This is a genomic window from Bacillus sp. S71, from assembly GCF_016625265.1.
In the GTDB taxonomy this organism is placed as follows: Bacteria; Bacillota; Bacilli; order Bacillales; family Bacillaceae_G; genus Bacillus_A; species Bacillus_A cereus.
This window is the reverse complement of sequence record NZ_JACVUW010000004.1, coordinates 230,515-345,857: the sequence shown is the minus strand read 5'-3', so window position 1 is coordinate 345,857 and position 115,343 is coordinate 230,515. Positions and strand designations below refer to the sequence as shown.

The window sequence follows — 115,343 nt, the reverse complement described above, 5'->3', positions numbered from 1 at the left end:
AGGATAAATGGAGTATTGCACAAGTTTGTCATCATTTAGTTTTATTAGATGAGAGAGTGATAACAGTTATTTCCTCAGGGTTAAAAAAGTTAGATAGTACCCAAAATGAGCGTAAAGAAATTCATAATATTTTATTAGATAGAACGAAAAAGTTTATAGCTCCAGAAATGATTGAACCAAGTATAGAATCATTTGAAGTGCAGCAAATGCTCAATATGCTAAGCAAATCAAGAAAAGAATTGATGCATTTCCTGAGTACAATAGAAGATGAGTCTGTATTAGCGAAAAAATCAGTGATGCATCCAGCTCTTGGAGAATTGCCCCTTAATCAGTGGATAGAACTGATCTATTTGCATGAACAGCGTCATATTTCACAAATAAAAGAGATAAAATTGCTTTGTGAAATTGAAAAGTAAAAATTATTCCCTATTTATTGATACGTATTATAAACAGGGGAAACGGTTGATTCATATTGATTCAGAAGAAAACAAAAATAGAATGAAATTAGTTGAAAGTGACCAATAAGCTTAAGAAAATATGAAACTATCCGATTTTCTGTATAAGTGTAACCCCGTCTTAAATGAAGAGCGGGGTTATTTTTTTGAAAGTGTATTTATTTAGAAGGAGATAAATCAGCAACGAAACTCAAAAAATTAATCATCATAACATATTGTATATGCCCGTTTTAATAAATTGAAATGATGATAAATGATATGTCCTTATTTTGAAAGTACACTTCACAGCCTTAAGGAAGGGGGATTCTGTCAGAAAACGATAAAATACAATTCTGTTAGGGATGTATGCAATTTATTCTCTTTATTTTTGCAACAGAACCACCTTCAAAATTATCTTTTGTAGTTGAAGTTTCCTGAATAATAAGTTACATTTTTAAAGTTCAAGCAACTTTATGAAAGTACAAAAAGGGGAGAAATATTATTATTATGCAAAAAATGAAATGGAAGAACTATGTATGTTACTTTGTAATTCTATTACTGCTTGGAACGGCAGTAATAGTCAAACCATCTATCTCTAAGGCTGAGGAATCTGAAGTTAATATCACATTGTTAGGTACTGCAGATATTCATGGTAGATTTATGCCTTGGGATTATGCGCTGGATGGAGCAAATATGAGTGGAAGTTTGACGCAGCTTTATACGGTTATAAAGAAGGTTCGTCAAGAAAATCTAAATACCATATTAGTAGATGCCGGGGATACAATTCAAGGAAACTCAGTAGAATTATTCAACGATAAGCCACAATCGCCAATGATGGTAGCGATGAATACAATGGGATATGACGCCTGGGCATTTGGAAATCATGAATTCAACTTTGGATTAGATACATTGAAAAAAGTTAGTGAGCAATATAAGGGAAAAACGTTAGCAGGTAATATTTATAAGGAAAATGGAGAGCGTTTTCTTCCTGCATATACAATTGTAGAAAAAGGTGGAATTAAAGTCGGGATTATTGGTATGAATACCCCAATGATTAGTGACTTTGAAAAAGGGACAGATCACTTAAATGGTTTAGTGGTGAAAAATCCGGTAGAAGAGACGAAAAAGGCAATTAAGGAATTAGAAGGTAAAGTAGATGTAATGGTAGGAGTTATGCATATGGGACTAGAAAATGAGAATGGTATCCCTGGTACTGGTGTTCAAGATATTGCAAATGCTTGTCCGGAACTAAGTGCTATTTTTGCGGCTCATATGCATAAACTTGTAAAAAAAGAAGTTGTAAATGGCGTAATTATTACAGAACCAGATAAATATGGAACACATATTTCACGTATTGACCTTACTTTTACAAAGCAAGATGGGAAGTTGGTTTTAAAAGATAAAACTGCTACCGCTATACCTGTAAAAAATACTGATGGAACAACGATATTATCTGATCCTACACTTGAAGAAACACTAACACCTTTTCACGAATATGCGAGAGGAGATGCAAATGTTGTAGTCGCTCAATTAAAGGGTAGAAATCTTGTTCCTGAAAATGAAATAAAGGGTATCCCAAGTGTTCAGGTTCAAGAAACACCTTTATCAGATTTCTTTCATGAAGTCATGCTCTACTACAGTAAAGCAGATGTAGTAGCCCATCAAATTGATAATGATTATGCCCGTTTGGATACAGGTCCTATTAAGAAAAAAGATATTGCGTATAATTACCAATATGCCTTGGGAGAAATTACAGTATATAAGATTTCTGGAAAAGATTTAAAAGACTATATGGAATGGGCAGCAGGATATTTTAACTCATCTCGTGCCGGAGATGTAACCGTTAGCTTTGATAAAACCCGCCGTGCATCTAAATACAGTACGAACGATTTCTTTGGAGGCGTAAAATACGAAATTGACTTAACAAAACCATACGGAAGTAGAATTACAAATTTACGCTCTATTCGTACAAACAAACCAATCAAAATGAGCGATGTTATGACGCTGGGAATGAATGCATATAGAATGGAGGCTCTTCAGGCAAAAGGAGGAGCTTTAGAGGGGCGTAAGTTTGAACAAATTTGGTCATCTAAACAAGAGAATGCATTTGGAGAAACAGGTGGAACCATTCGTAACCTTGCTATTACATATTTAAAAGAGGTAAAGAACGGTGTATACACACCAAAAGTTATGCGTAATTGGAAAATTACTGGTGTAGATTTACATTCTTCAGAGCATAAGGCTGTAGTTGATCTTGTGAATAAAGGGATTTTAGAAATTCCAAAAACAGAAGACGGAAAATACACAAATATAGCATCTATAAATACGAAAGACTCAATTTCAAAAGAAGAGATTGTAGCACTCTCACAAAAAGCAAATATTAATCCAAATCAGTTTAAGCATATAAAAACGAAAGGTGAATTTTACAAAAAACTTAGTAGGATTACTAAAAAAATATAAATTATAAGGTTTCTTATAGTAATTGTTATTTTAATAACATTAAACCCACTCTTACAATAGTAAAGAGTGGGTTTTTATGTTGTTATTTAGAGGTAAGTATACTTTTATTACAATGAATATAGATAATTAATAACTAACCAATTGGATGAGCGCCTATAAGGACTCTCTTTTATTCAAATTAATGTACATATGTGTTCCGTTCATTATTTATAATATTGACCACAATTTATGTAATTTTGCATAATGTTACATAAATTGTGTATTTTCTCTTTTTTCCGACAGAAATAGACAGTATACTTTGTACAAGCTTTCTATTTCAAAAATTATACGAGGTGAAATAATGAAAAACAAAAAGACATTAACTAAGGTAGCATTAACAACAGGATTAGCTTTAACAGCTATGGCACCATATGGTGTAGGTCATGCGGAGGAAACAGATCAACTACAAGTTCAAATTCAGGAAGAATCGTTCCGTTCGGGTGAACTGACACAACCGTCACAAAAGACACCAGAAAATGTAGTAAAGGATGCACTTAAGGAGAAAACAGAGCAAGCTCTCTCCCAAAAACAAGTCAATGGAGAAGCAGGAGTAGATTATAAAGTCCTTCAAAAACGTGGTTCGTATGATGGAACTACACTTGTACGTATGCAGCAAACATACGAAGGAAAAGAAGTATATGGCCATCAATTAACTGCACACGTAGATAATAATGGTGTTATTAAAAGTGTTTCAGGTGATAGCGCGCAAAATTTAAAACAAGAAGAATTGAAAAAACCTATTAATCTATCAAAAGATGAAGCAAAACAATTTATTTATACGAAGTACGGGAACGATATCAAGTTTATTACTGAGCCAGAAGTTAAAGAGGTTATTTTTGTTGATGAAAATAATGGACAAGCTAAAAATGCATACCAAGTTAAATTTGAAGCTGCAACACCAAACTATGTTTCTGGTACTTATTTAGTAAATGCACAAAATGGTGATATGTTAAAAAATATGGTACAAGAATCTAACTTAAAAGCCAGTGACAAACTAGTTGGCGCTTTAAAGAAAAGTAAACAAAGTAGTCTTACATCATTAACCGGAACAGGAAAAGATGATTTAGGTATTAATCGTTCATTTGGTATCTCTAAACAAAGTAATGGCAAATATGCTCTTGCTGATTATACAAGAGGGCAAGGAATTGAAACATATGATGTGAATTACAGAGATATTACTAAAGAAGAAAGCTATTATCCTGGTACATTAGCGACTAGTACTTCGGCAACATTTAACGATCCAAAAGCAGTAAGTGCTCATTACTTAGCAACAAAAGTATTTGATTTTTATAAAGATAAATACAAGCGTAATAGCTTTGATAATAAGGGACAAAAGGTAGTTTCAGTTGTACACGCTTGGGATTCTGAAGAGACGAATGATCCGAAGAATTGGCAGAATGCATTAAGTGCTAATAATGGAAGTATGCTTGTATATGGTGATCCTATTGTTAAAGCATATGACGTAGCTGGACATGAATTTACACATGCTGTTACTTCTAGCGAATCTAATCTTGAATATTACGGGGAATCCGGTGCGATTAATGAGGCACTATCTGATATTATGGGAACATCTATTGAGAAATACGTAAATAATGGAAACTTTAACTGGACAATGGGAGAACAAACGGGATCTGTTTTCCGTGATATGGAAAACCCAGCTTCTGTTCCATCTTCACTTGGAGTACCTTATCCAGATGATTACAGTGAATTTAACGATTTTAATGGATGGGATCAAGGCGGTGTTCATTTTAATTCAAGTATTATTAATAAAGTTGCGTATCTCATTGCAAAAGGCGGAACTCATAACGGAGTGACAGTTAAAGGAATTGGTGAAGATAAAATGTTTGATATTTTCTATTATACAAATACTGATGAGTTAAACATGACTTCTAATTTCAAAGAATTGAGATCAGCGTGTATTCGAGTGGCAACTAATAAATATGGTGCAAATACAGCTGAAGTTCAAGCAGTTCAAAAGGCATTTGATGCAGCAAAAATTAAGTAATTTAGAAATATAGTTATCATTCATACATTAATACATCATGAAAAAACAGTTAATATCATTTTAAGGATATTAGCTGTTTTTTTACTTAGCAATGTATTGTTGGAAATAAACTGACTAAGCAATAATTAGGTGCGTTATCTGTAAGAAGTTGCGACAAATAAATAAGGTTTAAAGTGTGTAAAAACAGAAAATTAATAATATATTGACCTCTTGATAGAAAGTCTATAAAATGAAAGCGATAACAAACGATTGCTTTAAAATGATTTCCCTGACCTTTTAGCATTTACAAATATATGAGGGCATACACAAATCTATTTTTTTAAGCATTAATGCAAACGTTTTCGTATTAAAAGGTCATTGAAATCCATACGTGAAAATAGCCAATATGGAGGTGAATTAAAAGAGATTTCTAGATTAATTTAAGCAGTGTTATTCAGTGTAAGCATAATAAATCGCTAGTAATATTTGAAGAAAGGGTGTATGTGGTGCAAATTACAAAAAGGTTAATTAACAAATCATTCTTATTACTTACCATAATCGTTATGTTATCATCTGTTTTCTCCTTTCAGAGTGTGAAGGCAATTTCAAATTCGAAAACAACTGAAATTATCATTCATTACAAAGAAAAGCTTGGAAATACAAAAGACTGGAATCTTTGGTTATGGGGTGAAAATGCAAATGGTACATCTTATGAATTTACTGGTGAAGATGAATTTGGAAAATACGCTAAGATAAAAATAGACGGTGACTATAATCGTGTAGGATTTATAGTTCGAACAAATGAATGGGAAAAAGATGGTGGAGATCGTTGGATTGAAAATATAAAGGACGGTCGTGCTGAAGTATGGATTCTTTCGGGTGATGAAAAAGTATATAACTCTAAGCCTTCTTCAGATCTCTCAATTCAAAAAGCAACTATTGATAGTTTCCATGAAATTACTGTAACGACTAATGTCCCATTTAATATTAGGGAAAAGAAAATTGAAATTGAAGGCATTAAAATTAAGAATATTAGTCCTTATGATATAAACAGTGGAGATATTACTAATAAGGTTAAAATAATTACGGAACAGAAAATTGATTTAAAACAAACATACAAAGTTAAAATACAAAACTTAGCTGATACGAATACTGAAATTGGTAAAGTCATTCGTAGCGAGGAATTTGATAATTTATTTTATTATAGTGGTAACGATTTAGGGAATACATATACCGCGCAACATACAAAGTTCCGTGTATGGGCTCCTACTGCAAGTGAAGCGAAGTTAGTTACATATAAAAAATGGAACGATAAAATAGGTACTGAAATAAACATGCAACAAGGTGAAAAGGGAACTTGGACAGCAGAACTAAAAGGGAACCAAAAAGGGCTCTTTTATACGTATAAGGTCAAAATTGGTGATAAGTGGACTGAAGCAGTTGATCCATATGTGCGTGCTGCTTCTGTAAATGGGGATAAAGGTGCAGTCGTTAATTTAGAAGAAACAAATCCGAAAAAATGGAAAGCAAACAAAAAGCCAAAATTTAAAAATCCGGAAGATGCTATTATTTATGAGTTACATATACGCGATCTTTCCATCCAACCTGAAAGTGGTATTAAACAGAAAGGGAAGTATTTAGGTGTAACAGAAAAAGGAACAAAAGGGCCAGAGGGTGTAAAAACAGGACTTGATCATATAAAGGATCTCGGTGTTACTCACGTTCAGTTTTTACCGATATTTGATTATGCTTCTGTAAATGAAGAGACTTTAAATGAACCGCAATATAACTGGGGATATGATCCTAAAAATTTCAACGTTCCAGAAGGCTCCTATTCTACAAATCCTTATGAGCCGACTGTGCGAATAACTGAATTGAAGCAAATGGTTCAAACACTACATGATAATAATCTTCGAGTAGTGATGGATGTAGTATATAACCATATGTATAACGCTGCTGAATCTAATTTCCATAAGTTAGTTCCAGGTTATTATTATCGTTACAATGAAGATGGAACATTTGCAAATGGAACTGGAGTAGGAAATGATACTGCTTCAGAAAGAAAAATGATGAGGAAATTTATGATAGATTCCGTCACATATTGGGCAAAAGAATACAATTTAGATGGATTCCGTTTTGATTTAATGGGTATTCATGATTATGAAACGATGAATGAAATACGTAAAGCTGTTAATCAAATTGACCCTTCTATTATACTACACGGAGAAGGATGGGATTTAAATACACCTCTTGCAGCTGAGCTGAAAGCAAATCAAAAAAATGCAGAGAAAATGAAAGGGATTGCTCATTTTAATGATAATATACGTGATGGATTGAAAGGTAGTGTATTTGAAGAGAAGGAAAATGGTTTTATAAATGGAAAGGAAAACATGGAAGATCGTATTAAAAAAGGTATTACGGCAGGTATTGACTACGATACAAATTCGTCTACCTATCAAGATCCAGAGCAGGTGCTAACTTATGTGGAAGCACATGACAATCATACATTATGGGATAAACTTGAGTTAACTAATCCAGGTGACAGCGATGAAGTGCGAACACAAATGCACAAATTGTCTTCTTCGATTTTATTAACATCACAAGGAATTCCATTTTTACATGCAGGGCAAGAGTTTATGCGGACGAAATACGGTGATCATAATAGTTACAAATCTCCCGATTCAATTAACCAGATGGATTGGCTGCGCCGTGCAACGTTTAATAATGAAGTAGATTATATGAAGGGCTTAATAGAATTACGCAAAAAGTACTCAGCTTTTCGAATGACATCTGCAGAGCAAATAAAAACACAAGTTTCATTTATAGGTGCCCCGAAAAATACGGTAGCTTATACAATAGAGGGGAATAAAAATGAATACTTTACGGTGGCTCACAATGCAAATAGAGAAGCGGTTGAAATAACACTTCCATCGAAAGGGCCTTGGAAAGTACTAGTAGACGGGAAGCAGGCGGGAAGTAAACCACTTTATGTTGTCCATGACAATAAAATTAAAGTTCCTGCATTAAGTTCATTTGTTTTAAAGTTAAAATAATATAATTTCACATACTGTAATTATATTACAATTTAATAAACAAAAAGAGAAGAACTCACCAAGGTTCTTCTCTTTTTCATGTGAAATTAGGGTTCCATAATTGTAGATATAAGAGTTCTTGAAAATATCAAAAGGCAAGACGATGAACCTATTTACAAAATGACAAGAAAATGACAAAACTGTAAGAATGCATGAATGTTTGTAAGAAAGTTCGATGTTTTCCTTTTTCTTTTTTTATTAAAGTGAAAAAGAAGAAAGTGATGTCATAAGAGGTTGATATTTTTAGATAGATACAATAACCAAAACTATTTATGTAATGAAAGTATATGGAAATCAGTAAAACACCTTACTAAAAAGGAGGGATTTGAAATGTCTTTTTCTCAATTCAATATTGATGTTTTTCGAGCAATTAATGATTTAGGTAAACAATATTCATTCCTAAACTCAGCCATGGTATTTTTGGCAGAATATATGTTATATATTTTTGCTTTAATTATTTTAGCTTATTGGTTTACTGGGTCCAGAAAAAGTAGAATGATGGTTATTCAAGCGCTGGTTGCTTTTGTAATTGCCGAGGTAATCGGGAAAATAGCAGGGAAATTTCATTTGAATTATCAACCGTTTGCAGTATTACCTGATGTTAATAAACTTGTCAATCATGCTATAGATAATTCATTTCCTAGCGACCATACGATTCTCTTTTTTTCGATTTGTTTTTCATTTTGGCTTGTTCGTAAGAAGACTGGATGGTTATGTCTTATACTTGCATTTTGTGTGGCAATCTCTCGTATTTGGGTAGGAGTTCATTATCCTTTTGATGTAGTAATAGGGGCTTTAATAGGATGTGTTTCAGCGTTATTTTCGTATTGGTTTATACCGAAATTTTCTTTTATCAACAAGTTGCTTACTCTATATGGAAGAGTAGAGAAACATGTTTTACCATCAAAAAACAAATCAAAGGGATTTTGAGTATACAAGTATGTGAGTCTTTTGAATAACCAAATGGCATTACATTAAATCGTCTTGGAGGTCATTTTAAAGGAAGAACTGTTTTACACTGGAAAGTTGGAAATTATATTAAGGCATTTTGCTAACAGGTGATATTTTTCAAGTGATTGCCAACTGTCAGTGAGTGAGTTTCATGTACAGTTATCTACATCCACTGCTAGTAAAGTAAAATTGCTGACGGATATAGTAAAAGGGCTACCATTCAACCGTATTTATAATGCTTTTCATCGAGTCGTGTCAAAGCATGTGGACCTTGCTGTTCAGGAGTCAGCAGATCGATACATAAATGTACTGCAGGGAACACTTTTTAATACATGGGATGTTTCAATATTATCTATAGATATCTGTAAGAAATAAAAATAAATAGATAAGTTTAGAGCATGTTATTATCATTTTTTAAAACATGCTCTTTGTATTTAAAGTAACACCAGCATTACTGACACGTACAAGTTATCAACAATCTTTATGTTGAAAGAATCTTAGTGTACGAATGTTGGTACTACCCCTACTTAGTAATCTCACAATTTAAGACCTTTCATTGGATAAGTGCAGGGAGTTCAATCGATTTTGAATAAAATTGATTGTATCAGTTGCAATTTTTTTACGTTTAAGAACTATCCCGGCATGCCCACATGTATAAATATATCGTGTAGGCCTTTCCCAAGATTCCCACAAGTAGTCTGTATCCTCAGAATGCACATATAGATCGTGCTTACCTGAAATCAATAAAATATTTTCTTTTTTTACTTTTGGTAATGCTTGACTCGGTTCAGTGATTTTCCAATAATCTATTAAATCATCATACGTTACACCATGATGTTCCAAGTCTTCTCTAATAAATTTACCTGGAGTTGTATTCCAAATTGAATAAGAGAGTCGATTTGCATAGAAAATGGATGCTAACACATCAATTTCTTCTTCAACAAGAGAGGTTAAGTTAGTAATAAATCCACCTAAACTAATTCCTATTAGAATCAGGGGACCATTTTTATTTGCTTTAATCCATTTAATCAAAGCTCGTAAATCAGCTACCGCTTGTCTAGTTGCTTGTACTGTTCGTTCAATATTTGCACTTACCATATACTCTCCACTGAAAAAGGATTGATCGGGTTTTCTTTCAAAATGATAGGGTAGAGTGAAATAATACATATTCCACTTCAGGCTGGTCATATGATCGTGGAATATTTTTTTCACACGTTCGTTAGAATCCATTCTCCAACCGTGAACAAAGATAACATGAGGTGCATTTTCATTTTTATGTAAGAATAATTCCCCAGTTACAGAGTCGTTGCGTGAATCACCGGATTGAACCGAGCTTTTATATTTGAATTGCCCAACCATGTATTCCTTTTCCTGTTTTGAATGCTTAATGTCAAAATGAATATAGGATGGTTTTACTTTATAAAAAGATTCTATGTCCTTTATATTTAATGAAGTGTTAGAAAGGGAAGTATACTGAAACGCTACACTTCTTTTTTTGTGTAAATCATATAAGGCGTACCGATCAATGAGTTTTGAAAAAATCAAATTAACCTCCTCCAAAATACATATTGTTTAAAACATGGACAAAATTTATGTTGTAAATTAATTATAAAATATTCTCTTTTCCTAATAGTAGGTGATAAATTTGTATATCATATTATAAAGCTTGCAATAAAATAAAACTATAAATAAATTATACTAAAATCTAAAAAGCAAGTTAATATTCTTATTCATATAAGAGAATATTAACTTGCTTATTTTCGTATTAAAAGATGCACCTTTTAAAGTGACGTGATTTGTATGAGATACAGTATTAAAATCCTATTATAGATATCCAAATAGGTTTCTCTATATTTATTGTATAGAAATTACACAGTAAATATTTTTTGTGCTACATACATTAAATTAATCTTAACCTTTTATATAAATTTATTAAACGGAATAACTCCTTACCAATATTCAAAAACGGCTGCGTTTTTGAATTTGTGTTCTAGCTTTTCTGAAACAGGTAAATAACTACACATAAACTCCTTATATCTCTAGTTAAACTACCGATTAGCTCCATATAAACTCTAGATAACCTATATAGAATACAAGATATCAAGGAGGTAAGAAAAAATGAATTTTATGAAACGAGCAATTCTCAGTATGAAAAAAAGGATAGGAACATCATTAATTTTGATGGCAGTTTTTCTGATTGTTACAAATTTGGTTCTTTCAGGTTTTACAATCCAAAATGCGTCAAAAAAAGCAGCGGATGCTGCGAGAAAAAAACTTGGTGCAGATGTTACTTTAGGTCTTGATTTCGACAAATTAGGTCAAAAAGCTAAGGAAACTGGAGAAATGCCAAGTCCGCCGCAGCTCGATACAAAAGAAACAGAACAATTAGCGAAGTCCAAGTATGTAAAAGACTATAATTACATAGCTAACACTTTCGGTATTTCTGATGGACTTAAACTAGTAGGAGCTTCAGAAGGAGAAGAAGGTAAAGGTAAAGCGGGAATAGCGGCTGTACGAGGCGGTTCAAGCTCTGGTACAGAAATAGATATGAATGCTTCTTTTATGATTGAGGGAGTCCGCAAGACTGCATTACAAGAAAGCTTTAAAAACGGAAAAAGTAAAATCATTGATGGAAAACCAATTACAGAGCAAATGAAGAATCAGAATGTAGCTTTAATGGAAAAACGATTAGCGGAATTAAACAATTTGAAAGTAGGAGACAAAGTTAAAGTGCAATCAGGGGATAAGAAGGAAACCCTTGAGGTTGAAATTATCGGTATTTACGAAACAAATGAGCAAGCAATGGGTCAACAGGCTCCTCCTATTATGGATCCGGCTAATAAACTATATATGCCGCATTCAACTATGAAAAAATTAGAAGTAGACCAAGGTATAAGTAGTGTTCAAGTCGTGTATTTCTTGAATGATCCACAATATATTGATGCATTTAAAAAAGAAGCAAAAAAATCTAATATTGATTTTAATTATTATAAATTAGATGCGCATGATTCATTGTACAAGCAAATGATTGGTCCTATTGAAAATATCTCTTCGACTTCTCAAATGATCATTTATATTGTATCGATTGCAGGTGCGATCATTTTAGGATTAATCATTATGCTATCAATTAAAGGGCGTCGTAAAGAAATGGGAATTCTATTGTCTATTGGAGAGAAAAAGTGGAAACTGATGGCGCAATTCGTAGTAGAAGTAGTGTGTGTCGCTATTTTAGCGTTTGGATTATCCATAACAACAGGAGCTAAAGTTTCTCAATATATCGGGGATAATTTACTTTCGAATGAAATTGCTACTGCAAGCGAAGAAACAGATACCTCGCAACATGGTACTGTAATGATGGCTGGACCTGGTGGTACTCTACAAAATCAAAAAGAAGATCCAATTGATAAAATTGATGTAAGTGTAACAGGAGAAGATGTAGGGAAAATGGGTGGAATTGGACTAGCTATTGCTATAATAGCAACGCTTCTTCCAGCATTATCTATTCTACGTTTAAACCCAAAACAAATTCTTTTAAAAGATGAATGAGGAGGCTCGATATGGAGACGATTTTACAGTTTAAAAATTTGGATTATTATTATGAAAGTAACGGAAAAAATGTAGCGATACTAGATAATGTTAACTTTTCTTTTCAAAAAGGACATTTCTACACGATTTTAGGACCATCTGGATCTGGTAAAACTACAACTCTGAGCTTAGGTTGTGGACTGGATGTCCCTAAAAATGGTTATGTACTGTATAATGGCAAAGATATTAGAAAAATTGGTTTGGATCGATACCGTAATCAAAATGTATCTGTAATTTTCCAATCTTATAACTTAATTACCTATATGACCGCTCTTCAAAATGTCTTAACAGCAATGGAAATTACAGGTGTTAAAGTGCAAAATAAAACAGCAAGAGCATTAGAATTATTAGAGAGGGTAGGACTCTCAGAAGCTGAAGCGAAACGAAACGTCCTGCAACTAAGTGGCGGACAACAACAGCGTGTAGCAATCGCTCGAGCACTATCTTGTAATGTTGATTTACTAATTGCAGATGAGCCGACAGGAAACCTCGACGAAGAAACCGCAATGGATATAATAGAACTGTTTCAAGAACTTGCACATAAAGAGAATAAATGCATTATTGTTGTGACTCACTCACAGGAGGTTGCAAAAAAATCAGATCGTGCGGTGTATTTAAGTAAGAAGAAGTTGGTCGTAAATGAAATTTAATATAAATATCGTAGTTATTAAATTCACATAACTTTCAAAAACTATCCCTTTCAAAAGTTTATATTTGATTTATAATAATATCAAGCCATAACCAAAATGGTCTCCCTGTACTGAATGTTAAAATAGTTTGTTGTTCCCGTTTTAATAATATTTGAAAAAGAACTTGTAGGATATTCTACAAGTTCTTTTTATTATAATTGGTTACCTATATCATGGGATAATCACACATAGTTATTGCAGAATTAAACCTACAATCATAATTAAACTAAATACTATTATCCAACCAAACGCACAATAGCCAAAAATTCTAATCCATTTAGGTAATTGATTCATGTTAATTTTATTTGAGGGAACTCCCTGCATAGAAAACATCATTTTTTGATCTCTATCTCTATTATTTTGCTGTTCATACATAATATCATCACCTTTCCAGATATATTGAGTTTGTAGTATATCAACCTAAAGAAATTCATGTACAGAATAAAAGGGGATAGCATATATATTATGTGGTGGACTTTATAAATAAATGCATTTAATCACCATGGTTCTAAGCACTAATCCGTTATAAATACTGAAAAAGAGCCCTACATAAATAGGACTCATTTTCTTCAAATGTTAAGTTGCTGGATATAAATCAGAACCAAGGTAACGTTCTTTTATAATTTGAAGATGATGAAGCTCATGACCAGCAATGATGTATGCTAATGCACGAACTGTAACTTCAGAATTATTCGCATTTCCTCTTTGTGACCAAGCTTCTTTATCTAAGCTTCTAAGTAAATACAGGGTAGATTGGCGAACAACTATTAAATTCTCAAGAAGATCTTGCATAGATTGCTTATCAAAAGCAGCTCTAAGAACATACATATCATCATTATAGCCTGGAAGTTCTGCTGTCTCGCCTCGAGCGATCGATAGCAATCGATACGCCATAATCCGTTCTGTATCTGCTATATGACCGATTACTTCTTTTATACTCCATTTAGTAGGAGCATACCGGAAAAGCCCCTCACTATTAGAAATTCCCTTTAATAAAAGATTCGTTTCCTTCATTTGTTGTTCTAGAATATGTATGATATTTCCGTCTGATACTAAGTTGGTATACGTTGCATAATAGGAGTTATATTCACTTACCTTTGGTCTTATTTGCATACGAATCATCCTTTTTGTTTTATGTTTAATCTTTACATATAGCTTATCATAAAAGAATTCCAAATTAATCTGAAAAATGGAGGCAAATATGCATTTTTCATCCTCCTTTTTAGTTTCATAGATGAAATGCATCTCAAATAAGAGAATCTAATTTGCGCTATGCGGAATTTCGTTTTTTTGCTGTTATAGTAGAAGATAAATATGTAAATTGAATACAGTTTGTCACTACTTATGATAATCGCCATTTAAGAAGCAGCATTTGTCCATTAAGTGAAAAACCTGTTAATAAGTTTATATTTACTACAAAAACAAACAAACTCGTCCTATTTAAAGGAGAGTTTGTTTGTTTTTGTGTTTAGATAATGGAATACTCATGCGAAATTGCACACTATGTTCCATATTTTTTATTGAATACTTTATATCTAGCGTTTCAAGAATTTGTTTAACAATATATAACCCCAAACCACTTCCTCCAGTATTTCGATTTCTTGATTTTTCAATTCGATAAAATGGTTTGAAAATTTGTTGTAAATCTTCATCTTTAATATTGACACCTGTATTTATAATTTGCATTTCGATTTGACCTTGTTTCGAATCCTCACTTAACTTTATATAGACTTTTTCATTATGTGGTGAATACATAACCGCATTGTGAATAATATTTTTACATGCTTTTTCTAAAAGAGCACAATCTGTATAAATAGAAAGATCAGAATCAATTTCTTTTATTATTTCGATGCTCTTTTGAGAAGCAAAAAATTCGAGATCTTTTGTGATTGTACCTATTAACTTTGAAGGATTAACTTTCTCTACTTTTAGTTTGAAGGTGTGTTGTTCTAATTTCGATACGCTTAAAATTTCACGAACTAATTGTTCCATACTTTCAATAATTTGATGATTTTTCTTTAAATATTGATCGCGATTTTGATAAGGGCCAATATTATAAATCATCCCTTCTAAGTAGCCTTTCATTACAGTAAGAGGGGACTTTAATTCATGTGCTACAATCGCAAAAAACTCTCTGCGTTTTGTTTCTATTTCTCTTTCTTTTTCAATATCATTTTTTAATTGTTCATTTGCTTTTTTTAAATCAAACATAGCTTGTTGTAAGTTAATAGACATGTCATTCAAACTATTAGACAATTCTCCTAACTCATCTGTAGAGCGAACCTCAATTTTTTCGGAGAAATCTAAATTTGCCATCTTTTGTGCACCTTCATTAATATAAATAAGTGGCTTTGTAATAAACCTGGAATAAAAATAAGCACTCCCTATACCAATTACGAGTACAATGATACTAATATAGGGGAGAAAGCGTACTAAAACCTGTGAAGCTTCATCAATCGGTTGAAATGTAGCAAAGACTATAAGCGTTAAACTACCATCTTGGAATTGAATTGGTTTCGTAACGTTATATGAATTGCTAAGGGTACTTGCATTCTCGAATCGTGTTGCTTTAGTAACTACTGTTTTTTGCGTACCACTTTGAATAAAAGAAAATGAAGGAGAGTAAATAATTACTCCTTCTTTATTTTGAAGGTAAAGCATCGCATTATTTTTTTTTGCGTATTCATCAAAAAGTGGTATCGCATCTTGAAACGTAAGATTTTTAGACTTATCAATGATTTCGTTTATCCCTGTTTGAAGTTGATCTGTTTTATATTGCTCATAAAATGTAGGAAGAAAGAAGTATAAAGTTAAATAAATCAATACTGCAAAGGATAACAAAATGAGAGATGTAGTCATAAAGAGTTTATAAGTGATTTGCTTCATTTTCATGAGTTTCACAATACTATTCATCAATTTTATAACCAATACCCTTTATTGTTTTAATATAAGGGATAGCTAATTTTTTGCGTAGGTTTTTAATATGTGTATCAATTATTCGTGTTTCTCCAAAATAATCGTACCCCCAAACTTTCTCTACGATATTTTCTCTTGTAAGTACTTTTCTCTCATTTTGAAATAGTAGTTGTAGAATTTCAAACTCTTTTGTCGTTAATATAATTTCAACTTCATTTACATACACTCTATATGCATCCACATCGATACGAACTTCTTTAAATATCAAATAATTATTTACATTTTTATCATAACTTCTTCTAAGTACAGCTTCGACTCGTCTAATCAAAACATGAAATGAAAAGGGTTTTGTTATATAATCATCGATCCCAAGATCGAATCCTTTCATTTGATCTTCCTCTTCTTCCAACGCAGTTAGCATAATAATTGGTACGTTTGACTGACTTCGGATCATTTTAGAAACTTCAAATCCATTAAGATTGGGCATCATGACATCTAGAAGAATTAAATCAAAGGATTGCTTATTAAATTGTGTCATACCCTCTAGTCCATCTGAAGCGACTACCACTGTATAATGCTGTGTCATTAAAAATTGTTTAATTAATTCCTGAATTTCTTGATCGTCCTCAACCACGAGGATATGATAATTTTTCATAATATCACCTCTGGTAGTCATTATAGCCGTACAATCTGGAGTTTATGTGGAGATACAGTAGTAAACTTCATAGGACGTTTACTACCAAAAAGTATTATTAGCTATATTCCTTTTTTATGGAGAAATAATTGCTTAAAAAAACTTATCGTATGAATTGATGTACGATTAATATTTACGAAAAACTAATGTATAATAACGTGAATTGTATGTAGTTTCTTAAAATTCTCGAAAATATACTTTTGCTTCTTTACCAAAAGAGGAAAAGGAATTTCAATATAGAAGAAGCTACTGTAATACTAGAGTGTGTGCCAAGAACTATGGATTTCTTTCATCTAGTTTTTATTTAATCGTTAATCACTACATAACAATGTTCTTGCTAAACCAAAAGTTTAAAGGTACAAACTTGGAAAGATTTATATAATGCTAGAAAGGTTGTGAAATGATTTGATGGGTTATAAAGCGATGCTGTTTGATTTAGATGATACATTACTTGATAGGGATAAAGCAGTAGAGGCATTATTTTTAATTGTTTTAGAAAAGTGTTATGAAAATGTAGATGGTGCGGCTAAAAGCAACATGTTACAGAAATTCAAAGAATACGATAAAAGAGAATATGGCATAAGTAATAAAACGACAGTTTTAGAATCATTGTTTGATGAATTCACGCCGAAGTATAGATTGCCACGCAATTACATCCAAGATTTTTGGAATAATAATTTCCCTAGATGTTTTTCAATAGACCAAAATACTATTCATTTCTTAAATCAAATAAAGAAGCACTTTAAAGTTGGAATTATAACAAATGGCTCAACTCAGAGGCAAAAAGCTAAAATATTTAACACGAATTTAAATAGGTATTTTGAAACAATCATTATTTCTGAAGAAGTGGGATTTAGTAAACCTGATAAACGTATATTCGAACTAGCATTAAATAAGCTAAATTTACAGCCGGAAAATACTTTATTTGTTGGTGATGACTTAGAAAAGGATATTGCTGGTCCTCAAAATGTAAATATAAAAGGTGTGTGGTTTAACCCTCAGAAGATCAAGAATACTACCAAAATACAACCGTATGCCGAGATTAACACTTTGGATAGTTTGTTAAGTTATGTTACTCCACAATATTTTTATAACAAGTAAAGGCAATTCCATATATATATTCAAAAATATAAAAAAAGAGAAACTATCATTAATTTCATTGACCGTATTAGTAATAAAAAATATATACTTACAATAAAAAATAGAGGCGATTTTAATAGCTGTGGCTAATTTAATCTATGATTAATACGAAGTTTTGTAAAACAATTTTACTCATACTGTGTAAATTATAAAGGGGTGGGACTATGGAAATAAAGAAAGTAGTAATCGATGGAATCAATATTGCGCTCATTAGAAACGATAAGGTATTAATATCGGATGTTCAGTCTGCATTAGATACTATGGCAACCGTTCAATATGAGGTAGATGCGAAACATATTATTATCCATAAATCTTTAATAAGTGAAGATTTCTTTGATCTAAAAACACGGCTTGCGGGCGATATCCTTCAAAAGTTTATAAACTACAAGGTAAAGATTGCTATTGTTGGGAATTTCTCTATGTATACTAGTAAAAGCTTAAAGGATTTTATTTATGAATGTAATAAAGGGAATGACATTTTTTACTTAGCAACTGAACAACAAGCAATTGAAAAACTAAGTACATTAAAGTAATAATTATATCCTGCTAAATTCCCTCATTTCACTTAGTTCATGATTATATACGATATAGAAGAACTGATGTTTGTGGTAAACTAAGAGGTGGATAAAGGGGGAGTTTTTTTGAACAATTTTAATGATACGATCCGAAATTTAAACAATATAGTTTACAAACCTAACAATTTAATGATTACGAATCTAAAAGAAGAAAAGCAAAACGCAGAATATGCAGGATGTTTATTCCACTTAAATAACAAAACCATTCGTTTTAGAAAATCAAAAGTTACTCCTAATAAAATTGGGCAATTTGTTTCTTTTTGGGAGAAAGATGAAAATATGCGAAATAGAGCTTTCTCTTATGAAGCTGCTCCTGATTTATTAGTAATCACTTGTATTGCTGATAATAAACTAGGGCAATTTATTTTTCCTAAAGAAATTCTTCTTAAAGAAAAAATATTGAGAACACCAAGTCAAACAGGGAAAATGGCAATGAGAATTTATCCTGTTTGGGATACCACTGTTAGCAATCAAGCTAAAAAGAGCCAAATGTGGCAACTTCAGTATTTTGTTGATTTAAGCGATCATAATAATCTACCTATAGACAAACTATTAAATTTCTATTCGTAGCTTCTTATCTTAAGTGATCTTGTCGGTTAGATTTTTTGTACCGGTACAGTTAAACGAAATGTACATTGTTTCAGTACCCCATCAAATTTACAATCAGCATATACTATTTTAACTTATACATTTTAAGGGGTGCTGACTATGACAAGTCTACAACATAAGCTTTTTACAAGATTGAATCTTGCAAAGCGTACTGAAGTGAAGTTTGAAGAATTAAATACAATTCTCTTTGCATTTGCACACACTATACCATTTGAGAATTTAGATGTTATAGCGTGTAATACGAATCAAATCTCTCCGGAAAGCTTGCGAGAGAAAATTTTAACTAGTTCCCGTGGTGGACTTTGCTACGAATTAAACACTCTTTTTTACTATTTTTTAAGAGACTGTGGTTATGATGTACAACTGGCATTAGGTACGGTTTATAAAAACGATATAAATGCATGGGCACTTGAGGATGGCCATATAACAATTATTTTAACTTATAATAATGTACAGTATTTAATTGATGTAGGTATAGCTTCTTTAGTACCTCTTGTTCCTGTACCTTTTACTGGTGAATCTGTTTCTTCAAAAAATGGTTCGTACCGGGTGAGACAAAAAGATACGAGTAGAGGAAATTATGTTTTAGAAAGAAAAGATGCTGCTGGAGAATGGAAAGTTTGTCATGCTTTTTATAAACATATTATTGATGAGATAGTAGTAAATGATGTTCAAAGAAGAGTGATAGAAGATGAGAAGTCTATTTTTAATAAGGGACCAATTGCAGTAAAGTTGACGAACTCTGGCCATATTTCATTAACGAATACAAGTTTAACCGAAATTATTCATGGGGAAAAAACTAAGCGTGAAATTACAGAAGATCAATATAGAGAGTTTTTATATACTTTATTTTCTATTAAGTTATGAATAAACAAATAGCCGGTTCTTATTCAGAAGCGGCTATTTTTATTATTTTTGATGTAAATGGTTTTCTTCTAATACGTTTCGGAAACTGCGGTATAGTTAATGTTTTTAATGTTTCCTCAGCTTTTTCATATGTATGAAAAATTGGTTCTTTTCCATCATCCCCTTGTAAAACTAGCCCTTCATCTCGGATTACATATGGTATAAAACCAACCCATCTAGTAAAGAATTATGTTCTTTTGCAGCAGAATAATACGATTTAAAGTTTGATTTTCTTAATACATATAATACACTAGAACAGTACGAAAAAGTATGTACAATGAACTTTGAATGTAAAGGAAGATTATTATGTCAGTTATTGATAAATTGAAACTTAATAAGTATACAAATATGGTCGTTATTAACGAACCAAGCGATTATGACATTTTTACAGGTAAAGAAACTGCATTCTCAAAAGAACACGATGCTATCTTTATATTTGTAGAAACGCTTGATGAAATGGTGAAACAAACGAATTTTATTATTAGTAATGAAGAATTACTAATAATAAAAGGTTACGTATTCTTCGCATATCCGAAAAAAGGTAATGCTCGTTATAGTACGTTTATTCACCGTGATGAGATGTTTCCGGCATTAAACGTTGGAGAAGATGGTTATGTGGGAGAAAGCAATATTAAATTTGCACGAATGGTAAGTATGGATGAAGTCTTTACTGTTGTAGGTTTAAAACGTGAAAAGAAAAAAACAACGAAAACATCTGCTATGAGTCAATGTGTTGCCGATTATGCAGATCGAATTAAAGATGTTGAAGCATTATTAACAAATCACCCGAATGAACTTAAGTTTTATCAAAGTTTAACGCCTGGATATCAGAAAGATTGGGCACGTAATCTTTTTTCTGTAAAACAAGAAAAAACACGTGAAAAACGTCTAGAGAAAATGATAGAAATCCTTTCACAAGGTTATAAAACAATTGAATTATTCCGTAAGAAGAAAAAATAATGATTAAGAAAGTCACAATGCTGCAACAATTAATTGTGATGAGTACATTGAAAAAAGCATTCCTTCCATTATACTAAGGAATGTTCTTATATTTATATAATTAGCAAAAGAGAAAAGGTGTTTGAAATGAAATCGTATATTGTAGTTGGATCTGGAATTTTAGGAGCGTCTACTGCTTATCATCTTGCTAAGGCAGGTGCGAATGTTACTATCGTGGATCGCCAACAATTAGGGCAAGCAACTGATGCAGGAGCAGGTATTGTATGTCCATGGCTATCACAGCGTCGTAATAAAGCATGGTATAAAATCGTTAAAGGCGGTGCACGTTACTATTCTTCGTTAATTCAGCAATTAGAAGAAGACGGTGAAACTGACACAGGATATAATCGTGTAGGTGCAATTAGTTTACATACTGACGAGAAAAAGTTAGATCAAATGGAAGAGCGAGCTTATAAACGACGTGAAGATGCCCCAGAGATTGGTGAAATAACTCGCTTATCAGCTGAAGAAACAAAAAAATTATTCCCAGCATTATCAGACGAATATAGTTCTGTTCATATTAGTGGTGCTGCACGAGTAAATGGAAGATTATTACGCAATGCATTAATAAGTGCTGCGAAAAAACATGGTGCAACTTTTATAAAAGGCGATGCCATATTAGTCCGTGAAGGAAATCATATTACTGGAGTTACAGTAAACGATGAAACAATTTTAGCAGAAAAGGTTATTGTAACTGCAGGCGCATGGGCGAATGAAATCTTGAACCCATTAGGAATTAATTTCTTAGTTACATTCCAAAAAGGACAAATTGTTCATCTGCAAATTGAAAATACAGCAACAGAAAATATGCCAGTTGTTATGCCACCGAACGATCAATATATTTTAACGTTTGACAATGGGCATGTCGTAATTGGTGCAACACATGAGAATGATACTGGTTTCGATCATCGTGTAACAGCAGGTGGTTTACATGAAGTATTCCATAAAGCATTAACAGTTGCGCCTGGCTTAGAAAATGCTACAATGCTTGAAACGAGAGTTGGATTCAGACCATTCACACCAGGATTCTTACCTGTTATCGGACCGCTACCTAACTTTGAAGGAATTCTCGTTGCGAATGGATTAGGAGCTTCGGGTTTAACAGCTGGTCCATATCTAGGAGCGGAACTTGCTAAACTAGCGCTCGGACAAACGATTGAATTAGATTTAAATGATTATGATGTTGCTGGCGCAATTGAATAATATAGGGTACTGCTAACATTTAGGAAAAACCATGCTAAACAAATTCGACAGAGAATAAGTAGTTTTTCCTCTGTTAAGAGTAAGCCTGTTTATGAAAAATAAAATTATTTAAAAATAGAGGGCCGACATTATAAACCTGCATTAATAATGTAGAATTGTGATGGCGGCTCTTTATTCATATTGATTTAAAACTTATTTTCGAGAGGAGGTTAAGTAATGAGAGCGCCATATCAAGTATTGATATTTCCTTATATAAAAACTGCCGATTCTATTCAATATGCCATTTTTAACCGAAGTGATTATGGTTATTGGCAAGGAATAGCTGGTGGCGGAGAAGACGGTGAGATTCCTATTGAATCAGCAAAACGGGAAGCGTTTGAAGAGGCTGGTATTACAAGAGAATGTCCATATATACAATTAGATTCTGTGTCTTCACTACCAGTAGAGGATGTAGTTGGAGGATTCCTTTGGGGAGAAGAAGTTTATGTAATAAAAGAATTTTCTTTTGGAGTTAAAGTCCCTACAAAAAACATATCATTATCTAAAGAACACTTCAATTATAAATGGTTATGCTTTGAGGAAGCAGTAACGTTTTTGAAATGGGATAGCAACAAAACAGCATTGTGGGAATTAAACAAAAGACTATTAAAACAATAAAAGTTTTTGCTAACAAAGATAGTAGTGGAACAAGAATTGAACCATTAACAAGCCTTTGCTACACTTCTAAACAATGTTTTATAGATTTGGCATGGGTAATGAACGAACAGAACTTGCACTAAGAAAAGCCCTATACACTTGCCTCTGAAAAAATGAAAATAGTTAGAAATATTTTTATATCGTACGGTTTTTGGCTATGAATAACGGAATAAATATTAAGTATTCAACAGTTTAAATAAAATGATTTAGCTTTTTATTTTAGGAAGAAAGATGACTCGTTTTATGCTAAAATTCGCTTAGTGTATATTTTCGTTAAAATGTGGGTGGGCCCCCTTTTAGCAAAACCGGAGTGGGAATGATGAGTATAAATAGTTTTGTGGGATTGATAAATGACGAATTATTAAAAGAGGTAAGTATCAGAAGTGAGGATGAATTCGAGCCTGTAGTAGTTAAAGATATTCCTAGACTTTGGAAGTGTTTAGGAACAGGTAATTATGCCGCAGTATTCATGCACAAAGAATACAAAGATTGGGTAGTGAAAGTTTACGTGCGAGAAGGAGAAGGAATTGAAAAAGAGTCAGAAGTATACCGAAGAATTGGAGATCATCCTTCTTATTCAAAGCTTATATATAAAGGAGAAAATTTCATAGTATTGAAACGTTTAAAAGAAATTACCTTATACGATGCTATTCATAAGGGGATTAAAATTCCTAAGCAAGTAATACTTGATATTAATGAGGCTTTAGAGTATGCGAGGGAACAAGGGTTAACTCCTTGTGATGTTCACGGGAAAAATGTGATGATGGAAAAAGGAAGGGGATATGTAGTCGATGTATCTGATTTCTTAAAAACAAAAGAAGATAGTAAGTGGAGAGACCTAGAAAAGGCATATTTCACCTTTTATTTTCCTTTCATATATAAATTGCCTTTCCCTATTAAAGTACCGTATTTTATGTTAAACATTGTTAGACGTTCGTATAGAAAATATAAGAAGCTTAAAAAGAAATTCAAATTGTAAAAGGACCACATATGTTCCTGAAAACGAGTTAAATTCACATAAATAACTTTAGAAAAATTTCAAATTTTGTTTAGGGGCTACTCCAAGACCTTAGCTTGCTGGGCATATGGTGCTACCTCAAAATATAAAAAGATTAGGAGTGAATCCTAATCTTTTTATTTATACATATTTTTGTTAGTTATATCACTATCAATTCCAAAACGGGATATTTTGAATAAATGAAACCGTTAAAATAAGTGTTGATACGGAACCAGCAGTTACTAAAGTTACTATTTTTCGTCCATTCTGTTCTTTTGAAGGTTTTATAAGTTCTGTAATTAACACAATCCATATTATGATAGAGATTATTGAAATAATATTTATAGACATATGTAACACATCCCTTCTTGTTTTCACATAAATATTTCTTCTTTTATAAAATAAAAGCAATTTAACAAGAAAATATGTAACGCATTACAAATCAATATTTTCCTGTTAAACCACCTTTTTTAAATAGAAATACGACTGATAAAACGATAACAACAGCCTTCAAACTTCCCCAATATGGATAAATAGCATGATCTGTTAGACTAGCATATTGAAAAATATTCTCTAAACCGAAAATTCCTATCATGACTGCTAAAATGAATGAAGCTGATCCATACGTCCCGTTATGATAGAGGGTAAATAAATAGACTGCGAAAATTAGTGGTAAGATGATTTGTAGTACGATTATCATAGTTCGTCCCCCAGATTATTTATAATTATATTATATACAAAATTGTAATAAAAAGGAATACGACTTGTTTGATACTAACAGAACTACTCTAATCATATTCTTCTATAAAAAGAAGAAAAAGGGGTGTACAGTTAATTGACAAAAGTTAAAGTTAGTTTACGACCCATTGTTCATAATATAAATTTACCAACCGTATTGAAAACAACAATACTTCCAGGCGGATCGACCGAAAGACTATTTATCGCAACCCAATTAGGAGAGATTTTTTACATAGGGGACGGAGTTATAAAGACATTTTTAGATATTCGTCACCTAATTATTAAATTAGGTACATTTGAAGAAGGTGTTTCTAGTAGCGGTTATGATGAACGCGGATTGCTAGGACTTGCGTTCCATCCACAATTTTATCAAAATAGGTTATTTTATCTACATTATTCAGTAGCCGGAACTCAAGGGCCAGGTGCACTTTCTGAACAATTTAAACCTAATCCTTGTGACCCTAAAACGTTAAATTTAAAGTGGGTTAATAGAAATACGCAATATGATCACATTGATACTGTGGAAGAATGGACTTTACAACCTAATGGTCAAGCTCAAAAGCGACGAACATTACTGAATGTAAGAAGACCATTTTTTAATCATAACGGAGTCAATAGTTTAAACTTTTCACCTGAGACTGGAAAACTTATTTTTACAAATGGAGATGGCGGATCAGGTTATGATCCATTTAATTTAAGCCAAGATGATTTAGAAATAGCAGGTAAAATAATTGAAATCGATGTAAGTAAAAATACATTTATAAATAACCCTCCTGTAGTTACACGCTTTAATGAACTCCCTTTCTCTATACAAGAAACACTTACAGTAATTGCAAAAGGAGTACGTAATATAACCGGCATTTCATTTCAAAGGTTTTATAATCAATATATCAAATACGCCGGAAATGTCGGACAAGATATTGTAGAGTCTATTTTTTCATTTGTTCAATATAAACCTATACCGGTTACAGAACTTGTTCAAATGCATTTTATGAGGCTCACTCCCACTCAAGATGGGTTTATCAATTTTGGTTGGAGAGGATGGGAAGGGGATTTACCTACTTCTTTTATACGGCATTGTTCCGAAAATCAGACTTTGGATGAAAGAACAATGACTTATTATGATGAAACAATACAAACTTCAGTGAAGCGCATTCTACCTCTACTTAGTTATTTTCATAAAGATTCTAGAACAGATAAATTTGGAGGAACTTCCCTTACAGGAGTTCAGCCATATATGGGAAATGCAATTCCAAATTTAACAGGTAGCGTAGTGTTTACTGACCTTGCTAAGAAAGAAGATTCTCGACCGCCAGTTAAAGGTGTTTTAGCCTATACTAGAGCAGGTACAGACGGTAAACATACTGACTTTCATGCTATTGAAACCAATTATGATTTTGGTACGCAAGCAGCTTATTATATGAGTTTAGGAACAAATTTGAATCAAACTAAATTATATTTAGGAGTTTACGGTTCTATGAAAGTAACTGATTTTAATAAAGGTACCATTTTTGAAATTATCCCTTAATACGATACAAATTATCAGTCTAAAAATATAATATAAGGAATTCATTCTGTTCCCAAAACGCACGACTTAACTTATCCCCCTAAAAATCTTCAATGTATGAGCATCTATTAACTTGCAGAAAGTAACTCATAAACCGTATGTGTACGAATAATATAGAAAGTAATGAATGAGGTGTCTTTAGGGGGGATTTTAATGAATCGGTTTGTACGTTATTGGTATCAACTGATGATAGAGCATGATATAAGCTTTGTTCATAAAAGAAAATTGTCCCTTGCGAATAAGTTAGTACTTACAGCTTTGATGAGTGCATTAGCCACCATGTTTCAAGCAGCGGGTAACTTAGTTCCTGGTATAGGTTTGCTCATTAGTCCATTTTCGACATTACCGATTTTTTTTGCTATTTTCTATTCTATTCGTGAGGGAATACTTTCTTATATTCTTACTATTTTTCTATTATTTATTATTGAGCCAAGTGAACTAATTATCTTTCCTTTTACTACAGGCTTATTAGGTCTAGCCTTAGGACTAGCCTTTTTAAAATTTAAGAGGAGAATTTGGATAGTTTCTTTTTCAGCAACGTGTCTACTTATAGGTATTATGATCGTTCTCGATGTTTTCCGTTTTCCGGTACTTGGTCCTACTGTTCATACAACTATAGACATGAAAATTATTTTATTAATATTTATACTGAGCTTTCTATATTGCTGGATTTATGCAGGTTTTTGCAGAATAATGATGAATAGATTATGTAAAGTGTTGTATTGACAATGGCATAATGAAGATTGGAGAATGTATTCATGACTAACGTTGCAGTTAGAAGACCGAATTTGAATGATGTAGATGAACTATATTTATTTTTCCGTATCGTTATTACGAATACATACAAAAATGAAGGATTATCACAACTATTGGATGACATAGAAAATGAAATTAACATGAAAAAGCAATATTTGAAAACAGATTTTGATAGTAATGGAGAAAAACGTTACTTTTTATTAGCAATTGATACAAATAACAATAAAATCATTGGAACAATTGAAGTTGGTCCAGCAAGTACATTGATTAATAGTTGTACAGGTGGTGTACTTAAGGATTTGTATGAAATAGGAACTGTATTTATACTTCCAGAGTATCAAAGAAAGGGTATCGGGAGTTTACTGCTACATACAATGTTTCTTACGTTACTTAGCAGAGGAATAACAGAATTCTGTTTAGATAGTGGATACAGAAAAGCGCAAAGTATATGGACAAAGAAGTTTGGAGAGCCTAGTTATGTACTGAAAGATTATTGGGGAGAATCAAGTGATCATATGATTTGGAAGAAGAGTTTACATGATACACCTATAATATTTGAATTATAAAATGAAATATACCTATGAACGTAGCTTTTCTTACATATGTATGCTATTATTTATCTTTATAATAAAAGAGGACGTGAATGAACTTGATTAAAATTAGTATCCCTGAAGTTGATGTTACAATTACTGAACGTAAACAAGTTATTAAAGGAGACGAGCCAATCATTACTCCAATTAATGGATTTATCGATTTCCACTTGTTCCCTAGAGATAAAGGCGGCATTTTTATGTTTTACAATATTAATGACGAACTACTTTTCGTAGGTAAAGCTCGTAAAATTAGACAACGTATTAAGAAGCATTTTGAAGATAATGTTTCACCAATTAAAAATCACCGTGATGAAGTATACCGCATTGATGCATGTATCGTAGAAGATCCAACAGAAAGAGAAATTTACGAAACATATATCATTAATGAATACAAAGCGAAATATAACGTTGATAAAGTATTCTACAAATAATCAACATTAATAAAAAACAATCCTAGCTAATATGCCAGGATTGTTTTTTATTTAGATTTATTCTTCATATCTTTCTCCTTTTTTCAAATGATTAGCCACAATAAAACAGAATATCCCTATAAATATAAGTACAATACCAAGCGTTTTATGGTTTCCCTCAAAGAAAGGAATATCTGAAATAACATTTGTCATACATAGTCCTAAAAATACAAGGATAGGGCCCATCCAAAGTAATACATTACCGAATTTTGTGTGCTTCCACATAATAACCCTCCTTAATTCTCTTTACATATATATCCATAAACTAAAAGTAAATTCATAGAGAAATATAGTTTTTTTCATATCGAAAATTTAACCCTCATATATTGGTACAAGCAAAAGAGAAAGGAGACCATCATGAATTGGTTAGAAGCTTTCATATTAGGTATAATTCAAGGTTTAACAGAATTTTTACCAATCAGTAGTACCGGACATCTTTATTTAGGAAGGCATTTATTTCAATTAGATGAAGCAGGCTTATTTTTAGATACGATGTTGCATATTGGGACTTTACTTGCAGTGTTTATTTATTACAAAAAAGAATTTATATATTTAATTAAAAACCCATTTTCAAAGCTCATGTTATTACTTATTGTTGGGACGATACCTGCAGTTGTTATTGGTTTATTGTTTAAAGACTTCTTTGAAGATATTTCAAAAACAGGAATCACGATCGGTTGGGAGTTTTTAGTGACCGGATTCTTTCTCTACATGGCAGATAAACAAAAGAATGGTCGTAAAAAAATGGATGACATAACATATAAAGACGCATTAATTATCGGTTCATTTCAAGCTGCTGCTATTTTTCCAGCCATTTCCCGTTCTGGAATGACAATTGTTGCTGCATTATGGAGAAAATTAGACCGTGAAACTGCTGCTTACTTTTCTTTTTTACTGTCGACACCAGCTATTGTTGGAGCTATCATTTTGCAATTTGCAGACGTTTTTCAAGGGAAAGCAGAATCTATTTCTAGTACATCTTTAATTGTCGGAACGTTATCAGCAGCGTTTTTTGGATACATAGCCGTTTCATGGATGATTCAATATTTAAAACATCACTCCTTAAAAGTATTCGCGTATTACGTATGGGGATTAGGTATTTTAATTTTAACGTTGCAATTTACTGATGTATTTTAAGTATAATGATAAAGAAGTTAATTAGTTTAAGATCCTGTTTCATTCATACAAGGCAGGATCTCTTTTTATTAAGGGGGAAAATATGTTTAATAAGGCTATCGTTATTGGTGGAAGTATGGCAGGAAAGTTTGCAGCAAAAGCATTATCAACTTTTTTTAAAGAAGTAATCATTTTAGAAGTCGGTGAAAAATGGGATGGAAAAGCTTCAAGAAAAAGAGTTCCACAAAGTAATCATCCTCACGTGTTATTAAAAGGTGGAGAAAAAGCAATTGAAGAATTGTTTCCTACTATTACGAATGAATTAATAGAAGCGGGTAGTATTATAAACAACTTTACACGTGATTTGAAATGGCATCAATTCGGTCTATGGAAACAACCGTTCATAGGGGAAGTACATATGATTCAACAAAGTCGTCCTTTACTAGAATGGCATATTCAAAAACGAATACATCAGATTTCAAATATTACTATTAAATATGAAACATTGGTTAAAGGGTTATTGGTAGATGAAAAGCTTAACAAAGTGTGTGGAGTAAAAGTTAAATATTTAGAGACAGACATACAAGAAGAAGTTCATGCAGACCTTGTAGTTGATGCGAGTGGATTTGGCTCAAAAAGTATAGAGTGGTTACGAGAATACGAAATTGAAGTACAAGAAGAGAAAGTTCGTATTGATTTATTTTACGCAACGAAAATGTTCAAACTTAAAGAAAATGAGAAATTAGACTGTTGCAATGTGCTAATGTCTCCGAGTTTCCCTGATAACCCTTATGGCGTTCTTATTCAAACGATAGAAGATAATCGTTATTTTGTTACTTTCAGTGGATACGCAAACGAGAAAGCACCACAAACAGATGATGAGTTTTATGATTTTGCTGAAAACCTATCAATTTCTAATGTTACAGACTTCCTAAACAAGGCTGAGGGAATTACTGATATAAAGACATACAAAATTCCCTATCAAGTACGACGGCGATTTGATTTAGTGAATAATGTACCAGAAGGCTTATTAGTTGTTGGAGATGCGCAATGTCGTTTTGATCCCGTTTTCGGCCAAGGCGTATCAGTTGCTGCTATGGAGGCTCACCAGTTGCAATTACTTCTGCAAGGTAGAAAACAACTTGATAAAACATTTACACAACAATTTTATAAAAAGGCAGCTAATATAATAGAAACCCCATGGGATATGACAACAACGGAAATATCACGTCATCCGCAACTAAAGAGAGAATTAACTACAAAACAAAAATTTCAGCTATGGTATACGAAACAAATATATCGACTATCCGCAAGTAATTCTGATGTTTATATTCGGTTAGTACGAGTGATGAATTTAATTCGTAGTCCATTTCATCTTTTTCATCCGAAAGTGCTACTATCTGTATTACTTAATCGAAAGTAATAGCAGGAATATAATTGATTAAAAAAGAATGTATAACAGTTAGTAAATCTAGAAGGAGAATACGGGATGGAAATATACATAGAGCAACTAAAGAAACAAGATGCTAAGGATTTATTTACGTTTGAACTTACGAATAAATCTTTTTTTGAAACAATGGTGCCAAATCGTGGCTCAAAATATTTTGAATTTGAATATTTCCAAAAACTACTAGACGATTTATTAATAGAACAAGCAGATGGAGATTCTTATTTTTATTTAATTCGTAATGAAGAAAAAGAAATTGTAGGGCGAATTAATTTAGTAGATATAGATACGGAAACTCAAATTAGTTCGCTAGGGTATCGGGTCGGAGAAAAATTTACTAAAAAAGGAGTTGCTACAGCAGCCGTAAAATTAATTTTAGATGTAGCGAAAAATAATGAAATTACTGAAGTTCATGCTAAAACAACTACTAATAATCTCGCATCACAAATTGTACTAGAAAAAAGCGGATTTTCTTCTTATCAAAACGAATCAGATACAACTTCTGTAGAATTAAATGGAGAACATGTGAAGTTTGTACACTATATTTGGAGAAATACTTCACGCTTATAATAAGGAGGACTTATTCATGAATGATTTACGTTATCCAATTGGCCAATTTACATACAAACGTCCTATAACTGAAGAAATGATTGATACATGGATTCAAGAAATTGAAGATTTACCAAATGAACTAACAAAGGCAATTAAAGATTTAGATCAGAAGCAGTTAGATACACCATATCGCGTTGGAGGTTGGACTGTACGTCAAGTAGTTCATCACGTCGTTGATAGTCATATGAATAGCTACATACGCTTTAAATTAGCACTGACAGAAAAGAATCCCACTATTAAGCCGTATAAAGAAGAGAAGTGGGCAGAGTTACCCGATTCAAAATTACCGGTAGATGTTTCACTAGTAATGCTAGATTCATTACATAAAAGATGGGTTAACCTTTTATATTCTCTAGAAATTGAAGATTTAGAAAAGACATTTAACCATCCTGAAACTGGTGAAACAAAACTTGCTGTTGCAATAGGACTATACGCATGGCATGGTCGTCATCATACCGCTCATATTACCTCGTTAAGAAAGCGACTTAATTGGTAACATGGAGATTACATTAGAGAAGGCGACAGAAAGTGATGCAGAAGTTATATTTCAAATGCAAATAGACTCATATAGCCCTTTATTACATAAATATAAAGACTATGAAACAAATCCAGCAAATGAAACTATCGAAAAAACTATTTGTAGAATAAATCATGTAGACGGTGGCTTCTATAAAATAATAGTGGCAATGAATCTTGTTGGAGCGATATGCATTTCACCAAAAGAAACACCCTCTAAATTTTGGATCAGTCCAATGTTTATTCACCCGAGTTATCAAGGAAAAGGAATTGCCCAAAAGGTACTTACATTAATTGAGGAAATGTTTCCTGAAGCAACGAGCTGGGAACTTGCTACTATTTTAGAAGAAGAGAAAAATTGCTTTTTATACGAAAAGATGGGTTATAAAAGAACAGAAGTTATAAAGAAATTAAATGATGAAACTACACTTATTTATTACAAAAAAGAAAGGTAAAGCATATAAAATACGCTTTACCTTTTTATGTTATTTTAGATTAAATATACAAAAATAATGTATGTTCTTCCAAAATACTCGGGTTAGTAATTTTAAAAATGAATAAAAATACAAAAACCACTACTTAGTCGTAAAGGTTACTAACGCTTTTTGAATGCTTAAAATACTATCGTCACCTTTAAATTCTTTCGTAATTGGATCCTCCATACTAGACACCCAAATTTTAAGTTCTGCATCTAAATCAAAATGCCCAGCCGTTTCGATGCTATATTGTGTAATACTTTTATAAGGGATAGAATGGTATTCTGTTTTTTTGCCAGTTACTCCTTGTTTATCTACTAAAATAAGACGACGATTTGTAAATACGATTAGATCACGAATTAATTTATATGCATGCTCTACTTTTTCATCGTCTAGCATAATCTTCTCTAAATCACGTTCTACACTTTCAGAACTCGTATTTGATGCATTTCCTAAAATACCGCTAAATAAACCCATATTAAATTCCTCCTTTAATATATGTGGAATGAATTACTTATATTGTAACATGTTACTCACAAAGATATTATGACATTACTTTAGTAGTTTCTGGTTATTGTTGTAATTAGTTTATATAACCTCATCTTAAAATCTTATGCTAATATGAAATTAAGAAAAAAGAAGCAGAGGGATATAGCATGAAGAATATTGGTTTAGTATTAGAGGGCGGAGGAATGAAAGGTTTATATACTGCAGGTGCACTCGAATATTTCATGGAAAAGAACTTATTCTTTCCGTATGTAGTCGGCGTATCAGCTGGAGCCTGTATGGGAGCAACCTATTTGTCACGTCAAAAAGGTAGAAATAAGAAAGTAAATACAGAGCTAGTATCAGATTACAGGTATATATCTTATCGAAACTTAATTCGAAAACGTGAATTATTCGGAATGGATTTTTTATTTGATGAAGTACCTAATAAAATTGTACCATTTGATTTTCAAACTTTCTTAAAATGTAATGAACAGTTTGTCATAGGGACGACTGATTGCGAATCAGGACAAGCCATTTATTATAATAAAGCAGAACACGGAAATGATATTTTAAAAATCATTCGCGCCTCAAGCTCTGTACCGTTTATAGCACCTGCTGTAGAATATAATAATCGAAAATTATTAGATGGAGGGATTATAGACCCTATACCAGTTTTGAAAGCTCAAAAGGATGGTTATGAAAAGAACGTTGTCATTATGACAAAGCCAGAAGGATATGAGAAGCAGCGAAATAAATTTTCAGGCCTGGCTAAAATTTTATATAGAAAATATCCGAAAATCGCAGGGAATTTAGTAAACCATTATCGTTTTTATAATGAGACGATATCTTATATGAATCGAGAAGAACAAAAAGATAATTTTTATGTAATTCAACCAAGTGTACAGCTTCCTATAAGCGGAATAGAAAGAAATAAGGAAAAGCTCGTTAATCTATATAATCTTGGGTATATCGATGCTCAATATCATTATGAAAACTTATTAAATTGGATAGAGAAATAAAGGGGTGGAAAGTTGCTATTAGGTAAAAAGGTGATTTTTAATGAATTGCAGAGAATGCATAGTCCACTGCACAAATCGTTTCCTTATCGTGCTACAGCAAAAATGCAGCTAAACTTAAAAAGTGAGTTTACCGAAGATGACTGTATAAACGCTGATTTTAATCATTATTGGATGCATACAGCAGCAATTTTAAGTTCTGTACTAAACGGAAACGAACAGAACATTACGTTTCAGCAAATCAAGTGGTTAAAAAAATCGTTTTTTGAGTGGTTTCCGCAATATCGTTTTATAGAAACAGAAATTGTGAAGTATCCTATTTTGTATAGAGATTTCATGAATTATGAGAAGACCAGGAAGCTATTACTTTATTACCTTACTGAATAAAAGCGAAAACGTACAGGTTACATTACTTGTACGTTTTTTTGTTCATAAAACATTCAATATTAACAACTAGTTTATATAGGAATTCTAATGAGAAGAAAGAAGTACATATAATAGAATGCTACAGAGGAGGAGAGAAGAATAGCTGTTTTGCTTTAAGTTATTGTCCAACTCGAATACAGTTAGTTATTTATGTTAAAATATTTCGAGTGAAATCAAGCTTTTAAGGATTTCATTGAACATTAAACAAAACAAGTTAGCAACGTAGAAGGGATAACATTAACATGAAAAACGTATCAAATATAGATAAAGTAGAATCAATAAAATCTTTACAGTCAACAATTAGTAAACTTGAAAATGCCTTATCACAGATGACTCAAAAAGGATCAAATACTACTTTAGTGAAAAAAAGACTCAAAGCAGCTAGTATCGGCTTAGCTATGTTAGAAAGTGTTTGGAAGCAAGAAACTCATCATTATACTCAGGAAGATTTAGCAGAAGCTCGTAATGTTCTAATTGGTTTGCTTCCATCAATTGAAAAGATTTACGTTAAGTCAAAGCTTGGGAGTCCTCAAAGAACGCTTTTAGAAAAAAGAATAAAATCATTAGAACTTTCTATTCAGGCAATTGATTATTTTTCTAATAAATAACTTCGCTAAACAAATAACTTACGACTACTTTTATATAGGGATTCTAATGAAAAAAACTACATATAGAATACTACAAAGGAGGAAGAGAGGTGACTACAATAATCAGTCCTAAGTTAGAGAAGCTTAAAAATCAATTAAAGAATGGAAACGAAAAAGCTCTTTATACTTTTTTGCATGAAATAAAGTCAAATCACACGCCACTAATAGAACAATGCCCTGCAGATAATCAGTATAAGCTTATAACGTATATATGGTTAGGGGATCAAAACACTGAAAACGTTTATGTATTCGGTAGTTTTCCTGGTTGGGATTTGTCTGTAAATCAATTACAACGATTGTTACAGACAGAAATTTGGTATGTAACGTTTAGGACGGATAAGAGTTTTATTTCAACGTACTATTTTTCAGTAAACGATGTTTTCGAAAATGATTGGATAAAGCGTAGTGAACAGTACGAAATAGACCAATTTAATCGAAATACATTTGGAGAAGGTACCAATAAAGCGTCTGTGTTAAACATAGGAATGGAGGTGCAATATAGCAGTCGTTTTCCTTCAAATGATTATCCATCCGGAAAGATTGAAACATATTCTTTTTATAGTTCGATTTTAAATAACACACGCAAAATTCATATTTATACGCCTCATGATTATTCTCACGCTTTACATCTTCAAGAACTTCTCATTGTATTTGATGGGAATTCATTCATTAATGACCTTTCAATCACAAAAACACTTAATTATTTAATTTACGAAAAAGAAATCCCATCGTGTATTGCTGTTGCTATAGATCCTGTCGATCGATTAGAAGAGCTAACTTATAACGATAAAATGAATGCATTTTTAACGAAGGAATTACTTCCGTGGATTCAAGCTAAGTATCACGTTTATCAAGAAAAGAATCATACAACAATTGCTGGTTTCAGTCTTGGTGGCTTAGCAGCTTTTTATGCAGCACTTCAAAATCCACATATTTTCGGAAATGTGTTGTCGATGTCTGGATCCGTACATTGGAAAAAGGATAATTATGAAAATACAAGTCCTTGGATTGAAAATCAAATTTCATCAATAAATTCTAATGCGACTCATCTACATTCTTACATAGCAGTAGGTGAACTCGAAAACGAACCTCTTTTAACGGCTAATAGACGGCTATATAAAGCTTTAGAAGAAAAGAAACACCAAACCACTTACGAAGAGTTTCAAGGCGGACATGATAGCGTATGGTGGCGAGAAAAGCTATTCGATGGATTAAGGGCATTAGAATTTACAAAAACGACATTAGAAAATAAAAAGGAGAGAGAATCTATGAATCAAGAAGAACTAGATAAAAAACTAAAAAAACAAGAGATTTTAGTAAAAGATGAGAAAGTTTGGTCTTATACGTATGAGGATCATATTAGTTCTATCGTTAAACAAGCAGAACAGAAAGGAGCTTTTGATAATTTACCTGGTAAAGGGAAACCTCTTAATCTTGATAAAGATCTTTCGTACAATCCTGAAAAGCAACTTTATAGAACTTTAGCAAATAATCATGTTTTACCTAGGTGGATTGAGCTTTCAAAAGAAATTGATGATTTAAAAGAAAAACTAAAAGAAAATACAAATACTGCAGAAGCAGCGGATTTAATTCGAACTATTAATAAAAAGGTATTAGAACATAATCTACTTTGTCCACCAAGCGCGCAAAAAATGAGGGTGAAAATGGATTTTTAACGATTTTCAATTAAGCTATCGCTTGCTATATAATTAAGTTAGGCATTTTCAATTCATTACTAAAGGGAGGCAAATGTAGTGAAGAATACGTATCAACTTCAAATTCCGAAAGAACTAGAACAGTATCGTAGTATTTTAGAAGAAAGTGTGAAACCGTATGTTAAAGTGTCTGGAACGCAAGCAGAGACAACGCTTTTTGAAAGTAAGTTTGGTGGATATCCGTATTTACCTATAGATCAAGATCATCCTAAAGACTCAAACGGACAACCTATGATGCTACTTGCGCAGTTAAACCTTGAAGAAATACCAAACATTGAACATATGCCTCAACATGGAATGTTACAGTTTTTCATAAGTGCTGAAGAAGATCTTTTTGGAGCAGATTTTGATCATCCAACAGTCCAAAAAGACTTTCGAATTATTTATCATTCTACAATTATAGAAGATTTAAATAAGGTTATTACTGATTTTAGTTATTTAAACACCTTAGAATTAGAGGACTTTATCATACCTGAAGCAGCGAAATTAAAGTTTGAATTAGGTTATCAACCCGTAACGTCAAGGGATTATCGATTTGAAAAGATGTTTAGTGAGGATATTGATTGGGAAGAAATTGTTGATGAAGAAAATAATACAGAATTAGGCGAACTGTATGATGATTTATGTAAAGATCAAGGACATAAAATTGGTGGATATCCATTTTTCACACAGACAGATCCGAGAGAATGGGAAGAAAAATACCAGCAACATGACATATTATTGCTGCAAATCGATACAGACGATTCATTAAATATTATGTGGGGCGATTCTGGGGTTGCTAATTTCTTTATACGTAAGGAAGAGTTATTAAATCTAGATTTTTCCAATGTCATTTACAATTGGGATTGTTACTAGAAGATATAAATAAAATAATAGCAAACAAAAAATCTTCCTGAAGGTGAGGAGGATTTTTTTATGTTAAAAATAAGCGTTATGTTAACTAGAATAAAAAACAATGAGTGTAATGAAAGTCAAGTCTAAATAACAGAAATAACAACAAATAATGTAAAGTTGTAAAACATGTGCAAATAGCAATAAATTCATTAAGTAAAACATAAAATAAAATTACTAATTTATATTTTGTATAGAAATAATTTTTCTGTATAAAAATTTCTTGCCAATCAAAAATGTTTTTAATTCGTTAAATCTTAAGCGATTATTGATTAAGATTTGCTGTGATGAATTTATAACAAATAAAAACGATAAAAACTGAAGAAATTTGTTTAGATAAGATTTCATGTGAATCTCACTAAAAATCTCTGTTTCGTCTCATTAAGTATAGTTTACTTGGGTTTTGATACCTGATATTGCTTTGTTTCTATAACTGCCTATAATATATATTATGTCTACTAGAAAAAAGTAATAAACTTATTATAGGTTAGTTTCATTTAGTATACTTCCCTTTTCTTTATTTATTAGTGAATAGTTCGTTGATGCAGGATTAGTGTAAATAATCATTAATAAAACATAATAAAAAGCAACTTGTTTAATTATTAAATTTAAACAAGTTGCTTTTTATTTGACTAAACTATATTTATAATTTGTTTGCTTTAGCAATTACTTTGATTTCAATTAATAATTCATCGTGAATTTTAATTTTATAATTGAACTTGTTTGTGAATTATTCGATTATCATTACAATTATTCTTTTTCTTGAAAAATATTGTATTTACGCTTTAAATGTAAACCTTTATCTTTATAAATCCACCGTGAAAATTTATTAACATTATTTTTACCACTTAGGTAAATACGATATTGTTTTTCTTTGTCAACAAAACTTAATTGGAATTTATTATTCTCAAGGATATCTTTAAAAGAATTCATAAAATTATATGATCCGCCAACAAAACTAACAAAGTATTTGTGAGAGTTAACATGACCATCCCCATCAAAATACCCACGAACAAAATGATGCAAATATTCTTCTGGTACAAAAGGAAATTCGATGTTAAATGATTTACATGGCATAATTCCGTGTATGTTCATAAGGTCGTCTTTTATTGTTTTGCTATTAATATTTAGCATATATACGCCTGTTTTTTTGTTTTGATAAAGTGGCTGGTTTGTTTTTAGTTCTTTTTTTATATCTTCTAAAATATAACTTTCTTTTTGAGATATACTGACACATTGATTTTCTTTCTGTATAACACCATCTGCTGCTATAAACCCTAAAATATAAGCCATATTGTTTGACCACGTTTTAAAATAATCTTCTTTTATGTCATACTTTCTCTTCCAGCTCCCTATAGCTCGCCTTGGAACGTTGTTGTCTGTTAGAACCATACGAATATACCTTGCAGATACATTAGCAAGCATAGCGATTTCTGAGGTGCTCTTCCCTTCAGTATACAAATGCATGATTTCAGATTTTGATAGTTTACATTTTGATTTCTTTTTTCGTTCTATGTGCACTTACATCCTCTCCTTCCTTTCTTTTATTAGAGACATATTTTCTTCTATAACATACAACGGAACATATGTTCTTTGTTGCGTATAAGAAGGAATTTACTAAATAAAAACAATTTACATGTACTTAATATTTGTCTTAGCTGCTGCTGTGCGATTTGTACTTTATAGATACAAATAATGAATTTGACGGATTTATGAAATACAAGGTATTTTAGATGAAAGGTAAAATAATATAGTTTAAACTACAAATAGCTACAAAAACAACATACGTAAATTGTTAATCGTAAAAAGGAGAACGAATGAATAAGAAATATACAAATCAAATTCATACTGATATGAGTTTTAAATCGAAAGATATTATAGGTTTAATGACGGATTACTTTAAAATAAAATCAAAGCTGCGTCCTATAAAGGATTTGCCTATCGTTTTATCAAATAAAGATAATGAATCGTTAGAGAGTGTTACATGGTTTGGCCATTCTGCTTCTCTTTTGAAAATAGAAGGTAAAAAACTATTATTAGACCCTATGTTTGGAGATGCCTCTTCCCCATTCCCTTTGTTTAATAGTAAACGCTATAGTGGTGCTTTTTCTTTAGAACGTGATGACCTTCAAGAAATTGATGCGATTATCATTTCTCATAATCACTATGATCATTTGAATTACAAAAGTATTATGCAGTTAAAAGATCGCGCAAAGCACTTTTATGTTCCAACTGGAGTTGCACAATATCTTATTAAATGGGGTGTTTCGCCTAGTAAAATTAGTGAACATAATTGGTGGGACGAAATTACGTTTGATAATATTAAGTTAGTATGTGCGCCTGCAAGGCATTTCTCGGGACGTGGTATGACAGATAGAGATCGTTCATTATGGTGTTCATGGCTTATTCTTGGTCAAGAGACTAAAATTTTCTTTAGTGGTGATAGCGGTTATGCCCCTCACTTTAAGGAAATTGGTGAGAAATACGGTCCATTCGATCTTACATTAATGGAATGCGGGCAATATGATCCGAGGTGGTCTGCTATTCATATGTTGCCTGAAGAAACGGTACAAGCTCATATTGATGTTAAAGGAGAATTACTTCTTCCGATTCATTGGGGTGCCTTTACGTTAGCATTACACGAATGGAGTGACCCGATAGAACGTGTTACGAAAGAAGCTAACCGTTTAGGAGTTAAAATTACAACGCCTCAAATTGGTGAATCTATTACGTTAAAATCTACAAATTATCCTTCATCCACTTGGTGGAAGGAAATTTAATTTTAAAATATAAAAAGAGCGAATCCTCTTATAAAGAATTCGCTCTTTTTTCTGTATTTAAACTTATTTCACAATATTGGATTTCCCACTATCTAAAACTCTATTTGCTGGTACACTGGACATTTCAACCACTGTATTCATACTCTTATCAGTCAGTTCAATGAGTTCGTTTTCATGTTTTATTTTATTTAAATCCCACACCATCCCATGAAATTCATTATGCTGACCACTTACCTGTATAATGCTTTTTGTTTTATTTGAAGGCTGTATTTGAAGATTTGTAAATTGATTCCCACTAATTTCATTTGGCGTAGTTACTTGACTATCCATATAAATCATATTTACACAGTCTTCTAAAGAAAAGTTCATAAAACGATTGGCATTTATCCAAGCTTGTCCGGTGCTCGGTTTTTTTGCTACTAATTTTAGTCCGGTTTCCATTCCTACAATTTTAATGTTTTCGAAGTTAACAAACGAAATTTCATTTTCTTTTCCAGCAGAGTATAAAGAAATTCCGGTACCTTTATTCGTTTCCGTCCAATTAATAATATTTATATCTTTTATTTGTGTTTTGTTCCAAGTGTTATAATATTTATTTTTACCGTCTAAATAAATAACTTCAGAGTTGAATTTAGGATCGTCAATAGCTATATACGCTCCTTCAATGGATGCGTTTTTCTCTAGTTCTAGAACTCTAAAGTTTCCCTCAACCACAAATTGTGATCCATAACCAAATAATAATTTTACACCTTTTTTAACAGTGATTGGTGACGTGATTTTATACTTTTTATCATCAAGCAATACGGTTTTTATTTTACTAGACGCTGCTTTATTAATAGCAGATTGTATTTTTATTGAATCATTTGCCCCTTTAAAGTCTTCTACATACAAGTTAGTACTTTTAGCTGCATAGTCTTTTTTATTGTATTGATAAAAAGCAAAAATAATTAAAACTATACCAATGAGTAAAACAATTACTTTCTTCATCGTACTCACCCCATATCGATTAATCTATGGCTTTTATATTTAGGTTATTATTATTTTGCTTTGTATTTCAGATTTCCATTGCTGCTTTGTCTATGATTGAATTATATTATGTAGGATTTAGTAAACTGTTTGCTATACTAATACATCATTCTTATAATGTATTAATTTATGATTTCATAAAACAAAAGTCTGCTTGTACCTAATGTAATCCCTTCCTCTATCCCTAATAAGCTCTTACTGGTGATATAAGATGTACTGCTGCAGATTGCTCTCCTGCTTCAATCAATATCGGTCTCATAGAACCGCCAAAGCTTAAAGTAATCGTTTCTTCTTTTATTGCTCTTAAAGCATCAACCATAAAACGCCCATCGAAAGATATATTTAATTGTTTTTCACCTTGAATCGCATCTATTTGTTGCGTTTCGGATATTTGCCCAATTTGAGAAGCGTTTGAAGAAATTTTAATTGTAGATTCGTTTATGATTTCTAAGTTAACATTGTTATTGGCCCATTCACTTGCTAATAAACTTGATCGGTCTACACCTTGTAATATCTTTTTTCTATCTATGTTAATAATCGTTTTAAAGTCATTTGGAATAAGGTTAGAAATATTAGGATATTTCCCTTCAATTAGTCTTGAATATAATGTAGTTGTTCCAAACGTAAATATAATATGACTCTCTGAAAGGTAGATATATACGAATTCCGAATTGCTGTTCATTAATTTTAGAAGTTCACTAATGGTTGCGCTCGGTACAATACAATTTGCTTTTACATCTGAGGAAAGTAGCGTTTCACGTATCGCTAGTCTATGTGAGTCAGTTGCAGCACAAATTAACTTATTATTAGATAACTCTATATGCACCCCAGTAAGAACAGGTCTAGATTCATTTTTCGCTACCGCAAAGACTGTTTGTTTAAATACTTCAATCAATTGCTCTGTCTCTACTTTGATTTCTGCATGATTGTCTATAAGCGGTACATTCGGAAACTCATCTGCAGGAAATCCATTTAAACTTAATGTGATTTCTTCTGATTGTATCGTAATTAATTGCTCATTCTTACTTTTTATTGCTATATCACTTGGCATTTTCTTTATTATTTCAATGAAATACTTTGCAGGTACAACAATAGTTCCTGCCTTTAAAATAGTTGCAATCTTTTCGTCTTCAATTGAAACAGGAATGAATTTTTCGATAAAAATATTCGAGTTACTTGCAATTAAAGTAATTCCAGATTGATCTGCAGTTATTTTTATACCAGATAATATAGGAATTAAAGATTTTGTTGATATCGCTTTGTTAACTTCTGAAAGTGCTTGAGTAAATTGTTTGTGATTAACGATGAACTCCATGTTTTCCCCACCTTACATGAGATAATATTTTTATGAAGATTGATGAACGATTGTTCCGTTAAAAAAGTACGGTACTGTTTCTTTCCTTTGTAATAAATCTAGTAAATGTTCTGGTATGCGTAAATATGGAGCTGCTATATGTAATTCCATCCAAGTAATCTCTTCAATTTCTTTTGGCCTTGATATATATGTCTCTCCGCCAATTATTTCACCTAGAAAATTAAAGAAAATTGCATGATGATCTCTTTCCTCAAAAAAGGCTTCGCTGATAGAACAAATCCCGTTTACATTTATATGTAACCCTGTTTCTTCTTTTACTTCTCGAATTACTGCTTCTTCTAACGTTTCTCCTAATTTAACTGCGCCACCTGGTAATGTATAATAAGAACCATTTTCCCCTTTGTTTTTTACCATTAAGATCTTTTCATTAGTTTTATCGTACAAAATCGCGTATGTAACATTAACTTTTTTCATATGTACCTCCTCTATTTTTAATAAAAGGAATTTTCTGTCTTCTATCCATTCTACCATTAACTCCTTTTAATATATATAAGTTAGTAAAGTCTTGCCTTTACCGCTATTGATGGAGTTAATAAAAATAGGCTACTGATATAAAAAAGAACGTCCCTTAGGAAGATTATCCAAAGTACGTTCTTACAGTTTTAGTATGAAAATTGATTCAATTAATACTTAAATTAATAATAACCTCGCCCTTATTGCATTTGTATTCCAAATACTAATGTTAACAAATTCTATGTACTTTTTAGCCGTTTTTCTAAATAATAATGATTATGTCCTTTCGGATGATCTTCACTTACTCCGATTACTTTATATCCATGCTTCTTATAAAAATCAGGTGCCTGAAAACTAAAAGTATCTAAATTGAGTAACCTGCACTCTTTTTCAATTGCAAACTCTTCAATAAGCTTTATTAACTTGCTTCCGTAACCTTCATGCCTATACTCTTCAGAAACCCATAGAAAGTCAACGTGTATATGGTGCCAAAAAGTTATTGCTGTTACCCCACCTACTATTTCTTCTTTTTCATTTCTTACTATGAAACTAACCTTTTCTGAAGGTGTTTTTTCTTCATCTGCGAGATATTTTTGATTATATTCAATTACTTTCTCTCTTATGTAATCACTATCTTCTTGTACCCACTGCTGTACTATTTTCATTTTAAGTGTCACGCTCCTTTTTACTTATCTATTCAATTTTAAAATGATATTGTCCTGTCTTTAATGAGTTGGTAAAGAAGCAAAGTTAATGGAATAAAAAAGAGCCCTAGTATGAGGACTCTTTTTAAAATTAAGCTACTTTCCGATGTAAATGTTTTAGTTCCTTTTTCTTTTCTACATTTGGTGGACGGATTAATATTGAAATAATGAAGGAAATAACACTTAAAACACCAATTATAATGAAAGTTGGTTGAAATCCTCCAAGTATCGCTCCAATGAATGATCCTGCAAGCGCACCAAATCCGAAACCTTGGTAGACAATCCCGTAATTTGTACTATGGTTTTTTAATCCAAAGAAATCTCCGACAATAGCTGGGAATATAGTTATATTACCGCCGAAGCAAAAGGCGACACTTGCTACACAAGCAAAATAGATTCCGTAATTTAGCGGAATAAAACTTAAAGTAAAGACTGACAATCCTATAATAATAAACGTTGCAGAGACAATTTTCATTCGCCCGATTTTATCTGATAACGTCCCAAGAATGATTCTACCTACTGTATTAAAGATTGCAATCATAGCAACGGCGTTTGCAGCGGTTGCTGCGCTAAGTCCAACAAGTTGTACGCCGATATCTTTTACCATACTGATTAAATACAAACCACCCATACACGAGGTGAATAACATAAAAAATAGCAGATATACTTGTTTCGTTCGCATCATTTCACGCGGAGTATAGTCATTGTGTAATGTTTCAGTTACAGTATTACTTACAATTGCCTCACGTAAGAAGAACGATCCGATTAACACTAAAAGTAACACGATAATACCCCAATATAAGAATGCTTGTGATACACCAAGGTTATCGATAAGATTTCCGTTTATATATCTAAAGATTAAGCTGCCCATTCCATACGCTGATACAGATATACCTGAAATAAGCCCTTTCCGATTTGGAAACCATTTAATTAAATTAGATAGTGATGTAATATAAGCTGTTCCATCCGCATAACCAACAACGACACCAGCTAATAAATATAATAGTGGTAAGGAAGAAATTTGTGAACTAAGTATTAAGCCGAGTCCTAAAACAATTCCTGCAGTAGCAATAAGTTTCCGAAGGCCTAATTTTTTCTGCAACTTTGCTGCAAATAAAGTTGAGAATGATAAAGAAAAACTAGTTATGGAGAAAGTTATCGCTACTGAATTAAGATTCCATCCAAACTTACTTACAAGGGGTTGATTAAATAAACTCCATGTATAAATTGTTCCAAGGCCAATTTGAACAATGATTGTACCTAGAACAATTAGTAACGGATTTATAGAAGTTTGTTTCATACTAACTGTCCCCTTCTTTTATCTTGACATGAATTTTCACAGTTAGTATATCCATCATAAATTGCAAGATACTGTACGGAAAATGGTAATTAAGTTCATATACACAAAAAGACACTTCATAAAGAAGTGCCTTTTTGTGTATATCAGATTTTTCTAAAGAAAGCTTTGTTAAGATAAGACATTTTCAAATGCTTATGTATATATGTTACCAAATGATTTCTTATATGTGATGGGACTTAAGACGTATTTTTCATTCATCATATAGTCGGATGAAAAATTAATATTCGATTTCATCAAAATCTTTCGGCTGCGGTACAGTTTGCATATTAGCTGCATCTTTAGGATCGCTATAGATCGCATTTTGTTCTGTACTTACATCTTTTATATTTTGCTTTTTATCTTTGTTCACTTTATCTTTCACTTTCAATCACTCCTTTTTGTTATAGGAGTAATTATGCCCTATTACCGTTACTAAATGTATCAGCGACTAAATTACTAAATTCACGTAGATAATATAAGTAATTATCACCGCCGTAGTTATATCTTTTGTTATACATTTTTGCAACAACTACATTATATTCAGGTATTACTAAAATAGTCGGTCCAGTAATCCCTAATATTTGATACGATCCTTTTGGAATACGTTCACCAAGTTCGCTTAATTGTGCAGGCTCATTTTGGATGAACCAAAACACCCCATTTTGTGGTAGCTCTTTGTTTATAAATGTTGGGCTCTGCAAACTCGTAGCGATTTTTATAACTTCTTTTGGAACAATTTGTTTACCATCTATCCCACCTTGATTTAAATGAAGATTGCCCCACTGCGCAAATTCTCTAGCTGAGACAAACAAATTTTTTTCAGTACCGTCATCTACCGTACCAATTTCACGAATTGCGTCTTCATTTGGATTATTAACAACGTCAACTAAATTTTCATCTCGCTGAACTCTCCAACCTGTTTCTTGAAAATTAGCAGGTTTAAACACACGCTCCTTTAACAATTCAGGAAAACTTTTGTTATATAGCTGATAAATAAGACGTGTCATCATTCTTACATTAATATCTCTATACGCCCATGATTGTCCCGGTTCAAATTCACGAAAAATTGTCCTGTCATTCGTTTCTTCTAATCCGTGCGAATGTGTTACTAAATGTCTTATCGTCGTTTTACCAAGCAATACAGGATCAAAGTCTTTAAAATATTTTATCGCTTCATCATCGATAGAGTTTATTTTCCCCTCGTAAAGGGCATATGCTATCATTAATCCTAAATAACTTTTTCTAGCAGAAGCAACGTTAAATTGTGAAGATGCTGTTACTTTCTTGCTTGTAGATGTATTTGAGTGATAACCACTATAATGCTCTAGTACGATTTTATTATCTTTTATAATACAAAGTGCTGTAGCAGAACTATGATTTTTTTCTTTTATATCCTCTACCCAAGAAATCAACTTATCATATGTATACAAATAAATCCCCCTTAATACACATCAAAATTACAGCATGAAAGAAAAGTGCAAAATAGTTTTTACACCTTTCTTTCATATAAAATAACTTGGATTTTCTATACTTAAATAATCCACCAGTTCCAGCAATTAAAGCAACTGAAACATCCTGCGCATCCTATACATCCGCCGCAACGACCTGCACAACCACCACATCTACCGCCACATCCACCGCAACGTCCACCACAACCTCCACATCCGCCGCAACGACGTGCATCGTCTTGAATGTAATAGTATGGATATTGACTTTGTTGTTGATCCCAATACACAACATTGCCAGTTTGATAATCATTAAGGTTTAATGATTGTAGTTCTTGTTGAAACTGATTCATTATGAAACCCTCCATTTATAAATGTAAATTCCGTCCAAATATGAAAGTTAATAAATTCTTTTAAACATAGTAGAAACAAGACTATAGACTAAATGCGTACATCAACAAAATATGAACTTACACTAGGTGATGTACCTTGTTTTTCAGCCTATTTTCTTTATATTCATTCGATGGACGTATTTACTATAAATAAAGTGATTTAAAAATTACTAATCCAACAATTTAGGAGTTCATCATTTAACTTACTTTCTAGTAATTCCTTTACTAAAGGCGTTGGCATGATTTCATAATGATTTAAGGCTTCTTTATTATAAGCTATCCAGTGAAATGCTAAATGAGACTCGCTAGATTTCGGTGTTAAGTCCGTATGTAAATCTTGTGACTCTACTTCAAAAATGTGGTTAATTTCATGATGAAGAACTTCTTTATCTTGCCATTGATTTTCTATGACGCCTAAAAATTGTTGTATACTACAGTTTACTCCAAGTTCTTCTCTTAACTCTCTTTTTAATGCATTCTCTGCTGATTCTCCAATTTCAACATGGCCACCAGGTAAAAAATAATGATGGCCGATATATTCAGCAACTAATAATTTTTCATCTTTTATCATGACTGCTCGTACAATATGATGAAATTTACTTTTCAATTGATATTCCTCCTAGTTATTTAATGTATAGTTTCTCAAAATAGTCATTTAGTATTGGTATAATATAAATCATAGGTGTTTCATACGGATGAATATCATTAATAACTTCAAGAGCATCTTTTACAAGTTCTCGTTTACACTTTATTTCAACTTTACATTCTTGTCCTTCGCATATTTGACCAATTTCTCCATTAAAAGGAGATGCCTCTTCTAAAGGTCTCCAATGTCCTTTCACTGAACTATAGGAAAGACAATGGTCATATTCGCCCGTTTTACATGATCCAATTTTATATAATTCATCCCTTAATGTTTCAATATATTCTTCAGGAATGAACACTGCAATTTTCACTTCAGTAAATTGCATATTTCATTTCACACCTTTACTTCCTAATAGTTAAACAAATAAACGATATACTTGCTCACCATCATACTCCTGTCCTAATGATATGAAACCATATCGTTCATATAATTTCTTTGCAGAGATATTATCTTTATGTACGGTTAATCTAATTTCTTTACACGCCTTAAACGTATTTTTTATTATATTAATACTTTCTTGTAATGCTGCTTTTCCATAACCATTACCTTGTTGCGATTGATCAATAATAAATCCGTTAATCCAATACATATCCGATGTCTCTATTACAACAGCATGCATAACAAAACCAACCATAAGGTCACCATCGTATATAGCGAATGGTATGTACTCTACATTGTCACCATCTGGTTTTATATATACTTTAGCAAGTGAAACTGATACAGCGGGGACAAATTTTCTTTGATCTTTTTTAACTTGTAACTTTAATGCATCTTCCCAATTGTCTCTCGTAACAACCTTTAACTGGACATTCAATATTGTAAGCTCCTTTATCTAGAGGATGTATTTTTATATTCAACGCATTGAAATAATTCCCTTTTTCGACAGCAACTTATAACATGATTTTTATAAAATCTTGAATGAATTTTTGTTCATCTATTTCTAGTGCTATATGGGCTCCTTCAGATATAGAGCTAGGGCGAAAATCAGCAAATGTTTGTCCTTTCGTATCTCCGTATGTATCTACATTTACTGTACGATGCACAAATTCAAAAAAACTTGGATTTACTAATCCACTTATTGCAACCACATCATGTAGCAAAGGTCCTTCCATAGATGGATTAAGTTTTTGGTATGCGGATAGATAGTAGTCATACATTGGTTTCATTATCATATGAAATGGATTCTTTGCATTAGCTTGAATATAGTTAAATACATTTGGTGTTAACACAGCTTTGTTTGTTACATTTAAAGGGAATATGAATAAATTCTTTGCTTGATGGAAAACAATTTTACTTGCTATCGGATCTCCATACACGTTTGCCTCTGCTAATGGCGTAACGTTTCCTACTTCTAAAAAAACACCACCCATGAAATAGATTCCTTTTACATTTAGCATTAAATCATTCCATAAATTAAAAGCAATTGCTAACGAGGTAGATCTTCCTACATCAACAATCGTTAAATCTTTTCCGTACTTTATAAGAATCGCAGCAATACTGCCGAAATTATATATTGGAATAGATAATATATTTCCTGGAACATGGATGGGCCCTAATCCTTCTGCTCCGTGAATTTCAGGATAGTACGTAGTGATTTCTTCTGTCAGTGGTTTTGTTGCACCACTAATGACAGGAATGTCTTGTCTATTTGCTAACTGTAAAATATACGCTGCATTATGTGCAGCATGTATATGCTCAACATTTCCGTATCCGGTTACAATACCGACAATTTCAATTTCGGGATGCAGTAAACCATACATAATGGCAAATGAGTCATCAATACCTGGGTCTCCGAAAAATAATACTTTTTCCAAGAAATACTCTCCCTTCATAAAAACATAGAGTCATCAATAACTATGTATATGAAAAAAGCAAGTATATCTATGCGAATTTTAGAATGGATAATGTTTTACAAAACATTAAAAAGGAACTAGCGAATGCTAATTCCTTTCTTCAGTAACCATTCTCAAATTTAATTAATTATCGTATCCTTCATAAATTGCATCATTTATTAGATTTTGTGTTTTTTTATCATCAGGTACAGGCTTCCACCAATTTCCTGTAATAAATAACATAGTTAATAAATTATAACTATCACTAAAATAACTTTCTCTCTTATTCTTCATCCAATCCCAACCACTATTTACCCACTTTTGATTATTGCTACTCGTTATACTTGCAGCAATAAACGGTGAAACAAATACAGCAGTTGGATAACTACCAATATTGGATCCATTTAATTGATAACCATCCACAATTTTAGAAGGATTTCCATTCGTTTTATTTTGAATCCATGAAGAGACTTTATCAGAAATGACTTTACTTCGCTTCTCGCCGTACATCGCATAGTCCATTACAATTCTTAAAGGTACTCGACTAGCATTATAATAATATGCATTTGTATATTCTGACTCATCTAAGAAGTCTTTAGGTGCAGGTTGTGGTGGGTTTTTTACAACAAAATCTGAAATAAGTCCTGTATTTGAAGAGTACTTATTACTAAATTGCGTATAAACATCGTACAAATTATTAATAACAGTAAGCCAAGTTTTATCACCTGTAAATTCATAAAATGCTCTAAGATGTGACATCATCCAATCAGATGGTCTCGTATCAAGTGAACTTTTAGAATCCCAATCTCCTAAATTTAGTCGGTTATTATTTGTAACATTACTAGCTTTAATACCTTTTGTAATCATGTCTTGTGCTTCTTTCAAATAATTAACTGTTCCATTAGATCCCCACTGCTTATGAGCAAGAAGAAGCGAATACGCAATATCTAAATCTCCATCAGTAGCAGAATCAAAATGACCTTGTGCTTTTTTACTATCTGCGACAACCCATCCCATTAAATTAGGATTTTGAGAGCTTTTAAAAGTTCTTGCTGTTTTAAATAAACCGTCATAGATTTTTTGAGCATTCGAATCATAACCAGCCATTAATACTGTAATTATCATCCCATACCCTTGACCTTCTGATGTTCCAAGTGGCTTAAACCCATCCGCATCACCTGTAATCTCTCCTTTTACGTAATAACCACCAGGTAAAGAAGATAAATCATTTTTCAAATATTTCTTTTTCCAATTATCGTAGTAACTTCTTACAGAAGCATTTAAACTTTCCTGTGTAACATGATTCGGTTTTATAACACCTGCATAATTAACTTGCTGGGGAAATGGTTTCATTTCCTTTGCAGCAGCTACTTGTTGATTAACTACGGGAATAGAATTTTGTATTGAATTGTCCGTTACACTTGCTGCGAAACTAGAATTAGAAAAACTAGCTAGTCCGATTCCTACAATAGAAATACATGTGAAAAATTTTCTTTTTCCATTCATTATGTTGTCAGCTCCTTTTAAAATGCTTACTACATAAAATGTAACATACAATATTTAACTGAAATACAAAATATTATATTTATCAACATAAGAAAGAAACTATATGAAAAAGTATCATAAAATCATTATTGAATTCCATTATACGGATTGATTATTTGCTAAATTCCTATGTTTTTCTTTTCTTAATATTGGTATATGAGCAATCACAATTCCAAGTATAGTAATTCCTCCGCCAATTATCGAAACTAAAGTTGGCACTTCTCCTAACCATATCCAAGCAATGACACACGCAGTTATTGGCGTTAAATATAGAGAACTTGTTGCTTCAGAAGCACCAGCACGAGATATAATATAGACCAATGCAATATACGGGAGTACTGTTGGAAAGACACCTAAATATATAACGCTCAAGTTAACTTCAAGAGGAGCTGCTAGTATTTTTTGATAAACTCCGGGTAAGAAAATAAGCATACATACAGTACTAGACAAAATTGTATATATGGTAAATGGTAAGAAGCCGTATTTTTTTAAGTAAGATGTTTGGAAAACGAAAAATAGACTTTCTGAAATCGCCGCTAATAATATAAATAATCCCCCGCTATTCAATTGAATAGCGTCGCCTTGGCTAAATGAAATTAAGGCAATTCCTGCAAAACTCATTACACCACCGATCCAGCCATTTAATTTCATTTTTTCATTCAAAAAAACAGAAGCAAGAATTGCCGTTACTATTGGAGTGACTGAAATTATTAAACTTGCAGATCCAGCATTTACTGTTTTTTCGCCGTAGTTTAATACGATGTGATAAATAGTAAATCCTAGAGCACCAAATATAAAAATTGCTGGGATATCCTTTAAATCCGGTAGTCGTAGTTTGTATATAAATGAAAATAACAAAAGTATAAATGAGGCGATTAATAAGCGTAGTAAAGTAAGGTGTTCAGGCGTATAAGATTCAAGCCCCATACGAATTGCTGGAAAAGCAGTTCCCCATATAAGAATTGTAAAAGCGTGAGCACATATAATGCGTAAATCCCATTTTTTATTATGCATATTTTCTCTCCTTCCCTAAAAAACCAACCATTTTTAAATTACCAATTATTTCTTTTCATCATATTTAATAGTTGATACAATGTCTTCAACCAGTTATTTATCGGAAAAACCAACCACTTTGAATCTTTTAAATAAACGAAGGAGTTTTTTATATGACGACCGATAAAAAAGTGCCCAAATATCAGCAGATAATAGACTATATGAAAGAAAAAATTGAAAACGGAGAATGGCCAATTGGAAGTAAAATCCCTAGCCAGCGGCAGTTAGCAAAATTATTTCATGTAAATCGAAGTACTGTAATTACTGCGCTAGATGAACTTATAGCAGATGGTTTAATTCAAGGACAAATCGGAGCAGGAACAATTGTAATGAATAATACATGGTCATTATTAGCAACTAATCCTCCGCCCGATTGGAGTGAATATGTAAAAGCCGGTATTCATAAACCAAGTAAGTTAATGGTGCGAGAAATAAATGAAGCAGAAGCAAATAAAACGCTTATCCATCTTAGTAAAGGTGAACTTGCACCTCATCTTTTCCCGCTCGAAACTATGCAATCTATAATAAAAAACGTCAGTGAGGAATTAGATTATTTCGGATACGAAGAACAAAAAGGTTTTTATCCGTTACGTGAAGCAATAAGCAAATATGTAAGATCATTTGGAATACATGCATCACCGGATTCTATATTAATAGTCTCTGGTGCACTCCAAGCATTACAATTAATATCGATTGGTCTTTTACATAGAAAATCAACTGTTTTACTTGAACAACCTTCTTACTTATATTCACTTCATGTTTTTCAATCAGCAAATATAAATTTATCCGGTATATCAATGGACCATCACGGTATTTTACCTAACGACTTATTAAAACGAATTAAATATAGTCAAAAGAATAATATTTTATATTCAATCCCTTGTTTTCAAAATCCAACGGGGATATTGATGTCCAAAGAGCGAAGAAAAGAAATATTAAAAATATGTGAAAAAGAGCAGTTGCCTATCATCGAGGATGATATTTACCGAGAGTTATGGATTGATGAATCACCTCCAGCTCCTTTAAAGTCGATGGATAAACATGGACATGTATTATATATTGGTAGTCTCTCTAAAACACTTAGCCCAGGACTTAGAATTGGATGGATAATCGGACCAGAACCTGTTATTGATAGATTGTCAGATATAAAAATGCAAACAGACTATGGATCCAGCTCTTTATCTCAAAGAGTAGCTGCTGAATGGATAAATGAAGGTTTTTATGAAGAACATGTAGCAAACGTAAGAATGCACCTGAAAGAGCGAAGACAAATAATGATACGAGCTTTAAATAAATATTGTGCAGATATTGCATCGTGGGATATTCCTAGTGGTGGATTTTTTATATGGCTAAAGGTTGTACATAACATTCCGATGAAAAAACTATTTTCAGAGGCTCTATCAAAAGGAATTCTTTTAAACCCAGGACGTATTTATGAAGAAGAATCAGATCAGTACATTCGTTTATCATATGGATATGCTTCACCAGAACAAATGACTTACGGGATTAAATTGCTCAGTGAATTAATTCGAAAGTTAACGGCATAAAAAAATCCTCTTTTGTTTTTGGAGGATTTTTTTACGTATCTTATTTACCACAATTTCATTTCCTGCCCTAATAAAATAAGTTTTTCATAAGGATCTCCGTCAATATTTAATACTTGAGCAAAAGCAGGTTCTGTTTTTAAACCTTGTTCCTTTAAGCGAATAACTTCTTCCCTTATATGGGGATGTTGCATTAATAACATGTGTTCCACTATCATATGTCTATATGCATTTTGATTACGCACTGGCTTCGGTTGAGCAAATAATTCAAATTCAAAACCTTCGAATTCAAAATTCACCTTTATCGATTCAGTACCTTTAATTTTTTTCTTTTTTATGTTGAACCCTCCATAAGAACCATATAAAGATCTCATTTCCTGCTCAAAAATATCAAAGTTATATACTTCCATTACAATATCTAAGTCAGATTGAGGAGTATCAATTCTTATAGGGATTGTCCCGCAAAGAACGGGATTATATAAAGCTAAATCCTCCATTATGTTTAGGCTATTCAAAACATCATATATTTTTTGTTGTTTCTCATTGCCCGATTGTAAATATGTAATAGATGTAAACATAGAAGTCTCTCCTTCATTTAACATAATAATCATCTCACTAAATATTTAAATCATTGGGTTTTGTTCTAGGAGTACCTTTATTTCAATATATTAAGCCGAACTAACTATATTTTTCAACTTTTCTCCTATACTGCAATACTATAAAAATAAAAAAGGAGGAATTATTATGAGCATTTTTAACATTCTTTTAACCATACACATCCTATTTGGAACAATATGCTTAATCACTGGAATTGTAGCGATGGTTGCCCAAAAGAAGAAAGGAAAACATACCGAATGGGGCGAAATATATCATGCATCCTATGTTGTCATTACTCTTACGGCAATAATATTATCCATTATCAACTGGGATAAAATCGCATATTTATTTTATGTAGCAATCTTCTCTTATTCATTTGCGATTTATGGATACCTTGCACGAAAAAAACGTTGGAAAAATTGGCTCCATCACCACATTAGAGGTATGCTAGGTTCTTATATTGGCGCAGTCACCGCACTTTTAGTAAATATCGGCATCCATATTCCCATTTTAAATTTACTTCCGCCAATATGGTTTTGGTTTTTACCCACCTTAATTGGTATCCCCCTCGTAGCCAGTGTATCAAAAAAATATAAAAAGCGTAGTTGAAATTAATTACATTTTGATTACTTTCTGATTATTAGAATGAAAAATTATACTCTATGTATCACGAATGATATTATGAGTGTTCGCCCTATGAATATTTAAAATAAAGAGCCGCCCAACTGGACGGCTCTTATTTTCACTTTACAAACGTAACATATTCACCAGAAACCCATTGATTTCCACCAACATTATACCAACCATCTTTATATCCAAACGATTGATATTTTTCACCTTGATACACGTTTTTCACAATGCCGTAATTTGTTCCAGGGCCGGTACGAACACGCAATACATCCGCGATTATAGTAACTACACCTACACCATCATTTGATGATTGTGAAGTTGCTGGTACATTTCCTCCCGTATAACGAATGTATGATGGATCGTTATAAATCCACTGATCGCCACCTAGATTTAACCAGCCATTTGATTGTCCAAATACTTTGTAGGACTCTCCTTTCCCTAATTGACGAATAACGCCATATCCAGTACCAGGTCCTTTTCGTAAATTTACATTACTACCGTTAATATAAGCAACCCCTACATTATCATTCGACGTGGGAGGAGTCACTACATTTTGAGCACCTTTTCCAAAAGTATCCGTTCCATACCCTTTGTAGTTATATTGCAAATGCGGGCTATCCACAAATCCTTTCCAGTCACCGCCCCATTCAAAACCAATTTGTTTAGCATAACGAATTGCTGATGCCCACGGTTCTTTATTATAGCCATTCCAATCTTCTGTACCATTCGACTGAATTGGAACAAAATCTAATGCCTGTCCTACTAAGTGATATGAACGCATCGTTTGTGATGCTCCTTTACGAACATATTCACGTTGTTGCTCGACTGTACGGATTGTTTCATAAATTAATACTTCAATTCCATTGTCGATACAGTACTGATACCACTTAAAAGCTGCAGCTTTCGTATTATCCGCTAGTTTATTCAGATTATTTACGTTTCTAGTTTGGTATTTCAATATGCAACATCTCCTTTTCTATTATCATATGCAAAACTCGTCTCATGGGTTGTACATATACCTAGAACGATCCGAAGTACAAATACATAAGAAGCCAATTCATCTAAATAGATTTACATTTCTAGTTTCAAACTTTGTAAACTGAAATCTAAGCAATAAAAAAAACCGCAACCCAGGTCTTCTAGTTGCGGTTTTTGGTATTTTCTTTTTATATGCAACATGCCACCTTGCATTATTAATCCTAATATATAGGTTGTGTAAATTTTCCCTTTATGAATAACACTTCTTATTCATGACTTTTCAAATCAAATATTGAATGTAAACGATCCGGATAATTAGTAAACATCCCGTCGACTCCCCATGAAAGTAACTTTTTCATATCTTTTTCATTATCTACTGTAAATGGATGAACTTCTAATCCGTTTTTCTTTATTTTATTTACATAATCTGAATCAATATATTTGTAATTCATACCAAGACCTATGCAGTACGTTTTATACTTTTCTATCTCTAATTCTGTTAATTGAACTGCTTTTTTATAAGGTAATAATTGTACTAAGGATATATTACTATTTAAGCTATGAATCTTTTGTAGACTTTCTTCACTAAACGATTGAATAATTATTTTATCCTGTATTTCGTAGTGATTAATAATTTCTAATAATTTTTCTTCCATTTCTGGATATTCATTAGGTGATTTTGTTTCAATATAATAGTTCGCATTTTGCCCAAACGTTTCAACAATTTCTGTTAATGTCGGGACTTTAGCATTTTCAAATTCTTTCTTTGCTAAGTTCGGATATTTTTCGTTGAAAAAAGAATCTGCATTTAGTTGCTTTATTTCTACTAATGTATGCTCTTTCACTAGCCCAGTACCATTTGTTGTACGATTTAAGGTTTCGTCATGCATTGCCACTAAATGCCCATCTTTTGTCATTTGGAGATCAATTTCTATATAATCTCCATTCATTTTTTGTCCTAATTTATATGCTGCTATTGTATGTTCAGGCGCATATGCAGAAGCACCTCTATGTGCGATATTTTTTATATGATTTGATTGATTAATAGCTTTAGTATACTTATGTTCATTTATTTTCTGAAAAACAAAGATACTTATTACTATAAAGGCACAAATTATTGTAACGAGATATATCTTTTTCATAACGATTTATAAGCTCCTATATAAAGACGATTTAACTTGAATGATTTACTCAATTAAATGTCGATTTTCCAATACAGTCATTTTGCCGATAGCTTGAAATCCCGATTTTTTATAAATATTGATTCCATCGGGTGAAGCTTGTAATACACAATACGTATTTTTAAATTTATGTGCTTCTTGCAGCAGGAAATTGAACATAGCAGATCCGAACCCTCGTCCTCTCATTCCTTCTTTCGTTGCTATGTCATAAATACCAATACTATCTTTTGAACATATCAATGAACCAACAGTTACGACTTCACCTTCATATAATCCTAAAAATAATTTCATATTCTCACTGTTACATATATCAAGATTAGAAATTTGATTATAGAATGCTTGTACATGTATACCTTCTTCTGATGTGCCGAATAGATCAGCTAACGTTTCTCCAAATTTATTTATTTGTCCAGGTGAAGATGCTTGTTGAATAGTAAAACTTACTGGCATGTTTATTGTTGGGGAAATTGTTTTTAAGTCTGCTACCATCGCAATATTCTGTTCCACTTCTTTTAAACCGATTTTAATTAACTCACTTTTTATATCCCGCTCTTGCTCCTCATCCCATAACCAAACACTCATTGGAAAATTTCTTTGATAATAGTATTCTACCTCTTTATATAATTTCTCGATCCCTTCCGTTAAATTATTGTTTAGTAGAGTGATGATATTAAATGTATCGGCAGGTAATCCACAATCAACAGCAATATAATCTTTGGTTTTTTTTATACTCATTCCGGGCACAAATTGTGCAACATATGAAGTTTTAAATGCAAAGTTATCTAGTAGTAGTTGTTTATAATTCATCAATTGTTCTCCTTTTCATAAAAAGTAACACTCGAATTTTTCTATATTAAATATAACATATTAGAAATTTACCATTTTCTATAAAAAGTACCTCTTTAAATTGTGCTCTATAGTTTAAAATAATTAAAAATGATATAACGTTGTCGGAATGAAAAAAGTGGTATATAATAAATATTAACATTACTAGTAATTATTTTAGGTATTCCTAGAATAAAGGAGCGATACATATGAAAATTACTATTTATTTCGGAAGTCATGAAGATCAAGATGTTCGTACTATGGACTGTCATTTAGATGTAGAAGATACAGAAGAGATTGTTTCTGTATCATAATATAAATAGTTAGGGTAAACCCTATCCCTTACAGCGTTTAAGGCACCTTTTATAAGGTGTCTTTTTTGTTATATTTTCATCAAAAACCCTTTACTTTATAGCGTTTTAATAGTAAAATATAAATATACGAACAAACGTTCTTTTTATTTTAAACGTACATGAAGGGATGATTTTAACAATGGCTCCATTAAAGCGCAGAGGAAGAAAAAAGCAAGCACCTATTATTTCAAATACAGGCTTTATCGGCTCTGTCTTTATTGATACATTGGAGTTACAAAAGAAATCCTATTATTTCGCTCGTAAAAAACTTCAAATTGTTCATCACGTACTAGATGGTCTCTCTGGAGCAACAAGTGCTTTATTTAAAGAACATAACATTTCAGCATACATGTCATGTGTGTATTTACATAAACAAAAGAAAATTGGTTTTGTTCTTTCAACGAAACCATTTGAACAAAGTGATGGCGTTGCTTATTTTGTAAATTATTTAATCGAAAAGAATTTTTATGGCGGCCATGATGAAGATGTAGAATATCAAGAAGTATTTAATACAGGTTTTATCGGTGTAGTATTCGCTGATTTATCTAGTATAGATCGCTTTAATTTCGAGTTTGAAATGGGTATGCTAACGAAATTAATGAAAGATATGATTATTCCGGTTAAAGAACTCTTTTTACGCCATAATGTACCGGCTTACATCTCCACTTCTCACTTAGAAGAACAAAACAAATTAGGTTTCGTTCTCTCTGTAAAGCCATATGACGAACGCGCTGAAGCAGATTTATATTTTGAAGCATATTTAAAAGAACGCGGATTATTTATTGGTGATGAAGAAGATGATATTGATAAGATTGTCATTAGAAAAACCGCTGAATTACGATAGAAAAGCGCAGGATGCTGATCCTGCGCTTTTTATAATTTATGAAACTGATTTACCAAATAAACGGTATTAATTTTTTTGTTTTCTGTTTATAGACTGTAAATTGTTCTCCATACTTTTTCTGTAAGTAACCATCAGATTTTGGAATATATTCAAAAACGAATACAAAGAACAGGCCTAGAGGTATAAATAAACTATAAATATTGCTAGCGATAAATGCTAAACCTAACACCCAAAAGCAATCCCCCAGATAATTAATATGAATCGCATATTTAAATAAACCACCTGTATATAGCTTACCTTGATTTACAGGATTGTCTTTAAAGGATTTTCTAAGTAGCTCTGAAACTGTGTTTAACATACTTCCTCCTAAAAACAATATCCAACCTATTGTAAGTAATATTAAATTAGGATCCTGATTACTAGTAATCATTAAGATTGGAAAACCTAAATAATAAATTCCAAAAGCAATACTGTTCATAATGGCTTCTTGCCATGAAATCCCTCTAGGCAACCATATAAACATCATAGCCGTTAATCGTAAAGCGGTGATAATCAAAGCTATAAACAGCCCTATTGAAATGCCTGGTTTGAAATAAGTAATGAAAAGTAAGTAATACGCAATGATTAGATAGATAATCTCAGTAACTAAAATTAATATTTTTTCTTTTATTGTTGGCCGGTTTATACCATACATTGTGATACGCTCCTTCTTTTATTCATTTTATAGGAAAATAAACTTCTATGATATTATTCTCCTCCTGTGTGCTATAAGGATTCGTTTTATAAACTTCAAACGGAGCTCCATTCAGTTTATAGTTATTTTCTTCAATCCAAACATGTAGCTTTGTATGAATAAAAGGTAATTCTTCGTAAGAACCAATAAGCGTAGCCATTGCGCAAAGACCGGGATTAAACACTTTTGTTTTATTTGTGGCTTCTGCAAGGGGAATCGCAATTTCAACATCATAATTTTCAGGTACATATTCTGAACTATGGAATATAGCAAGTGGTTTTGCAATAGGTAATAAATTTTCAAATGAAATTTTACTAAACAACTCATTAAAGTGTGTTAGGAAATCAACGGTATTAATTTGTTTTCGCTGAGATGATATATTATAGGTTAAGTGATTTACAAGATTAATCTCAATATGATTTAAGTAACCTATGATACTTTCCTCTTCATCTAATTGTTGAATATCACGCTTTAATTTTTTTAATAAAGAAGAATAATATGTTATCTGCTGTGTTAGATTTTCTTGTTTGGTTTTCATTTTAGAGTTAAGCAATTCAGTTTTCTCCCGATTTTCTAAAATATCCTTAATTTCTTCCAGCGAAAATAAATAAGTTTTTAATCGTGTAATCAATAAAGCTATTTCTAATTGGAAAATATCATAGTAGCGATATCCATTCTTAGGGTCTATGAAAGCTGGTTTTAAAAGCCCAATTTCATCATAATAGCGCAGCGTCTTCATTGTAAGATGAGATATTTTTGAAAACTCTCCAATTGAAAGCATAACACTCACCTCCTGTAATTAATTATTTTAAATATACTGCTTCCTGTAAGGGGAAGGTCAATCAACAAAGTTAAATTTTCTTATTGTATTTAGAACGATATTCATCCCCTCAACCTACAATTTTAAAGTAGTCTCCAAAACGAATATGTAATCTTTTCAAAATTGTTCATGGGAAATCAGCCGATTTTTTCATTTTATAGTATTTGCATTTCTTATCTTGAAAAATGTAGCAGTATCCATTATATAAATAATCTAAGATCTACTAAGCGCTATAATCTTTCGAATGAACTTCTAATATGAAACAATTCGATGAAACTTTAATTACTATTAAATATAAGATTCCCCCTACAATTGTAATCATGTAGGCTGGAATATAATTTAATAATAGACCGGATAGCGCCATTGCTATAGGAAGCATCATTTTACTTATACTTAATCCAATGCTGAGAACCCTCCCTCTATATTCATCAGGAATCTCTTTTTGCATGAAATAAGCTATAGGTATATCAATAAGCACTATAATTAGTCCTAAAAAGAACATAACAACACAATAGGTAATAACGTATACAAAATCATTTACCTCAAAACTTTTGAATAAAACTGGAATTCCTGAAATAATCATAAAAACCGCCAACATAAAGCTTAACTTTTTCAAAAGATAAGCGTAAGAAAAACGATCGGTTATCTTTTTTACTAAAATCGCACCAATTATCATGCCTACTGGAAAAGTCCCTTGAATCATACCAAATTGTTTAGAACTAAGATTGAGAACTGTGTTAATAATGTATGGCAATGGAACAGTTACAGCAAACCCTAAGAAGAAATTAAGTGAAATTAAAATACTGAACGTATTTTTTAAGCTTTTCCGCTCCATTAAGTAAGAGTATCCCTCCTTTATATCTTCAATAAAATTAATTTTTCTAATTGAACATTCCTCATTTATGTTTTGCTCAAACAATTTAAAGTTAATAAATAATATGGAAATAGCCGAAAGGATAAATGAAATACCGTTTATAATTATAAAAGTTTTCATATCAAAGACTGCAAAAACAATACCACCTAACATAGGACCTAGAATTAAAGATATAGAATCGATAATTTTACTTATAGAGTTAATACTCATTAGCCTCTCTTTGGAGACGATATTTGGTTTTGCAGCTTCTATTCCTATTCCAAAAAATGTTGTAAATACCGTTATAAGAAAGGTAGTAGCATAAATGGTGAATAAGTCTAATCCATAATTACTGCTAAATATATAAACAGTAATTAATAAGCTTCCACTTAGTAAATCCATACAAATGACCAATTTCTTTTTATCAACTTTATCTGCAATTACACCAGCAAATGGATTCATAACAATCATCGGAATAGTTCCTAAAATAAGAGTAATGGCAAAATTTAATGCTGATCCGGTTATATATAAAACATATAATCCTAATGCAAAACTATAAATAGAGCTACCAAATATTGATACTGTTTTCCCGAATGAATAGAGACACATATTTCTTAGTTCTTGGTTTCTTTTTTTATTTTCTATATGTAATCGTAAACTTCCCATCACTTTCCCCCCTACCTAACTTTGTGTTACGTACATTGTAAGTTCTTGGGTCAACCCAATAGCAATATGTACTATTTGAAAAGTTTTAAGGGGAAATAAATAAAAGATGGGGTTAACCCCATCTTTTTCCGAAAAATGAATATGTATAAATTTCTTCTCCTTGAACAAAGAAATCCTCGTACCTTCCCCCTCGTATCAAATAATTTGAAATACTTTCATCAATAGATTGAAACTGTAAATTTTCGATTTCTTTTGTTACTTTTGCAGATGTAAAATTCTCTCTGAGTCTAGGTGCAATTTGGCTATTTATGCTGAATTTATTAAATAAAATAAATGAACTTAATAAATAACAATTGTGTTTAAAAAGGGAATTTAATTCACACAATAAGAACTCCTCATATTCAAAACTATAATTACTTGTACCTGATTGATCGATTACAATATCAACAGAATTATTCTGAATAGGTATGTTTAGAAAGTCGGCACAGATAAATACAATATTTCTTTTCACATTTCTTCTCTCAATTACATCTTTTAAAAGTAAAAGTTTATTCAAATCTCGATCAACAGCAATATATAAACACTCTTCCGGTAGTTCTTCATAAATATTTCGTAAAAAGAACCCAATACCAGACCCTAAATCAAGTAGTATTTTTTCATTTAAATCTAATTGCATTAGTTTCTTTTTCGCCCATTCTCCTCCTCTTTGAACATTTTCCAAAAAAGCAGTATCCGTTTCATGGATATAATCTGAAATAGAATCTTCAAGTGATTTCCTCTTATACACCTCAAATAATTTTCCAGCTGTTAAAACTCCGGAAGTAATCGTGTATTCTTCACCACAATTACAAATTAATTTCCCCTCAACAATTTGATTTTTATTAATAATGCCATCTTCAAGAATTAAATTTCCGTTACACTTAACACATTTAAATAAATGAAGTACTTTTAAATCTACCCCTAAAATTGAACTCGAAATTTCAGTTTCTATAGATAAATTATTTAACGTTTTCTTTAATTTATCTTTTCGTTCCTTTAAGGTTTTTATCTCTTGTTCAATCTTTTCATATTTTACTTTAAATAAAGATTGATAAAAAATATCCTTTTCATAGTCTAAGGATTTCCCTAAATTTTTATAAAGAAACAGTTCTTTAATTTCATTCAAGCTAAACCCTATCCATTTGTACTCTAATATAAGTTCTATATCCTTTTGACAATACTCGTCAAAGAAATAGTGACTTCCTTTTTTCTCAGGAATAACGAGTCCGAGATCCATATAATGTCTAATCGTATCTACACTTACATTATTTACTTCTGCAAACTTACTGATTTTCATCCTAATCACTACCATTTATATATTTGTTTATACATACTTCTTTATTATTTTAAAAAATCCTTTCATCTCCCTATATAAAATTGTTTATATTATGAAAAAGATGTAATTAATTTTAGAGTTCCGCCACATATCCATCAAGCTAAGCTTATTTAAGTTTAGCTACTCTTTTTAATCTTGAATTTTAAAAAAGAGTAGCAGGTAGTACGGTTATGTCTATATATCTAAAAAACTTAAAATTAAACTATGAGTTCATGGATAAATTAAAAACTGTGGCGTAAGTACGACAGTTTTTTTCCTTTTTCATTGGGTTGGAATATGTAAGGTTACGTACTTTAACTGTAGAGGACTAGTACTACCCGTTCATATTAATTTCATAGACGTTTAGGATATTGTTTTATGGGAAGTGTTCTTGCTATGAAATCGGGATTGTAAATATAGATGGACGTGATTCAAGTCAAAGAAAAGGCACTCCTAAGAGTGCCTTTTCTTTGACTATTTTATATGTGCGAACGCTTTCAAAATTATTGGATATAAATTGATGTACGCATTGTATTAAATGGTGAATTTATAGATGTCTTTTGGTACTCAAACGTTCCTTGTTGGTGTCCAGAAGCATCCCATTTATAATACCAGCCAACGATTGGTCTTCCGCCAATTATAGTGGAATCAATACTTTTTACATTAGAACCATTCATTTTAGCAAATGGGTTTTGGCCATAGCCCATTTCTTTCGTTGTAATATATAAGTATTTTCCCCCGTGGTTACGCGATGTGCTGAAGCTGTTCTGATTAATTGTTTCTACCCCGCCTAGCTCAGACTCTACTTGTACGACGTTTAGTGAAGTAAGTGGTGCTGCTGGTCCAGCTGAAGCTTCTGTTGCCATTCCTAACCCGACGAACGCTGTGATTGCTAACGATGAAATCCCTAGTGCTGCTTTTTTAAACATAAAAAACATCCCCTTCCATCTATTGTTTTCTCTTTCATCTTCAATATAATCCTAATAACCTTATATGTAAATAGATTGTAGCTGTATAAATATTAGTGCGAATATTCTATTATATATTTCTACAATTCTATTACTCAATATGAATGATTTACAGTGCAAAACGAAATACACATTACAAATTGATTCTATTATTTTCATTATTAACTAGCGTATACCGAATTTAAACCATATGAACCATTGTCACTATTTTTTTGGTTCATAAACAGATGCCTATATTTCTTGTTACTGCATAATAATGTTACATCAAACTGATGTAAGTACACATAGAAACAATAAAAAGAGAGCATATTTTAAAAGATTTATTAAAACATGCTCTCTTTTTATTAATTTGAATGAATCTTTCAGTAAAAAAGTACATTGATTTGTATCCTTTATGTAACAGAAATAATCGTTTTAAAAATCTTGTTTTTATGCTTTTTCCTATTATTCTTAAAGATAATTTATTGAATATTTTTATTGTATTCTAATTGATTTTGAATTCCTGATCTATCAATTTGAATCCAATACTCTGAAATTTTCCCGTTTTCTATTCTATACACTGCACTTGCTATTTGAATTATAGGGAGACCTGTAGGTTCATACCCATCTATTTCTCCTATGTGTGTACCTACTTGTTTCCAGCGTACATATACTTTACTATCTTGTACTAATAATTCTTGAATTTCTAAAGAGAAATTCCCATATACTTCAACCATCTCTCTTACATGCTCAGCGTAATCTTTTGGCGATCTATATACTGTTTGTTCCTCTTCAGATATAACTTGATGTGCCAATACTTTATCTGCCATATATCGATTTGAAAAATCCGGATTACTCCCTGAACGCACTTCTTTAAAGAAATTTCTGATAATTATTTCTGGTTTCATTAAACATCCCCCTTAAAAATAAATCCAATACTAATAACCCCTGAATGTATCGGATAAGTGTTATATTTTCATTCTCACTCTTTCTCAATAAGTATGTCAAGTTTGAAGTATTGACATTAAAAATTGTAAATTTGCATAGGGTTAGCTGAGCAATGGTTTAAAAATGCAATATTACTAAGTTCGATGGAGATATGTCGAGATCCCATTTTGTTTTAATTAAATAAAAAACCCGTGAATAATTCACGGGTTTTATTTTAATAACTAATTGCTATTGTACCTTCACCTGCATGAACCGCAAATGAAATTGGTAATGGATATAATTTGAAATCCATTTCAGGGAATGCTTGTCTAATATCTGCAATCCATTCCTCGGCTCCATCTTTATCATTAGCATGGAACATGTGAAGTACTTTTGGTAATTCTTTTTCAAGTTCATTTTTAATATATTCTCGACATTTTTGGATTTTACGAACTTTCTTTTCAAGTAAAAGCTCTCCACCTTTTACTTCTAATATTAAGTTAACACTTAATAAACTTCCAAGTAAAAATTGAATGCCCTTTACACGACCACTTGCATAAAGGCCTTTTAAACTTTTCGGGAATACGTGGAAAGGTCTTCTTTTTTCATCTACTAATGTTTTGTGTATATCTTGTAAAGTCATACCATCATTGTATAACGATTTCGCTTTTCTAATTAGTTCATCCATTGGATAACTTGTTGTTTCACTGTCTAATACCGTTAATGGAAAACCTGCCATTTCTGCAGCTAGCTTCATATTTTGATAGGTTCCACTTACTTTTCCGCTAATAGCAACTGCAAATCCTTCTTCATATTCTTCTTTGCATTTCGTAAATAACTCTACCATTTCCCCAATATTAGGTTGTGAAGTAGTGACTGTTTTACCTTCGTTTAACGCATTATAAACACGTTCACGTACACCTTCTTCACAATCTTTGTACGACATTCCATCAATAATAACTTCGATTGGGATAACAAAGTTATCTCCTTCTGTTTTTAAATTCGCAGTTGTACTATCAGTAATCCAAGCAACACGCTTCATGTTGTTCCTCCCTTAATTCAATTCCTCTTTTCTAATTTTTCTATATATTTATGTTATAAAAAGAGAATATCCCTGTAATAGTAACAGGACTTTATTGTTTTGGCTATAGTAGATGTATATTAAATGTGACTATTTCTTGTCTATTTCACAAATAAAAAAGAAAATCAAGGAATTTGCTCGATTTTCTTCTTATCATATACTATTTAAAAGTTTCATTATCTAAAATTACAACATAATCATTCGTTAATCTTCCAGCTTCTTTTGTATAACTAACAAGCCTTTGTATATTATCACAGCAAATTTTTGCTCCCCATACGAGTAACGGTACGCCAATAAAATCGATATGGAACCTTCTAGAAAACAGACCACCAAAAGTCATTGGTAAAGGTACAGTTGGTGATGTATTAGAAAAAATAATTTTTTCATGACTTTGATAATGTTTTTGCAAGATTTCTCCTAAATGCTTCATCGCAGGTACAACAACTTTTGATGCGCCACATCCAATCGTATATACAGGATGACCATGTTCATCAATTCCATGAAAAATAATTTTTCCCATATCTTCTGTTTTCAATTTATTAAAGTAATCTACATTCAAAATTTCTTCTTTCGTTAACTTACGATCCGTTGGTAATTTATTTAAATGATACGCTGCAGCAAGTGAAGTTGTATGAGTACCGCCGAAGTCTGTGTAAATGTATATCATATTATCATCCCTTGTTGTAAAAGTTCAATGTTAATTAGTATTACCGTTCTTAGCAATGTTAAACAAGGGGTGAATGTATTTACGCTTTTTGTGTTAATTCATTATATTTTTTCCAAATATAATAACGTCTACTAATCACGGTGCCTAATGTAATACATAAAAAGGCGTTTGTTACAACCATTAATGTCTGGTGTGTACTACCAGAAAACATACTTTGTTTAATTATAATTTTTGCTCCTAAAATAACAAGAAGGATTATTGTACTTACCCAATTTCCTTTTCGTAGTACATGACCTGTTTCACTATCTACTCGAAATGTTAAAGCTCTTCCTCGTATAATTCCAAGACCTAAGCCGATTCCAAGCATTACAACAAACAGTAGTCCTTGCAGCAAAGTTATTTTTCCCATATGAATAATGGACTGGATTGTTACAAAGCACAACAAAGCCGGAATGAGCCAAATACGGTTTATTTTCACTTTTCGTTCTTTACTTTGCATCAAAACAATAATAAGAACAACAAGTAAAATATCCATTTAGAATCCTCCTATAAACTTGTTTATCTTTAAAAATTATATTCTCCTCTTTTCATTCCATACTTGAAATACGATAGCTACTTTCAAGTGTAAGATGGAAAATGTGATTTCTCATCAGCCTTAAGCATTATTTATAAAAATAAAAAGACGTACTTTTTACTCGTACGCCTTTAATAACTCGTTTAAACTCCTATTTATCAACTAATTCCACACCTTTAGAATTAGTTTTACCCAACACTCGAATGTTAAATTTATTAATGGCTTTTAAAAAGATATTATAAATAGAATATCCAATAATAGAACCTATAACATTACAGATCACATCATCAATATCAGTAATACGTCCCACTCCACTAAATAAAGACTGAATTAATTGTAGCAATTCAATACTAACTGATATAGTAAATCCCAATAAAATAGTATTTTTGAACTTTTTATATTTATCCCATAAAATTGGTGCTAAAAATCCTAAAGGCATTAATAATAAAATATTCCCGCCTACATTTCTTACAATTAGACCAATCATAAATAGGGCATCCCCATCATAAGCACTACCAATTTGATTGATGTCTTTAATAATTGATGTAAATGGAATTATATTGACCGAGCGATTCAGATTTTCAATATTAGAAGGAAAACCGATTGGTAAAGGGAATAAAGTTACTGCAACAACCATACAAATGTAGACCACGAATAAAAAACTTATTATTTCTTTCCACCAAATCATATGTTTTTTATTTTTTGTACCAATTAATATTCCACGTACAATTAAATAACAAATAACCCCTAAAATAATAAACAAACTACCGTTGATCATATACAAATTGTTAACACATCCTTTCATATGAATTAATAATTTAAATTTACAATTATATAGTAATGTTTTTTAATTTAAAAATCCATATAAACATATGTAATTGTGCAGAATTACAAAAACCCCTTATTTAATAAATAAAGGGGTCCTCGTTAACTAAAATATTTTTCAGAACAGAAACAATCATAAACCCGTTTAAATTATTTTCGTATCTCTTCTTTTATATCCATATAATTAAAAAGCTCTTTCTATTTCTGTCATTAATTTTTCAGGTCCTGCCCCTTTATTCGATGGAATAACTAAAGTGATTCCTAATTCTGGATATATGGCCGAGCGAAAACTGACGCCTGGATCATATCCCATTACATGATATTTAAATACCTTGTTTTCTCGTGTTTCAATCCATATTCCATATCCGTAAGACTGTTTATCATTTACATGAATGTGGGGAGTTAAAAGTAACTTTGTATATTCCTTTCCTAAAATTTCATTATTAAATAGTGCCGCCCAAAATTTCAACATGTCTGGTGCAGTAACATATGCACCTCCATCAGCCCCTCCTTTTATTGGTATAGCGTAAGCGTTTGTTCTCCAATTTTGGTTGGTTTCGTCCTTTATATACCCTAGAGCTGTATGTCTTGGTAATTTATCTAACGAAAAATAGCCAGAATCATTCATGCCAATCGAATTAAAAATGTTTGTTTCTATATACTCCGTAAATTTAAGTCCCGTCTGTTCTTCTATTATTAATCCAAGTATGATAAAACCTGCGTTGTTGTAGTAAAACTTACTCCCAGGTGCAAACATCATATTACTGTTTTGGAATAATGGTAAAAAGTCTTTTAAGCTCTTTAATAGATACATAGGTGTTTGTTTCCAAAGATCCTCGAAGTTATCCATAATACTTTCATCAAAATAATCTGGTATACCAGAGCTATGCGTTAGTAGTTGATGTATTGTAATATCTTCATCGAAGTTTGGAAGTTTTATCTCTAGACAATCCTTTAATTTTGTATGAAAAGAAATAACACCTTTTTCAACAAGTTGACAGATTCCAATTGCAGTAAAAATTTTACATCCTGAGGCAATGCCGAATCTTGTTTGTATCGTATTGTTTATACATTCACTTTTGTTTGCGTAACCCATTGCTTTTTCATAGATTATGTCTTTTTCTTTTTTTACTAAAACTACCCCAGAGAAATCTATTTTCTTTTGTATTTCTTTTACAATTTTATTAATTTCATCTTTTGTTTTTATCACAACAACCACCCTTATCTTTCGGTATTGTTCTTTCCCCTTATTAAATACGATAAATTGTTAATGAGAACACAAAGTTCATTTCGAATGTATTCCGCTATTTGTGGGCAGTAGGACCCTCATCTCAAAATTCAGCGAAAGCAAAGAAGTTAAGTGGGGACCCTGCTGCCCGTAAAAGTCCGATTGGTGAGGGCTGATAATCAGTGGGGGATGCCCCCTGATTAAAGTTTCACTTTATTGATTCAGTAGAATACAACTTAGATTGTGATGGGAATAAAGTAAACACACACAAGACGATAGTAATAAATAACATGATCAATGAGACTACAATAACTACAAGTTGTATAGAAATGAACTGAGTCGCAACACCAGATAATATTGTAATAAAGATTGTTACTAACGTAATAACAAGTCCATATATACTTCCGATCCGTCCCATTATATGAACGGGAACGTTATTTTGGTAAAACGTATAAAATCCTGTATTTGCATATGCCATAGAGAAAGATAAAATAAAGAATCCAATAGCAGCTATTAAAAATATATTTGAAAAAGCATAAATTAAATAACCAATTGCGATGAATAATGATCCTATTCCAATTAGAAATGAATGTGCTAATTTCTTTGACAAAATTGTATTTGTTATGGCACCTAAAATAAATCCTGCACCAGCTATACTAACTAGAAAACCATATTCACTATCTGTTAGTAGTAATACCTCTTTCGCAAACGATAGTTCAAGTGAATCAGTAGCAGTTGCTAATACGAACATACTTTGAAATAAGAAATACACACATACGACATACACATGTTTTCTACTAAAATTTATAACAGTGTTCCAATCTTTTTTTAATACTGTAAGAGATAATGTATTACTTGTTGTATCCGAAGCTTCTTTCTTATCAAGATTAGGTAAAAGTAATGTAATGAATCCTGATAAGAGAAATGCTATAGCATTCATATATATAGCAAACTCTGGTGTACCTGCAATTAATAATCCCCCCGCTACTGCTGGTCCAATTAATGATGCACCAGATCCTATTAAAGTACGTAATGAGTTGAAACGTTGTCTTTGCTCTACTGGAATTAATTTCGTCATATACGTCATAGCAGTTGGCTCATAAATTGCACTGGCCATACTTATAAAGAATACGAATACATAAACAATCCAAAGTGACGGAAGTAAAGGTAAAATAGCGATAAATAACGCACGATATATATCGAGGTGAATCATTAATTTCCGTTTATTTAAACGATCAATCATACTCCCAGACCAAGCGTTTGTAAATAAAGTGGCTAATGGTTTTATTACATATAAAGTAGCGACAGCTAAGGCTAAGCCACCCATATGATAGACAAGTACATTCAGTGCTATTAAGTAAATCCATGCCCCTAAATTCGCAATACCAACACCGGACAGTAGTAATAAAGGATATTTCCAATCTTTAAGAAAATTTTTCATTTTTGGCCCCCGCTTTCAAAATTGTTTTACAACAATAAAAAAATCCCACCCCCAAGACTTTTAATCTTAGGGACGAGATTTATCATCGCGGTGCCACCCTAGTTTGTTAATATGTCACCATACTAACCTTATCAGGTACTGCATTCTAATTCATGCTTATACCATAGCTCTATAACGGGAGCTCCCGTCACACCATCCCCTAATAATAGGTTCCGATGTGCTGCTCAGAGGCTTGGTTCAATAAAGAATTTTTACTCCTTTTCAGCTACATGGAGCTCTCTGTGAAAAATTCATTTTATTTACTCTTCTCTTCACTACATTTATTTTTTCCATATTATCACATATAAATTTAACTGTAAATAAACAATAATCAGATATTTAACAACGTGTCACTGTTAGTTCTTTTATTTATTATTTTTTCTAAAAATTACGGTGCGTGAAATTACTCGCAACTCTAAAGAAAGAGCTATTTGCATATAGCTCTTTCCAAATGCCTGGATTAATTCGTATTCGCCTCTGTTAACGGTTGTAACGGCGGTTCTAATTCTAGTTCTAGTGTATCTCCTTCTTTTAAATCTTGTCCTTTTTCAATACTTTGACTCGTTACATAACCCGTACCAGAAGTTTTCAAATCTAATTTCAAAAGTTTAGAGAAATACATAACATCACGCATGGACCACCCTTTTACATTTGGCATTTGTGCGTTATTCCCTAATAAAAATATCCGATCACCTTCACTTATTACCTCGCCAGACTGTGGATATTGTTTTATTATTTTTCCTTCTCCTAAAATTACCGGCTGTAGCTTCTCTTTTTCTACACTTTTCTCTATTGTATCCATCGATTGATTTACATAATTTTGTACTTTTAATTGAGATTGTTTCGCTGCATCAGCTATTTGTTTTTCTGTATACGGTTTCACCTTTAAATATTCAAGGCTGTTTTTTATAACAGGTTTAAATATTTCAGCAAGAGGCTGAGCTCCATACTCATCTCCTTTTAACTTTGGCTGCTTAATAGCTAAGTATACGATTAACTCCGGATCGTCAATTGGAGCCATTCCTAAAAAGGAGAAAATGTAATTCTCTTTCCCTTCCATATATCGGCCATTTTCAGGATTCGGGATTTGTGCTGTTCCTGTCTTACCTCCAATTGGATAACCATCCACCTTATACATTGTACCAGTTCCTTTTGAAGATGTTATAACACGCTCCATTAAGCTTCTAACCTTGTCCGCTGTTTCTTTTTTTATCGGATTCCCAATTTCTTTCGGTTGATTTTCCATAATAACTTCTTTGTTTGTTGGATTTACAACTTTATCAACGATATATGGTTGCATCATTTTCCCGTCATTTGCTATAGCAGTAGCCGCTTGGATTAATTGAATCGGAGTTACTGTAGAACCTTGACCGAAAGAAGTTGTAACCTGTTGAATTTGTGTATTTAATAATAAAGTATTTTTCCTTTCTCCAGGTAAATCTATCCCTGTTTTTTGATTGAATCCAAATTTATTCATATATTGCTTAAATTTATTTGGTTTCAGTAACTGATCTTCTAAAATAGAAAAAGCTACGTTTGATGACCTTTCAAATCCTTCATCAAATGTAATTGATCCCCATCCAAATCCACCATTATGGTCTTTTATATCAGATGAACCAACGGAATATTTTCCAGATTGAAAATATTCTTTTCCGTTATATACACCTTCATTAATGGCAGCTGCTAATGTAAAAACTTTCATTGTTGAACCTGGTTCATATGCATTTGCAATCGGGTCATTTAAAAAGTATTCGATATCACCTACATTAGGATTGTAACTAGGTTTACTAGACATCGCTAAAACCTTTCCTGTTTTTGGATCAGCAATAATGCCAATTAACATAGAAGGATCATAATGTTCTTGCGCTTTGTTCATCGCTTCTTCTAAAAAACTATTAATTTGTTTATCAAGCGTTAAATATACGTTATTCCCATTTTTAGCTGGTTCTACTTTACCTATATCATTTGTAAGCGGAATTCCCCTTCGTGTACCCACATATTCTATATTTCCGTTTGTAGAGCGCAAATATTTATCCAAACTCTTTTCAAGCCCAAACTTCCCTTCCGTATTCCCTTTATCATCTGGTCTAGCAAAACCAAGTATATAGGATGCAAAGTCTTCATTCGGATACACTCTTGCTTTTTCCGACATAAAAGATACACCTGGTATTTTTAAATTATTAATTTTTTCTTTCGTTTCCCTAGATAAATTCCGACCAATTTTTCCAATTTCAACTTGTGTACGCCCTTCATGAAAGTTTTTTAATACTTCTTCTTTATCAATTCCAAGCGCATCGGCTAATTGTTGTGCGGTTTCATCTTTATTTTTCACTTTATCTTTTCCTTTTAAATTCACAACAACTCGATACGTTGTAGAATCTTGTACTAACACCTTTCCGGTTTGATCATAGATAGTGCCACGATTCGCTTCTAAAACACCTTTTTTATTATGTTGTTCATTCGCGAGATCCTTTACATTCACATTATGCACGACTCCTATTGCCTGAATGTAGAATATACGCAAAATCATAATAAGAAACAAAACAATAAAAGCAATCATCATATATCGAGCGCCTTTATTCGTTTGGAGTTTTTGCATACTTATCTCCTCTCTTTTGGAATGGATTCGTACGAAGATCCGTTTTTAAATTTGTAGTTTTTGTTTGCAATACTATATGTTTCGAAGTTTTCTTTTTAATTCCTTTAAAACAATGCGAAACTGACTATTGTTATTTTGTGTTATTATTTTATATATTTAAAATACGGTGCGTGAAATTTCAGAATATTAATTAGTACAACTTGATTACAGAGCACTCTAAACTCTTTTCGTATTTCCTATAAAAAAATTCCCCTCTGGATGTCCAAAGGGGAACTTTTTATAGGAAAATTATGCGATATGGTTATATTTCGCTAAGAAAGGAATTCGTCTCGCTACTAATGCATACATTTTGAATACAAGTTTCGCTATTGGTTCAAACATACGTGTACTTTGCATTACTAAAGCACTCGTAATAAGTGTTAAGAATGCTGCACCAAGTATATCTAAAGGATAATGAACACCTACGTACATACGTGATATACCGACTAGTACTGCCCATAATAGCGCGATATATTTCAGTTTTTCTCCTCTAAGAATAAATACGAAGGCGATTGAAAATACAAGTACAGAATGATCACTAACGAATGATGAATCTGCTGCATGTGGTACTAATTGATGTACATCATGTGATACGAACGGACGTGGATGGTAATATACCGCGTGTATAAGAACATTTACTAATAATGCAATAATAACCGAAAGCGTCGTATATAAAACTGTATATTGTTTTCTAATTGCCTTTTCTTTCTTTCCATTATTAAACCATAAGATAAACATAAATAGAACGGCTACGTATGCAGCGCTATTTGTAATAGCAATCATTAACGTATCTAATAGTTTGGATGAATCAGCAAAATTATTAAACCACTGAAATACTGTGTAATTCATTAAACTCTCTCCTTACATACAAGTGTTCGTGATTTACACAGTATACAATACCATTATGAAAATAGGCTTAAACTTTTTTCATCTAATTCTCATTTTACTATTACTCATGTGACAATTATAAAACAAATTTTATACGCTATTTATGTATAAAGCCGGTAAGCCTTTATAATAAGGCGGTTCGTATTTTTTTCATGTTTGAAATACATAACATATTCATTTAAATATACTAATTGCAAAATCATATTTTTTAATTCATTTGAAGTACAATATTTCCGAATTGTTCCCCATGTTCCATACGGCTTAGTGCACTAATTGCTTCTTCTAACGAGTAAACCTTATCAATAATTGGTTTAATTTGATATTTTTCAATAAACTTTATCATCTCATTAAATTCCTCACGGCTACCCATGGATGTTCCCATAATATCAATTTGATTATAAAATAATGCGCGTAATGGTAATTCAATTGTATCTCCTGAGCTTGCACCAAAATTCACGATTCTTCCATTTGGTTTTAATACATCAAAATATTTCAAGAAAGTTGCCGGGCCTATACTATCTATTATTAAATCTACTTTTTCACCTTGTAAGCTCTCTTCCCAATTTCCGGTACTATTAAAAGAAATATCTGCACCATATTTTTCAGCAAGTTCCCTTTTATTCTCTACCCTTGAAGTAACACTCACTTTTGCGCCGATTGCTTTCGCGAATAACATGGCAAATGTAGCTACACCACCTCCTATTCCCGGAATTAAAACATGTTCACCGCACTTCAATCTACCCTTTGTAAAAAGCGCTCTATATGCAGTTAATGCGGATAAAGATAAAACACCTGATTCTTCCCAAGTAAGATATGACGGCTTTTCTACTACATTTTCAGCTGGTACAATTACATATTCAGCAAACGTTCCATCTTTTGGTCCACCTAGCACTTCCGGTAACTCCGGTACTTCAGTAGCATGTTCCCATCCAATACTAGGATTAATAATAACTTCTGTATGTAGTGTAATATTTGAAACTCCTTCTCCTATTTCTGTAACAATTCCTGATCCATCTGACCCTATTACTAATGGTAGATCCATTTCTTTTCTATTATTTATAATAAATAAATCCCTATGATTTAATCCTGCAGCTTTTAACTTGACTTTTACTTCACCTGCATTAGGACTTATCTCAGGTAGAAATTTATATTCTAACCCCTCTAATCCTTTTTCATATTGATGTACAATAGCTTTCATTGCTTAATTCCCCCTTAATATTTCCAATGTACTAGAAATATCAAAATAAATAAAATAGTTTGCCTCCAATAATTAGAAATTATATATTTTGACATGAAAAAAATCCCCTCCCTATAAAAAGTATAGGAAGAGGTTTCAAAACTAGTTAGATAGGAATCTATAAATTCATTGAGTTCTAGCCAATTCTAATATTTTTCGAATAAACGGCGCTTTCGCCTTTGTATATGAGACACGATCAAAAGCATATGTAATAGCAAGCATCTCTTTTAATTCTCTATATTCTTTACGTGCCCATTCATGCCTTATTAGAAAGTCACGAAATAAAATATTGTTTCTCCACTCATCACTATTATAAATATAAATATGCAAATGATGAGTACCCGCTCTCCATTTTCCCTTTCTAAAAAAACGCCAATTGGTTGTATCTTTTGGAACATATTCATATCCAATTTCCGATAGAACTTCAATCCAGTTTTCAGTAATTTGTAAGTCTGTTACGCCAATCATCATATCAATAAGAGGTTTAGCTCCTAATCCTTCTACTGCTGTGCTTCCTATATGTTCAACAGCAATTATTTCTTGTCCTAACAAGGAACAGAATTTCTCTTTTTCTTTTATATACTCTTCAACCCAGTCTTTTTGATATGCTTTAATAACAATTTGTTGATCCATTGTATTCACCTCTTTATAAGTGTTTATCATTATATTTATAAAATTTTATATTATTAGCATAGGATTTCCATAAAATATGTCGAATAGTGGAATGTACAACATAATTATATTAAATGTGAGGTAATCTATGAAAGATAATTCCGTGGAAATTCAGTTAAATAACGTAACATTCCAATTAAAAGAATATCATAATTTTGATTGGCTTATTAAATTAGGAACCGTATTTGCAGTTTTTGACCAGCAAGACTCAGGTAATATAAGTTTTGGTGTAGAAAAAGATGGGCATAAGAAATTTATCAAATACGCAGGAGCACAAACAATTGCATTTGAAGGAACAACGGGTCACGCTATTAAAAGGCTAAAAAATTCAGTTACTATCTATGAAGATTTAAAGCATGAATCGCTCATAAGACTAATTGATCATTTTCCAGTCCAATCTGGATATGTATTAATTTTCGATTGGTTTGATGGTGAATGTCTTCATTCGCATTGGAGTTTCCCACCTCCTGAGAAATATAAAAATCCAAACTCTCCATTTTATAAATTTAGACATTTATCTGCTATAGAACGAATTCATTCCTTACATTCCCTTTTTTCTTTCCATACTTATGTAGAAAAGAAAAACTATGTAGCAATAGATTTTTATGACGGTAGTATTTTATATAATTTTAATACAAACGAAACAAAAATTTGTGATATAGATTTATACAGTAAGAAACCTTACATAAATAAAATGGGCCGGCTATGGGGTTCCTCCCGTTTTATGTCACCAGAGGAATTTGAACTAAACGCAACAATTGATGAAAGAACAAATGTATTTAATATGGGAGCAATGGCTTTCTCACTTTTAGGCGGTGAAAAAGATCGTTCTTTTATAAAATGGGAAGCAAGTAAGGAATTATATGAGGTAGCGTATCGTGCTGTAAATAACAATCGAGCAGAACGGTATGCATCAGTTACAGAATTCTACGAAGCGTGGTTAAAAGTGGCTAATGCAGAAAATATATAACCTTAAATTATTAAAAGAAATATAGAGTTTATACTATAATCATGTATAATACATATGAAAAGGAAATTCAGAATAACGAGGCAAATATTATGGACTTTGTTTATATTAATCAAAACGTATTAAATAATCTTCTATACATTTTATGTAGTATATTTGTTTTTTATTTCATATATGATAGCAGGCATTATTTGAAAAAATACAAAATATTACTGATTACCCTTTGTTCTAGTATCCCGCTTATTTTATGTATGCGATACCCTATCTATATGGATGAAAGTTGTATTCATGATTTAAGACAAATTCCGGTCATAATAGGTACGCTTTATGGTGGATTCCCTGTCGGTATCATATTGTTTACAATTTTATTAATTACAAGATTTATATTTTATGGCTTTAATATGCTGACAGTCGTTGTTTACGGAATAATGTTCATCGTTACAGCACTCGCATCTTCAAAATTTAATACATATAATAGAAAGCTTAAAGTAGCTTTTTCCATGTTTTTAACCTTTTTCCTAGCAATATTTACAACTGTAATTGTATTAACTTTATCAGATTTTGAAGTGAATAATTTGTATATTATTTATTTCATGGTATTACCGACTACTTTAATGTTATTTATTGTTTATATAAATGAAGTTATAAAAGATGCTGTATTAATGCGCTCAAAATTAATTAAAATGGAAAAAATGGAGATTGTTAGCCAACTCGCTGCAAGTATATCGCACGAAGTAAGGAATCCTTTAACGGTTGTAAAAGGATTTACACAGCTTTTAAAAACACCAAATTTAACTCCTGAATCAAGAGACGAATATATTAAACATATACTTGAAGAGTTAAATCGTGCCCAAGAAATTATCGATGATTACTTAACGTTTGCCAAACCTGCTCCAGAAAAATTAGATCAAATTTCAGTAAAGCAAGAGTTAAATCGAGTTATTAATATGATATTGCCATTGTGTAATATGAATACGATACATATTACACAGGATTTTTCTGAGGCAACCATTGTTGGTAATAAACAGCACTTTCAACAATGTTTTTTAAACTTAATAAAAAACAGTATTGAAGCAATGCCGAATGGTGGTACCTTAAATATTTCCTCATCTATCAATAATAGTAAAGTTGAAATACGAATTGAAGATAGCGGAGTTGGAATGTCACAGGAGCAAATACATCGATTCGGTGAACCGTATTTTAGTACAAAAACAAAAGGAACTGGTTTAGGTACGATGGTTGCTGTTAAAATTATTGAGACGATGCATGGAAGTTTAAAAATCCGAAGTATCGTTAGTAAAGGAACGACTTTAACGATTACGTTCCCGAAATATAGTGAGAATACGCATTTAAACAAATAAAAAAGGAGCATAGTTGCTCCTTTTTTATTTGTTTCGATACATAAGTATCTTCAATGTTTTTTTAGTTTACATTTGTGAAGACTAATTAAAAATTAGTATCCTCCGCCCCAGCAGCTGCATCCTACAATTATTAATAGAATGAATAACACAACTAGTAAAGCGAAACCTCCACCAAAACCACAAGAACCACCGTAACTCATATTTTCTCCTCCTTTTGGTTTGAAAACTAATAGGTAGTTGATCATTTTAACTGGTTCGTATTATACATTATGTATATATCCCTTTTTTGAGCATGTCTACATAAAAATAAGTAAAAGCACTCGTTTAAAGAGTGCTTTAAAATGGATACCAAAAGTTTTGAAATACGTTTAATTTTAAATATACCGCAGCAATGAATATGAAAACACCGGCAAATAAAACGATGAAATCTTCACGTTTCGCCTTACTTGTATAAAACCATGTACGTTTATCCTTCTTTCCAAATCCTCTTAAATCCATTGCATTTGAAATCGTATCTATTCTTTCTAGAGAATGAATGATTAGCGGCCAGAAAATTAAAACACGATTCTTCATACGAACCCATATATTTGCTTCTCCTTTTTCAAAAGCCACTCCTCTCGCTTCTTGCGCGTGTTTAATAATTTTATACTCAGACTGGATGTCAGGAATATAACGTAGTGCAATATTTACTGCATATGTAATCTTATAATGAATACCAAGTTTACTTAAGCTACTTACAAATTCGCTTGGATCTGTCGTGTAAATAAAAAGAAGTGTAAATGGTAATAACGTAAAATACTTTAATGAAAGTGTAGCTGCATAAAATAATGTTTCATATGTAATCGTTGCATATCCAATATGTAAAAACGCGGTATATGATTCAGTTAATTCAGATCCATGAGTTGGTGTAATAAATAAAATCATGACAGAGTTTAATAAACTAAATGTAAATATGACACTAAAAACAATTAAAATTTTACAAAATGGAATTTTAGCAATGCTGAGTCCGATACACCCAATAATAAATAGTATTAGCAACACCCGAAAATCAAAAAACAAAAAAGTAAGCGTCATACAAAAAATAAATAAAAACAATTTCACTACCCCATCCATACGATGAAAATATGTACTATGCACCTTCCTCCCTCCTATTACTATCTAAATAAAGTTCCATAAATTTTTCCGGACATGCAATCCCACTAAATTTAACAAGCTTGGTTAAAGAACTCTCTCTTAAGTTAGCTATTTGTAACGTTTCTTGATCACCAAATACATTAGACACTGTATTATCCGCAATAATTTCCCCTTCATGTAGAACTACTGCACGGTCTGCATATTCTAGTGCGAGATTCATATCGTGAGTAATAAAAATAAATGAAATACCCTTCTTAGCTAGTTTTTTAATAAACGACATAAATTGTTTATAATGATAATAATCTTGTCCCGCTGTCGGTTCATCTAATATGATAAGCTTAGGATTTGTTGTTAATACAGATGCGATTGTTAATCTCTTTTTTTGCCCATAGCTTAGTGCTTGAATTGGCCAATTACGAAATGGATATAAACCACAAATTTTTAAAGTTCCTTCTACTCTATTCTTAATTTCTTCCTTAGAAAAATTATGTAATGTTAATGTAAATGAAACTTCTTCAAAAACAGTAGGCTGTGTAATCATATGATTTGGATTTTGCATCACGTAAGATATGATTTCCCCACGTTTACGAATAGACCAAGAACTAATATTTTCACCTTCTAACAAGATTTTCCCATTTTTCATTTTGTTTATGCCTATAAGACTATGAGCTAATGTGGATTTCCCTGCTCCATTATGTCCCAACAGTGCCACAATTTCTCCTTCATATATTGAAAGGTTTACATTTTCTAATACTTTTTGTTTATTAGGGTATGAAAATGATAAATTCTCCACTTTAAGTAATTCCTTGTTTTTAGTATTACCTTTTAATATGACTTGTTTCTCCATCCACTCTTTTAGAACGTTGCCTACCTTTTCTTTTTGAAGGTTTTCCATTGGATATATTACGTCATTATTACGATCAAAATGTAATCTCTTTAATGCTTCGATGTAAATAGGCTCTCTTAAGCCAATACGTGGCAATATATTTGACGCTAAGATTTCTTTTGGTGTTCCTATTGCAATGACTTTACCTTCATCAATTAATATAACTTTGTCTAAATCCAGCTTTAAAATTTCTTCTATCCTATGTTCGATAATAACAATCGTTTTATTATATTGCTCATGTATATCTTTCATAAGTTCTATCGTATGTACGGCGCTTAGTGGATCTAAGTTCGCTAACGGTTCATCGAACAATAATATATCCGCATTTGTTGTTAATAAACCAGCTAGAGAAACTGTTTGCTTTTGACCTCCTGATAATTCATGTGGACTTTGTTTATGAAACGTATGCATCTTCACCTTTCTTAATGAGTCCGAAACAATCTTTTTCATATCATCTTGCTTTACACATTCATTTTCTAAATAAAAAGCTACATCTTCTTCTACTGTCAGACCAATAAATTGAGCATCTTGATCTTGCAAAATTGTTCCTACCTGCTTACTTTGTTCAAAAATACTTCCTTCCCTCGGGTCTTTACCGGCAATTAAAACGTTACCTGTACTAGTCCCTTCGTAAGAAAATGGGATTAGCCCATTTATACAATGAGCTAATGTCGACTTTCCTGAACCACTTCGTCCAGCAATTAGTACTTTTTCCCCAGGGTATATATGAAAGGTAATATCACTTAAAGTAGGCTGCGCAGCATGCCCATATTGAAAGGTGAATTGTTCAAACGAAATAATTGGTTTCATGTTAACATCCCTACTTTTCAATTTTTAAATGTGTATGTTTCTTATTAGATTTTGTCAAGCCAATTGTAAGTGGCAATCCAACTACTAAGAAAACGATAACATCGGAAATTGTTGCTCCTAATACTTGTATAACAATTTTGTCAAATGGTTCTCCCATCACAATAATATCGAATGCCCCAGCAAATATAATAGCAATGACAATACCAACTAACCCAGTAATTGCTAAATAAGAAATATGCCCCTTGTTAAACGACCCGTTTTTCACACTAAAACCAACTCTTTTTTGAATAAGACCCATCGAAAAACCAATAATCCCTGAACTAATAACCCAGCCCCACCAAATCCCCCATCCAGCAATCGTATCTGTTACGGTATGACCGATAAGTCCGATTAAGAGTCCTACCACTGGACCAAATAATGCTCCAAAAACAGTTAATATAGCTAATGCTGGTTTAATAAATGTATTCGGTGCAATAGAAAATCCCCAAAGTCCTAATATCCCGTATAATGCTGCTCCAATACCGATTGCTACTACTAACTTTGTTGATAATTTGTTCATTACAATTCCCCTCTCATATTAGTCAACTTTTATTACTCTATATTTAATTTAAAAATGAATTATGCATCTACACTCCCTTTCTATACAACAAAAAATGACCTCTTATATAAGAGGTCATTTTCTTTCACGTTCAAGAATCCTCTTATCTTTCAAAAAACACAACGTGTCCTCTGCGGAATTAGCACCTTCCTATAAAATTGCATAGGGGTTGCTGAGGTTTCTTAGGGCCGTTCCCTCCACCTCTCTGGATAAGTATTAATTTGTAATTCGTATTATGGCACTAAAAAGTGTAAATTTCAACACTTTTCTTACTATTTTTATTTTTTGTTAAATGGCGCATTTAAATCATTGTATTCTTATCGGAATTGTGAAATAATGAATTCAAAATCGTTTCGGGAGGAATGCATTATGAAAGTGATTGGTTTGATTGGAGGATTAAGTTGGGAATCTACATCATTATACTATAAACATATTAATACGCTTACACTCTCTCAATACGATCAAAATGCAAAGTTAGTTTTATATAGTATGGATTTTGGTGAAGTAACTACTTTATTACAAAACCATCAATATGAAGAAGTGAAAAATGAACTAGTTACAGTTGCAAAGAAAGTTGAAAAATCTGGGGCTGAATGTTTATTAATGTGTTCAAATACCGTACATCTATTTGCCGAGGAAGTAGAACAAGCAATATCTATCCCGCTTCTTCACATTGGTGATGTAAGTGCTAAAGAAATGGTAGAACAGAATATAAAACGTATCGGACTATTAGGAACAAAACAAACGATGGAGCAAGATTTCTATAAATCACGATTAGCGAAATATAACATTGAGACAATTATCCCCAATGACGAGGAAAGAACTTTTATCCACCATGTCATATTAGATGAATTAAGTAGAGGGATTATTTCAGAAACATCTAAAGAAGAGTTATTACAAATTACAAAATCATTAATTCAAAATGGTGCTGAAGGTATATTATTAGGCTGCACTGAAATACCTTTACTCATCTCCCAAAATGATCTGACTGTTCCCGTTTTTGATACTGCTTTTTTACATGCAAATACTGCTGTGCAATTTGCTGGATAAGAATATACAAGCATAAAGGTGAGAACCTCTATGCTTGTATAAAGTTATGACTATTTATCCTGCTATTTGCAGGCAGTAAAGCCCCACCAATTAAATTTTTACTTTATTTAAAAGAGATTCAATAACTGCAATTGCTTCTTTTGAACCACCACATTCTAAAAAGCTATCATTAAGTTTTCTTATACCATGTTTATACTTTTCATTTGAAAGAACATCTGTTACGGCCTCTTTTAAAGTGTGTACATTAACATGTTCTTTCAATAGTCTATGTGCCGCTTCAAGCTCAGTTAATCTTTGCGCTATCATAGGCTGATCTTTATCATGCGGTATTATTACAAATGGGACATTATAATGAATGGCATCGTGTACGCTATTCATACCACCATGTGTAATAAAAACATCTGCTTCATTTAATATTTCTGATTGAGGTACGTATGGAGCAATTATAAAATTATCTGGCGCTTGCTTTATTTTTGAAATATCATTTCTATCACCAATTGCCATTACAACTATCCCATCAAAATCTGAAAAAGTATCAATACAAGTATTAAAGAATGGTTCGAGTCCTTCAAGCAGTGTTCCCATTGAAATGTAAATAACTTTCTTCTCTTTAAGTGATTCCAGTGGAAACTTTATATTTGTTTTACGCTTTGAAATGCTCGGTCCAATAAAAATGTTATTTTCTCCGAACGATTCGCTATTAGGTTGGAAATAACGACTTGTGTATACGAAACAAACATCACCCTTATTATTCATAAATTGAAGATTATTCTTTGGTTTTACTCCAAATTTATGTTCCATCTGATTTAGTAATTTTTCAGAGATCTCCTCTGGTTGGAATGGTATATCTGCATTTGGATGAAAAGGTAATGTCTTCAAAAACTCTGAAGGAATTAAAAATATAGGTGAGGAAACTACACCTGGAACTTGTAAATACTCCTTTACTAACTCTCCCGCGCCAAATATATCATAAATTACGAAATCAAAATTTATACTTTCACATAATTTTTTCGTAATTTCCAATATATATAAAGAAGTTTGAACATGCACATGAAAGAAAGCATTTAATCCAGATGAGGTTTCAGCATCAATAGAAATTTCCTTTAATAGATCCGGATGAGTATGTACAGTAGCTCCTAAATCTTCAATTCTATCCTTAAAGTTTGTCGTTGTAATATAATGTACGTGATCCCCTCGTTCAGTAAAGGCTTTTACTAAATTTAATGTAGGGTTTACATGTCCCTCTGCTGGAAAATTAACTACTAAAATATTTCGCACTTATTCCTCACTCCTTATATTTCACTGTTTTAATTAAGCATACTGTTATTTGTACATATAATCGTCCCCTAATAGTCCTAAAATGCTTGCTACATTATGTTGATAAATAATTTTTAGTCATCAACATAAAAAAAGCATCTACCTATGTAGATGCCTAACCGTGATAAGGAGTGTTCTGTGAGGTTAGAACAAACTTTTCTGCTTGTCCTATGCTATCAATATATGATTTATTTTATAAAATGTGAATCGTTAATAGAATTATTTTATCCATTTTATATGATCAAATGGATAAAATACCATTTCTACCTTACCTATTATATTTGACTCATCAATAAGTCCAAGTGTATTCCTACTATCTTTACTATGATTACGATTATCACCTAACACAAATAATTTATGCGTAGGAACGTTTATTTCTCTAAAATTTGAAAAACGATTGGATACTTGTAACATATCTAAATGTATATACGACTCATCACGCTTTTTACCGTTAATATATACCTCATCCTCTTTTAATTGTATATTATCCCCCGATAATCCAATAATTCGTTTCACATAGTAAGTAGGCTCGTCTTCTTTTTTTATGATGACAACATCCCCATGATGAAAAGACGATAAACAGACGTTTGCCTTATTAACAAGTATATAATCTTTTTCATTTAAAGTAGGTTGCATCGAAATTCCTTCTACCATACAAAATAAAAATGACTTATTAATAAAAATAACCCCTATTATAATTAAGATGTAGATACATATGTTCCTCCAATATTTTAGAATAAACAGCTTCATATATACCTCATTTCCAATCTATTCCCAGATAAAAACGCCTCTAGTTCACATGAATGCTAGAGACGTTTCGTCCATTTTAATTCTCTTTAGAGTTATCTGTTTTTGGCGCTTCACCAGTTAATCGCTTATTTTTCAAATCAAAATAAGCATCTAAAACTTCTTTTCCAATGTCGGAGTTAATGCCCGATTTATCATTTTCAACCCACGGTACTACAATAGAAAATGCTACTTCTGGATCATCATATGGCGCATATCCAGCCAATGTTAAGTTATAACATTCTCTACGATCGCCTTTCGCATTTCGCCCAATTTCATTTTCTCCACCATATACAGTTTGTGCGGTCCCTGTTTTACCAGCTGGTTTATATGGTGCTTTTTGGAACGCTCTTACTCCCGTTCCATCTCCTTCTTGAAATACTTTTCTAAATCCTTCTTTTACTTGATTAATATATTCTTGTTTCATATCGATTCTATTTAAAACAACGGGTTCTATTGATTGTACTACTTTACCAACCTCATCTTTTTGAACGGTTTGTTCTCTAATTTCTTGAACAATTTGCGGTTTCATTCGATACCCTCCATTTGCGATAGTCGAAATATATTGTGCAAGCTGAAGTGGTGTATACGTATCATATTGTCCAATAGAATAATCTAATAAGAAACCAGGCTGATTATCTTTTCTTCCAATTTGTCCTGCAGTTTCATTTGGTAAATCAATACCAGTTTGTACGCCTAATCCAAATTGCCTGAAATAATACCTCATTTTATCAAAATATTCTTGTTTAATATCTAGTGAACTATTTTTCACATAATCCACTCCAGCAATTTTTAATGCTATATTAAACATATAAACGTTTGAAGATACTTGTAACGCTCTTAGATCGTCTATATCACCAAAATTTTTCCAAGACTTCTTCTCCTTAGTTCCTTTAAACTTCATAGGTGCATCATAAAAATGTGTTCCAGGAGTTATTGCATTTGTTTCAAACCCTGTTAACACTGTCGCACCTTTAACCGTGGATCCAAGCTCATAAGAACTAGTCAGCGTGCCTAAAGCGTAATCTTCTACTTCCATTTTCCCGTCTTTTTCTACAAGCTTTTTCCCAGCCATTGATAATACTTGACCATTTTTTGGATTCATCATCACTACGAAAGCACGGTCTAACATTGATTCTGATCCTTTATATTGTTTTAATATTTTTTCTATGCTCTCCTCTACTTTTTTTTGCAATTCCATATCTATTGTTAAAGTTAAATTTTTACCGCTTTTCCCTTCAGTAACAGTTTCCGTTCTAATAGTATTTCCTTGTTTATCAGCAATGCTTCTTACTTCTTTTTTTGTACCATGAAGTACATCTTCGTATTGCTGTTCGATATAACTTTTGCCGACCCTATCATTTCGACTATAATCACGCACTAAATAATAATCTAATCTTTCACGTGGCAATCCTTCATCAGCATTTGAAACGTTACCAAGGACAGAACGGAATAGACCATCATTTACATAGATTCTCTCCCAATCAACTGATGCATCTACCCCTGGAAGGTTCGCTAAATTTTCACTAATCACCGCATATTCCTGTTCACTAACGTCCTTTTTAATAATTTGAGGTGCCATTTGAAAGCCTGAGGTCATTTTACTTTTAATAGCTAACACTTCTATATCTTTAGCTGTTAGTTCTTGAAGATTTTTATCTGTAACGCGCTTCCTTTTTAAATCTTCTATTTTTTTGTCTAGCTCTTTTCCGGTAATATCCTTATTTCGGAACTTATCTATTTCTTTTTTGGATACTAAGTCTTGAGCAAGTTCTGGATTTAATTGCATCCAAAAGTCTTTCTTATCAGTCTCAGTTAACTTATCAATATCTTCTTGTGGCATTTCAATAATGTCTGCAAGTTGTCTTGCTGATTTTAATATTTCTTCTTGTTTTACACCTTTCACCTTTGTATATGTAATCGTACGTAAAGACTTATTATCAACTACTGGATTTCCTTCACGATCAAATATTTTCCCACGTGGTACAGAAAGGCCCACGGTTGCATTTTCTCTCTTCTCTACTTCATTTTTATATGTTTCTCCATCAAAAATTTGCACTTTCCCTAACTGAATAATAATGCCAGAAAATAATAAAAATACACAAAGGAATAAAATATTTAACCGGAGAGGTACTACTCTACCACTTTTCTTCTCTTGCTTTTTCACCTTGTCATAATCTCCTCCTTATAATATTCCAAATAATAATCACATTTCTATATTAAAAGTAATGTACAATTTCTATACATTGCTTTGTACAAATATTAATATAATGTTTAAAACTTAATAGAAATTAAAACAAAGGTAAAGAAAAGGTAAAGTTTACTAAATTAAATATAAAAAATACCCAATAACAAAAAGTTTAGTTTTCACTAATCGCTTTGTTATTGGGTATTAATTGATTTAAGAATTACTACTAGTGCGTATCGCTATACATTTGTCGTCACAATTAGAAAGAGATTGTTTATTTAGTACTTTCGGTAAGTAAATAGTTACTGTTGTCCCGACCCCAACCTCGCTCATGATACTAATTGTCCCTTGATGACTTTCAATAATTTTATAACTTAACATTAATCCAATACCAGTCCCTTTTTCTTTCGTACTATAAAAAGGTTCACCTAATCTCTTAATTCTTTCTTCAGGTATTCCTATTCCTTCATCTATTACATGAATAATGACACCATCATCATTTATTTCTTTTATGTGAATTGAAATTCCCCCACCATTTGGCATAGCTTCGATTGAATTTTGCAAAATATTAATAAATACTTGTTTCAATTGATTTTCTGAGCATTCAATAATTATATCTTTGTCACCCGTAAAAAGTTCAACTTGAATATTTGTCATAATTGCTTTTGTATTCATTAACGATACGACATTTTTAAAAATTTGATAAATATTTTTCTTTTCTGTATTTATCTCATCTGTTTTAGCGATTGATAGAAATTCTTGTAGGATTGCTTCTATCCTTTCAATTTCAGAAAGCATAAGATCAAAATATCTTTCTTGATCTTCTTTATTAATTTGGAATAACTGTATAAAACCTTTAATTACAGTTAAAGGATTTCTTACTTCATGAGCCACGCCAGCTGCTAATTGACCAATTGCTGCAAGCGTATCTGATTTGTTTAACAATTCTTCTGTCTTTTTTCGCTCTGTAATGTCGCGTACAATAATCATAATTTTATCACGTAATAATGGTAAGCACCTAGCTTCAAAGAAATCAATACTTCCATTAAGTGTGAGTGGATATTCTACAATTACATTCGTTCCTTTTTCCTTCACTTGATTAATGGCTTCCTGAAACTGCTGTGCTACTGAAGATGGTAATACTTCGTAAAACTTTTTTCCCATAAAAGCTTCTGCGGGTACGTAAAACTTCGTAGGAGATCCTGCCTTGTAATCAATAATCGTGCCATCATCTTCTGTTAAGAAACATAAATCTGGTAAAGCTTTAAAAATTAATTCCAGTTCAGATGTTTGTTGTTTTAACTGCTCTTCTATCGCTTTTAAATGCGTAATATCTACACCAACAGCCCAATAACTATATCCTGTTACAGGAAACTGTTCTGATATATTCGACCACATTATTGTTTTGATTTCACCATTTTTACATGTTAAGTGCATTTCCCAATCTCTGAAATTTTTTCCACAAGTTAAAAATTTCTTTTGTATTTGATGGCGATAATTATGATCAGGATACAATAATTGCAGTGCATTTGGATTTCCAATTATTTCTTCAGCGGTATAACCTGTTACGATTTCGCATTCTCGGTTCCACAAAACAAAATCTCCATTATAATCAAGCGCATCGACCATAACAGGCATGTTTTGTAAAATCGTATGTAGTTCCTCCTCTTTCCGAGAAAGCAACGTTGTATTTTTACTTTGAAATACTTTTATTGCACCATCTAAAATTAAACTTGAGAGCATTTCAAAGTATTTTTGACAACTGAAAATTTCACTTTTTTTGGACCATACAACAAAAGATCCTAAATGTTGATTGTATAAGAAAATGGGGATTTCAATCTTTGGAAGTTTACTCTTTTTTATCTCATTCATTCCGAATGAAAAAACACACTCTTTTTCAGCATCAAGAAGTTGATGTGATATGTTAGTTAATTTATAAAATTGTTCTGCCATGGTTTCTATTGTACTCACATCAATAAGTTCCATTAGCCGCGAATTCATTCTTTGTTCACCTCAATATGTAAAATTAATACAAATCTAAAATTCATACTTCTCCATTATACGAAGAAAGCTAGTGTAGGTATATAGCTGTAGAATAATTATTCGAACAAATTTTATTTTTCAATTAAAACAAGAAAAGAATATATTTCGTTCATTCCTCATTTATTGTCTAGGTAACTTGAATTCCTCCTTACATTCACTGAATTTTCACTTGAGAGTCATACGCGTCACTAATAGCGGTATAAACATGCAATAAGTATAAAGTTCATAAAATATTCACAATTTTTATGAAAAATATACACATTTATTCCAATATATTCTATATAATAAAATGTAATAAGGCTTCTATGAATCCCATAGAATACCTTACCCCTAATAAAAAAGAAAAAAGAATCCATTTGGATTCTTTTTTCTTTTTTTAATTACATTACATATTTATATAAAGCATGTGCCACACCATGTTCTTCATTTGATAACGTTTCGTATTTACACATTGCTTTTATTTCTTCAACTGCATTTCCCATTGCAATTGATATATTCGCTTTTTCCATCATAGAAACATCGTTTAGTCCATCACCTATCGCTACAGTGTTTTCAACCGGAATATTAAGATGTTCTGCTAAAGTATATAATCCATTCCCTTTTTGAGCATCTCGATGATTAATCTCTAAATTGTGCCAATATGAAGATGTAATTGCTAAATCTGTATTATGAAGAAATGTTTCTTTTAGTTTTTTTAATTTCTCAATATCATAAGAAAATGGTAATAGTTTATGCACATGTATATCTGTTTCTACAATTGGTTTACAACTTTCCGCACTATGAAACGCTGTATGCTCAAGATATAATGCTGCGATTGTTTCTAACTCTTTCAAGTCGAAATTTTCTTTTGAATTCTTCACATACTCAATTTCATTACGTACACTCTCTACTCCATAATCCGGTACATACACACCTTTATCAGTATAAAGCTGATAATATAAACCATTCTCTTCAAGATATTCTACAATTTCAAGTGCCTGCATATTTTGAATTGGATATCTCTTCATCATTTTTTTATCTTTATATATAAGAGCCCCATTTTCCGCAATGATTGGACACTCTAAATTAACTTCTAACAATAATCGCTCAATGTCAACAATAGAACGTCCTGTACAAATTGCTACAACATGGCCAGCTTCTTGACATGTTCGAATTGCTTCTGCATTTTCTTTACTTATCATTTTATTCCCCGAAAGAAGAGTTCCATCTAAATCAATTGCGATTAATTTCATTATTTCTTCACCACTTTCTATAAATACACGAGTTCTAATTAATTATTAGGTATCGTTTCCATACAATCCTCGTGAGGTACTTCTTATTTATAATTTATGAAAAGCGTTTCAGGTCAAGAAATAATTAAAAATAAAATCCAAAGCTTTTCTTTTTAAAAAAGCTTTGGATTTTAAACTATGAATTATAACTAATGTATTTTGTCTCACACATGTACACGTTTTTTTCTTCAGTTGGGATATATACTTTAAACTTTTCTAATCGTTTTCCATAGACATGAATCGTAATAACGCTTTCATTTTCGCTAATTTCAAGAATATGACAATCTGCTGGTGGAATTACTTTATCAGTTTCTCCTTCTCCCAAATAAAGATTTCCTGTATGTGTTAAATAAACAAGTGAATTTCCAAGTTGTTTCGTTTGTATAAAGTTCTGCACCATTATCCTTCCTGAAAAAACGCCTTCTACTCCCCATGTGCCGTCATGATCATGTAAAGGTGTAGATTGTCCATCTTTCCATACGAGAGCTAGTACTTCAAAACGTTTGAGCGGATCTTCATACAATAAATGTCTTGCATATTGGGTCAAATTGGCCTTCTGTTTTTCTAACGGAAGCCATGTTTTCTTTTCTAAAAGTTCTTCTAGTAATTTTTCAATGCCACACACTATTTCTTCTTCAAATAAACCGTTTTCCATAAGATCTGTAACACCTTTAATAAACTTTTGAAATGATTTACTTCCATTACAAGTCAACATAAGAATCCTCCTCTACGTTTTATACAATTCCATATTAAGGTAATTGCCGAAAACTCACAATTGAGAAACAAAAAAAACAAGATGCAAATGTATGCACCTTGTTAAGATTTTTATTTGGCTTTCAATCGAATAGGTAAGTATTTTAATGTTTGTTCATTTTCCAATATACATTTTTCTAAACAGAAAGATGGAGATAGCTCTATTTTTTCAAAAGCATTTATAAAGGTAGTTAATGCAATCTCAGCTTCTAAACGTGCAAGTGGTGCTCCTAAGCAAAAGTGAGGACCTTTCCCAAAGGTTAAATGCTTTTCATTTCCTGTTCGATGTACATTAAATTGAGAGGCTTGTGAAAATTTTTTCTCATCTAAATTCGCTGCACTAACCCACGCAACAATCATCTGATTCTTTTTCATGAAAGGACCAAATATATTTGTATCCTCTGTAATCCTCCGGGCCAATGTAACAGGAAAGCGATAGCGTAATACTTCCTCAATCGCTTTTGAAATTAAGTTAGGTTCTTTTCTTAACTCTTCATAAATTCCAGGTGAATCTACTAAAAAGCAATAAAAGCTATTAATAATTAAATTTGTAGTGGTTTCATTCCCAGCCGCTAGTAAACCTAATGAAAAGGTTACAATTTCTTCATCGGTTAATCTTTCGCCTTCATATTCAGCTCGAATTAAATCAGAAATGATATCATCGGTTAAATGATATCTCTTTTCCTGAACAATCGGTAGAAGGTATGCTTTGAATTCATGTAATGCTATCCCTTTCTCGGCATCCAGGTCATTAAACTTTTCTTTACTATACGGCATAAATAAAATATCAGACCATTCTTTAATTTTTTTACGATCTGTTGTTGGGACTCCTAATAAATCGGAAATAACGGTAACAGGTAAAGGTGCAGCAAACTGTTCAACGATATTAACTTCACTACATTTTTCGATATGTTGTACAAGTTCATCTGCGATAGCCTGTATTCGAGGTTTCCACTGTTCTAAACTTCTTGGAGTAAATGCCTTAGAAACAATGGAACGTACATTGCGATGTTCTGGTGGATCTGTAGAGTTTATATTTATTCTAGTTTCTAAAGGAGGGATTGAGAATTGTCTGCGCTCCCTTCTACTTGAAAATAAGCGATAATCTGATAATACACGATTTACATCATCATATAAAAAAACATTCCATACATCCTGCTCTTCATCATAATGAACTGGGTGATTATCCCTCATCAAACGATACCATTCATATGGATTCCATAATTCTTCTTTTGTTTTCAGCTTTGAAATTTCATGAACTAAAATAACATTTTCAGGTGAAGCCATAGTTCTTTCCTCCCTTTTCTTTTACAATAAAAGTGATAGGTCGGCAGTCCAAAGTTGTATAAACTATCATATGTTATTTTAACATATACCAAAGGGGATTTTTCATTAGAGAACTTGAGAAATATATAAGGGGGATTTTTATGTACGTTGACATTTTACTACTAGCAGAATTAACGACAGGACCAAAACATGGATATGAAATTAAAAAAAATGTTCAAAATCGTTTAGGTGAAAATTTCGAATTAAATCACAACATGCTTTATCCTGCCCTTCGGCGCTTTGAAAATATGGGTGCTATAACGAAAAAAATACATAAACAAGTCGGAAAACCAAACCGAAATATGTACGATATAACAGAAACAGGAGAAGAAATTTTTTCTGAAATGTTACGAGAGTTTCCCGAAAAACTTGCGACAAACAATACAGAATTTCTTGTTCGTATTGCGCTATTTGAAAAACTTGACTATGAGGATAGAAAAGAGATTTTGACTGTACGTCAAAACGTACTATATAATCAGCTTACTGCTATTCAGTCTCTAGATGTTACCTCATCTTTTATTACTGAAGTCATTGAATTTAGTAAATCACGAATTGAACATGAATTGAGTTGGATTACATCACTTATGAAAAAAATATGAAAAAATAACAAGAAAAGTTAAAAACAATGAATGAAAATGATATTTATTATCAATACTATAATTAATAAAAGGGCAACCACGATTTGGCCACCCTTCAAACATTTACACTTCTGGATCGAAAGTTTTGCAATCTGTTTCTTCCGTTGTAGATGCATGTTTACCTTTATGACTTACTACGTAAATTGCCTCTGCACTACATTTATTACCGTTCGCCCAAAATTTACAGTTATTTACTTCACATAAAACGTCTTGTGCCATAGTATCACACCTCCTTGTTCTATTATCATTAACAAAATTCGGAGGTATGATACTCTTTGTCATGCATTTTTTATTCCCTTTTTAGCTTTCTTAATGGTTCAATATCTCCTCGTACAATCACATCTATATTTTCAGTTATTTTTTCAATGTCAAAATGCCACCATTGAATTTGTAATAATTCTTCTATTATTTCATTTGAAAATCTCTCTTTTATTTTATTTGCTGGATTTCCACCAACAATTGTATATGGTGCGACGTCTCTAGTCACAACAGATTTAGCTGCAATGATTGCACCATCTCCTATTTTTATTCCGGGCATAATAGTTGTGTCCATACCAATCCAAACGTCATTTCCTATAACTGTATCGCCTTTGTAAGGTAAATCAGACAAACTAGGTGTATACTTCTCCCACCCATTTCCAAAGATATTAAATGGATATGCCGAAAATCCATCCATCCGATGATTCGCTCCGTTCATAATAAAGTTAACTCCAGATGCAATACAACAAAACTTTCCAATAGTAAGGCGATCCCCAAGAAATTCATAATGATGTAATACTCGATCTTCAAATGTTTCTCCATCTTTCGCATCATAATAAGAATAGTCACCAACAAGTATATTAGGTTTTGTTATTGTATTTTTTATAAATTGAACGTTTTGATTTCCTTCAATAGGGTATTTAACATTTGGATTAGGATTCATTTTGTACGGCACTTCCTTTACCACTTATTTCACTTTCCACCACTATTACTGGCTTTAAATTGTATATAGGTAAAATAAACAATAATCCAATTATAAAAAGTAAAGCCGTCCCTTCATACATCATACTTAATGAAAACATCTCTTTTAAAGAACCGGCAATACTCATCGTTACCACCATTGAACCGGTAAAAAGCGGACTTAAAATACCATTTACACGACCTATAAAATCAGTATCGCTATTTTGAATAATAAGCGTATTAATACCAATTTGGATACAAGGAAGAGCTAAACCACTAAAAAGCTGCGCAGTAAGTGTCACCCATAAATTTGTAGAATATCCTATAATGCCAATACCAATTGCTTGACCAAGCATACCGATAATTAACATCTTTTGCGGAGCAACGTTTTTCGCAAATACCATTGCTAATGCTCCGCCAACAATCATTCCCGCACCATTAACTGTTAGTAGCCACTGTAAACTCTCTTTTGATAATCCTAGCTGCTCAGTCACAATAAATATACCTAATGGTTGAATTAATCCTATACCTAGTCCTGCAGCCATAAAGCAGAGCCCTAGCAAAGTTAACGCTTTTTTCTTTTTGACATACTTAATACCATCCTTCATCTCCTGCAGCAGAGTGATATCTTTCTTTTCTACGTCGTTTTCAAGATCTTTCGGAAGAAATAACAATACAACTGCCGCAAGTAAAAACGAGATACCTGTTATGATGATTGAAATGTAAATTCCAAAACTATGAAAGATAAATGTCCCTAGGATTGGTCCTAATACCATAAATATTGCAAATATCGTTTGATATATAGACATTGCTAATTGAATTTGTTCCGTTGATAAATGTTGTTTAAACAACTTCATTCCAGATGGTTGTGAAAACTGTGAAAGGATTGCAGAGATGAGTGTCACAAAAAACACAATTTTCCACGTTCCAAACATAAGCGTAATTAATACAGCGAATACTGAAATGGAACTTAACGTTTCACACCATATCATTGTCTTCTTTGGCTTCCACCTATCAGCAAAAGTACCGCCAATAAATGAAAAAATAAAAATTGGAGCGAATTCAGCAACTGAAATCATTGAAATAGCAAAAGCATCACCTTTTGTCATTTCCATTACATATAGTAATACCGCAAAGTTTCGAACCCATATTCCTATTTGTAAAAATAATGCTGATGCTAAAATCCCTTGTACAAACCGATTTTTTAATACTTGTGATACCCCATTGTTTTGTTTCGTTACTACATTTGTCGACATAAAAAAGCCTCCTATTTCATGTTCTGAACAGGAGGCAGCACAAATCATATAAAAAGACTATATATTCGCAGAGCGAAATACATCCCTTTTCTATAAATGTACAGACTAACCCTATTCAGAAGAATATTTCGTTTTTTAACGAAGATCTCTTACAAATAGAATTAGTTGATCATTGGGATGTCTTCACCCTTCCGTTTCGAATTTAAATAACACATACATACTCTATGTAAATCATTTTCGATGTATGCATGTCTACTTTTAACTATTCTAGAAAGTTAAAGGCAATTCCTCTAAAGAACGCATTAAATAATTACCTTGCCATTTAATTTCTTCACGGTTCCCTTTTATTTGTAGTTCAGGCATTCGATTAAACAAAGTAGTAATAGCAATCTTTGCTTCTAACCTCGCAAGTGGAGCTCCTAAGCAGAAATGGCTACCATGACCAAAGGCAATATGGCGATTATTTTCCCGAGTAATATCGAATACTTCTGGGTTTTCAAATACAGTTTCATCACGGTTTGCAGAAGCTAAGGCAATGACAACCATATCTCCTTCTTCAATTTTTCGATCATGAATTTGAAAAGGTTCATCTGCCCATCTTGAAGTTGTAACCTCAACTGGAGAATAATATCGTAATCCTTCCTCAATAGCGGCATCAATTAATTTTGGATTTTCTTTCAATAACTGTAATTGATCTGGATTTTCAAGAAGTGCTAATACCGTATTTGTAATTAAATTCACTGTCGTCTCGTGTCCCGCCACAATTAGTAACATTATCATTGAATATAGTTCCCGAGCGCTAAGTTTATGTCCTTCACTCTCTGCAAGTATTAAAGCACTCACCAAATCTTCTTTTGGCTCTTTTCGTTTAATATCAACTAAATATTGAAGGTATGTAATAAACTCAGATAGTTGCTTTTCAGTTTCTCTTATTTCTTCTGGTGTTTCTGGGTAAGCAATGACAGCATGAGACCAAATTCTAAATTTCGCTTGATCTTCTTTTGGAATACCGAGCATTTCACTTATTACAATGATCGGTAAAGGGAATGAATAATCATCAACAAGATTTAATGAATTCTTTCGCTCGACTTCATTTAACAAATCATCTGCAATATCCTGTATTCTTCCTTCCAATTGCGTGATCATCTTCGGTGTAAAAGCTTTTTGTACGAGTGATCGTAAACGATTATGGTTAGGTGGATCTGAATTTAACATATGAGTAGTTAAATGATCACTATTGTCAACGGTAAGAAACACATTCAATGCATCTTGAGAAAATACATTGGCTGGATCTTTTTTTAAGCGACTGTCTTTTAAAAGCGGTAAGGCATCTTCATATCTTGTGATAAGCCATTCCGCACCTAGTTCAGTTTTATTCACAAATAAGATAGGTTGCATTTTTCTAGATTCTTTATAAATTTCATACGCATCTTCTTTAAACTGAGCTGAAGCTAAATTAATGCCATCCTCTATGCTTAACCCAACTTTGTTTTTCATTGACATTGTATTCCCTCACTCTCATTTGTTTTTGAAAACCAACCAACATATGCATTATACTCTAATAAAAACGCGAAAATTGTAAATTTTCAATGGAAATCTTACTTCGTATATTGAAAAATAAAAAAGTGAGAGAGTACAATCGTTTTACTCTCCCACTTCTCTTTATGCGAAGCACATAAAATTACTAATTTGTTGATAGCGATAACTTACTTTACGACGACGACCACCTTGCCAAGTGTAACCTGATACTCCGCTTCTTCTCACTTCAGTCGGAAAGAACCATAAATCCCTTCCAAAAGGTCCAGGACGATGTAAACGTAAATAGCCCCATCTTCCTAAACAGTTACACATCCATGATTTCATATTGCCTGGTTGTGCTGGAGAAGCAAATGTAGACGGTAACGATGGCGCTTGTGACGGTGGTGGTGACGTTGGAGCATCCTCCGCATCATCTGGTCTGTAATCTTCTTGTTCAATATCTCTCACTTCATTTGTAGGTTCATACCCGTAGTTTTGTGGATTATAATACATCGCTTGATCATATGGATAATTTTGTTGGTTATACATATTAACAAATCACCTTCTTTTCATTCATTACCTTTATCATTCATTACCTTTATCATTCATATGTGATATGCCCTCTCTGGGAAGCTTATGTATAGCCCAAATTCAACTTAAAAAACTCGTATTATTAAAAATACGAGTTTTTCAAAAATAGAATATTTTTATCATCTCCTTAACTTCACACTATAAAAACGCATTTCATCTAACGAACCTTCAAATTCAAATACTTCTTGTTTAATTAATTGTTTCAAGCGATATTCTAAGAAAGTATCTCCAACCAATTGTTCAACAAGACCAAGTGCTTCACCAATTACTCTAGGAGCTTTGAGGAACTCTCGATCAGCACCCACACTTTTCGCGCATTCAATTATAAATTGATCAAAATAATCTTCTTGTACAAAATGCACTTCATTTTCTTTCCACACTCTTAAACATTCTATGCTTTCCGATAATCTATTCCACTCATGTTCAAACTTCATGCGCTTCTCTTCAGTTAAATAAGGTAACTTTATAAAACTTTTTTGGAATAGAGCTAAACTTTCAGGTGGTAATTCTCCCGTGCCACGAATATCATACTCTTGTTTTAATATTTCTCTGCTTGCTTCAGACGTATTAATTATTCGAATGTTTTTCTTATCCTTTAATTGTGCTATTACAAAACTTAGACCTACATGTTCATGTGCATTATCAGCCCTCCAAATTGTAATAGGCGTTTCAACAGGAATAGTATGTAGTTCTTCTATAGTTGCTATAAATCTTAATAAATATTCTTCTTCAAAATAACTATCATAAGCAGTTAAGTTATTTATTAACCACTTCTGTCTTGCTAGTTGCCCCTCATTCGTATGCAACCTATATATCGGTCCAATTGAAAAAAATTCCGAAAAAGCAACAACACTCTCTTCAAATAATTCTTCTTGACTTAACATATATTTTAAGCAACCAGCCGTTGAATCATCAAAAGCAATATGTACGTGCGTACTTTCTTTTACATTCCTTTTATAAGTAGGATTACTTGTTAATTGTTTCGGAATATCCATCAAATTTTTAATTGTATCTTCACTATAGTTTTCTTCTAATAAGTTTAACTGTATGAGAATACTTTGAAGTAAATCTTTAGCCTCATCTTCATACATATCCTCTACAGCATTTTTAATTTTATCTATCACACAAATCCCTCTATTCATTTCAAAAATAACGTAGATTATAGTGTATCATTTTAGTATAGTTCTTTAAAGTCAAATCCAGATTACTACAGCAATCTGGATTTTTAACAAAAGCTCTTCTTATATTTTTGAATTGCTAAATATTTTTACTTTGAAAATCCTTGTATCTAAATGTATAATTATATAAAAACAAAAATATAGGAGCTATATTTATGGATAAAGTACTTACAAATTATAAACATTACTTAAAAAATTGGAGATTTATATTTATTTGCATACTACCTGCTATCGCCTTATTCGTTACTTTCTATGTCATCTTCGAACTACTGTTTCATCAAGATTTCTACCTATCTAACTTAATTTCTGCTATCATATTATTTTTAATATTTATTAACGTTAAAGATAAATTTAAAATTAAAGGCTAAAAAACACTATTTCAAAATAGCCCTTTATTATTGCATCCTACTATAAAATAAGGCTCGTAGTAGATTTTCATAAAAAATAAGAGCACCCTGCAATTGGATGCTCTTATGTGATTAGAGGTTTTTTCTGAGTATTAAATAGGACACGAAGATCTTGTCCTACTACATAATATATGCTTGTACTTATTATTTCGTGCATATATTATGCAACATGTTCAGGTACTTAATATATGCATAGTCATTGCTATAAAATTTACTCAAATATTTACTGTACGATTATCATATTTATAAATTAAAAAACATCCCCAATGGATGTTTTTTATCTAACATTTTAAGCTTCCATAAACTTAGCCGGTACACCAATTTTTTCAACTACAGAAGATATATTAGTAGGATTAATCATTACATTTTCAATACATACTAATTTATTTTCTAATATCCCATTCTCTGTAGTAATAAGTTCTTCAAACCGATCTAAAGTCATTGAGAATTTGTGTTCACTTCCACCATTCATACTAACTTTTACATACTTCATAGTGTCACCGCCTTTCATAATAATTTACATTTCGACAAGAATGCGCTTACATCCTTTTTATTTACTCTTAGATTTCTCACGTTTACATGTATTTTGAGAAAAGAAACTACTTTTATTTACTCACAAAATTATTGTTAATAAGAAAGATAAAGATAACAATGCACAAAGTGGAATATATAAACCGGTATCCATTCTAGCAAAGTGTGTATCTTTTTGTCGTTTAAAGATACCAAAATAATTGAACTCACCAATTACTCTAATAGAAAAGACGATCATACAAATCCAGGAACCGACTTGAATAATAACATTAGGAACTTCAAAATGAACAATTTTTGCTTGTTGCAACAAAATTATTGCTGCCATACTTAATAATAATGCAATGACCAATGTCATTCCGGCATGAGGTGTAAACGCCTTTTCCCCTGCTTTAGTTGGAATAACACTATTTGTCCCCCAATTACCTCCGAAAGCCCAATATACATGTAAAAAACTAACTAAGAATAATATACAAACAGATATATATGTAATAATAAGCATTTTATCCTCCCCTTATTTTATTTAACTACTCATCTATAAAATATGCTATTCCCCTTTCATTAGCAACCTTCATTTAATTACATAAAAAACCCCGTAATGATTTATCAATATTAAGATAAGTCATTACGGGGTTATTAAACTTCATTATGCATTATACCTATTTCTTCGGCGTTCCATCCTTGTTTGACCTTGAACTGCATTTTCTTTGTATGGATCTATTTGCTCTGTCATTTCATATGTTGCAACTGGTTCTTCGTACTTATACTCATGGTTCTTTTCTGGCATTTTACTTTTAGATTCTTTCCCACCAAACTTAAATAGTTTCATCTTTAATTTCGGCAATCTTGGAAGTCGAATCTTAATTGATAATCTTTTGCGTTTCTTTTTTGGTCCAAGTAGATTTATATTTTCTTGATTATCTTTCTCTTTGCGGTGAATGAACATCGCAAGTAATCCTCCTAATACAAGTCCTCCAATTAATAGTAATATATATACATAATGGCTTGTCATTAAACTCGTTATGCGTTCAAGTATGACTAACGACTGTACTTCTTTTATATCCCATAGTAAAGCGGCCCATAATGAGAATAAGCCCAAAGTAAGTCCATATGTACGAAAACGGAATAAACATGGAATTAACGCGACACATGCAGCAATTTTCGCATTTGCTATGATTGAACTTGTTGAAATATCCTGGTGCCAAATAACTAACAGTAATGTTATAAATGGCGCATACGCTATCCAGCTGCATATACGTGAATACATCTTTTTAGCAAAATAACTACCGAAACTAGTAAAAAATAAAAGCCCTCCAATATATATAGATTGTTCTAGAGGGATTTGCTTTGTAAGTCCTGCAATTGGAAAGAGGCCGCTCAATAGCATTAAGAGCACATCTAATTTCTTCACAATTCCCCATTCCTTTCAAATTTTTTCAATTAATAAAAATCTTTTTCCATATGATATAGTTTTTGTATTTCTAAAAAACATATTAATCCTGTCTGCACATAAAGTAAATATGTAAACGAAAAGATACTTGACAAAGGATATCCTTATTTACATAAAAAAATGACAAATCCTGATCGATATAACGAGCAGGATTTGTTTACTAGTATTTAAAGTAGAGTAATTGAATCTTTCTTTTCTACCTTTACTACATCTACATCCAATTCATCATCAAATTCTTTAAACTCTCTTGCATCTATGTCAGTAATATAAGTCTTCATTACTTTTTCCATATGTACGGAATATGTCATGTGTACATTCTTTTTCGAAAGCATACTAGAATTACAGCACATGTAATGTATCATTTTAGCGATATAATCCCTTTCTACAGGTTTTACACCCAATGGTAAAATTTCAAGTATATATCGCTGAAAAATCCCACTACAATTAAGTGAATATTCACCAGTGCTATAATACATCCCTTTTTGATCTGCATATAAGCCAATGCTATCTAGAGCATCATCAGATTCTATTACACCGTAACTTGGTACATCAAAACCTGTATTTATTCTAATAATATTTAAATTTGGAACCTTTAACACCTCTGGAACAATATCAGGTAAAATATCTATATTAATTTCTTTATTTTGTAACTCTTTTATCCAACATTTTCTCAAATTTGCATCTACAATGAAGTAAACTTGTTCATTTTGTTCTTTTGCATATTGTACAATTTCCATTAATGTTTCGAAAACATATTGTTTAAAAAGAGCCCCCATATCATTTCTCTTTGATGGTTGTGGTAAAAATGCATTATGTTTATTTATATTTAATAATACGTAATCAATCGTTTGCCACTCTGTACTCCCATATAATTTATATAAAATTTCTTTTCCTTTTATTTTTGAAAAAATAGGTAAGAAATCGAATTTCGATATTCGTTCAATTGATAAACTAACATATGTACAAGGTAAATTTATCTTATTCCAACTACGCCTCAAAAATCCTTTTTGTTCTAATAGACTAAAAACACTATTTACAATTGTTTTACGAGATACATTTTGTCCTATAAATAAATTAATAAATGTTGAAATACGGTTTGTTCGTGCAAATCCCTCTCTAATGATTTGTTTTGGATCAATTTTTTCGCGTCCATCACAATCTTTCATTGCGATTAATGCTAATGTCGCATCACTGCGCTTACCCGCGGTAGCATAGACAGCTTTCTTAACATCATCTACAAGATTTGTTTTATATTTTTGGCAATATTGCATTTTATATGGATTTTGTAACACCTTTTCAATATTGTATCTCACAATCTTTAATAACACTGGAAAATCTGTATTCAATACATACGAATTTTCACCAACTTTAGTCAAAACAATTTCGCTATCAAGTAATGCTTGTTCTATTTCCAGCGCTATATTTTCAGACCAAACTTCTAATGTTAATGTCTCTAATCCTTTTGGTGCAAATAAAGGAAATAATTCATTTTTGTTATTTGTTGCTACCTTTTTACATTCTGGAAGTATTGTGAAATAAGAGAATTTACGCTGAAATTCTTTAAATAAATACTCTCTTTCCTTTACTGTTATACCCGGTTCTATTTTAGTACCTTGAACTTTATAAATTCTCTCATTGTATGGAAATAACACCCTTTTATTTTCTCCTACAATATAATCTTTCGGATATTGGAGAATATGGTCTAAATCCACCTCTCCCCCTATTTGAAAATCATCTTTTAAATTTCTAAATATCTTAATCCATTTCATGCCGGTTGTAGCTTGTTGTATTTTTAGTTTTACAAACCGTATTTTTTTATTATTTGACGCAAACTCTGAGGTAGAAATCAATATCATGCCTCGTTTTCGTCTTAAAAGTAAAGGAATATCTGGATGATTATATTCTTGATATTAAGACTGTTACTATGAGCATTTCGTATAAATGTGATTTAACTGATTAAAGCTATTTTCAAAGATGACATATCAGCGATATTTTATGTCTATTCTGTATAGGTGTTAGCAAGTTCGTTTGCAAATTTGTTAGCACTTTTTTATTTTTTCTGTTATATACACCTTCACAAATACATTACACTTCCCCGCTAACTCTTTCAGGTCTTTTTTTTATTTCATAATAATGGGTAATTTTAATAACAATGCACAAAAATATTCAGCTAATAAAATCATCGAATTAATCTATAATGATATTCTCTTTCAATTGATAAATTCTTAGTGAGTAAACGAATTATTTCTATTACAAAACCGTCTCGTTTATTTTGCTTGGAAACCTAAATTTAATAAATATATTATTATATATAATTTTCCCGACTGAAACTATAGTATAATTATCCTAGAAATAAAAAGAGAGACTAAACCAACTGCAATTGGTAATACATTTAGCATTAAAGTGAAGCAAAAAAGTGTTCCGGAAAAGAAAAATTCAGCTGGAAAACTTCATCGTTTTTGGCATTTTTGGTTTCATTTTTTCTGTTATTTTAGGTATCAATATAGTTGGATTATTCTTCACAATTCTGCTTTTTCTCTTTTCATTAGATGTACGCATCATTTAAAAAATAAGAATTACAATTTCCTAACTATAATCATAAACGCAAGGTTTCTAAAGGAACTAGTTATTTTAATTGCGGAAGTTGCAAGAAACATACTTTAGTAGAGTGGAAGCTTTAGATTGTTTAAGAAAAGCACTATAATGTACAAATTTAAAACGAAAAGGATGATAAAACGCATGTCAATAATAGTAAGTGTTTATTGTAATGAAGGTATTGTTTTAGCAAGTGATAGTCGAATTACGCTTAGTAATACAAAAAGAGAAAGTAACGGCACACATATCCATTTAGCTATAGGACAGTCTGATTCTAATTACAAAACATTTTTAGCAGGAAATATCGGTATTTCATTTTGCGGAGATTCCGATATTAAAGGGGTACCAATTTCAGGTTATATAGAAGCCTTTATAGGTGACTATATTACTAAAGATACTTGTGTTTCAGAGGTCCCTGATTTATTGCTAAAATATTTTAACGACTTTGACGTTGTACCTGATTCCAATTTTTTTGTTGCTGGTTACACAAATCTCACTAATGAACAAGTGGTATATGGGGTGTATATTAAAAGGCAAAATTTTGAACAGCTTGCTGCTGATCAAGGTACCTCTTGGATGGGAGAGGCTGACACATTAAATAAGTTACTAAATCCTGTATACAAAAAAGAAGGAAACGTATTAGGTATAGAGAAATATACTGAACTGCCATTCTACTCTACAGAATATAATTTCTTCACCTTACAGGATTCCATAGATTTCGCTGTATATGCTGTAAAAACGACTATCGACACAATGAGATTTCAAACTCGACCAAAAACCGTTGGCGGTCCTATAGATGTACTAGTAATAAAACCACGAGAGGCTTTTTGGGTACAACGGAAAGAACTTCATGTTAGATAAAACATTACATATATGGTAAAAAAATTAAAAAGCAGGCTCCAAATAGTTGAAATGCACCCCAATTTTCAGACACAGTCTAACAATTGGGGTGCATTTTTTTCCTTTATACAAGTCACTGAATTGTATTATTTAAATTCTTTACTTTATCTTCAAATCGTTCAATATCTTCTACCAACCACATTAAATATATTAATCTAGGTGTCATCTTTCGCGATTTAATTTCAGTATTCAATCCACACTTTATTTTCTTTAAATTAGGCAATTCTATTTGTAAGTAACTATAATGATTTTCATCAACAAACTCTTTTCTATTTCTTATAAAACCTCTAATATTTTGAATATTATCTGCTGATAATTTAATTATAGTTGCACAAAATTCTTCCGGATCACAATGAGCAAAAAACGGTATATTTATATGCAACTGGTTTTCATTCATCTTTCTGACAAAACTATTGAAATCCGTTCGCATTAATTCAAATAAAAATTGTGCATCTTCTTTTTCTTTTTTCACTCCCAAGCCATCATTTATTTTTTTTATCATTTCTTTAAACTCGTCAAGATTTCCTTCGGCAAAATTTTCTTCATAACGAAATTCTACCAATAAAAACATGGTAAATGTATACTCGATGTACATCCCTTTTTCTCCAGCCTTTTTTAACCCTTCCATAAGTTCCTGTTTTAAAATTAATTCGTCTATGGAGATTATTCCCTTTCTCCTAAAGAATTCATACGTTTGATATGCTCTGAAATACCAAGCAAAATGTATTTCTCCATTTGTTAATTTATTATATGTATCTCGTTCCAATACCTCAAATTCATCATCAGTAACATACCAGTAATTCCCGTTAATAAACTCTATGTGTGGATCCTTAATTTCTATTTCTTTTAGTTCTAATTGAAAACTATCCATCTCTCTTTTAAATAATTCTTTGTTAAATATTCCTTTTCTTATTAGTATTTCCGCAAATTTAAAAAATGCTCTTTGATAGATTATATCTTGTTCATTGTAATACTTCTTTTCAAATTCCCTTGGAAACTCTTTCTCTTCCTCACTGATTATGCCTGATAAACCTGTTGTATCAATAAAATCTTTGTGTGAATTAATTTTCTCTAATACCTCATTATTTTTCACATTAGTTTTAATTTCAAATGACGCTGCTAATACAAATTTTAATATAGATTTAAGTATTCCATCTATTTTATAACCACATTCATTAAAATATTGATAAATTAAATCAAAATCTTCAAGTGCTTGTATTAAAACCCTAATATTCTTACTATCACTTTCCTTGTATGTATTTTCAATTGTAACTAAATTATCTTCCAGAAACTTTTGAAGATCCTGTTTTTCATTTGATGTTTGATTTACTATGTCTTCTATAAGAACTTTTTCGTCTAATTGAAGCGTTAATGTTTTACCTATAAGCTTTTCTTTTATCCTTTTATATTCATTATTCTTTTGAAATAAGTCTTTTAAATTACGTGTAATCAACTCATTTATACGTACCTTTTTTTCGTCTGAATCGGAGCCATTTATATGTTTCTCTTTTTGGTCTGAATCAGAGTCATTTTCCTGGTTGAATTCTCCTTTCTTATCCGTATAAAAACATGTTGTTAACATCTTAAGTTCAGCATTTTTATCATTTAATTTTGCTTCTATTTCATTTTCATTAGCAATCAAAATAACCTTTATACCATCATGTTCCACAAAATTATTTATATAACCTAATACCTTATTAATGTCTATACTCGCTCTTTCTAAATCATCAAAACACAAAACCGTGTTTGTAAAATTAATAAACTGTCCAAAATCTATTTCAGGAGCTTCTATTGTTGTTTTTATAAATGGAATTTCAATGCTTTTCACACTTCCTAACATAGCTTTTGTTATCTCTGTTAATCTCCCTCCCCATTTGCTCTCAGTGAATTTCTGGACGTTCTCTCCCCATTGGCCTAAGAAAATCTTATTATTAATATCCTCTATACTGTTAACCCCGTATAGTGACACATAAATAATTTTCTTATCTATTTTTGTTACCTCTTCTTTTAATACATTTTCCCAGAAATAAGTTTTCCCACTTCCCCATTTTCCATCTAATAAGATAGCATAACTTGTATTCTCCCTTTTTATGTAATCCAATACACTATCAACCGTATACTTCTCAGATTCACTTAGTGATGTTTGAACGGATTCACTTGCCGATATTGACATTGAACACTCCTCCTAATTTATAGCTATATGCATTTTACATTCTATTAACATTATATCAATATTTTTAAAGATATATTTATAATTTTTGCTGTGATATACTTTGCGCTTTAAATACATGATTAATATAGGAGGGAATTCAATAGATTAGCGAGTTAACTAAACTAAAAAAGGGCCTACTCATATGAAGAGTAGGCCTCTTTTTTCACTTAACATACACATAGGCTTTATTTGCTGTTACATAGTATGTTTTTCCTTTGCTATTGTGTACTTTATATTGGGGTGAACCATTTACATTTACTTTCGCATCAATTGTAAATCCTAATCCTACATCTACAGAACCAGCAACATCTTTATCCTGCCAAGATGGAGTATCATAGAAACGTAGATTGTTAACTTTTGAAACAACACGCTTTCCAACAATAGAAGAATCTACTGTGCTTTTCTTATTAAACTTCACATAAGATGGATCGTTCTTAATCCACTGATCTCCACCAAGATTTAACCAACCATCCTTTTCCGCCCACACAATATAAGATTCTGGTTTGTTTAGTTGACGAATTTTAGAATAGCTTGTACCTGGTCCTTTACGTAAGTTAATGTTGTAACCTTTAATATAAGCGATACCGTCTGTTACTGCTGTTGGTACTTCCGCTGGTTTAGATGGCTTCTCAGGAACAGAAACATCCACACTAGAATTATTGTATGCTCGTTGTACATCTCCTCTAAATTGAGCTTCTGAAACGCCATGAGACTTTAAGTAATCAATTGGATCTTCATGATCCGTACCGCCAAGGTAATGAGTTACATCGCTATGTGTCCACAATCCTTTTTCTACAGATAACCCACGGTCACGTAAGATTTTAGCTAGTAACTTAACGTATTTGTCATAGCTGCGTTTGAATTTTGTATAGTCCGCTGTTTCGCATAACTCTACATGTACAAATCGTTTATTAGCAGCAGGTCCACCGCCATAAGCAATGTACTTTGTATCAGCGATTTGGATTGTTTCGTCCCAATCGACTGCATAGTGAACAAAAGCATTTCTCCATGTACGAGACTCATATTTTTGAATGTTAATAGCTGGAGCTTCTGGAGTTGCTGTAGAATGTGCTACAACTCCCTCATAAGCACCTACACCATAACGGTATGGTTGTTTTGGTAAATCAGGAATAATAAGCGTTCTATCAGCAAAAGAACTTGTAGCAAAAGAACCAGCAAGTACTAGAATCATAAGGAACGAGGTAATATGTTTCATTGTCTTTTTCATTTAGCATCAACATCCTTTTTTATAATTTTTGTGTGGTCAAATAATCCACTTGCTGACAGTCCAATGATGATTCCTTGAAATACATTTGTTTTGATATCTCCGCCCAAAAATAAAACGCCTAGCACAATGCCAAGCGTTAAATTTAGTAACGGAACATATTTTGTTTGTAATCCAATTGTTTTTCCAATCTGTGAAAGACCAACTATAATTCCAATCATTACAGTAATTTCAAACATTACATACCACCTCCTTTCATAAAGAAAGTGAGTGCTGCGCCTATAATTCCACCTACAATAAGTCGCAAGATCCAGGTAGTATTAGCGCTAATCTTATCTAATTGCTTATTGATATTGATAATGTCTTTCTCGTTACCTGTCGTCCGCATTTCTAAACTTTTAATCTCTAAGCGAATGTCCTTAATATCTTGCTTTATTTCTTGAACATCACTTCTTACTTCTTGTAATCCTTCCATTTTGACCACCTCATTTCAAAATAAAAAGAGAGACATCTATTTGCCCCTCTTTTCTTATAAAAGCCGTATTTTATGCAAAATAAAAAACAGCTTATGGCTGCTCTGGTTTCTTATCAATTAAATTTTGAAGTAACAATTGTTCTAAAACTTCAATTCTACTGTTCATTTGTTTATTTTCTTCTTTTAACTCTTGAATTTCAGCATCTTTCGCTTGTTTTTCTTCTTGAAATGCCTTTATTTGAATTGCTACTGAAGAATATATTTCAGCTGCATTTCTTGTTTTTGTAACAAAACACTCAGGAGTATTTTCATCATCTGCAATCCACCCATAGTGAGTTTCTATATCGTTTGTTGTAAGAATTGGGTCCCCTTCAACACGATTCATTCGCTTCTCATATAAGTCTTCTATATCTGTTTTCAAGTTGTATTGTTGGATTTGAAGTGCCATAATTTTTTCTATTGCGCTAAACTGCACGTCACGAATATTTGTTTTGTATTCACGTTTCGATGCCGTTTGAAAAGCTGATGCTGTAACAGCGTTATATGCACTTCCTGACCCATTTTTAACCTGAAGTGTTGTATATCCCTCAACGTTACCATTTCGTAGCATTACTGTTTGGAATCGAAGGTCTGTTTCAGCGTTGGGCGTTGCAACTATATCAAGCATATTTTTTCCTTTTAAGTTGAATACAATGGAAGACTGACTGTCCATCCATACGGATTTAGATCCACCTTTTAACGTTATTCCACCAGCAGAGTCTACCCAAAATGCGTTCGATGGATTAGATACTGTGAAGGTAGCACCGTTGGCTACTTCAACCCAATATGATCCATTTTTTGCATACTGACTTATACCTTTTCCAGAAGTGATAATTGTATGCCCACCAGAATTGACCTCTGTATTCTGATTACTTTTCATAAACAAAGCCCCACCAGTAAGAATATCTACATGGCTTACAGAATCTAAACGAATTGTATTAGTATAAGCGCTAAATTGTTTATCAGACCTTAGGGTAACTCCGTTATTACCAGTAATATAAATATAGTTATCTCCATTAAGAGATACATCCCCTTTTGTATCCACATTTAATTTAGCGCAATAATGTGGAGTTTGATCCGCATCATAACCTTTAACAATACCAAAGGTACCGGTATAGTAATTTTCTCCTTTCACTGGGAATTGAGATATTGTTAAAGTACCATCTCGGAAACGTGATGTATCCACATCATCATGCATAAGTATTGTTGGTTGTATTTGGCTATCAACAGCTCTTTTGTAATAACCAATAAACATTCGATTTAAATTCGACTCCATCAAACGTATGAATTGCTTTTGAATGTGAACATAATTAGAACCATTGTCTGTACGTATGGTTGTACCTTTAAGTTCCTGCGCTTCTAAATACTTTGCTATTGTTGTTCCATCTAATTGTATTTTACCTGCACTAATTTTAACTGCTTCTGCTGTTTGATTGATAGTCGAGATAATATCGCCTTTTTTGACTGTTGAATTAATTTCATTAGACATTAATGTAATAGAGCTTTCGTGCTTTTCCACCATTGCCTTACTTCCGAATTGACCGTTCGCTTCTGTTTTGGTGTATACATCCGTTTTCTCTGCCTTTAAGTCAATACGGTTAGATTGCTGATTGATCGTTGTTTCCATTTTAGAAACTTTACTATCAAAATCAGAAGTAGCCACTTTCTTTGCAATTTCGCCTACAAGTTGGTCATAGTTGGCATAGTCTTTCGGATTCTCCATGAAACTAGAAGGTGTAATACCTTGTTGTAATTGTGGTTGCGATACCCAAAGTCTACCGTTTTTTCTAATAACCACTACGAAACGTATCGTAGTAACACCAGATGCAGGAGATGGCATAGTTACACTAACAAATTTCCATGATCCATTAGTCAGTAATGGTACAAGTTGTACGACTTTATTCGTAACCCAAGTAGAACCATTGTAAAATTCAATCATTACAAATGCTGTATTATCTATGGTAGCAACTGCATCTGTGTAAAACCATGCAGATAACACATAATCACCTGAGTTAGGAGATACAGGTAATGATTGATAGAACGCTGCATTTCTGTCTACTGTCTGCCCGGACGATTCTAATTTAACGGAATTCATACCGTCATGGTTTCTCGCTGTTTCTGGTACAGCTGTAAAGTTACTGCCGTTTGGACCGACACCCCATTTAGAAATACTCGGTTTTCTACTCGTTACAGCTCCTGTAGTAGCGTTTATTACTCGATCTTCAAATGCAGTATTAAATAGTAAGTTCGTACTTCCTAATCCACCTACATATTCTAGCATTTGATTATCTGTTACTTTGGATTTAATTTGATTATTCAACTGTGTGATATCACTCGTGTTTTGTTGTACAATTTCTCCTTGTTTGCCTTGTGTTTGAGATAGAGATGTAATGGTTTGTGAATTAGAATCCGTTGTTTGTTTAACTTGATTCAAGGTAGTTTGCATTGCACCTTGGTCTTTTTGAACAGTTGATACAGTAGTTTTTACACCATCCACACTTTTTTCGATTTCGGTTGTTTTCTTCGTGAATTCATCGGTTGTTACTTGATCTTCTGCTGCTGGTTTATAGTCTGTTGCTTTATTTCCAATTTCAATTTGCCATTCTTTTAATTCGATCATGCCTTTAACATTACGTAATAGCGTTTGCGAATTGAAAACCTCAATTGCTTTATCTTTAAGATTATAAGTAAAGGAATATGTTTTCCATTCTTGATTTGCGCTAACATCACTTTCGCAACGAACACCAGGCCATAATTGTTCACCATCTTTATACTTTATCCACACTTCTACCCCAGCCCATGGATTCGGTGTTCCCTTTTCATATCCAATAGTTCTTGCTTTAAAGCTAATAGTAAACTGCTGCCCTTGTAGCATCGATAAAGCATCCGGCACAATTTTAAATGACTTATTTACTATATTAGACACCGTTGTTCCTGTGTCAGATTTAAGTGTGCCACCTGTATTTAACAGAATGTTACGTCCGCCAATCTTCATATCATCAAACTTTTTTTCCACACTATTCAACTTCTCAGTGACTTTTCCTGCTTCTTCTTTAATTTCAGTTGTTGTTTTCTTAAGCTCACTTGTTGTTTGCTGCACATCAGAAATAGTCTTCTTCGTACCTTCCACAGTGGATTCAACCGTATTTAATTTATTACTGATTTCAGTATCTTTTTTTGTTAACGATTCAATAGAAGTTTTAAATCCATCTGCGGTTTGCTCTGATTTCGTTACACGTTCAGTAAGCTTTCCTTGTTCATTTTGAATATTAGAAACCGTCGTGTTAATCCCTTTAATAGTAGTCTCAATTTCTACCGTCTTTTTAGTAAAATCAATTGTTGTTACTTGATCTTCTGGAGCTGGTGTCCATGCTGTAGCAACGTTAGATAATTCAAGTTTGACGTTTTTTACATACGCTGTACCTTCAATACCTTCGCCACCATATATATACAATCTAACAGCTTTAGTAACGTCAAATTTTTCATGAAGTTTCATGGTAAACGTATAGCGTTCCCATCTATTAACTTCACTTACGTTAAACACATACTGACCACTGTGAAAGCTTTGTGCTGTGTTACCTTCAATAAAATGATGTAACCCACCGTTTATACGGAAACCTTTTGTATCTGACCAAATATCCATACTAATAGTAATTTCTTTACCCGCGACATTATTTCTCGCAAATTCTGCAACCACATCTTCAGCGATACCCAGCCATCTATTTTTTTGACCGATAATACTGTTTTTATTAATAAACGCTACAACTGGATAACCGAAAGTAGTTATATCTAGATGGGCATGATAACCTTTTGTTGGATCTGCTACACCACCGTTATACCCACTTCCCCAACCAGATGCCTGAAGATTACCATTTAACGATTTGTCCCAACTTATAGAATCATTAACAATATAACTAGAAAAATTAGAGTTTTTAAGCGAATTTCGTCCATCTAGTTTTGTATTATCTACTTGCGTTTTAAGTTCTGTAAGAGTCTGTTTCGTCCCCTCAGCTGTTGTCTTAATCTCGTTTGTTTTCTGCTCCAACTGTGACATGCCTTCATTCGTTTTCTTTAATTCGGACTTCTCCGCTTTCTGTGTAAGAGCTTCATTTGTTTGACCAATCGATGTATTAATATCCTTGAATTTCTGTACATTCCCTTGTTTATCAGTTTCATAGATTTGTTTCCCTATAAAACCATTGTTAATTTCCTCTTTTGTAAACACTCCAGATTTATCGGCTTTATCTTTTAACTGTGTATTAATCCATGTTTGATCCACTTTGCCATTAACTTGCTTTTGAACATCCACTATTTGTCCAGCTATCTCTTGCGCTTTACCTTCCACACTTTGAACCTTTTGATTTAATTCCGTTTTAGCTGTTTCAATATCTTTCTTAACATCTTTAATACTTTGCTGTAATGGAGCTGTATCAGGAACAACAGGTTCCCACGATACACCTGTCCATATTTTTAAAATACCAGGCTTACCATTACTAATATCACGCCATAGTGTTTTATTAGGTTTAAGATTAGTAGTAGGTGGATTAGCCCCTTCTATAATATCTACAAGATTTTGATTCATATATTTTTGTGTTGCTTCTGCCAAGTCTTTTGCTGTTTGGCTTTCTTTTTGAGCCTGATCAGCTTTATCTTTAGCATCAATGATGTCTTTGTTTTGTTTCTTTACTTTATTATTTAATTGTTCAAATAACTCCTGCGGAACCTTGTCATACAATGAACTTAGTATCTTTTGGTATAATCTTCGCAACTCATCATTTTGATCCACGATTTCACGATAATCACCAAATACATAGTTATCTTGTATAGGATCTTTAAAAGATTCATCACCAGCAATAGCTCGCGCTTCAAGATACAACTTAGGTGTAAACCCTTCATCTATAATTCGAATTGTATCTCCTTCATTGATCTCTTCATGTGATAAATTAGGTATTCTAGCTATATTTTGTACATCGACTCCATAAGAAACGGAAGCATTCACAAGCTTTCTCATTTCCGTTTTCATTAAAGTTAAAAGTCTTTCTGGAGACATATTTTGGTCGTCTGTTTGTGGAGTGTAGAAAGCGAATTTATGTTTTCCGTTCTCATTCCAGCGTTGATAAGCTGCATCATCAACAAGATAAGGAACACCCTTATTTATGGATGAGATTGTAATAAATTCTCCATTTTCTTTTTTCACAAAACCTAATAAGGCTGTACAAATGTTTTGAGAGTTCTCAATACGTTTAATTCCTATTAAATCTTTACCAAAGGTTACTTCTTTTCTTGTATCTCGCCCTCGTCTCTTAACCATATCCACATAACGACCAACAATTTTAGAACCAACAACTTCAGCTCGATATTGAATTTCTATTTCAAATGAAGCGGCAATTTGTTTAAGAAAATCCAATGGATTTGTAAATTCTTCAATTTCCATTGAATGTGCTCCATCATGTTCGGTTTTACCTATTTTCCACTTCGTCCCTTTAAGAGCTATTTCCATACACTGTTTTAATGTTTTGCTTTCCAATTTTTGTGGCTCTATAATTGCTGCTTTAGCAAGCTGAATCCATTCACCAGATGCATAAACCATTAATGATCTATCCTTAGAATCCTTTTCCGTTTCTGTAATGACATACGGAACGATTCTACCGCCACGTACTTCTTTTAATACTAAATTTTGCTGTACAAGTGTTGCTGCATGATCTGTATTCTCAAATACCCTAAACTCTAGAGTATCAATATTATTTTTAATTTCCCAATGCCGTTTGTCATTCCAATAGTCCTTAGGTTGTATAGCTGAAACGATTTGATTTGTTTTAAAATCAACAACATGTAAGTCTCCACTTGGTGTACTCATCTAAATCGCTCCCTATACGTTAATTTTGCTATTCCTACATTTGCTGGACGTATTATGACTTCATTTTTCCCTCTCTTTATAACAGGGAATGAACTAAATATATCTTTTAGTGCAATTGCATTTGTTCCATTGATTGTTACTAATGATCTTTCTGTGTCTATTTGAATTTTATCTCCTATATCAAAAATATAAGGTGTTACATCTTTATCGAAATGATTAATCTTGTAAAACTTAACATCTTCAACAAACGCGACTTCCATCGCATCATTATTTCCGTATTTAGTAACTGCTACAGCAATTTTTTTCGGCTTCATACTTGTATATTTAGATGTATTGCTTATGTCTATCCAATAATCTAATTCAGTATCGTTATCAATCTCTGTATTCGCTCTGTATTTAGATACCTTAGCAGACCACTTGTTACCTTCACGCTTCATTGACAAGTGACCTCTAAAATCATTGAACGATC

Annotated in this window: 111 protein-coding genes, 1 pseudogene, 1 riboswitch and 1 other annotated feature (2 of these 114 only partly in view); of the genes and pseudogenes, 40 read left to right on the top strand and 72 right to left on the bottom strand. The window is 32.0% G+C overall.

Annotated elements, in window-relative coordinates; all coding sequences use genetic code 11:
• The 6 genes and pseudogenes from IBT51_RS11965 to IBT51_RS27025 all read left to right on the top strand — a co-directional run.
• Positions 1 to 416 carry the 3' portion of a DinB family protein gene (locus IBT51_RS11965; protein ID WP_200458275.1) on the top strand. It extends 100 nt beyond the left edge of the window, so 416 of the gene's 516 nt are visible here — the last part of the coding sequence; its start codon lies off the left edge, out of view; its stop codon occupies positions 414 to 416.
• Between the two features lie 525 nt (positions 417 to 941).
• A complete protein-coding gene (locus tag IBT51_RS11960) occupies positions 942 to 2,894 on the top strand; it encodes a bifunctional metallophosphatase/5'-nucleotidase (RefSeq protein WP_200458276.1) in 1,953 nt (650 codons plus the stop codon).
• A 340-nt stretch (positions 2,895 to 3,234) separates the two neighbouring features.
• Complete coding sequence (locus tag IBT51_RS11955; protein WP_200458277.1) at positions 3,235 to 4,938, top strand: M4 family metallopeptidase; 1,704 nt, start codon at positions 3,235 to 3,237, stop codon at positions 4,936 to 4,938.
• 485 nt (positions 4,939 to 5,423) lie between these two features.
• Positions 5,424 to 7,970 carry a type I pullulanase gene (gene pulA / locus IBT51_RS11950; RefSeq protein WP_200458278.1) on the top strand — a complete coding sequence of 849 codons (2,547 nt, stop codon included), beginning with the start codon at positions 5,424 to 5,426 and terminating at the stop codon, positions 7,968 to 7,970.
• 369 nt (positions 7,971 to 8,339) lie between these two features.
• A complete protein-coding gene (locus tag IBT51_RS11945) occupies positions 8,340 to 8,939 on the top strand; it encodes an undecaprenyl-diphosphatase (RefSeq protein WP_200458279.1) in 600 nt (199 codons plus the stop codon).
• Between the two features lie 38 nt (positions 8,940 to 8,977).
• Positions 8,978 to 9,335, top strand: a pseudogene (locus tag IBT51_RS27025) (MBL fold metallo-hydrolase); the annotation flags it as partial.
• A 168-nt stretch (positions 9,336 to 9,503) separates the two neighbouring features.
• Here the strand turns inward: IBT51_RS27025 and IBT51_RS11940 are convergent.
• Positions 9,504 to 10,505 carry an alpha/beta hydrolase gene (locus IBT51_RS11940; protein ID WP_200458280.1) on the bottom strand — a complete coding sequence of 334 codons (1,002 nt, stop codon included), beginning with the start codon at positions 10,503 to 10,505 and terminating at the stop codon, positions 9,504 to 9,506.
• A gap of 573 nt (positions 10,506 to 11,078) precedes the next feature.
• Here IBT51_RS11940 and IBT51_RS11935 point away from each other — a divergent pair.
• Together IBT51_RS11935 and IBT51_RS11930 are read left to right on the top strand one after the other, a co-directional pair.
• Positions 11,079 to 12,506, top strand: coding sequence for an ABC transporter permease (locus IBT51_RS11935; protein WP_069355671.1), 1,428 nt, complete (start codon positions 11,079 to 11,081; stop codon positions 12,504 to 12,506).
• Positions 12,507 to 12,517: 11 nt separating this feature from the next.
• Positions 12,518 to 13,195: an ABC transporter ATP-binding protein gene (locus IBT51_RS11930; protein WP_000447852.1), complete on the top strand. Its 678-nt coding sequence runs from the start codon at positions 12,518 to 12,520 to the stop codon at positions 13,193 to 13,195.
• Between the two features lie 231 nt (positions 13,196 to 13,426).
• Here the strand turns inward: IBT51_RS11930 and IBT51_RS11925 are convergent, their stop codons facing one another.
• The 4 genes from IBT51_RS11925 to IBT51_RS11910 form a co-directional block, all read right to left on the bottom strand.
• Positions 13,427 to 13,609, bottom strand: a complete 183-nt coding sequence (locus IBT51_RS11925; RefSeq protein WP_000273229.1) for a hypothetical protein — start codon at positions 13,607 to 13,609, stop codon at positions 13,427 to 13,429.
• A 201-nt stretch (positions 13,610 to 13,810) separates the two neighbouring features.
• On the bottom strand, positions 13,811 to 14,347 hold the full coding sequence (locus IBT51_RS11920) for a DinB family protein (protein WP_016512709.1): 537 nt from the start codon (positions 14,345 to 14,347) through the stop codon (positions 13,811 to 13,813).
• Positions 14,348 to 14,674: 327 nt separating this feature from the next.
• Positions 14,675 to 16,126 carry a sensor histidine kinase gene (locus tag IBT51_RS11915; protein WP_078401664.1) on the bottom strand — a complete coding sequence of 484 codons (1,452 nt, stop codon included), beginning with the start codon at positions 16,124 to 16,126 and terminating at the stop codon, positions 14,675 to 14,677.
• Between the two features lie 13 nt (positions 16,127 to 16,139).
• Entirely contained in the window at positions 16,140 to 16,805 is a 666-nt protein-coding gene (locus tag IBT51_RS11910) for a response regulator transcription factor (RefSeq protein WP_200458281.1), read from the bottom strand.
• Between the two features lie 447 nt (positions 16,806 to 17,252).
• On the opposite strand from IBT51_RS11910, the gene IBT51_RS11905 reads away from it, so the two are divergent.
• From IBT51_RS11905 to IBT51_RS11890, 4 genes are all read left to right on the top strand, one after another.
• A complete protein-coding gene (locus IBT51_RS11905; protein WP_000540709.1) occupies positions 17,253 to 17,945 on the top strand; it encodes an HAD family hydrolase in 693 nt (230 codons plus the stop codon).
• A gap of 203 nt (positions 17,946 to 18,148) precedes the next feature.
• A complete protein-coding gene (locus IBT51_RS11900) occupies positions 18,149 to 18,517 on the top strand; it encodes a DUF4180 domain-containing protein (protein WP_078401660.1) in 369 nt (122 codons plus the stop codon).
• Between the two features lie 108 nt (positions 18,518 to 18,625).
• Positions 18,626 to 19,129 carry a MepB family protein gene (locus IBT51_RS11895; RefSeq protein ID WP_142245249.1) on the top strand — a complete coding sequence of 168 codons (504 nt, stop codon included), beginning with the start codon at positions 18,626 to 18,628 and terminating at the stop codon, positions 19,127 to 19,129.
• Positions 19,130 to 19,267: 138 nt separating this feature from the next.
• A complete protein-coding gene (locus tag IBT51_RS11890) occupies positions 19,268 to 20,035 on the top strand; it encodes an arylamine N-acetyltransferase family protein (RefSeq protein ID WP_200458282.1) in 768 nt (255 codons plus the stop codon).
• A 19-nt stretch (positions 20,036 to 20,054) separates the two neighbouring features.
• Here the strand turns inward: IBT51_RS11890 and IBT51_RS11885 are convergent, their stop codons facing one another.
• On the bottom strand, positions 20,055 to 20,237 hold the full coding sequence (locus IBT51_RS11885; protein ID WP_200458375.1) for a hypothetical protein: 183 nt from the start codon (positions 20,235 to 20,237) through the stop codon (positions 20,055 to 20,057).
• A 143-nt stretch (positions 20,238 to 20,380) separates the two neighbouring features.
• Here IBT51_RS11885 and IBT51_RS11880 point away from each other — a divergent pair, with 143 nt between their 5' ends.
• From IBT51_RS11880 to IBT51_RS11865, 4 genes are all read left to right on the top strand, one after another.
• On the top strand, positions 20,381 to 21,034 hold the full coding sequence (locus tag IBT51_RS11880) for a YdeI/OmpD-associated family protein (protein WP_200458283.1): 654 nt from the start codon (positions 20,381 to 20,383) through the stop codon (positions 21,032 to 21,034).
• A 126-nt stretch (positions 21,035 to 21,160) separates the two neighbouring features.
• Positions 21,161 to 22,276, top strand: coding sequence for an NAD(P)/FAD-dependent oxidoreductase (locus IBT51_RS11875; RefSeq protein WP_000844384.1), 1,116 nt, complete (start codon positions 21,161 to 21,163; stop codon positions 22,274 to 22,276).
• Between the two features lie 216 nt (positions 22,277 to 22,492).
• Positions 22,493 to 22,933: an NUDIX hydrolase gene (locus tag IBT51_RS11870; protein ID WP_200458284.1), complete on the top strand. Its 441-nt coding sequence runs from the start codon at positions 22,493 to 22,495 to the stop codon at positions 22,931 to 22,933.
• A gap of 349 nt (positions 22,934 to 23,282) precedes the next feature.
• Positions 23,283 to 23,951 (top strand): protein kinase family protein, encoded by a 669-nt coding sequence (locus IBT51_RS11865; RefSeq protein WP_157452929.1) that lies wholly within the window; start codon positions 23,283 to 23,285, stop codon positions 23,949 to 23,951.
• A 189-nt stretch (positions 23,952 to 24,140) separates the two neighbouring features.
• Here IBT51_RS11865 and IBT51_RS11860 read toward each other — a convergent pair whose 3' ends face one another.
• Both IBT51_RS11860 and IBT51_RS11855 read right to left on the bottom strand, forming a co-directional pair.
• A complete protein-coding gene (locus IBT51_RS11860) occupies positions 24,141 to 24,320 on the bottom strand; it encodes a hypothetical protein (RefSeq protein WP_000026312.1) in 180 nt (59 codons plus the stop codon).
• 91 nt (positions 24,321 to 24,411) lie between these two features.
• Positions 24,412 to 24,669 (bottom strand): hypothetical protein, encoded by a 258-nt coding sequence (locus tag IBT51_RS11855; RefSeq protein ID WP_000587696.1) that lies wholly within the window; start codon positions 24,667 to 24,669, stop codon positions 24,412 to 24,414.
• 135 nt (positions 24,670 to 24,804) lie between these two features.
• Here IBT51_RS11855 and IBT51_RS11850 point away from each other — a divergent pair, with 135 nt between their 5' ends.
• From IBT51_RS11850 to IBT51_RS11835, 4 genes are all read left to right on the top strand, one after another.
• On the top strand, positions 24,805 to 26,235 hold the full coding sequence (locus IBT51_RS11850) for a PQQ-dependent sugar dehydrogenase (protein WP_078401724.1): 1,431 nt from the start codon (positions 24,805 to 24,807) through the stop codon (positions 26,233 to 26,235).
• A 192-nt stretch (positions 26,236 to 26,427) separates the two neighbouring features.
• Entirely contained in the window at positions 26,428 to 27,000 is a 573-nt protein-coding gene (locus IBT51_RS11845; RefSeq protein WP_078401725.1) for a hypothetical protein, read from the top strand.
• A gap of 32 nt (positions 27,001 to 27,032) precedes the next feature.
• Complete coding sequence (locus tag IBT51_RS11840) at positions 27,033 to 27,596, top strand: GNAT family N-acetyltransferase (RefSeq protein WP_000185959.1); 564 nt, start codon at positions 27,033 to 27,035, stop codon at positions 27,594 to 27,596.
• Positions 27,597 to 27,673: 77 nt separating this feature from the next.
• The gene (locus IBT51_RS11835) at positions 27,674 to 28,054 is read left to right on the top strand and encodes a nucleotide excision repair endonuclease (RefSeq protein ID WP_001048947.1); all 381 of its coding nucleotides are present in this window, start codon (positions 27,674 to 27,676) and stop codon (positions 28,052 to 28,054) included.
• Between the two features lie 57 nt (positions 28,055 to 28,111).
• Here IBT51_RS11835 and IBT51_RS11830 read toward each other — a convergent pair whose 3' ends face one another.
• A complete protein-coding gene (locus tag IBT51_RS11830) occupies positions 28,112 to 28,318 on the bottom strand; it encodes a hypothetical protein (protein ID WP_025709423.1) in 207 nt (68 codons plus the stop codon).
• 132 nt (positions 28,319 to 28,450) lie between these two features.
• Between IBT51_RS11830 and IBT51_RS11825 the strand changes: the two genes are divergently transcribed.
• The 5 genes from IBT51_RS11825 (at position 28,451) to IBT51_RS11805 (ending at position 32,239) form a co-directional block, all read left to right on the top strand.
• Positions 28,451 to 29,230 (top strand): undecaprenyl-diphosphate phosphatase, encoded by a 780-nt coding sequence (locus tag IBT51_RS11825; protein ID WP_069355684.1) that lies wholly within the window; start codon positions 28,451 to 28,453, stop codon positions 29,228 to 29,230.
• 82 nt (positions 29,231 to 29,312) lie between these two features.
• A complete protein-coding gene (locus IBT51_RS11820; RefSeq protein WP_000482039.1) occupies positions 29,313 to 30,632 on the top strand; it encodes an FAD-dependent monooxygenase in 1,320 nt (439 codons plus the stop codon).
• A gap of 66 nt (positions 30,633 to 30,698) precedes the next feature.
• On the top strand, positions 30,699 to 31,226 hold the full coding sequence (locus IBT51_RS11815) for a GNAT family N-acetyltransferase (protein ID WP_000409236.1): 528 nt from the start codon (positions 30,699 to 30,701) through the stop codon (positions 31,224 to 31,226).
• A gap of 16 nt (positions 31,227 to 31,242) precedes the next feature.
• Positions 31,243 to 31,764 (top strand): YfiT family bacillithiol transferase, encoded by a 522-nt coding sequence (locus IBT51_RS11810; protein WP_000999070.1) that lies wholly within the window; start codon positions 31,243 to 31,245, stop codon positions 31,762 to 31,764.
• 1 nt (position 31,765) lies between these two features.
• On the top strand, positions 31,766 to 32,239 hold the full coding sequence (locus IBT51_RS11805; protein ID WP_053564292.1) for a GNAT family N-acetyltransferase: 474 nt from the start codon (positions 31,766 to 31,768) through the stop codon (positions 32,237 to 32,239).
• 120 nt (positions 32,240 to 32,359) lie between these two features.
• Here the strand turns inward: IBT51_RS11805 and IBT51_RS11800 are convergent, their stop codons facing one another.
• Positions 32,360 to 32,737 carry a PH domain-containing protein gene (locus IBT51_RS11800; protein WP_000522472.1) on the bottom strand — a complete coding sequence of 126 codons (378 nt, stop codon included), beginning with the start codon at positions 32,735 to 32,737 and terminating at the stop codon, positions 32,360 to 32,362.
• 179 nt (positions 32,738 to 32,916) lie between these two features.
• On the opposite strand from IBT51_RS11800, the gene IBT51_RS11795 reads away from it, so the two are divergent.
• From IBT51_RS11795 to IBT51_RS11775, 5 genes are all read left to right on the top strand, one after another.
• The gene (locus IBT51_RS11795) at positions 32,917 to 33,768 is read left to right on the top strand and encodes a patatin-like phospholipase family protein (RefSeq protein WP_200458285.1); all 852 of its coding nucleotides are present in this window, start codon (positions 32,917 to 32,919) and stop codon (positions 33,766 to 33,768) included.
• A gap of 12 nt (positions 33,769 to 33,780) precedes the next feature.
• A complete protein-coding gene (locus IBT51_RS11790) occupies positions 33,781 to 34,152 on the top strand; it encodes a YxiJ-like family protein (RefSeq protein WP_053564294.1) in 372 nt (123 codons plus the stop codon).
• A 281-nt stretch (positions 34,153 to 34,433) separates the two neighbouring features.
• Positions 34,434 to 34,799 carry a hypothetical protein gene (locus IBT51_RS11785; RefSeq protein ID WP_200458286.1) on the top strand — a complete coding sequence of 122 codons (366 nt, stop codon included), beginning with the start codon at positions 34,434 to 34,436 and terminating at the stop codon, positions 34,797 to 34,799.
• 89 nt (positions 34,800 to 34,888) lie between these two features.
• Entirely contained in the window at positions 34,889 to 36,514 is a 1,626-nt protein-coding gene (locus IBT51_RS11780; RefSeq protein WP_146632318.1) for a DnaJ family domain-containing protein, read from the top strand.
• 78 nt (positions 36,515 to 36,592) lie between these two features.
• Complete coding sequence (locus IBT51_RS11775) at positions 36,593 to 37,408, top strand: YwqG family protein (protein ID WP_197234918.1); 816 nt, start codon at positions 36,593 to 36,595, stop codon at positions 37,406 to 37,408.
• 786 nt (positions 37,409 to 38,194) lie between these two features.
• Here the strand turns inward: IBT51_RS11775 and IBT51_RS11770 are convergent.
• Positions 38,195 to 38,965 carry an LAGLIDADG family homing endonuclease gene (locus IBT51_RS11770; RefSeq protein WP_069355688.1) on the bottom strand — a complete coding sequence of 257 codons (771 nt, stop codon included), beginning with the start codon at positions 38,963 to 38,965 and terminating at the stop codon, positions 38,195 to 38,197.
• Positions 38,966 to 39,261: 296 nt separating this feature from the next.
• On the opposite strand from IBT51_RS11770, the gene IBT51_RS11765 reads away from it, so the two are divergent.
• Entirely contained in the window at positions 39,262 to 40,224 is a 963-nt protein-coding gene (locus IBT51_RS11765; protein WP_200458287.1) for an MBL fold metallo-hydrolase, read from the top strand.
• Between the two features lie 63 nt (positions 40,225 to 40,287).
• On the opposite strand, the gene IBT51_RS11760 is transcribed toward IBT51_RS11765, so the two are convergent.
• The 14 genes from IBT51_RS11760 to IBT51_RS11695 all read right to left on the bottom strand — a co-directional run bounded on the left by IBT51_RS11760 (position 40,288) and on the right by IBT51_RS11695 (position 51,995).
• Entirely contained in the window at positions 40,288 to 41,211 is a 924-nt protein-coding gene (locus tag IBT51_RS11760; RefSeq protein WP_053564299.1) for a hypothetical protein, read from the bottom strand.
• A 223-nt stretch (positions 41,212 to 41,434) separates the two neighbouring features.
• Positions 41,435 to 42,565 carry a DNA polymerase III subunit beta gene (gene dnaN, locus IBT51_RS11755; protein WP_071732165.1) on the bottom strand — a complete coding sequence of 377 codons (1,131 nt, stop codon included), beginning with the start codon at positions 42,563 to 42,565 and terminating at the stop codon, positions 41,435 to 41,437.
• 30 nt (positions 42,566 to 42,595) lie between these two features.
• Positions 42,596 to 43,039 carry an NUDIX hydrolase gene (locus tag IBT51_RS11750; RefSeq protein ID WP_016081388.1) on the bottom strand — a complete coding sequence of 148 codons (444 nt, stop codon included), beginning with the start codon at positions 43,037 to 43,039 and terminating at the stop codon, positions 42,596 to 42,598.
• A gap of 278 nt (positions 43,040 to 43,317) precedes the next feature.
• Positions 43,318 to 43,743 (bottom strand): GNAT family N-acetyltransferase, encoded by a 426-nt coding sequence (locus IBT51_RS11745; RefSeq protein WP_088023918.1) that lies wholly within the window; start codon positions 43,741 to 43,743, stop codon positions 43,318 to 43,320.
• A gap of 130 nt (positions 43,744 to 43,873) precedes the next feature.
• Positions 43,874 to 45,082, bottom strand: coding sequence for an L-lactate MFS transporter (locus IBT51_RS11740; RefSeq protein WP_053564303.1), 1,209 nt, complete (start codon positions 45,080 to 45,082; stop codon positions 43,874 to 43,876).
• A gap of 277 nt (positions 45,083 to 45,359) precedes the next feature.
• On the bottom strand, positions 45,360 to 45,503 hold the full coding sequence (locus tag IBT51_RS11735) for a hypothetical protein (RefSeq protein ID WP_200458288.1): 144 nt from the start codon (positions 45,501 to 45,503) through the stop codon (positions 45,360 to 45,362).
• A 31-nt stretch (positions 45,504 to 45,534) separates the two neighbouring features.
• The gene (locus IBT51_RS11730; protein ID WP_200458289.1) at positions 45,535 to 46,551 is read right to left on the bottom strand and encodes a serine hydrolase domain-containing protein; all 1,017 of its coding nucleotides are present in this window, start codon (positions 46,549 to 46,551) and stop codon (positions 45,535 to 45,537) included.
• A gap of 101 nt (positions 46,552 to 46,652) precedes the next feature.
• Positions 46,653 to 46,919, bottom strand: coding sequence for a heterocycloanthracin/sonorensin family bacteriocin (locus IBT51_RS11725; protein WP_001071389.1), 267 nt, complete (start codon positions 46,917 to 46,919; stop codon positions 46,653 to 46,655).
• A gap of 199 nt (positions 46,920 to 47,118) precedes the next feature.
• Positions 47,119 to 47,565 carry an NUDIX domain-containing protein gene (locus IBT51_RS11720; RefSeq protein ID WP_088023910.1) on the bottom strand — a complete coding sequence of 149 codons (447 nt, stop codon included), beginning with the start codon at positions 47,563 to 47,565 and terminating at the stop codon, positions 47,119 to 47,121.
• A 16-nt stretch (positions 47,566 to 47,581) separates the two neighbouring features.
• Complete coding sequence (cutA, locus tag IBT51_RS11715) at positions 47,582 to 47,929, bottom strand: divalent cation tolerance protein CutA (protein WP_200458290.1); 348 nt, start codon at positions 47,927 to 47,929, stop codon at positions 47,582 to 47,584.
• 30 nt (positions 47,930 to 47,959) lie between these two features.
• A complete protein-coding gene (locus IBT51_RS11710) occupies positions 47,960 to 48,418 on the bottom strand; it encodes a GNAT family N-acetyltransferase (RefSeq protein WP_071732169.1) in 459 nt (152 codons plus the stop codon).
• Between the two features lie 76 nt (positions 48,419 to 48,494).
• Positions 48,495 to 49,418 carry a nucleoside hydrolase gene (locus IBT51_RS11705; RefSeq protein ID WP_088023904.1) on the bottom strand — a complete coding sequence of 308 codons (924 nt, stop codon included), beginning with the start codon at positions 49,416 to 49,418 and terminating at the stop codon, positions 48,495 to 48,497.
• Between the two features lie 162 nt (positions 49,419 to 49,580).
• Positions 49,581 to 50,942, bottom strand: a complete 1,362-nt coding sequence (locus IBT51_RS11700) for a family 8 glycosyl hydrolase (protein WP_197242518.1) — start codon at positions 50,940 to 50,942, stop codon at positions 49,581 to 49,583.
• Between the two features lie 138 nt (positions 50,943 to 51,080).
• Positions 51,081 to 51,995, bottom strand: a complete 915-nt coding sequence (locus IBT51_RS11695; protein WP_200458291.1) for a DMT family transporter — start codon at positions 51,993 to 51,995, stop codon at positions 51,081 to 51,083.
• A gap of 152 nt (positions 51,996 to 52,147) precedes the next feature.
• On the opposite strand from IBT51_RS11695, the gene norG reads away from it, so the two are divergent.
• A complete protein-coding gene (norG, locus tag IBT51_RS11690) occupies positions 52,148 to 53,581 on the top strand; it encodes an efflux pump transcription regulator NorG (protein WP_200458292.1) in 1,434 nt (477 codons plus the stop codon).
• A 44-nt stretch (positions 53,582 to 53,625) separates the two neighbouring features.
• Here norG and IBT51_RS11685 read toward each other — a convergent pair whose 3' ends face one another.
• Complete coding sequence (locus tag IBT51_RS11685; RefSeq protein WP_053564311.1) at positions 53,626 to 54,156, bottom strand: DUF4269 domain-containing protein; 531 nt, start codon at positions 54,154 to 54,156, stop codon at positions 53,626 to 53,628.
• Between the two features lie 166 nt (positions 54,157 to 54,322).
• On the opposite strand from IBT51_RS11685, the gene IBT51_RS11680 reads away from it, so the two are divergent.
• Positions 54,323 to 54,784, top strand: a complete 462-nt coding sequence (locus IBT51_RS11680; protein ID WP_053564312.1) for a DUF2306 domain-containing protein — start codon at positions 54,323 to 54,325, stop codon at positions 54,782 to 54,784.
• Between the two features lie 133 nt (positions 54,785 to 54,917).
• On the opposite strand, the gene IBT51_RS11675 is transcribed toward IBT51_RS11680, so the two are convergent.
• From IBT51_RS11675 to IBT51_RS11665, 3 genes are all read right to left on the bottom strand, one after another.
• Positions 54,918 to 55,763 carry an SH3 domain-containing protein gene (locus IBT51_RS11675; protein WP_053564313.1) on the bottom strand — a complete coding sequence of 282 codons (846 nt, stop codon included), beginning with the start codon at positions 55,761 to 55,763 and terminating at the stop codon, positions 54,918 to 54,920.
• A 286-nt stretch (positions 55,764 to 56,049) separates the two neighbouring features.
• Positions 56,050 to 56,925 carry a glycerophosphodiester phosphodiesterase gene (locus tag IBT51_RS11670; protein ID WP_200458293.1) on the bottom strand — a complete coding sequence of 292 codons (876 nt, stop codon included), beginning with the start codon at positions 56,923 to 56,925 and terminating at the stop codon, positions 56,050 to 56,052.
• A gap of 45 nt (positions 56,926 to 56,970) precedes the next feature.
• Positions 56,971 to 57,771: a GNAT family N-acetyltransferase gene (locus IBT51_RS11665; protein WP_053564315.1), complete on the bottom strand. Its 801-nt coding sequence runs from the start codon at positions 57,769 to 57,771 to the stop codon at positions 56,971 to 56,973.
• Positions 57,772 to 58,281: 510 nt separating this feature from the next.
• Between IBT51_RS11665 and IBT51_RS11660 the strand changes: the two genes are divergently transcribed.
• Positions 58,282 to 58,986, top strand: coding sequence for a hypothetical protein (locus IBT51_RS11660; protein ID WP_000035355.1), 705 nt, complete (start codon positions 58,282 to 58,284; stop codon positions 58,984 to 58,986).
• A 49-nt stretch (positions 58,987 to 59,035) separates the two neighbouring features.
• Here IBT51_RS11660 and IBT51_RS11655 read toward each other — a convergent pair whose 3' ends face one another.
• From IBT51_RS11655 to IBT51_RS11580, 16 genes are all read right to left on the bottom strand, one after another.
• The gene (locus tag IBT51_RS11655) at positions 59,036 to 59,680 is read right to left on the bottom strand and encodes a methyltransferase family protein (protein ID WP_053564317.1); all 645 of its coding nucleotides are present in this window, start codon (positions 59,678 to 59,680) and stop codon (positions 59,036 to 59,038) included.
• A 22-nt stretch (positions 59,681 to 59,702) separates the two neighbouring features.
• Positions 59,703 to 60,500 carry a MerR family transcriptional regulator gene (locus IBT51_RS11650; protein ID WP_000948769.1) on the bottom strand — a complete coding sequence of 266 codons (798 nt, stop codon included), beginning with the start codon at positions 60,498 to 60,500 and terminating at the stop codon, positions 59,703 to 59,705.
• 262 nt (positions 60,501 to 60,762) lie between these two features.
• Positions 60,763 to 62,058, bottom strand: coding sequence for an MFS transporter (locus IBT51_RS11645; protein WP_200458294.1), 1,296 nt, complete (start codon positions 62,056 to 62,058; stop codon positions 60,763 to 60,765).
• A 112-nt stretch (positions 62,059 to 62,170) separates the two neighbouring features.
• On the bottom strand, positions 62,171 to 63,394 hold the full coding sequence (locus IBT51_RS11640; protein ID WP_200458295.1) for a MerR family transcriptional regulator: 1,224 nt from the start codon (positions 63,392 to 63,394) through the stop codon (positions 62,171 to 62,173).
• 521 nt (positions 63,395 to 63,915) lie between these two features.
• Positions 63,916 to 64,341, bottom strand: coding sequence for a DUF4879 domain-containing protein (locus IBT51_RS11635; protein WP_000472917.1), 426 nt, complete (start codon positions 64,339 to 64,341; stop codon positions 63,916 to 63,918).
• Between the two features lie 500 nt (positions 64,342 to 64,841).
• Positions 64,842 to 65,267 carry an ester cyclase gene (locus tag IBT51_RS11630; RefSeq protein ID WP_053564321.1) on the bottom strand — a complete coding sequence of 142 codons (426 nt, stop codon included), beginning with the start codon at positions 65,265 to 65,267 and terminating at the stop codon, positions 64,842 to 64,844.
• Between the two features lie 254 nt (positions 65,268 to 65,521).
• The gene (locus tag IBT51_RS11625; RefSeq protein WP_000831926.1) at positions 65,522 to 66,328 is read right to left on the bottom strand and encodes a DegV family protein; all 807 of its coding nucleotides are present in this window, start codon (positions 66,326 to 66,328) and stop codon (positions 65,522 to 65,524) included.
• A 199-nt stretch (positions 66,329 to 66,527) separates the two neighbouring features.
• A complete protein-coding gene (locus tag IBT51_RS11620; RefSeq protein ID WP_000639421.1) occupies positions 66,528 to 67,034 on the bottom strand; it encodes a DUF3189 family protein in 507 nt (168 codons plus the stop codon).
• Positions 67,035 to 67,113: 79 nt separating this feature from the next.
• Complete coding sequence (locus IBT51_RS11615; RefSeq protein ID WP_200458296.1) at positions 67,114 to 67,569, bottom strand: CcdC protein domain-containing protein; 456 nt, start codon at positions 67,567 to 67,569, stop codon at positions 67,114 to 67,116.
• Positions 67,570 to 67,759: 190 nt separating this feature from the next.
• Positions 67,760 to 68,392, bottom strand: a complete 633-nt coding sequence (locus IBT51_RS11610) for a VanZ family protein (RefSeq protein WP_071732183.1) — start codon at positions 68,390 to 68,392, stop codon at positions 67,760 to 67,762.
• Positions 68,393 to 68,617: 225 nt separating this feature from the next.
• Positions 68,618 to 69,643 carry a serine hydrolase gene (locus IBT51_RS11605; protein WP_200458297.1) on the bottom strand — a complete coding sequence of 342 codons (1,026 nt, stop codon included), beginning with the start codon at positions 69,641 to 69,643 and terminating at the stop codon, positions 68,618 to 68,620.
• Between the two features lie 226 nt (positions 69,644 to 69,869).
• Positions 69,870 to 71,102, bottom strand: a complete 1,233-nt coding sequence (locus IBT51_RS11600; protein WP_200458298.1) for an MFS transporter — start codon at positions 71,100 to 71,102, stop codon at positions 69,870 to 69,872.
• Between the two features lie 65 nt (positions 71,103 to 71,167).
• Positions 71,168 to 71,426: a binding site (T-box leader), on the bottom strand.
• A 175-nt stretch (positions 71,427 to 71,601) separates the two neighbouring features.
• Positions 71,602 to 73,740 carry a penicillin-binding protein gene (locus IBT51_RS11595; RefSeq protein ID WP_200458299.1) on the bottom strand — a complete coding sequence of 713 codons (2,139 nt, stop codon included), beginning with the start codon at positions 73,738 to 73,740 and terminating at the stop codon, positions 71,602 to 71,604.
• Between the two features lie 288 nt (positions 73,741 to 74,028).
• Entirely contained in the window at positions 74,029 to 74,628 is a 600-nt protein-coding gene (locus tag IBT51_RS11590) for an undecaprenyl-diphosphatase (RefSeq protein WP_001110124.1), read from the bottom strand.
• Between the two features lie 247 nt (positions 74,629 to 74,875).
• Complete coding sequence (locus tag IBT51_RS11585; protein ID WP_053564327.1) at positions 74,876 to 75,865, bottom strand: zinc-binding dehydrogenase; 990 nt, start codon at positions 75,863 to 75,865, stop codon at positions 74,876 to 74,878.
• A gap of 165 nt (positions 75,866 to 76,030) precedes the next feature.
• A complete protein-coding gene (locus tag IBT51_RS11580; protein ID WP_053564328.1) occupies positions 76,031 to 76,537 on the bottom strand; it encodes a GrpB family protein in 507 nt (168 codons plus the stop codon).
• 127 nt (positions 76,538 to 76,664) lie between these two features.
• On the opposite strand from IBT51_RS11580, the gene IBT51_RS11575 reads away from it, so the two are divergent.
• Complete coding sequence (locus tag IBT51_RS11575) at positions 76,665 to 77,546, top strand: serine/threonine protein kinase (RefSeq protein ID WP_200458300.1); 882 nt, start codon at positions 76,665 to 76,667, stop codon at positions 77,544 to 77,546.
• An 89-nt stretch (positions 77,547 to 77,635) separates the two neighbouring features.
• Entirely contained in the window at positions 77,636 to 78,904 is a 1,269-nt protein-coding gene (locus IBT51_RS11570) for a sensor histidine kinase (RefSeq protein ID WP_053564335.1), read from the top strand.
• 92 nt (positions 78,905 to 78,996) lie between these two features.
• On the opposite strand, the gene IBT51_RS11565 is transcribed toward IBT51_RS11570, so the two are convergent.
• From IBT51_RS11565 to IBT51_RS11550, 4 genes are all read right to left on the bottom strand, one after another.
• Entirely contained in the window at positions 78,997 to 79,104 is a 108-nt protein-coding gene (locus tag IBT51_RS11565; RefSeq protein WP_000120182.1) for a YjcZ family sporulation protein, read from the bottom strand.
• Positions 79,105 to 79,240: 136 nt separating this feature from the next.
• Positions 79,241 to 80,041 carry an energy-coupling factor transporter transmembrane component T family protein gene (locus tag IBT51_RS11560; RefSeq protein WP_075719272.1) on the bottom strand — a complete coding sequence of 267 codons (801 nt, stop codon included), beginning with the start codon at positions 80,039 to 80,041 and terminating at the stop codon, positions 79,241 to 79,243.
• Positions 80,034 to 81,734, bottom strand: coding sequence for an ABC transporter ATP-binding protein (locus IBT51_RS11555; RefSeq protein ID WP_161114291.1), 1,701 nt, complete (start codon positions 81,732 to 81,734; stop codon positions 80,034 to 80,036). The genes IBT51_RS11560 and IBT51_RS11555 overlap by 8 nt, the downstream gene beginning before the upstream one ends.
• Positions 81,735 to 81,744: 10 nt before the next feature.
• Positions 81,745 to 82,293 (bottom strand): ECF-type riboflavin transporter substrate-binding protein, encoded by a 549-nt coding sequence (locus tag IBT51_RS11550; protein ID WP_069355663.1) that lies wholly within the window; start codon positions 82,291 to 82,293, stop codon positions 81,745 to 81,747.
• A 139-nt stretch (positions 82,294 to 82,432) separates the two neighbouring features.
• A riboswitch (SAM riboswitch) is annotated at positions 82,433 to 82,548 on the bottom strand.
• A 153-nt stretch (positions 82,549 to 82,701) separates the two neighbouring features.
• On the opposite strand from IBT51_RS11550, the gene IBT51_RS11545 reads away from it, so the two are divergent.
• Positions 82,702 to 83,382 (top strand): aspartate/glutamate racemase family protein, encoded by a 681-nt coding sequence (locus IBT51_RS11545; protein WP_053564339.1) that lies wholly within the window; start codon positions 82,702 to 82,704, stop codon positions 83,380 to 83,382.
• A gap of 90 nt (positions 83,383 to 83,472) precedes the next feature.
• Here the strand turns inward: IBT51_RS11545 and IBT51_RS11540 are convergent, their stop codons facing one another.
• The 7 genes from IBT51_RS11540 to IBT51_RS11510 form a co-directional block, all read right to left on the bottom strand.
• The gene (locus IBT51_RS11540) at positions 83,473 to 84,660 is read right to left on the bottom strand and encodes a macrolide family glycosyltransferase (protein WP_088024117.1); all 1,188 of its coding nucleotides are present in this window, start codon (positions 84,658 to 84,660) and stop codon (positions 83,473 to 83,475) included.
• A gap of 258 nt (positions 84,661 to 84,918) precedes the next feature.
• Entirely contained in the window at positions 84,919 to 85,449 is a 531-nt protein-coding gene (gene lepB, locus IBT51_RS11535; protein WP_200458301.1) for a signal peptidase I, read from the bottom strand.
• A gap of 76 nt (positions 85,450 to 85,525) precedes the next feature.
• A complete protein-coding gene (locus IBT51_RS11530) occupies positions 85,526 to 87,652 on the bottom strand; it encodes a peptidoglycan D,D-transpeptidase FtsI family protein (protein ID WP_075719266.1) in 2,127 nt (708 codons plus the stop codon).
• A gap of 234 nt (positions 87,653 to 87,886) precedes the next feature.
• Positions 87,887 to 89,674, bottom strand: a complete 1,788-nt coding sequence (locus IBT51_RS11525) for a PAS domain-containing sensor histidine kinase (protein WP_053564341.1) — start codon at positions 89,672 to 89,674, stop codon at positions 87,887 to 87,889.
• 422 nt (positions 89,675 to 90,096) lie between these two features.
• The gene (locus IBT51_RS11520) at positions 90,097 to 90,948 is read right to left on the bottom strand and encodes a Cof-type HAD-IIB family hydrolase (protein ID WP_000766393.1); all 852 of its coding nucleotides are present in this window, start codon (positions 90,946 to 90,948) and stop codon (positions 90,097 to 90,099) included.
• A gap of 175 nt (positions 90,949 to 91,123) precedes the next feature.
• Complete coding sequence (locus IBT51_RS11515; protein ID WP_023522059.1) at positions 91,124 to 91,702, bottom strand: cysteine dioxygenase family protein; 579 nt, start codon at positions 91,700 to 91,702, stop codon at positions 91,124 to 91,126.
• Positions 91,703 to 91,812: 110 nt separating this feature from the next.
• Positions 91,813 to 93,027 (bottom strand): cytochrome P450, encoded by a 1,215-nt coding sequence (locus tag IBT51_RS11510; RefSeq protein ID WP_053564342.1) that lies wholly within the window; start codon positions 93,025 to 93,027, stop codon positions 91,813 to 91,815.
• 140 nt (positions 93,028 to 93,167) lie between these two features.
• Between IBT51_RS11510 and IBT51_RS11505 the strand changes: the two genes are divergently transcribed.
• A complete protein-coding gene (locus IBT51_RS11505) occupies positions 93,168 to 93,665 on the top strand; it encodes a PadR family transcriptional regulator (protein WP_000289127.1) in 498 nt (165 codons plus the stop codon).
• 102 nt (positions 93,666 to 93,767) lie between these two features.
• Here IBT51_RS11505 and IBT51_RS11500 read toward each other — a convergent pair whose 3' ends face one another.
• The 6 genes from IBT51_RS11500 to IBT51_RS11475 form a co-directional block, all read right to left on the bottom strand.
• Positions 93,768 to 93,923 carry a DUF1540 domain-containing protein gene (locus tag IBT51_RS11500; protein ID WP_000046095.1) on the bottom strand — a complete coding sequence of 52 codons (156 nt, stop codon included), beginning with the start codon at positions 93,921 to 93,923 and terminating at the stop codon, positions 93,768 to 93,770.
• Positions 93,924 to 93,993: 70 nt separating this feature from the next.
• A complete protein-coding gene (locus IBT51_RS11495) occupies positions 93,994 to 94,626 on the bottom strand; it encodes a Vat family streptogramin A O-acetyltransferase (RefSeq protein WP_053564343.1) in 633 nt (210 codons plus the stop codon).
• Entirely contained in the window at positions 94,616 to 95,899 is a 1,284-nt protein-coding gene (locus tag IBT51_RS11490) for an MFS transporter (protein ID WP_000106397.1), read from the bottom strand. The genes IBT51_RS11495 and IBT51_RS11490 overlap by 11 nt, the downstream gene beginning before the upstream one ends.
• A gap of 267 nt (positions 95,900 to 96,166) precedes the next feature.
• Positions 96,167 to 97,402 (bottom strand): cytochrome P450, encoded by a 1,236-nt coding sequence (gene cypA, locus IBT51_RS11485; RefSeq protein WP_069355657.1) that lies wholly within the window; start codon positions 97,400 to 97,402, stop codon positions 96,167 to 96,169.
• Between the two features lie 159 nt (positions 97,403 to 97,561).
• Entirely contained in the window at positions 97,562 to 97,966 is a 405-nt protein-coding gene (locus IBT51_RS11480; RefSeq protein ID WP_000282689.1) for a hypothetical protein, read from the bottom strand.
• Positions 97,967 to 98,127: 161 nt separating this feature from the next.
• Positions 98,128 to 99,132 carry a DUF1835 domain-containing protein gene (locus tag IBT51_RS11475; RefSeq protein ID WP_200458302.1) on the bottom strand — a complete coding sequence of 335 codons (1,005 nt, stop codon included), beginning with the start codon at positions 99,130 to 99,132 and terminating at the stop codon, positions 98,128 to 98,130.
• Between the two features lie 209 nt (positions 99,133 to 99,341).
• Between IBT51_RS11475 and IBT51_RS11470 the strand changes: the two genes are divergently transcribed.
• Positions 99,342 to 99,554 (top strand): hypothetical protein, encoded by a 213-nt coding sequence (locus IBT51_RS11470; protein ID WP_000362069.1) that lies wholly within the window; start codon positions 99,342 to 99,344, stop codon positions 99,552 to 99,554.
• A gap of 328 nt (positions 99,555 to 99,882) precedes the next feature.
• On the opposite strand, the gene IBT51_RS11465 is transcribed toward IBT51_RS11470, so the two are convergent.
• The 4 genes from IBT51_RS11465 to IBT51_RS11450 all read right to left on the bottom strand — a co-directional run bounded on the left by IBT51_RS11465 (position 99,883) and on the right by IBT51_RS11450 (position 103,421).
• Positions 99,883 to 100,086, bottom strand: a complete 204-nt coding sequence (locus tag IBT51_RS11465) for a hypothetical protein (RefSeq protein WP_000878369.1) — start codon at positions 100,084 to 100,086, stop codon at positions 99,883 to 99,885.
• 120 nt (positions 100,087 to 100,206) lie between these two features.
• A complete protein-coding gene (locus tag IBT51_RS11460; RefSeq protein ID WP_088022272.1) occupies positions 100,207 to 100,623 on the bottom strand; it encodes a DUF3995 domain-containing protein in 417 nt (138 codons plus the stop codon).
• 144 nt (positions 100,624 to 100,767) lie between these two features.
• Entirely contained in the window at positions 100,768 to 101,532 is a 765-nt protein-coding gene (locus tag IBT51_RS11455; protein ID WP_000732188.1) for a DUF3959 family protein, read from the bottom strand.
• Between the two features lie 206 nt (positions 101,533 to 101,738).
• On the bottom strand, positions 101,739 to 103,421 hold the full coding sequence (locus IBT51_RS11450; RefSeq protein WP_200458303.1) for an RNaseH domain-containing protein: 1,683 nt from the start codon (positions 103,419 to 103,421) through the stop codon (positions 101,739 to 101,741).
• 889 nt (positions 103,422 to 104,310) lie between these two features.
• On the opposite strand from IBT51_RS11450, the gene IBT51_RS11445 reads away from it, so the two are divergent.
• Positions 104,311 to 105,027 (top strand): hypothetical protein, encoded by a 717-nt coding sequence (locus tag IBT51_RS11445; RefSeq protein WP_076876186.1) that lies wholly within the window; start codon positions 104,311 to 104,313, stop codon positions 105,025 to 105,027.
• 112 nt (positions 105,028 to 105,139) lie between these two features.
• Here IBT51_RS11445 and IBT51_RS11440 read toward each other — a convergent pair whose 3' ends face one another.
• The 6 genes from IBT51_RS11440 to IBT51_RS11415 all read right to left on the bottom strand — a co-directional run.
• A complete protein-coding gene (locus IBT51_RS11440; protein WP_200458304.1) occupies positions 105,140 to 107,239 on the bottom strand; it encodes a P-loop NTPase fold protein in 2,100 nt (699 codons plus the stop codon).
• Positions 107,240 to 107,441: 202 nt separating this feature from the next.
• The gene (locus IBT51_RS11435) at positions 107,442 to 108,506 is read right to left on the bottom strand and encodes an N-acetylmuramoyl-L-alanine amidase (RefSeq protein ID WP_200458305.1); all 1,065 of its coding nucleotides are present in this window, start codon (positions 108,504 to 108,506) and stop codon (positions 107,442 to 107,444) included.
• A complete protein-coding gene (locus IBT51_RS11430; RefSeq protein WP_161520528.1) occupies positions 108,503 to 108,742 on the bottom strand; it encodes a holin in 240 nt (79 codons plus the stop codon). Before IBT51_RS11430 ends, IBT51_RS11435 begins: the two co-directional genes overlap by 4 nt.
• Positions 108,742 to 108,978 carry a hemolysin XhlA family protein gene (locus IBT51_RS11425; RefSeq protein WP_200458306.1) on the bottom strand — a complete coding sequence of 79 codons (237 nt, stop codon included), beginning with the start codon at positions 108,976 to 108,978 and terminating at the stop codon, positions 108,742 to 108,744. Before IBT51_RS11425 ends, IBT51_RS11430 begins: the two co-directional genes overlap by 1 nt.
• Positions 108,979 to 109,069: 91 nt before the next feature.
• Complete coding sequence (locus IBT51_RS11420; protein WP_200458307.1) at positions 109,070 to 114,874, bottom strand: phage tail spike protein; 5,805 nt, start codon at positions 114,872 to 114,874, stop codon at positions 109,070 to 109,072.
• Positions 114,871 to 115,343, bottom strand: the final stretch of a protein-coding gene (locus IBT51_RS11415; protein WP_075719806.1) for a distal tail protein Dit. It continues 1,003 nt past the right edge of the window; only the last 473 of its 1,476 coding nucleotides appear in the window; the start codon falls outside the window, past its right edge — the gene reads right to left on this strand; its stop codon occupies positions 114,871 to 114,873. The genes IBT51_RS11420 and IBT51_RS11415 overlap by 4 nt, the downstream gene beginning before the upstream one ends.

Bases quoted from the DNA above. Each gene is read 5' to 3' on its own strand.
- IBT51_RS11960 (WP_200458276.1), top strand. From the start codon at position 942: ATGCAAAAAATGAAATGGAAGAACTATGTATGTTACTTTGTAATTCTA.
- IBT51_RS11955 (WP_200458277.1), top strand. From the start codon at position 3,235: ATGAAAAACAAAAAGACATTAACTAAGGTAGCATTAACAACAGGATTA.
- IBT51_RS11945 (WP_200458279.1), top strand. From the start codon at position 8,340: ATGTCTTTTTCTCAATTCAATATTGATGTTTTTCGAGCAATTAATGAT.
- IBT51_RS11935 (WP_069355671.1), top strand. From the start codon at position 11,079: ATGAATTTTATGAAACGAGCAATTCTCAGTATGAAAAAAAGGATAGGA.
- IBT51_RS11930 (WP_000447852.1), top strand. From the start codon at position 12,518: ATGGAGACGATTTTACAGTTTAAAAATTTGGATTATTATTATGAAAGT.
- IBT51_RS11925 (WP_000273229.1), bottom strand. From the start codon at position 13,609: ATGTATGAACAGCAAAATAATAGAGATAGAGATCAAAAAATGATGTTT.
- IBT51_RS11920 (WP_016512709.1), bottom strand. From the start codon at position 14,347: ATGCAAATAAGACCAAAGGTAAGTGAATATAACTCCTATTATGCAACG.
- IBT51_RS11915 (WP_078401664.1), bottom strand. From the start codon at position 16,126: ATGAAAATGAAGCAAATCACTTATAAACTCTTTATGACTACATCTCTC.
- IBT51_RS11910 (WP_200458281.1), bottom strand. From the start codon at position 16,805: ATGAAAAATTATCATATCCTCGTGGTTGAGGACGATCAAGAAATTCAG.
- IBT51_RS11905 (WP_000540709.1), top strand. From the start codon at position 17,253: ATGGGTTATAAAGCGATGCTGTTTGATTTAGATGATACATTACTTGAT.
- IBT51_RS11900 (WP_078401660.1), top strand. From the start codon at position 18,149: ATGGAAATAAAGAAAGTAGTAATCGATGGAATCAATATTGCGCTCATT.
- IBT51_RS11890 (WP_200458282.1), top strand. From the start codon at position 19,268: ATGACAAGTCTACAACATAAGCTTTTTACAAGATTGAATCTTGCAAAG.
- IBT51_RS11880 (WP_200458283.1), top strand. From the start codon at position 20,381: ATGTCAGTTATTGATAAATTGAAACTTAATAAGTATACAAATATGGTC.
- IBT51_RS11875 (WP_000844384.1), top strand. From the start codon at position 21,161: ATGAAATCGTATATTGTAGTTGGATCTGGAATTTTAGGAGCGTCTACT.
- IBT51_RS11870 (WP_200458284.1), top strand. From the start codon at position 22,493: ATGAGAGCGCCATATCAAGTATTGATATTTCCTTATATAAAAACTGCC.
- IBT51_RS11860 (WP_000026312.1), bottom strand. From the start codon at position 24,320: ATGTCTATAAATATTATTTCAATAATCTCTATCATAATATGGATTGTG.
- IBT51_RS11855 (WP_000587696.1), bottom strand. From the start codon at position 24,669: ATGATAATCGTACTACAAATCATCTTACCACTAATTTTCGCAGTCTAT.
- IBT51_RS11845 (WP_078401725.1), top strand. From the start codon at position 26,428: ATGAATCGGTTTGTACGTTATTGGTATCAACTGATGATAGAGCATGAT.
- IBT51_RS11840 (WP_000185959.1), top strand. From the start codon at position 27,033: ATGACTAACGTTGCAGTTAGAAGACCGAATTTGAATGATGTAGATGAA.
- IBT51_RS11835 (WP_001048947.1), top strand. From the start codon at position 27,674: ATGAACTTGATTAAAATTAGTATCCCTGAAGTTGATGTTACAATTACT.
- IBT51_RS11830 (WP_025709423.1), bottom strand. From the start codon at position 28,318: ATGTGGAAGCACACAAAATTCGGTAATGTATTACTTTGGATGGGCCCT.
- IBT51_RS11825 (WP_069355684.1), top strand. From the start codon at position 28,451: ATGAATTGGTTAGAAGCTTTCATATTAGGTATAATTCAAGGTTTAACA.
- IBT51_RS11820 (WP_000482039.1), top strand. From the start codon at position 29,313: ATGTTTAATAAGGCTATCGTTATTGGTGGAAGTATGGCAGGAAAGTTT.
- IBT51_RS11815 (WP_000409236.1), top strand. From the start codon at position 30,699: ATGGAAATATACATAGAGCAACTAAAGAAACAAGATGCTAAGGATTTA.
- IBT51_RS11810 (WP_000999070.1), top strand. From the start codon at position 31,243: ATGAATGATTTACGTTATCCAATTGGCCAATTTACATACAAACGTCCT.
- IBT51_RS11805 (WP_053564292.1), top strand. From the start codon at position 31,766: ATGGAGATTACATTAGAGAAGGCGACAGAAAGTGATGCAGAAGTTATA.
- IBT51_RS11800 (WP_000522472.1), bottom strand. From the start codon at position 32,737: ATGGGTTTATTTAGCGGTATTTTAGGAAATGCATCAAATACGAGTTCT.
- IBT51_RS11795 (WP_200458285.1), top strand. From the start codon at position 32,917: ATGAAGAATATTGGTTTAGTATTAGAGGGCGGAGGAATGAAAGGTTTA.
- IBT51_RS11785 (WP_200458286.1), top strand. From the start codon at position 34,434: ATGAAAAACGTATCAAATATAGATAAAGTAGAATCAATAAAATCTTTA.
- IBT51_RS11765 (WP_200458287.1), top strand. From the start codon at position 39,262: ATGAATAAGAAATATACAAATCAAATTCATACTGATATGAGTTTTAAA.
- IBT51_RS11760 (WP_053564299.1), bottom strand. From the start codon at position 41,211: ATGAAGAAAGTAATTGTTTTACTCATTGGTATAGTTTTAATTATTTTT.
- dnaN (WP_071732165.1), bottom strand. From the start codon at position 42,565: ATGGAGTTCATCGTTAATCACAAACAATTTACTCAAGCACTTTCAGAA.
- IBT51_RS11750 (WP_016081388.1), bottom strand. From the start codon at position 43,039: ATGAAAAAAGTTAATGTTACATACGCGATTTTGTACGATAAAACTAAT.
- IBT51_RS11745 (WP_088023918.1), bottom strand. From the start codon at position 43,743: ATGAAAATAGTACAGCAGTGGGTACAAGAAGATAGTGATTACATAAGA.
- IBT51_RS11740 (WP_053564303.1), bottom strand. From the start codon at position 45,082: ATGAAACAAACTTCTATAAATCCGTTACTAATTGTTCTAGGTACAATC.
- IBT51_RS11725 (WP_001071389.1), bottom strand. From the start codon at position 46,919: ATGAATCAGTTTCAACAAGAACTACAATCATTAAACCTTAATGATTAT.
- cutA (WP_200458290.1), bottom strand. From the start codon at position 47,929: ATGCAATTTACTGAAGTGAAAATTGCAGTGTTCATTCCTGAAGAATAT.
- IBT51_RS11700 (WP_197242518.1), bottom strand. From the start codon at position 50,942: ATGAATGGAAAAAGAAAATTTTTCACATGTATTTCTATTGTAGGAATC.
- IBT51_RS11695 (WP_200458291.1), bottom strand. From the start codon at position 51,995: ATGCATAATAAAAAATGGGATTTACGCATTATATGTGCTCACGCTTTT.
- norG (WP_200458292.1), top strand. From the start codon at position 52,148: ATGACGACCGATAAAAAAGTGCCCAAATATCAGCAGATAATAGACTAT.
- IBT51_RS11685 (WP_053564311.1), bottom strand. From the start codon at position 54,156: ATGTTTACATCTATTACATATTTACAATCGGGCAATGAGAAACAACAA.
- IBT51_RS11680 (WP_053564312.1), top strand. From the start codon at position 54,323: ATGAGCATTTTTAACATTCTTTTAACCATACACATCCTATTTGGAACA.
- IBT51_RS11670 (WP_200458293.1), bottom strand. From the start codon at position 56,925: ATGAAAAAGATATATCTCGTTACAATAATTTGTGCCTTTATAGTAATA.
- IBT51_RS11665 (WP_053564315.1), bottom strand. From the start codon at position 57,771: ATGAATTATAAACAACTACTACTAGATAACTTTGCATTTAAAACTTCA.
- IBT51_RS11660 (WP_000035355.1), top strand. From the start codon at position 58,282: ATGGCTCCATTAAAGCGCAGAGGAAGAAAAAAGCAAGCACCTATTATT.
- IBT51_RS11655 (WP_053564317.1), bottom strand. From the start codon at position 59,680: ATGTATGGTATAAACCGGCCAACAATAAAAGAAAAAATATTAATTTTA.
- IBT51_RS11650 (WP_000948769.1), bottom strand. From the start codon at position 60,500: ATGCTTTCAATTGGAGAGTTTTCAAAAATATCTCATCTTACAATGAAG.
- IBT51_RS11645 (WP_200458294.1), bottom strand. From the start codon at position 62,058: ATGGGAAGTTTACGATTACATATAGAAAATAAAAAAAGAAACCAAGAA.
- IBT51_RS11640 (WP_200458295.1), bottom strand. From the start codon at position 63,394: ATGAAAATCAGTAAGTTTGCAGAAGTAAATAATGTAAGTGTAGATACG.
- IBT51_RS11635 (WP_000472917.1), bottom strand. From the start codon at position 64,341: ATGTTTAAAAAAGCAGCACTAGGGATTTCATCGTTAGCAATCACAGCG.
- IBT51_RS11630 (WP_053564321.1), bottom strand. From the start codon at position 65,267: ATGAAACCAGAAATAATTATCAGAAATTTCTTTAAAGAAGTGCGTTCA.
- IBT51_RS11625 (WP_000831926.1), bottom strand. From the start codon at position 66,328: ATGAAGCGTGTTGCTTGGATTACTGATAGTACAACTGCGAATTTAAAA.
- IBT51_RS11620 (WP_000639421.1), bottom strand. From the start codon at position 67,034: ATGATATACATTTACACAGACTTCGGCGGTACTCATACAACTTCACTT.
- IBT51_RS11615 (WP_200458296.1), bottom strand. From the start codon at position 67,569: ATGGATATTTTACTTGTTGTTCTTATTATTGTTTTGATGCAAAGTAAA.
- IBT51_RS11600 (WP_200458298.1), bottom strand. From the start codon at position 71,102: ATGAAAAATTTTCTTAAAGATTGGAAATATCCTTTATTACTACTGTCC.
- IBT51_RS11595 (WP_200458299.1), bottom strand. From the start codon at position 73,740: ATGCAAAAACTCCAAACGAATAAAGGCGCTCGATATATGATGATTGCT.
- IBT51_RS11590 (WP_001110124.1), bottom strand. From the start codon at position 74,628: ATGAATTACACAGTATTTCAGTGGTTTAATAATTTTGCTGATTCATCC.
- IBT51_RS11585 (WP_053564327.1), bottom strand. From the start codon at position 75,865: ATGAAAGCTATTGTACATCAATATGAAAAAGGATTAGAGGGGTTAGAA.
- IBT51_RS11580 (WP_053564328.1), bottom strand. From the start codon at position 76,537: ATGGATCAACAAATTGTTATTAAAGCATATCAAAAAGACTGGGTTGAA.
- IBT51_RS11575 (WP_200458300.1), top strand. From the start codon at position 76,665: ATGAAAGATAATTCCGTGGAAATTCAGTTAAATAACGTAACATTCCAA.
- IBT51_RS11570 (WP_053564335.1), top strand. From the start codon at position 77,636: ATGGACTTTGTTTATATTAATCAAAACGTATTAAATAATCTTCTATAC.
- IBT51_RS11565 (WP_000120182.1), bottom strand. From the start codon at position 79,104: ATGAGTTACGGTGGTTCTTGTGGTTTTGGTGGAGGTTTCGCTTTACTA.
- IBT51_RS11555 (WP_161114291.1), bottom strand. From the start codon at position 81,734: ATGAAACCAATTATTTCGTTTGAACAATTCACCTTTCAATATGGGCAT.
- IBT51_RS11550 (WP_069355663.1), bottom strand. From the start codon at position 82,293: ATGAACAAATTATCAACAAAGTTAGTAGTAGCAATCGGTATTGGAGCA.
- IBT51_RS11545 (WP_053564339.1), top strand. From the start codon at position 82,702: ATGAAAGTGATTGGTTTGATTGGAGGATTAAGTTGGGAATCTACATCA.
- lepB (WP_200458301.1), bottom strand. From the start codon at position 85,449: ATGAAGCTGTTTATTCTAAAATATTGGAGGAACATATGTATCTACATC.
- IBT51_RS11525 (WP_053564341.1), bottom strand. From the start codon at position 89,674: ATGAATTCGCGGCTAATGGAACTTATTGATGTGAGTACAATAGAAACC.
- IBT51_RS11520 (WP_000766393.1), bottom strand. From the start codon at position 90,948: ATGAAATTAATCGCAATTGATTTAGATGGAACTCTTCTTTCGGGGAAT.
- IBT51_RS11515 (WP_023522059.1), bottom strand. From the start codon at position 91,702: ATGTTGACTTGTAATGGAAGTAAATCATTTCAAAAGTTTATTAAAGGT.
- IBT51_RS11510 (WP_053564342.1), bottom strand. From the start codon at position 93,027: ATGGCTTCACCTGAAAATGTTATTTTAGTTCATGAAATTTCAAAGCTG.
- IBT51_RS11505 (WP_000289127.1), top strand. From the start codon at position 93,168: ATGTACGTTGACATTTTACTACTAGCAGAATTAACGACAGGACCAAAA.
- IBT51_RS11500 (WP_000046095.1), bottom strand. From the start codon at position 93,923: ATGGCACAAGACGTTTTATGTGAAGTAAATAACTGTAAATTTTGGGCG.
- IBT51_RS11495 (WP_053564343.1), bottom strand. From the start codon at position 94,626: ATGAATCCTAATCCAAATGTTAAATACCCTATTGAAGGAAATCAAAAC.
- IBT51_RS11490 (WP_000106397.1), bottom strand. From the start codon at position 95,899: ATGTCGACAAATGTAGTAACGAAACAAAACAATGGGGTATCACAAGTA.
- cypA (WP_069355657.1), bottom strand. From the start codon at position 97,402: ATGTCAATGAAAAACAAAGTTGGGTTAAGCATAGAGGATGGCATTAAT.
- IBT51_RS11480 (WP_000282689.1), bottom strand. From the start codon at position 97,966: ATGTATAACCAACAAAATTATCCATATGATCAAGCGATGTATTATAAT.
- IBT51_RS11470 (WP_000362069.1), top strand. From the start codon at position 99,342: ATGGATAAAGTACTTACAAATTATAAACATTACTTAAAAAATTGGAGA.
- IBT51_RS11465 (WP_000878369.1), bottom strand. From the start codon at position 100,086: ATGAAGTATGTAAAAGTTAGTATGAATGGTGGAAGTGAACACAAATTC.
- IBT51_RS11460 (WP_088022272.1), bottom strand. From the start codon at position 100,623: ATGCTTATTATTACATATATATCTGTTTGTATATTATTCTTAGTTAGT.
- IBT51_RS11445 (WP_076876186.1), top strand. From the start codon at position 104,311: ATGTCAATAATAGTAAGTGTTTATTGTAATGAAGGTATTGTTTTAGCA.
- IBT51_RS11440 (WP_200458304.1), bottom strand. From the start codon at position 107,239: ATGTCAATATCGGCAAGTGAATCCGTTCAAACATCACTAAGTGAATCT.
- IBT51_RS11435 (WP_200458305.1), bottom strand. From the start codon at position 108,506: ATGAAAAAGACAATGAAACATATTACCTCGTTCCTTATGATTCTAGTA.
- IBT51_RS11430 (WP_161520528.1), bottom strand. From the start codon at position 108,742: ATGTTTGAAATTACTGTAATGATTGGAATTATAGTTGGTCTTTCACAG.
- IBT51_RS11425 (WP_200458306.1), bottom strand. From the start codon at position 108,978: ATGGAAGGATTACAAGAAGTAAGAAGTGATGTTCAAGAAATAAAGCAA.
- IBT51_RS11420 (WP_200458307.1), bottom strand. From the start codon at position 114,874: ATGAGTACACCAAGTGGAGACTTACATGTTGTTGATTTTAAAACAAAT.